This window comes from Streptomyces sp. NK15101, assembly GCF_020400725.1.
In the GTDB taxonomy this organism is placed as follows: Bacteria; Actinomycetota; Actinomycetes; order Streptomycetales; family Streptomycetaceae; genus Streptomyces.
Genome location: NZ_JAINVG010000020.1, coordinates 1 through 98,851, shown reverse-complemented (window position 1 = coordinate 98,851; position 98,851 = coordinate 1). Strand labels below are relative to the sequence as shown.

The window sequence follows — 98,851 nt, the reverse complement described above, 5'->3', positions numbered from 1 at the left end:
GCCCCCCGCCCCCCCCCCCCCCCCCCCCCCCCCCCCCCCCCGGGGCCCGGGCCCCCCCAAGGGGGCCCCCCGCCGAGGGCTCCGCCGAAGGGCCGGAGCCGCTCGACGGTCCCGGCGGCGCGGTCGAGGTCGCCAACCGGCCCGCCCCGCGCCCCGTCGACGACGAGCTGCCGCCGGAGCCCCTCGACAACCCGCGCCGGCTGCTCGTCTGGCCCGCGCCCGACGTCTCCACCCAGCAGGCGCTGAGCGACCGCGGCTACCGGCCGGTGATCGTGCACTCCCGCGAGGAGGTCGACGCGCAGATCGCCGCCTTCCCGGCCGCGCTCTTCGTCGACCCGCTGACCGGGCCCATCACCCGGACCGCGCTCCAGTCGCTGCGTCAGGCCGCCGTCGCCGCCGAGGTGCCGGTGCTGCTCGCGGCCGGGCTCGGCCAGGCGACCCGGGAGGCGGCGTACGGTGCCGATCCGGCCGTGCTCCTGAAGGCGCTCGCGCCCCGCGACAGCGAGCAGCACCCGTCCCGGGTCCTGCTGATCGAGGAGCACGAGTCCATCGCGAACGCGCTCGCGGCCACCCTGGAGCGGCGCGGGATGCAGGTCGTGCGGGCGGCCACCGACACGGAGGCGGTCGCGCTGGCCACCGAGACCCGGCCGAACCTGGTGGTGATGGACCTGATGCAGGTGCGCCGCCGCCGGGCCGGGATCATCGACTGGCTGCGCGCGAACGGCCAGTTGAACCGCACCCCGCTCGTCGTCTACACATCGGCCGACCTCGTCGAGGAGGAGCTGCCGAAGCTCGACTCCGGCGAGACGGTCCTGTTCCTCGCCGAGCGGTCGAACAGCGCCGAGGTCCAGGCGCGGATCGTCGACCTGCTCGCGAAGATCGGCACCAACTAGCCCTCTCGGGCGAGTTGGTGCCGGGGGGCGCTACAGCCGGGTCACGTCCAGCTCGCCCTCCGCGTACTGCTTGCGGATGACCTTCTTGTCGAACTTGCCGACGCTCGTCTTCGGCACCGCCGGCACGATCGCCCAGCGCTCCGGCAGCTGCCACTTGGCGATGCCGCCCTCGTCGGCGAGGAAGGCCCTCAGCGTCTCGTAGTCCGCCGTCGCGCCGTCCTTGAGGACGACGGTGGCGAGCGGGCGCTCGCCCCACTTCTCGTCCGGCACCGCGACGACGGCGGCCTCGGCGACCTCCGGGTGCGCCATGATGGCGTTCTCCAGCTCGACGCTGGAGATCCACTCGCCGCCCGACTTGATGACGTCCTTGGCGCGGTCGGTGAGGGTGAGGTAGCCGTCGGGGCTGATCACGCCGACGTCGCCGGTCTTGAGCCAGCCGTCCTCGCTGAACTTGTCGGCGGGGCGGATCTCCTCGGCGTCGACGCCGCCGAAGTACGAGCCCGCGATCCAGGTGCCGCGCACCTCCAGTTCGCCGGCCGACTCGCCGTCCCAGGGGAGGCGTTCGCCGCCGGGGCCGACGAGGCGCGCCTCGACACCGGCGGGGAAACGTCCCTGCGTGACGCGGTACGGCCACTCCTCCTCGGCCGTGAGGCCGGTCGGCGGGTGCGACATCGTGCCCAGCGGGGAGGTCTCGGTCATGCCCCAGGCGTGGCAGAGGCGGACGCCGAGCCGGTCGTACGCCTCCATGAGGGAGGGCGGACAGGCGGCGCCGCCGATGGTGACCTGCTTCATGGAGGAGAGGTCGCGGGGGTTCGCGGTGACCTCGGCGAGCAGGCCCTGCCAGATGGTGGGGACGGCGGCCGCGTAGGTCGGCTTCTCGCGCTCGATCATCTCGGCGAGCGGGGCCGGCTGGAGGAAACGGTCCGGCATGAGCATGTTGACGCCGGTCATGAAGGCGGCGTGCGGCAGGCCCCAGGCGTTGACGTGGAACTGCGGCACGACGACCAGGCTCGTGTCCCTGTCGGTGAGGCCCATCGACTCGGTCATGTTCACCTGCATGGAGTGCAGGTAGATCGACCGGTGCGAGTAGACGACGCCCTTGGGGTCGCCGGTGGTGCCGGAGGTGTAGCACATCGCGGCGGCCGAACGCTCGTCCAGCTCGGGCCAGTCGTACGCGGTCGGACGGCCGGCTGTCAGCTCCTCGTAGTCGTGGACGCGCGGGGCGGCGCCGTCCAGGACGGAGCGGTCGCCCGGGCCCGCGACGACGACGTGTTCGACCGTCGGCAGGTGCGGGAGCAGCGGGGCGAGGAGCGGGAGCAGGGAGCCGTTGACGATCACGACCCGGTCGGCGGCGTGGTTGACGATCCACACCAGCTGCTCGGGGGGCAGTCGGAGGTTGAGGGTGTGGAGCACCGCGCCCATGGAGGGGATCGCGAAGTACGCCTCGACGTGCTCCGAGTTGTTCCACATGAGGGTGGCGACGCGCTGGTCGCCGGTGACCCCGAGTTCGTCGCGCAGGGCGTGGGCCAGCTGGTGCGCGCGGGTTCCGGCCTCGGCGAACGTGCGGCGCTGCGGCTCCGGCTCGCCCGTCCAGGTGGTGATGGTGGACTTCCCGTGGATCGTCATCCCGTGCTGGAGGATGCGGCTCACGGTCAGTTGTACGTCCTGCATGGTGCTGTACACGGGGCGTCCTCCCGGTGGGCGCTACGTGGCAGAAGGGGTGTGGAGATTCTGCGCACATACCAAGCGGTATGTCACTACCCGGGAGTATGAAGATTGCCAGTGATCGCTGGCGTGGCCCTACGGCCGGTCTCCGCCGCGCCTACCGCACGGGCGTCAGTTCCGGGTCCTCCCGGAGCTTCCCGAGCGCCCGGGACACCGCGCTCTTCACCGTCCCGACCGACACCCCGAGCACCTCGGCCGTCTGGGCCTCGCTGAGGTCCTCGTAGTACCGCAGGACCACCATCTGGCGCTGCCGCTCCGGCAGCTTCAGGACCGCGCGCCACATCGCGTCGTGCAGCACCTGCCGCTCGGCCGGGTCCGGCTCCGGGAGACCGGCGGGCTCGGGCAGCTCCTCGCAGACGAACTCGTCGACCTTGCGCTTGCGCCACTGCGACGTACGGGTGTTCAGCAGCGCGCGGCGGACGTAGCCGTCCAGGGCGCGGTGGTCCTCGATGCGCTCCCAGGCCATGAAGGTCTTGGCCAGCGCGGTCTGGAGCAGGTCCTCCGCGTCCGAGGGGTTCGCGGTGAGGGAGCGCGCGGTGCGCAGGAGCACGGGGCCACGCGCCCGTACGTACGAGGTGAAGGTCGGGAACGACGCGTACTGCGAGGCACCGGCGCAGACGGGGCCAGAGGGTGGCGGAGTCATGACTCCACGCTAGGAGCGCGCGGTGCCCGGCGGATCGGCCCCAGGTCCCGACCCGCCGTCCGCCTCAGGTTGTAGGGGTGGGGACGGCTCCACCTCCTCTGGGTGGAGACCCCGGACGCCCGCGTCAGGGTCGGCGCCCGCGTCAGGGGCGCGGGGGCACGACGGGCGGCGGGGGGACCGGGACGCGGACGGCGGACCGGGCCGGGACGGGGACCCGGGCGACGGGCGCGTCCATCGCGTTGCGGTCGATCGCGAGGGTGCGCCCGCCGTACGTCTCGGTGACGTTGCCCGCGTACTGGTGGATCCGGGCGTGCGGCGTCCAGGCCTGCGGATGCAGCACCGACTCGGTGAGCAGCGCCGGCTGCCCCCGCCAGCGCGCGAACCACATCACGTCCGGCAGGTCCTTCGTCCCCGCCCTGCGCTGCGCCTCCATGTCCCGCACCCCCGTGTCGGCGCTGCTGTAGAAGCCGGGGAGGTAGCCGAGGCGCCGCACCTCCCGGTTCCAGGCGCGGACGAACGAGAGGGTGGTCGCGGCACAGGCCGTGTCACCCCGCCGGTAGGCCTCGATGTCGAGGTAGAGCGGGCTGCTCGCGCCGATCCCGAGGGCGCTCGCGGCCCGTACCGCGTCGCCGCCCTCCCTGGTGCCCTGGCTCGTGGGGTCGGCGCCGATCGCGAAGGGGCGCTTGGCGAGGGAGTCCACGCACGGCGCCTGGGAGCCGACGAAGAGCGGCAGCAGCCGCCAGCCCATGGCGTGGACGGAGGCGACCCAGGCGCGGGTGAGCTCCTTCTGCACGGGACATCCCCGCCCCCGCCCCCCGAAGTAGATCCCGACGGCCCCGTACGGCGACCCCCGCCAGGCCCTCATCACCGCGAGGGACGGCGCCTCGCAGGTGTCGAACGCCTTGCCGGCGAAGTGCACGGGGGCGGCGGGGGCGCCGGGGGCCGCGGCACCGGGTGTGCCGTCGGGCGAGCCGGCCGTGGTCACGGAGGCGGTCGCGGAGCGGGTCGTGGTGGCGGAACCGGGCGCCGTCGCGGAGCCGGGCCCGGTCACCGGGGCGGGGCCGGCCGCGACGGGCACGGCCGCGGGCGGGCGTTCGGTTCTCGTGGTGGCCGGGGGCGGGGCGTCGAGGAGGACCGTCGCGGCCAGCGCCACCATCACGGCGGCGACCACGGCCCGCGCCCCGGGAGGCAGCGCGGAGCGGACGCGGACCGGTACCGGCGGCGCGGCCGGGAGGAGCGCGGGCGCGGCTCCGGATGCGGCGGATCCGGATGCGGCGGCTCCGGATGCCGCGGCTCTGGATGCGGCTTCGGATCCGGCGGCTTCGGATGCGGGCGGCGTACGAGTGCTCATGGCGCGAGTGAAGAACCGCCCGCCCCGCCCGGCCACCGCTCAGGCCGTCGCCTCAGCCGTCCGTGCCCAGGATCAACCCGGACGTGGGAACCCCCGTGCCCGCCGTGACCAGGGTCCGGGCCGCGCCGGGCGTCTGGTTCACCGAGGTGCCGCGGATCTGCCGCACCGCCTCCGCGATGCCGTTCATGCCGTGGAGGTACGCCTCCCCGAGCTGCCCCCCGTGGGTGTTCAGCGGCAGCGCGTCGGCCGCGACGAAGTCGGCCGCCTCCCCCGGCCCGCAGAAGCCGAACTCCTCCAGCTGCATCAGCACGAACGGGGTGAAGTGGTCGTAGAGGATGCCCACGTCGATGTCGGAGGGCGCGAGCCCGGAGGTCCGCCAGAGCTGCCGGGCCACCACGCCCGTCTCCGGCAGCCCGGTCAGGTCGTCCCGGTAGAAGCTGGTCATGGCCTCCTGTTTCCGCCCGGCGCCCTGGGCCGCCGCCAGGATCACGGCGGGCGGGCGCGGCAGGTCGCGGGCGCGCTCGACGGAGGTGACGACGATCGCCTGGCCGCCGTCGGTCTCCTGGCAGCAGTCCAGGAGCCGGAGCGGCTCGACGATCCAGCGCGAGGCGGCGTGGTCGGCGAGGGTGATCGGCTTCCCGTGGAAGTACGCGGCGGGGTTGCGGGCCGCGTGCCGTCGGTCGGTGACGGCGACGTGGCCGAAGGCGTCCGGGGTCAGCCCGTAGGCGTGCAGGTACCGCTGGGCCGCCATGGCGACCCAGGAGGCCGGGGTGAGCAGCCCGAAGGGCAGCTGCCAGCCGAGGGCGGCGCCCTCCGCCGAGGGTTCGCGCTCCTGGACGCCCGCGCCGAAGCGGCGTCCGGAGCGCTCGTTGAACGCCCGGTAGCAGACGACGACCTCGGCGATCCCGGTGGCGACGGCGAGCGCGGCCTGCTGGACGGTGGCGCAGGCGGCGCCGCCCCCGTAGTGCACGCGGGAGAAGAACGACAGCTCCCCGATGCCGGACGCCTGGGCGACGGTGATCTCGGGGTTGGTGTCCATGGTGAAGGTGACCAGGCCGTCGACGTCGGCGGGGGTGAGCCCGGCGTCGTCGAGGGCCGCGCGCACGGCCTCGACGGCGAGGGAGAGTTCGCTGCGGCCGGAGTCCTTGGAGAACTCGGTCGCCCCGATGCCCACGACGGCCGCCCGCCCGCCGAGCGCGTCCCGGCCGCGGACGCTCATCGCGCCACCTCCACGGTGACCGTCCCGGTGACGTGGTGTCCGAGTCCGTTGGCGCCGGCGATCCGGACGCTCGCCGTGTCCCCGTCGACCTCGGTGACCGTCCCGGTCAGGACCATGGTGTCGCCGGGGTGGTTGGGGGCGCCGAGCCGGATGGCGACCTTGCGGAGGACGGCCCGGGGGCCGAAGTGGTCGGTGACGTACCGGCCGACGAGTCCGTTGGTCGTGAGGATGTTCATGAAGATGTCCGGTGAGCCCTTCTCCCGGGCCAGTTCGGCGTCGTGGTGCACGTCCTGGTAGTCGCGGGAGGCGACGGCCCCGGCGACGATCAGGGTGCGGGTGATCGGGATCCGCAGCGGCGGCAGCTCGTCACCGGGCTTCATGAGGGGTCTCCCTTCGCGAGCCGGTCGCCGAGTTCGGCGAGGAGTTCGGTGCCGCAGCCCAGGTAGGCGTCGAGCTGCCGGCCCCAGAGGAAGTGCCGGTGGACGGGATGGTCGAGGTCCGCGCCCGTGCCGCCGTGGAGGTGCTGCCCGGCGTGCACGACCCGTCTGCCCGCCTCGGAGGCCCACCAGGCGGCGGTCAGGGCCGCCCCGGCGGCGTCGAGGCCCTCGTCGAAGCGCCAGGCGGCCTCGTAGGCGGTGACCCGGATGGCCTCGGTGTCCATGTGGGCGTCGGCGGCCCGCAGTTGCACCGCCTGGCGGGTCGAGAGGGGCCGCCCGAACTGCTCCCGTACGGAGGTGTGCTCCACGGCCCTGGCGAGCGACCCGGCGCACACCCCCGCCTGGAGCCCGGCGAAGGCGATCCGCGCGGCGGCGAGCACGTCGTCATGGGCTCCGCTGCCGCCGAGGCGCTCCCCCGGCGTCCCGTCGAGGACGAGCCGGGCGGCGGCCCAGGGCGCGGTGAGCTCGACGGCCTCGACGGCGGCCGCGTCCTCGGTGCGGACCAGCCACAGGACGCGGTCCTCGTCCGGTACGAGCACGTGGCCGGCGTCCCTGAGCCACGGCACCCAGTCCACGGTGCCGTCGAGTCCTCCCGGCCCCGCGGTGACCGTGCCCGGTGCCGGGAGCGCGCCCGTCACCACCGTCGTGCCGTCGCGCAGGCCGGGCAGGAGCCGGGCGCGCTGCTCCTCCGTACCGTGCCGGGCGACGGCGAGGATCCCGTACACACAGCTGGCGGCGAACGGCACCTGCGCCGTCCTGCGTCCCTGCTCCTCCAGGAGCAGGACCAGGCCGAGCAGACCGGTCTCCTCGACGGCGCCCGGGAGCCCGGCCGCGCAGAGCGCCTTCCAGAGCTCGGCGTCGGTGCCGGTCCCGGCGGCCCGGAGCCGCTCGTGCGTGGCGAGGTCGGCGAAGATCCGCCCGGCCAGCTCCCGGGCGGCCTCCTGTTCCTCGGTGGGGGTGAAGTCCATGTCAGTCCTCCCCTCCCGCCCGGAAGACGGGGAGCTCCAGGTCCTCGTCGACCCGCAGGAACCCGAGGCGCACGGGCATCCCGATCCGCACCTTGTCGTGGGGCACGCCCACCACGTTGCTGATCATCCGCACGCCCTCGGCGAGTTCGACGAGCCCGACCGCGTAGGGCGGCTCGAAGGCGGGGAAGGAGGGGTGGTGCACCACCACGTACGAGAAGACCGTCCCGGCGCCGCTCGCCTCGACCGCGTCCCACTCCCGCGAACCGCAGTCGGCGCACCCGGGCAGCCAGGGGAAGCGCAGGGCCGCGCAGTCGCCGCAGCGCTGGATCAGCAGCCGGTGCGCGGCCACGCCCTCCCAGAACCCGGCGTTGTCCCGGTTGACCACGGGCCGGGGCCGCCGTGCCGGGGGTTTCCGGGGCGGCCGGGCGGCGGGCGCGTACTTGAGGATGCGGAAGCGGTGCGTGCCCGCGAGTTCGCCGCCCGCCCGGACGTCCGTCCGCGTCGTCACGAAGTACCCGGTGCCGAGCCTGGTGGTCTTGCGCTCCGACACGGACTCGACGACGGTGTCGAAGCCGATCTCGTCGCCCGGGCGGAGCGGCCGCAGGTACTCCTGCTCGCAGTCGGTCGCGACGACCGAGGTGTATCCGGCGCCGTCGAGGAGGGCGAACAGCTCCTCGTACGCCGAGGACCGGTCCGTGTGCCCGGAGAGGCCGCCCATCGTCCACGCCTGGAGCATGGTCGGGGGCGCGACGGCGTCCGGCCCCCGGTAGGCGGGGTGGGCGTCCCCCATCGCCTCGCACCAGTGCCTGATCATGGGCAGGTTGACCGGGTCCTTGCCGGTGCCGGCGGTGGCGGCGGGCCGGCCCTCGAAGGCCACGAGCCGCTCGTACAGGGCATCGGCCTCGTCCGTACCGCTCATCGCCGCGCCCTCCCCTTCATGCCGAGCCGCGTCCTCGCGACGATCTCGCGCTGCACCTCGCTCACCCCGCCTCCGAAGGTGTTGATCTGCGCGGCCCGGTTCATGCGTTCCAGCTCGCCGCCGTCGAGGGCTCCCGGCGATCCCGCTCGCACCGTCCCCGGCCCGCCCGCGATCTCCTGGCAGATGCGGTAGACCTCCACCGCAGACTCGGTGCCCGCGAACTTCACCCCGCTCGCGTCCCCCGGGGCCAGGCGGCCGGCCCCCACGTCGCCCACCAGCCGCCAGCTCAGCAGGCGGGTCGCGGCCAGCCGGGCATGTGCTTCGGCGGCCCGGATCCGGACCCACGGCTCGTCGATCCGACGCCTGCCCGTCACCGGATCGGGGGTGCGGGCCCGGTCGAGGACGGCCGCGAAGAAGTCCTCCGCCTGCATGCCGATCGCCGCCAGCGCGACCCGCTCGTGGTTGAGCTGGCTGGTGATGAGGCCCCAGCCGCCGTTCTCGGGCCCGACGAGGTTGCCCGCGGGGACCCGTATCCCGTCGTAGTACGTGGCGGTCGTCGTCAGTCCGCCCACCGTCTCGATCGGGGTCCAGGAGAAACCGGGGGAGTCGGTGGGGACGAGGAGGACGGAGATCCCGCGGTGCGGCGGCGCGCCGGGATCGGTGCGGCAGGCGAGCCAGATCCAGTCGGCGTTCTGGGCGTTGGAGGTGAAGACCTTCTGCCCGTCGACGCGCCAGGAGTCCCCGTCCCGTACGGCCCGGGTGCGCAGGGAGGCGAGGTCCGTGCCGGCCTCGGGCTCGCTGTAGCCGATGGCGAAGACGGTCTCGCCGCGCAGGATCCGGGGCAGGAGGAAGGCCTTCTGCTCCTCGGTCCCGTACGCCATGAGCGTGGGTCCGACGGTGTTGAGGGTGACCATCGAGACGGGGGCGCCCGCGCGGTACGCCTCGTCGAAGAAGACGAACTGCTCGTCGGGCCCGCGGCCCTGTCCCCCGTACTCCTCGGGCCAGCCGAGACCGAGCAGTCCGTCGGCGCCGATCCGGCGGAGCAGCCGCCGCTGGGCGTCGGCGTCGCCGGCGGGCGGCGGCCCGTCGGGCATCACGTCCCGGAAGTAGGCGCGGAGTTCGGCGCGCAGCCGCAGCTGCCGCTCGGTCGGGGCGAGGTGCACGGCGACGGCCTCCCGTGGGACGACTGAGATTTCTGACTGTCCGTCAGATTCCGTCCGCCTGTCAAGGCCGGGAACGCCCGTACCGCCCGGAGACCGCGCGCATGCGCGACGGCCCGCACGCCGGTACCGAAGTACCGGTGCGCGGGCCGTCGTTCACACCACGGTCACGCCCCCCGTCGGGCCGGCTCAGGCCCTGCCGGTCACCACCACGGGTGGAAGTTGACCACGTTGTTGTCCTGGTCGATGTGGGTGAAGGCCGAGCCGTTCACGCTCGCGGTGTTGTTCTGGTTGGAGGCACCGGAACCGGTCGCCACCTGCTGCGTCGTGGTCGAGTTGCCGAGGTTGTGCCCGCCGACTCCGCTGCCGATGATCGTGGCGACGCTCGTGTTCGATCCGTCGTCCGCGAAACCGCCGTTGTCGGCCTGGGCCACCCCGGCGAAGAGCGCGGCGGCGAGGGGCAGGGCGGCGGCAGCGGCGAGGACGCGGGCGGTACGGATGCTTGCCATGTCTGTTCCTCCGGGAACTGAAAGCTGATGCTGTTGCACGGAACTGTTCTGCGGAACTTCTCTGAACCACGGCCGTTCCCAAGGCAGTTGGCCGACCGCCCCGGTCGTTGTGCTCGACGTCGCGAATCCAGAGTTGCCCACCGAATCCCCGGCGAACCACCCCGGAGCGGCCGATTCCCCCGCAAGCGTGAGGACAAGCCGATAAACCAGACCACAGCGAGAAAGGCGCAGCTCAGCGAGGAGAGAGGGCCCCGTGCGCGGCGTGTCGGCCGACACGGCCGTTGCGCCCCAAGGGGCGAAGCGTTCCGGCAGCTTTTCAGTCAATCCGTCGGACGGAATGCCGGGGCCGCGGAAATCGACGAAGAGACACGAAGGGAAAAGCCGAACACGTCGACCAAGGGGGTGAATGTGTTCGGCCCTGATGAGGAGAGGCGATTGCCGGACAGGTCCTAGCCGGCGAGGGCGGCCTCGAAGGCGGCGTAGGCGGTCGCGTCGAAGAGCACGAAGCGGACCTCCTCCACCTCGGTCTCGGCGGCCCGGACGGTCTCCACGGCGATCCGGGCGCCGTCGTCCATCGGCCAGCCGTAGACCCCGGTGGAGATGGCCGGGAACGCGACCGTGCGGTCCCCCAACTCGTCCGCCACCCGCAGCGCTTCGCGGTAGCAGGAGGCGAGCAGCTCCGATCGGTCCTCGTCGCGCGACCACACCGGTCCCACCGTGTGGATCACGTGCCGGGCCGGCAGCCGCCCGGCCGTGGTCGCGACGGCCCGTCCGGTCGGCAGCCCCCTGCCGTAGTGCGAACTCCGCAGCCGCCGGCAGTCGGCGAGGATCTCCGGCCCGCCCTTCCGGTGAATGGCCCCGTCGACCCCGCCCCCGCCGAGCAGCGAGGAGTTCGCGGCGTTGACCACCGCGTCGGCCGCCTCGGCGGTGATGTCCCCCCGAACGAGCACGATGCGCATCCCGATTCCCGTCTTCGTGGTGCCCCGGACCCTATGCCCCCGCCCGCCGGTCGGCACCGCTTTTACCACCTCGCCGGAGCGGGAAGCCCCGTCCGGAGCCGCGGGCGGCCGGGACGCGGAGCGATGCATACGTACGGGATGACCCGGTGGAAGCGACGTCACACGTACGGGTGGGTGTGGAGGCCGGGTGCGGGACCGTGGCACCGGAGGAGGAGGGGCCCGCGGGCACCGTCGGGCCGTGCGAGCGAAACACCCGGCACAGAAGGCATTTCCGGCCTTCAATCGCTCAGTGGTATGCGCGTGTCTAACCCCAACCCGACGCCTAAATTGTTCAGAATGTCACCTACTGCCCCACTTGAAACTACGAAGTTTCGTTGCCGAGGAGCGTGTCATGCAGATTCGCAGGTGGCTCCCAGACCAGCCCACCCGCATCGGCCGCCATGACTGGCCGGACGAGGGCGTCAAGGGAACACATCTGCGGCTGCAGGCCGGATCCATCGTCGTGCTCGACCGGCAGGCGTGGCGCGTCCTGGACATCACCGGCTATCCGGGCAACCACTGGCCGGAATCCTACGAGAAGGCGTGGCGCGACCACGTCGAACTGTGGTGGCACGCCAACGAACTGCGGCGGGCCGAGAACCAGGCGGTCAAACCGGCCCCCGAACGAGCCGAGTTCTACAGGCGCCCGGTGGTCCTGGTACTGCGCGACGAGAACCTCCCCCGGTCCGCGGCGAAGCACTGGTGCGCCCCCGCCAGCCAGGACTGGCAGGTCCTTCCCGAGCACTACGCCGTCTGCCGGGCCTGCGGCGAACTCCCGCCCTGCCACCACGGGGAGTACCGCCCGGAGGGCGGCCCCCGCCGCCCCGAGCAGAGCGGCGGCATCCCGCTCCTCGTGCCGGAGGGCTGCTGCATGGGGTGCGCCGAAGAGATCAAGCCACGGATGCGGACCGTGCGCTTCCCCGGTCCCAACCTCTGGTACCCGGACCTGGGCGACAACACCGCGATCTTCCACGCCCGCTCCTCCTGCGAGGACCAGGTGGAGTACTACCGCGCGCAGTGGCAGAGCGAGTACGCCCAGCCCGCCCCGCACCCGGCTCCCCCGGCGTTCCCCGGCTTCGACCACTTCGTCCTGCCCCGGGCCCGCCGGGGCGGGCCCGGGGTGCCGGGAGCGGTCCCGCAGCACGGACAGGACCTCGCCGCGGCCCCGCACCCCCAGGAGGAGGCGCACAGCTCCCTGGCCGTCGGATCCGGCACCTTCTCGCCGTCCTTCGAGGGATACCGGGCGGAGCCCGAGCCGTATCCCTCGGCTCCTCCGCCGTCGCCTCCGCAACCCTCGCCCACGAGCCGGCCCGCGCCCCCGGCGCCGACTCCGACTCCGGCCCCGGCCCCGGCCCCGGCACCGACGCCGGCCCCGGCTCCGACGCCGACGCCGATGCCGGCCCCGGTTCCGCAGAGCGCGGCTCCCCTCGGCGACGGCGGTCCCGCCGGCCCCGCCGTCCGGGCCGCGGAGGAACTGAGCCGCACCCTCACGGACCGCCCGGCCTTCCACAACGCGGAACAGGCGGCCCGGGTGATCGAGGAACTCACCGCGGCCGTACGCAACATCGCCCTCTGCCTGAACAACCCGCAGGCCCGCACCCACTCCTGAGCCGGCGGCACGGCGATCCGGCGACACGCACGCGGAAGGGGCGTCCTCCGTCGGAGGACGCCCCTTCCGACCGGCTCGTCGCCGATCCACTGCGGTGGGTGTGGGATTTGAACCCACGGAGACATCGCTGCCTCGACGGTTTTCAAGACCGTTCCCTTAGGCCGCTCGGGCAACCCACCCATGCCCCGGTCACCTGGGGCGAAGCGGGATACAGCCTACCGGCCGGGCCCGTCAGCTGTCGCCGGTGCGCTCGCCGAGGACGACGGTGGCCGTGGCGGTCCTGCCGTCGCGCTCGTAGGTGATCTTCACCGAGTCGCCCGGCTTGTGGGTCCAGATCTCGCTGATCAGGGTCGGACCGCTGTCGATCGGGTGGTCGCCGAAGCCCGTGATCACGTCGCCGGCCTTCAGGCCCGCCTTCGCCGCCGGGCCGCCGGGCGTGACCGACGGCGTGCCGCCGGAGCCCTGGGCGGCGATCGTCGCGCCCTGGCCCTTCTCGTTCATGTTCACGGTCGCGCCGATCACCGGGTACACCGGCTTGCCCGTCTTGATCAGCTGCTGCGCCACGTTCTTCGCCTGGTTGACCGGGATCGCGAAGCCGAGGCCGATCGAGCCCGCCTGGGACTGGCCGAAGCCGCCGCTGGTCGACTGGATGGCCGAGTTGATGCCGATCACCGCGCCGCTCGCGTCGAGCAGCGGGCCGCCGGAGTTGCCCGGGTTGATCGAGGCGTCCGTCTGCAGCGCGCTCATGTACGAGTTGCCGCCGCCGGAGCCGTCGCCCGAGGCGACCGGGCGGTTCTTGGCGCTGACGATGCCCGTCGTCACCGTGTTCGACAGGCCGAAGGGGGCGCCGATCGCGATCGTCGAGTCGCCGACCGCCACCTTGTCGGAGTCCCCGAGCGGCAGCGGCGTCAGCCCCTTGGGGGCGTCCTTCAGCTTCAGGACCGCCACGTCGTAGCCCTCGGCCCGGCCGACGACCTCCGCGTCGTACGTCTTGCCGTCCGAGAACGTCACGGACAGCGTGCCGCCGTCCGCCGCCGACGCCACCACGTGGTTGTTGGTGACGATGTGGCCCTCCTGGTCGTAGACGAATCCCGTGCCCGTGCCGCCCTCGCCCTCCTGGGCGCCGGACTTCGCCTGGATGGTGACCACGCTCGGCAGGGCCTTCGCGGCGACCGCCGCGACCGTCCCCGGCTCGCGCTTGAAGGAGGCCGGGGCCTGGCCCGAGGAGACCGTGGTCGAGCTGAAGCCGTTGTCGCCGCGCTCGGCCGCCCAGTAGCCGATGCCGCCGCCGATGCCGCCCGCGACGAGCGACGCGACGAGCACGGCCGCCACGAGGCCGCCGGTCCGCCGGCGCGGTGCCTCGGGGGCGGGGGGCACCGGCACGCCCCAGGCCGGGACGGCCGGCGGGGGCGGCGGGGGCCAGCCTCCGGCCGGCGCGGCGGCCGTGGGGGCGGGGGCGGTCGCGGGGGGCCGGTCCGGGGCCGCGTGCGGAGCCGCCGGGGCGGGGGCCGCGGCCGGAACCGGGGCCTGCACCGTCGTCGGCTCGTCCACCGGCGGGGACGCTTGCGGGGTCGTCTGCGGGGCCGCTGCCTGCGGGGCCGGCTCCGGCGCCGCCTCCGGGGCCGCGTGCGGCGCCGCCTCCGGGGACGTCCCGCCCGCCGGCTTGTCCATGGACGTCGGGGGTGCGGGAGCCGCCGGAGGGGTGGAGGGGGCGGCCGGGTCCGCCGGAACCGGCGTGCCCTCGTTCTCGGTGCTCACAGCTCGCTCTCCTCGTTGACTGCGCGGGGTGGGGGTACGTACTGGCTCCAGGGTGCTGCACCAGCTTTTCCCACAGGACGTCAGGCCGCTGTAAGGCGGAGCTGTGCGTTCGCACCCCATCCTTTATATACGGACAGAACGGACACCTTCCGGGGTGCCCGCGCCGCCCCGCCAATGGCACCATGACGCGGTGACTCACGCACGGCAGCACCCGAACCGCGTCCCCCTCCAGGTCGTCGCCCACCGCGGAGCATCCGAGGACGCACCGGAACACACCCTCGCCGCCTATGTGAAGGCCATCGAGGACGGCGCCGACGCCCTGGAGTGCGACGTCCGGCTCACCGCCGACGGCCACCTCGTCTGCGTCCACGACCGGCGAGTCGACCGCACCTCGAACGGCCGAGGCGCCGTCTCCGCGCTCGAACTCGCCGATCTCACCGCCCTCGACTTCGGCACCTGGAAGGGGCGGGACGACTCCGGGGAGATCCCCGACTGGCGGGACCCCGGATACACCTCCGTCCTCACCCTGGAGCGGCTCCTGGAGCTGGTCTCCGACGCCGGGCGCCGGATCGAGCTGGCCATCGAGACCAAGCACCCCACCCGCTGGCGCGGCCAGGTCGAGGAGCGGCTGCTCCAGCTCCTCAAGCGCTTCGGCCTGGACGCGCCCGCGTCCCCCGACGAATCGCCCGTACGCGTCATGAGCTTCTCGGCCCGTTCCCTGTACCGGATCGCCGCCGCCGCGCCGACGCTGCCCACCGTCTCGCTCGCCCAGTTCGTCTCGCCCCGGCTGCGCGACGGGCGGCTCCCCGCGGGCGCGCGCATCGCCGGTCCGTCGATCCGGATCGTCCGGCACCACCCCGCCGTGATCCTGCGGCTCCAGAAGGCCGGGCACCAGGTCCACGTCTGGACGGTGGACGAGGCGGAGGACGTCGAGCTCTGCGAGCGCCTGGGCGTGGACGCGATCATCACCAACCGTCCGAAGCAGGTGCTCGCCCAGCTGGGCCGCGGCTGAGCGCCGCCGGGGCACCTCTCCCGTCGCTTGTTCCCCCTCCGTCACAGAGGACAACAGCTCTTACAGGGTGTGCCCCGGCGCGTTCCGTGCGTACGCGATCGTCACGAGTGCCTCATCCCACACGGATTGGCCGGTTTCCGGTCCAGGCCATTGGGGCATCCACACGGTGGCGTGGGGCAAAGGAGGTCTCGGGGGTGGCGTTGGTGGTGGCACAGGAGGTGCCCACGTCGTCGAGCATGGCCGTACCCCATGGCCCTGCGGGCGTGGGTGAGGCGCGACACCGGATGCGGGACGAGCTGTACCGCAGCGGGGTGTCCGAATCGGTCGTCGACGACGCGGTGCTGATCCTTTCCGAACTGCTCAGCAATGCCTGTCGGTACGGCAGGCCGCTGAACCACGCGGAACGGGGCGAAGGCGATGTGCGGGCGGCCTGGCGGGTCGACCCGGGGGGCGGCCTGCGGGTCGAGGTGACCGACGGGGGTGGTCCGACACGGCCCGTCCCATCGACGCCCTCGGTCACCGCACGGGGCGGCCGCGGGCTGAACATCATCGGGGCGCTCGCCCAGGACTGGGGCGTGCGGGACAGCGCGACCGGTGAGGTCACCGTCTGGGTGGTCGTCACCGAGGGGCACCGCCGCGAGGACTTCGCCGCGCGCGTCGGCGGCGGCTCGGGCTTCGACTTCCTCGACGCGTACGACGACCTGGACTGAGACGCGTACGACGATCCGACCGTGACACGACGACCGGGCCGGGAGGCGACGGCGGGCGCGGCCCCGTGGCGGTGCCCGCCCCGGCTGTCGTGCCGCCCCGCCTGAACGGCGCCGGGGCCCGGTGCGGCTAGGCTCGCGCCCGGTACAGCACCGCAGACAGCACAGTCGCGATCGGGAGAAAGCCACACCATGGCCAAGAAGCGCCCCCAGACGAAGGCCGGCAAGACCGGCCAGGCACAGGTCACGAACGGGGAGATCCCGGTCGTCGGGGCGCGCGAGCCGTGCCCGTGCGGTTCGGGCCGCCGCTACAAGGCGTGTCACGGCCGGACCGCCGCGCACGCCGTGACCGAGCTCGTGCAGCGCCCCTTCGAGGGCCTGCCCGGCGAGTGCGACTGGGTCGCGCTGCGCGAGCTGGTGCCGGCCGCCACCGTGCCGCTCACCCTGAAGGGCGGCCTGCCGGAGGGCGTGCCGTCGGTGACGCTCGCGACCGTGCTGCCGATGGCGTGGCCGGCGCTCCGCCGCGACGACGGCTCCGTCCTGCTCGCCCTGCAGAACGACTCCACCTCGGGCGACCTGGCCCGCGACCTCGCCGACACCCTGCAGCGCGCCCTGGAGGCGGAGCCGGGCACCCCGGTCCCCGCGCGCCGCGTGCCGGCCGAGGGCCCGCGCCTGCAGGAGCTGCTCGACGCGGACGCCCCGTTCGTCCCGGAGGTCCACTCGGGCTTCGAGTTCTGGATCCCGCAGTCCGCGGACGGTGCCGACCAGGAGGTCGCTGCCTCCCTGGAGCGGGCCAACGCGGCCGCGATCCCGACCGTGAAGCTGACGAGCGTCGACTCCGCGTACTGGTGCGAGGTTCCGGACAAGAACCACCTCCGCTGGGTCATGCCGCACCCGGAGGAGAAGCTCCTCGACGCCCTCGCCCGCCTCCAGGCCGGCGAGGGCACCTCGCTCGGCTCGGACACCCGCCTCGTCGGCTCCTTCCGGGCGCACGGCCTGATGGTGCCGGTGTGGGACCTGCCGTCCTCGATGACCGCCGAGGACTGCGAGAAGCCGGCGGCCGAGTTCGCCGAGCGGCTGGCCGCGGCGCTCGCCTCGGACGCCCCGCTGACGGCGGAGGAGCGCCGGGCGCGCGGCGGCCTCACGAACCGTCAGGTGACTCTCAGCTGATACCCCAGGTGGTATCGGTGACCGGCAGACCGACCGGTCGGTGACTTCCGCCACAAAGCGGGTCCCCGGACGGATAAATCCCTGTCCGAATAACCGAGATCGAATTTGCGAACCGCAGATCTCTTGTTACCGTTCTTGAAGCCCGGTCGCTGGTGCATCCCCCGTCGCCAGCGACCGGGCCTTTCCATGTCCGCTCCCGGCAGGGCCGGAGCGTCCGACGCTCAACTTCCTTCGCCGTCCGCCGTGTTGCTTCCCGCGCGGAGCAGCAGCGGAGTGGTGTCCCCCTCGCCCGCGCCGGCGAATTCCGCGACCGCCGTATACGCCGCGACCGCGCCGCGAGCGCGCTCCCTCGGCGTTTCACAGGTTCCCGGTTCGTCCTGCGCCGGGACCTGGCAGCTCACTTGCACGGTCCGTCCGCCGGGGCCCATGAGGGTCAGAAACGCGTCGAACCGCCGACCCGTGGCGTTCCGGTAGTACGTACGCGCCCAGACGTCACGTTCCTCGCTCAGGACGCAGGTCTGCGCCTCGGCCCCCTCCGGAGAGACGAGTTCCGGCCCACAACGCGTGACGCGTTCGGGTGTGGCGCGTCCGGGAGCCGCGGGCGCCGCCGGGGCCGCGGAGGCCGGGGCGGGAGCGGTGGAGGCCGGCGTACGGGGCCCCAGGCCGAGCTCCCCGAGGAGGTCCCCGGGCTTCGCGTCCCCCTGGGCGCTCGCGCCGGCCGGCCGCACGGGGTCCCCCGTCGGCCTCGCCGTCGCGACGAGGGGCAGCAGGACGGCGACCGTGACGGCGGTCCCGAGTCCGACCACGCGGAGGTTCACCGGGCTCATGGGACCCACCTGCTCCTGCTCGGCTGGAGATCTGGAGATCTTGAACGGTGGGGTGAACATAGCGCCGGGACCCGGGCGCCCGGTCGGCCGCGCGCCCGTTTCCCCTGCAAGTCGGACCGGGACACACCCCTTCGGGTGAACGGCCGCGCCCGCTCCGGTGGACCTCCGTGCGGAAGCCCCCGAGCGGGCCCCGCACGGAAGCCCCCGAGCGGCTCCCGCGCGAAAGCCCCGGCCCCGTCTCAGTACGCCAGCCTGCTGCCGCCGCCCGGTGTGCTCGTGCTCGCCTGGACCAGGGCGTCGACCACCGCCTCGACGTCGGGCAGCCACGGCCGGGCCGAACCGGCGAGCGGCGCCCGCTCCCAGCGGACCTGCCCGGTCCCCGCGACCGACGGCGGAAGCAGCAGGTAGCCGCCCTCGCCGTGGAACCGCAGCGAGCTGGGCACGTCGTCCTTCGCGTACAGCAGCTCGCCCAGCCGTTCGAGGCCGTACGGGGCGACGAGGATCGACCACCGGGTCGGGGTCGCCACCACCGGGCCGAGCCGCATGCCCGTCACGTCGAGCGCGGCGAGGGCCCGCGCCCCCGCCACCGCGGGGAGGCTGACCGCGCAGGGCGCGCCGCCACCGGTGGCGAGGACCACCGGGGCGTCCGGGCGCCGGGTCCACCACCAGCGGACCATGCGCTCGTCCGTGGTGGCCGCGAGCAGTCCGGGGTCGTAGGGGTGCGCGCCGGGCACCACGCAGTCGGGATCGGGACAGGAGCAGGCCGCTCCCGCGGCCGTACGGGTCGTCGCTCTCAGGCTCGCGCCCGGCAGGACGGGCCAGTTCCACTCGACCGCGAAGGTGACCGCGGCGTCGAGCCGGGCGGTCCTCTCCTTGCGCCGGAACCGGAGCCTGCGTCGCCTTCCGAGGATCTCGCGCATGAGCGCTCGTTCCTTTCCGTTGAACGCCGAATCCACATCACACCATGTGCAGAAGTCTTCACCGTGCGTATCAGCGCGTGCCGGGTCGGCGGGGTGCCGGCCCCCCTGGGGAGCGGGGCGGACCGGGTCGGTGCCGGGTGGATCCCGGGGAACCGGGTGGAGCCAGGTCGGAGCCGGAGCGGGTCAGAACACGTTCCCCGCCACTCGGTGACGGGCTGCGGCCTGCGGCGGGAAAGACGCCGGGGTTCCGCGTCACGTTCCGGGGCGGTGTCAACTGCCCCTGCCTGTCACCGATTACGTACCCAGCACGCTTGGAATGACGCGCTTTCAAACGACGCCAGTCGACCGCAAAAGGTGCACACCGGGGGCAATTTTCGGCCAACTTCTCGCGTACTTCAACCCTCTCGCACGAGCTCACGGACACCACAAGTCCCGTGGGGACAATGCTGGACATCGTTCCTCTTGTGCGTGTACATGTGGATGCATCGAGCGGCTCAGATTGACATGGGGGTTTGCGATGCTATGGCGTCAAACGCACCGGTCGGAAAGCCGACTGCCATGAGCGCCCCACACATGCCGAAAGTGGCCGGAATCGATTCCACAGCTCCCGGTCCCCCGCACACTACGCCGCCCCTTCCCGGGGTGCCCGCGGCGGCGAGCCCCGCCGACGGCGCCCTTCCGCCCGGAGTCCTGATCCAGGACCGGCTGGCCTCCTGGGTCTCCGACCTCACCACTCTTCACGAACTCACCGAACGCCTCGTCAAGATCGCCTCCCTCGACGAGGCCCTCCGCGAGGTGCTCGGCGCCGGTGCCGCCCTCGTGGGCGCCCGCCGCGGGATGTCCGTCCTCGAACCGGCCGACGGCCGCGGCCCCACCAGCACCATCGGCCTCGGCCTCGCCCACGCCGACCTGGGCACCATCGAGACCGTCCCGCGCGGCGCCACCAGCTACGGCCGTCTCCTCGACGGCCTCCCCGACGCCGGGCACCCCGAGCGCGTCCCCGACCCGATCGCCATCCGCGACGTCCGCGCGGAGGAGGGCCTCGACCCGCGCCACCGCGAGGTCGCCGCCCGCCTCGGCTACGCCGCCAGCTACGCCCTGCCCCTCGCCACCGAGGAGGCCGGCCGGCTGGGCGCGGTCGTCTGGCTCTACGACGAGCCCGCCGAACCCACCGACCGGCAGCGCCACCTCATCGGGCTCTACGGCCGCTTCGCCACCGAGCACCTCGCCCGGCTCCTCCAGGTCGAACGCGCCCGCGTCCAGGTCGCCACCGTCGCCGAGGAGCTGCTCCCCAGCCGCCTCCCGCGCGTCCCCGGCGTCCAGCTCGCCGCCCGGCACCGCACCGGCCCGCTGGGCGGCGGCGACTGGTACGACGCGCTGCCGCTGCCCGACGGCGCCCTCGGTCTGGCCGTCGGCTCCGTCTCCGGCACCGGGCCCAGCGCGCTGGCCGCCATGGGCCGGCTGCGCGCCTCCCTCCGGGCGTACGCGGTGATGGAGGGCGAGGACCCCGTCGCCGTCCTCTCCGACCTGGAGCTCCTGCTCCGGATCACCGAACCCGCCCGCTCCGCGACCGCCCTCTTCGCCTACGCCGAGCCCGCGCAGCGCCGGATCGTCCTCGCCGGCGCCGGGCACGCCCCGCCACTGGTCGTCGGCGAGCGCCGCACCGAGTTCGTCGAGACCTCCCTCTCGGCCCCGCTCGGGATGCTCTCCTGCTGGGAGGCGCCGAGCGTGGAGCTGTCCCCCGCACCCGGAGAAACGGTGCTTCTCTACACGGACGGGCTGCTGCGACGCACCGGCGACGCCATCGACCGGGCCTTCGCGCGGCTCCACGCGGCCGCCGCGAGCGTGCCGAGGGCGGACCGGGGCGACCCGGGCGCCGTCGCCGACCACGTCCTGCGGGCCCTGCTCCCCGAGGGCCTGGACCCGGCCGTGGACGGCGAGGACGTGGTCCTGCTCGCCGCCCGCTTCGAGTGAGCCGCTCCGACCGGTGCGCAAGCCGATGGGTGTAAGCGGAACGTAACTCACCGGTAATGGGTCCTCCGGCCCTGGACCCCCTTCCGTACGACCGTACGATGGTGGGGGTTCAGTGTCGTACCAAAAGGAGGCAGACCCGTGGCCGAGGAGCTCACCCCGGAGACCCCGGAAGAGACCGAGACCGAAGAGCAGCCGATCAAGCAGCGCAAGAACGGGCTGTACGGGGGCGTCTCCGACGAGCTCGCCGAGAACATGCGGTCCGGCTGGGCCGACACCGAGCTGCACGACCTCGCGCCGATCGCGCAGGCCGACAAGACCGCCGCGCGCCGCGCCGCGCTCTCCGCCCGCTTCCCGGGCGAGCGCCTGGTGATCCCCGCCGGGAACCTGAAGACCCGGTCGAACGACACCGAGTACAGCTTCCGCGCCTCCACCGAGTACGCGTACCTCACCGGCGACCAGACCCAGGACGGCGTCCTCGTCCTGGAGCCCACCGCCGACGGCCACGAGGCCACGATCTACCTGCTGCCGCGCTCGAACCGCGAGAACGGCGAGTTCTGGCTCGACGGCCAGGGCGAGCTGTGGGTCGGCCGCCGCCACTCCCTCGGCGAGGCCGAGCAGCTCCTCGGCATCCCGGCGAAGGACGTCCGCGAACTCCCCGAGGCGCTCAAGGAGGCCACCGGCCCCGTCCGCGCCGTCCGCGGCCACGACGTCGGCATCGAGGCCGCGCTGACCGACAAGGTCACCGCCGAGCGCGACGAGGAGCTGCGGGTCTTCCTCTCCGAGGCCCGTCTCGTCAAGGACGACTTCGAGATCGCCGAGCTGGAGAAGGCCTGCGCCTCCACCGCCCGCGGCTTCGAGGACGTCGTCAAGGTCCTCGACAAGGCCGAGGCCACCAGCGAGCGCTACATCGAGGGCACGTTCTTCCTGCGCGCCCGCGTCGAGGGCAACGACATCGGCTACGGCTCCATCTGCGCCGCCGGCCCGCACGCCACCACCCTGCACTGGGTCCGCAACGACGGCGACGTCCGCTCCGGCGACCTGCTGCTGCTCGACGCCGGCGTGGAGACGAACGAGCTCTACACCGCCGACATCACCCGCACCCTGCCGATCAACGGCCGGTACACCGAGATCCAGCGGAAGATCTACGACGCCGTGTACGAGGCGCAGGAGGCCGGCATCGCCGCGGTGAAGCCCGGCGCCGCCTACCGCGACTTCCACGACGCCGCCCAGCGCGTCCTCGCCGAGAAGCTCGTCGAGTGGGGCCTCGTCGAGGGCCCGGTCGACCGCGTCCTGGAGCTCGGCCTCCAGCGCCGCTGGACCCTGCACGGCACCGGCCACATGCTCGGCATGGACGTCCACGACTGCGCCGCCGCGCGCACCGAGACGTACGTGGACACCACCCTGGAGCCGGGCATGTGCCTGACCGTCGAGCCCGGTCTGTACTTCCAGGCCGACGACCTGACCGTGCCGGAGGAGTACCGCGGCATCGGCGTCCGGATCGAGGACGACATCCTCGTCACGGAGGACGGCAACCGGAACCTCTCGGACGCGCTGCCGCGCCGCGCCGACGAGGTCGAGGCGTGGATGGCCGCGCTGAAGGGCTGATCCGCGCGTACGTTGGAACCGAGGGGCTCCCGCCGACCGACCGGCGGGGGCCCTTCCCCGTACCTCACGCCATGAGGAGCGACGGGCTGTCCCGCCACTTCAGGAGCTTGTCGAAGCTGACCACGGCACCGCCCCGGCCCGAGCGGTTGCCGAACTGCACGTGATCGGCCAGCTCCTCGATCAGGCGCATCCCCCGGCCGTGCTCCGCCTCGTCCGACGGCACGGCCGGCGCCCCGGCACCGGGAAAACCCGGCCCCGAGTCCGCCACCTCGATGCGGCACGTCTCGCCGTCCAGGTACGCCGTCACCCGGTACGCCCCGCCCGGCTCCCGTGAGCCGGCCCCGCCGCCGTGCTCGACGGCGTTGGCGCACGCCTCGGTCAGGGCGACCGACAACTCGTACGACACGTCGGGATCGACACCCGCCGTCTCCATCGTGCCCAGCAGAAGCCTTCGCGCGAGCGGCACGCTCGCGGCCTCGCGCCGCAGATGGAGTGACCACCAGATGCTCATGCTCCAGCCTCCCGGCAGCGGCTCGACATACCGATACGTATTGCCTGGGCGGGCGCTCCGTAAGCGCCCGGAGGCGTCAAGAGCGCTCGTTCGGCGGATGCACCGGGCCGGTGCGCCGGTGTATGCCGCCCGCCCACGGGGCGCCCCGACGGCCCTCACACCGCCCCGGCGGTCCGGCATCCGAGCACGGTGGTCGGCGTATCTCGCCGCGAAGGCGCCCAAGAACGACCTTCCGGACCTGCCTCATGGCGGTGGCGGGCGTGGTGCGATGATGGGGCCGCCATGACTGCCCCCGCGCTCGTTCCACGGCTGCTGAGGGCCGCGGTGTTCACCGCGGTCTGCGTCGTGCTGTCCGCGCTGGGACACGCCCTCGCCGCCTGCGAGGGCATCGCCCTGTGGACCCTCGCCGCCGGATTCCTCGGCGTCTTCGGGATCACCGTCCTCCTCGCCGGCCGCGCGCGCTCCCTCGGCCTCGTCGTCGGCGCCCTCGCCGGCGGGCAGCTCGGCCTGCACGTCCTCTTCGGGCTCGGACAGCGGCAGCTCGCCCTGAGCGGCCAGGCCGACGACGCCCTCGTCCGGATGGCCGCCCGGCTGGTCTGCGGGGCGGGCGCCGCCTCCCTCAGCCCCGCCGACGCCACCCGGATCATCACCGAGGCCGGTCTCGACCCGGCCGACGCGTACGCCCACACGGGACACACGGCCCCCGCCGGCGGCGAACTGCTGCCCGGCCTCCCCATGGTCCTCGGCCACCTCCTGGCCGCCCTGGCCGCGGGCTGGCTGCTGCGCCGCGGCGACCGCGCCCTCTCCCGGCTCGTGGAGCTCTCCGAGCAGGGCGCGACGGAACTCGCCGAATGCGCCCTCGTGCGCTCCCTGCGGGCCGCGCTCCGTCTCGTACGGGCCCTGCTCGCCGGGCTGCCGTGGGCTCCGCGCACGGGGCCCCGGGGGCCCCTCCGGGCGCCCTCCGACTCCTCGCCGCCGCCGGTGGCCGAGGCACTCCAGCACACGGTGATCAGGCGCGGCCCCCCGGCCGCCGACTGCGTCCTCGCAGCCTGACACGGACCGCTCGGCACGGGCGGGCCGTGCTCGTCCGCACGCCCGTGCGGGACTTCCGTCCCCGGGCGCGCCGGACCTCCTCGCCCTTCTCCGATCTTCCGAGCTGGAGTGTCTTCCGCCATGAACGTTTCCCGCATCGCCGCCGGCCGCGTCTCCGCCACCCGTGTCGCCCTCGCCGGCGGCATCGCCCTCTCCTCCGTGGTGCTGCTGTCCGGCACCGCCTTCGCGCACGTCAGCGTGCAGCCGCAGGGCGAGGCGGCCAAGGGCGGCTACGCGACCGTCAACGTCAAGGTCCCGAACGAGCGCGACAACGCCTCCACCGTGAAGGTCGAGGTCAACTTCCCGCTCGACCACCCGCTGGCCTCCGTCATGCCGCAGCCCGTCCCCGGCTGGAAGGCCGAGGTCACCAGGAGCAAGCTCGACAAGCCGCTGGAGCTGCACGGCAAGAAGATCAACGAGGTCGTCTCCAAGGTCACCTGGACCGCCGACAGCTCGAAGATCGGCCCCGGCCAGTTCCAGCAGTTCCCGCTCTCCCTCGGCCGGCTGCCGGAGGACGCGGACGAGCTGGTCCTCAAGGCGATCCAGACGTACGACAACAAGGAGGTCGTGCGCTGGATCGAGGAGCAGAAGGAGGGCGCGGAGGAGCCGCAGAACCCGGCCCCCGTCCTGAAGCTCTCCGCCGCCTCCGCCGACCACCACGGCGGCGCCGCCCCGTCCGCCTCCGCCGGGACCGACGAGAAGGCCGGTCACGACGACGAGAAGGCCGACCACCAGGAGACCGCCGCCGCGTCCTCCGCCACCGACACCACGGCCCGTGTCCTCGGCGTCGCCGGCATCCTCGCCGGTGTCGCCGGCGTCGCCTTCGGCGTCCTCGCCGGCCGCCGCCGCTCGGCCTGACGGCCGCACCCCACCCCCGCTCGTGATCCGGAAGAAGCACCATGTCTGAAGAGAAGACGCCCGGGACGGCCACGGCCCGTCCCGGGCGGCGCGCCCCGCTGGTCATCGCGACCGCCGCGATCGTCGCCGCCGTCGGCCTCACCGCCGCCGTCGGCCTCGGCGGCAACGACGACAAGCCCTCGGGCGCCGGCTCGGCCGTCGCCGAGATCTCCGGCGGCACCGACTCCACCAGGGCCGCCACCGTCCTCGACCGGCCGTTCACCAAGCCCGCGCTCGTCCTCACCGACACCAAGGGCGAGAAGTACGACCTGCGGGAGCGGACCAAGGGCAAGCCGACGCTCGTCTACTTCGGCTACACGCACTGCCCCGACGTCTGCCCCCTGACGATGAGCAACATCGCCATCGCCAAGAAGAAGCTCCCCAAGGCCGACCAGGACAAGCTCCAGGTCGTCTTCGTCACCACCGACCCCGAGCGGGACACCTCCGCCGAGCTCGCCAAGTGGCTGCCCGCCGCCGGCGACCCCTCCTTCACCGGCCTCACCGGCGACTTCTCCGCCATCCAGGCGGGGGCCCGCCAGATCGGCATCGGCATCGACCCGCCGAAGAAGGAGAAGGACGGCTCGGTCGTCTCCATGCACGGAGCCCAGGTGATCGCCTTCTCGCCCACCACCGACCAGGGCTACGTCCTGTACGGCGAGGACGCGACCGTCGACGACTACGCCAAGGACCTGCCGAAGATCATCAAGGGGGAGAACCCGTGACCCGCCGCACCACCGCCCTGTCCGCCGCCGTGGCGCTCGCCGCCGCGCTCGCGCTGACCGGGTGCTCCTCCGAGAGCAAGCCCGACCTGGAGGTCAGCGGCGCGTTCATGCCCCAGCCGGTGATGGACATGGCCGGCGGCTTCCTCACGATCAGGAACGACGGCGACACGGCGGACAAGCTGACCTCCGTCACCAGCCCGCTCTCGGACGACGTCACGATCCACGAGGCGAAGAACCAGAAGATGCGGGAGGTGAAGTCCTTCGACATCCCCGCCAACGGCGAGCTGAAGCTCGAACGGGGCGGCAGCCACATCATGTTCATGGAGCTGAAGTCGAAGCCCAAGCAGGGCGACAAGGTCAGCGTCGAGCTGCACTTCGAGAAGTCCGACCCCATCGAGGTCGACCTTCCCGTCGAAGCGCCCAACCACAACCCGCAGCAGCACTGAGCTCGTTGACGGAGTGACACAGAGATGACAACCACCGCCCCGCGCCTCGGCAACGCCCTGGCACGGCTGCTGATCCTCGCGGCCGCGCTGCTCGGCACGCTGCTCGCCGGCGCCGCCCCCGCCTCCGCGCACGCGGCGCTCACCGGCAGCGACCCGAAGGACGGGGCGGTGGTCGCCACCGCCCCCAAGGAGGTCAACCTGACCTTCTCCGAGCAGGTCGCCATGAGCCCCGACTCCATCCGGGTCCTCGACCCGGCGGGCCGGCGGGCCGACACCGGCGAGATACGCGACCTGTGCAGCGGCTCCGTCGTCCGGTACGGGGTGGGGCTCCGCGCCGGACTGCCCGACGGCACGTACACCGTGGCCTGGCAGACCGTCTCGGCCGACAGCCACCCCATCGCCGGTGCCTTCACCTTCTCCATCGGCGCCCCCTCCACCACCTCCGTCGCCCTGCCCGACCAGGCGCCCGGCGGCGGCCTCGTCGGCACCCTCTACGGCATCGCCCGCTACCTCTCGTACGCCGGATTCGCCGTCCTCGTCGGCGGCGGCGCCTTCGTCCTGGCCTGCTGGCCGCGCGGCGCGAGCGTCCGCCCCGTCCAGCAGACCGTGGTCCGGGGCTGGCTGACCCTCACCGGCGCCACCCTGGCGATGCTGCTCCTGCGCCACCCGTACACCGGCTCCGGGAGGCTCTCCGACGCCTTCGACCTGGCCGGCCTGAAGACCGTCCTGGAGACGAAGACCGGCGCCGCGCTCACCTCCCGGCTGCTGCTGCTCGGGGCGGCCGCGCTGTTCGTGGCCGTCCTCTTCGGCGCCTACGCCCGCCGCACCGACCCGAAGGAGAAGAAGGACCTCGCCTTCGGACTCGCCATCGGCGGCACCGTCGTCGCCGCCGGCATCGCCGGGACCTGGGCCCTGGCCGAGCACGCCTCGACCGGTCTCCAGCCGGGCGTCGCCATGCCCGTCGACGTCCTGCACCTCCTCGCCGTCGCCGCCTGGCTCGGCGGCCTCACCGTGCTCCTCGTCGCCCTCCACCGGGCGCCGTCCGTCGAGCGCTCCGCCGTCGAGCGCTTCTCCAAGGTGGCCTTCGGCTCCGTGGCCGTCCTCGCGGCCACGGGGCTCTACCAGTCCTGGCGCCAGGTCGGCTCCTGGTCCGCGCTGACCGGGACCCGGTACGGCCAGCTGCTCCTGGTCAAGATCGGCCTCATGGCGGTCCTCGTCGGCATCGCCTGGATCTCCCGCCGCTGGACCCGACGCCTGACGGAACCGTCACCCCGGGAAGCGGAGGGAGCGCCGGGCGCGGACGAGACGCCGAGCGCGGACGAGGGCTCGGGGGCCGGGGGGCCCGAGGTCGGGTCCGGGACCCCGGACGAACCCGAGGGCGACCCCCGGGACGAACCCGGGGCCTCCGACGGGCCCGCCGGCTCGGTCGACCCGGTGCGGGCCGCGCAGCTCGCCCGGCAGCGGGCCGCCGTCGCCACCGCCCGGCGGAAGCGGGAGCGGGACGCCGACCCCGAACGGACCGGTCTGCGCCGCTCGGTGCTGACCGAGGCCGCCGTCGCCGTCGTCCTCCTCGCCGTGACCACCGTCCTCACCTCGACCGAGCCCGGCCGCACCGAGGAGGAGGCCGGGCGGGCCACCACCGCCTCCGGCCCGGCCGCCGTGCCCGACCGGCCCGTCGACATCCGGCTGCCCTTCGACACCGGTGGCGTCGACGGCAAGGGCGTCGTCCGTCTCAGCCTCGACCCCGGCCGCACCGGCGCCAACGCGCTCCACCTCTTCGTCGAGCGCCCCAACGGCAAGCCGCTCGACGTCCCCGAGATCAAGGTCGCCCTCACCCTGGAGGCGAAGGACGTGGGTCCGCTGCCCGTCGCCCCCGACCGGATCCAGACCGGACACTGGAGCGCGAGCGGCGTCCAGATCCCGATGCCGGGCGACTGGAAGATCCAGGTGACCGTCCGTACCTCCGAGATCGACCAGACCACCATCGACAAGAACGTGAAGATCGGCTGAACCCCGTGACCGACAGCGACAACCTCGATCTCTCCCGGCGGCGCCTGCTCGGCGCCGTCGGCGCGGCGGGCGCGGCCGGCCTCGTGGCCGGCGCGGCCGGTGGCGCCGGGATCTCCGCAGCCCTGTCCGACGACGACACCGCCGGAGCCGGCGGCGCCCCGGCCCTGACCACCGTCGGCTCGACCGCGGTGATGTTCCACGGGAAACATCAGGCGGGCATCACCACCCCCCTCCAGTCCCGTGGCCATCTGGTCGCCTTCGACCTCGCTCCGGGCGCCGGCCGCAAGGAGGCCGCCGCCCTGCTGCGCCGCTGGTCGGCCACGGCGAAGGTGCTGATGGCGGGCGAGGCCCCGGCCGAGGACACCGGAATCGCGCTCGACGCGGGCCCGTCCTCCCTCACGGTCACCTTCGGCTTCGGCCGGACCTTCTTCGACCGCACCGGGCTCACCTCGCGCCGTCCCGCCGAGCTGGACCCGCTGCCCGCCTTCTCCGCCGACGTCCTGGACCCCCGGCGCTCGGAGGGCGATCTGTGGGTGCAGATCGGCGCCGACGACGCGCTCGTCGCCTTCCACGCGCTGCGCGCCGTCCAGAAGGACGCGGGGGACGCGGCCCGGGTGCGCTGGCAGATGAACGGCTTCAACCGGTCGGCCGGCGCCACCGCGAAGCCGATGACCGCCCGGAACCTGATGGGGCAGGTCGACGGCACGGGCAATCCGAAGCCCACCGACCCGGACTTCGACCGGCGGATCTTCGTCCCGGCCGGGACGGGCGGCGCGACGGAATGGATGGCCGGCGGCTCGTACGCGGTGGTGCGCCGGATCCGGATGCTGCTCGACGACTGGGAGAAGCTGCCGCTGGACCGGCAGGAGAAGGTGATCGGGCGCCGGAAGTCCGACGGGGCCCCGCTCACCGGCGGCTCCGAGACCACCGAGCTCGACCTGGACAAGTTCGGTCCGGACGGGAAGCTCGTCATCCCCGACAACGCCCACTCCCGGATCTCCGCCCCCGAACAGAACGGCGGGGCGGCGATGCTGCGCAGGCCGTTCTCCTTCCACGACGGGATCGGCCCGGACGGAACGCCGGACGCGGGACTCCTCTTCGTCTGCTGGCAGGCGGACCCGCTCCGGGGCTTCGTCCCGGTGCAGCGCAAGCTCGACCGGGGCGACGCGCTGTCGGCGTTCATCCGCCACGAGGCGAGCGGACTCTTCGCGGTCCCGGGCGGTCCCGCCGAGGGCGAGTACGTGGGCCAGCGCCTCCTGGAGGCCTGACCGTCCCGGCCGGAGAGGCGCCCCGCTCGGGCGGCGGCCCTCTCCGGCGGCGACCATTAGGGTGACGGTATGTCCGCCACCCGGTACACCTATCTCGGCCCCGAAGGCACCTTCACTGAGGCGGCGCTGCGCACGCTGCCCGAGGCCGCGACGCGGGAGCTCGTCCCCATGGTCTCGGTCCCGGCCGCCCTCGACGCCGTGAGGAACGGGGAGGCCGCCGCCGCGCTCGTCCCGATCGAGAACTCGGTCGAGGGCGGAGTGACCGCGACGCTGGACGAGCTGGCCTCCGGCGAACCGCTGATGATCTACCGCGAGGTGCTCCTCCCGATCGCCTTCGCGCTGCTCGTCCGGCCCGGGACCAAGCTCTCCGAGATCAAGACGGTCACGGGCCACCCGGTGGCCCAGCCGCAGGTCCGGAACTGGCTGCGGGCCCATCTGCCCGAGGCGGTGTGGGAGTCGGCGGCCTCCAACGCGGACGGCGCCCGGCTGGTGCAGGAGGGCCGGTTCGACGCCGCCTTCGCGGGGGAGTTCGCGGCGGCGACGTACGGCCTCGAGGCGCTGGTCACGGAGATCCACGACGCGGAGAACGCCGAGACGCGGTTCGTGCTCGTGGGCCGGCCGGCCCGGCCGGCGGCTCCGACGGGCGCGGACAAGACCTCGGTGGTGCTGTGGCTGGGTGACGATCATCCGGGTGCCCTCCTCGAACTGCTCCAGGAGTTCGCGGTGCGCGGGGTGAACCTGATGCTGATCCAGTCCCGGCCCACGGGAGCGGGGATCGGGAACTACTGCTTCGCCGTGGACGCCGAGGGCCATATCTCGGACCGGCGGGTGGGCGAGGCGCTGATGGGCCTCAAGCGGATCTGCCCCAAGGTGCGGTTCCTCGGCTCGTACCCCCGGGCGGGTGTCTCGGTGGAGGACGTGACGGCGCTGCGGCGCGGGACTTCGGACGTGGAGTTCATGGAGGCCTCCGACTGGCTGGCGAGGGCCCAGGACGGTCGGGCCTGATCCGATGGTGGACGAGCGTCGTCGGCGGCGTGAGTGTTCGTCCACAGGTACGGACCACTAGTCCTACCTGCATACTTTTCAGTTACCCACAGAGGTTATCCACAGGAGCCCTGTCAGACCTGGGGACAAGTCGACACCCCATCAAGACAAGGTCGACAAATCGGCCCACTCACCCCCCGCCATTCTGTGCGCCATCCACAGCGTTTCCCCGACGCCCTCGTCAGCGACCCTCTGTCGACCCACTCGTTGGAGCGATCAATTCCCACCCAAATGAGTGTGTGAGGGGTGTTTGATCACGGAATTCCCAGGCACGATGAGGGAAATCCGCCTGACCTTCCCCGTAGTCCACAGATTTTCCGCACAGCCTGTGGATAAGTGAATGCGGCGGCCTCGCCCTCATCTTTTCCACGGGTCGCAATTCGGGCGAAACAACACGCGCCCCCTTATCCGGTGGGGGCACGCGAACGCGCACCGGTAGCCTGGTGGGGTGATTGACCTTCGCCTGCTCCGTGAGGACCCCGACCGTGTTCGCGCCTCCCAGCGCGCCCGTGGAGAGGACGTCGCGCTCGTCGACGCCCTGCTCTCCGCCGATGAGCGGCGCAGGTCGTCCGGCGTCCGCTTCGACGAGCTCCGATCCGAGCAGAAGGCGCTCGGCAAGCTGATCCCCAAGGCCGGCCCCGAGGAGCGCGCCGAGCTCCTGCAGAAGGCCGAGCAGCTCAAGACCGACGTCAAGGCCGCGGAGGCCGAGCAGAACGAGGCCGACGAGACGGCCAGGCAGCTTCTGCTCCAGCTCGGGAACATCGTCCACGCGGACGTCCCGGTCGGCGGCGAGGAGGACTTCGTCGTCCTGGAGGCGCACGGCACCATCCGCGACTTCGCGGCCGAGGGCTTCGAGCCCAAGGACCACCTGGAGCTGGGCGAGGCGCTCGGCGCCATCGACGTCGAGCGGGGCGCCAAGGTCTCCGGCTCGCGCTTCTACTACCTGACCGGCGTCGGCGCCCTCCTGGAGCTCGCCCTGGTCAACGCGGCGATCGCCCAGGCCACCGAGGCCGGCTTCATCCCCATGCTGACCCCGGCGCTGGTCCGTCCGCGCGCCATGGAGGGCACCGGCTTCCTCGGCCAGGCCGCGGAGAACGTGTACCACCTGGAGAAGGACGACTACTACCTCGTCGGCACGTCCGAGGTGCCCCTCGCCGCGTACCACATGGACGAGATCATCGAGGCCGACAAGCTGCCGCTGCGGTACGCGGGCTTCTCGCCCTGCTTCCGCCGCGAAGCCGGCACGTACGGCAAGGACACCCGCGGCATCTTCCGCGTCCACCAGTTCGACAAGGTCGAGATGTTCTCGTACGTCGCTCCGGAGGACGCCGAGGCCGAGCACAAGCGGCTCCTGGAGTGGGAGAAGCAGTGGCTGACCTCGCTGGAGCTGCCGTTCCAGGTCATCGACGTCGCCACCGGTGACCTCGGCGCCTCCGCCTCCCGCAAGTTCGACTGCGAGGCGTGGATCCCGACGCAGGGCAAGTACCGCGAGCTGACCTCCGCGTCGAACTGCGACAGCTTCCAGGCGCGCCGGCTCTCCGTCCGCATGCGCGACGAGCAGGGCGGCAAGAAGACCGTGCAGCCGCTGGCCACCCTGAACGGCACGCTGTGCGCCGTACCGCGCACGATCGTGGCGATCCTCGAGAACCACCAGCTGGCCGACGGTTCCGTGCGGGTGCCCGAGGTGCTCCGCCCGTACCTCGGCGGCCGCGAGGTCCTGGAGCCGATCGCCAAGTGAGCCCCTTCCCCTACCGCCTGGTCGCGACGGACCTCGACGGCACGCTGCTGCGGTCCGACGAGTCCGTCTCGGACCGCACGCGGGACGCGCTCGCCGCCGTCACGGCGGCGGGTGCCGCGCACATCGTGGTCACCGGCCGGGCGGTGCCCTGGACCCGGCACATCCTGGAGGACCTCGGCTACCAGGGGATCGCGGTGTGCGGACAGGGCGCCCAGGTCTACCACGCCGGTGAACACCGGCTGCTGACCTCGCTGACCCTGGACCGGCAGCTCGCGGGACTCGCGCTCTCCAAGATCGAGGCGGAGGTGGGCCCGCTGGCGCTGGCCGCCAGCCGTGACGGTCTGGAGGGCGAGGTCCTGATGGGCCCCGGCTACAAGGCGCAGGAGGGCCCGCTGCCGTACGTGCCGTACGAGGACCCGGCGGAGCTGTGGTCGGCGCCGCTGACCAAGCTGTACGTCCAGCATCCGACGCTGACCGACGACGAGCTGACCCGGGCCGCACGCGAGACGGTCGGCGGGCTCGTCGACGTCGTCATGGCGGGCCCGGGCATCGTGGAGATCCTCCCGCTCGGCCTCAGCAAGGCGACCGGCCTGTCGCTCGCGGCACGCAGGCTCGGCGTGAAGGCGGCGGAGACGATCGCCTTCGGCGACATGCCCAACGACATCCCGATGTTCGGCTGGGCGGCGCACGGCGTGGCCATGGGCAACGCGCACGAGGAGCTGCGGGCGGTGGCGGACGAGGTGACGGCCTCGAACGAGGAGGACGGCATCGCGCTCGTCCTGGAGCGCCTGCTGGCGGCCTGACCCGTCGAGACCCGTACGAAGGCCCGCTCCCCTCGGGGAGCGGGCCTTCGCGGGTCGCGGCCCGCGCGGACCGGGGTCCGCGCGCTCGAAGCGGCCGCGCCCGGGGGATCCCCCGTGTCCCCCGCGCACAACTAGTGTGCGTCGGGCGGCCGTTCGACGGCGACCGGTTTTCCACCGGCCGGCGCTCCGCGGGTCAGCGGGTGGCAGGCCAGGCCGATCGCCAGCGAGATCGCGTGCCCGAGGTCGGTGTACGTACGGTCGGTGGCGAGCGGTACGAGGAAGAACACGGCCACCACGGCGAGGTAGAGCAGACGCCAGGGGTTCGGCAGCCGGTAGGTCAGGATCCCGGCCGAGGCGGCGAGGCCGTAGCTGACCCCGATGTCGACGACGTGCGCCATGCTGCGCGGCACGTCGTGGAGCTGGATGGCCGCCAGGACCACCTGCTGGCTGACGAGCGTGGCCGCGATGTGGGCGGTGGCGACGGTGAGGAGCCACTTCGGGGTGCCGAGCCAGCGTTCCACGGGGGCGTGGAAGACCTCGAAGAGCACCGCGTAGAGCAGGAGGTCGGACGGGTCCTCGATCCAGAACGCGCTGCCCAGCAGGGCTCGCATCGGGTGGTGGGCGAGCTGGTGGAGGTTGCTGCTGTTGCGGTGGAGGAGATAGGTCCCCAGCGCGTCGGGGGAGAGCGCGATGACGAGGCTGGTGATCGCGATGACCGCCAGCCACACATGCGTACCGGGTGACGAACGCACCCACGACCTGATCGGCCGGGACGGTTCGCCACCCGGGGAGGTTCTGCTCGGCACCCTTCAGTGCCTATCACCAGAACCTGGGAGAGACCTCAGAAATTGATCATGTGTCCGGCAATGCCGTGGATCGCTTCCTTCACGGCCTCGCCCAGCGTCGGGTGGGCGTGCACGTTCCGGGCGACCTCGTGGACCGTGAGGTCCCACTGCTGGGCCAGCGTCAGCTCGGGCAGCAGCTCGGTGACGTCGGGGCCGATCAGGTGGGCGCCGATGATCTCGCCGTACTTGGCGTCGGCGACGATCTTCACGAAGCCGGTCGAGTCGCCGAGGCCGTGCGCCTTGCCGTTCGCCATGAACGGGAACTTGGCGACCTTGACGTCGTAGCCCTTCTCGCGCGCCTGGGCCTCGGTGTAGCCGAAGCTCGCGATCTGCGGCTGGCAGTAGGTGGCGCGCGGGATCATCACGTAGTCGAGTTCCATGGTCTCGGCGTCCGCGATGGTCTCGGCGGCGATGACGCCCATGGCCTCGGCGGTGTGCGCGAGCATCAGCTTCGCGGTGACGTCACCGATGGCGTAGATGTGCGGCACGGAGGTGCGGGAACGGCCGTCGACCTCGATCGCGCCGCGCTCGGTGAGGGCGACACCGGTGTTCTCCAGGCCGTAGCCGGAGACGTTCGGCGCGAAGCCGATGGCCTGCAGGACCTTGTCGGCCTCCAGGACCTTCTGGGAGCCGTCCTTGGCGGTGACGGTGACGCGCACCTGCGGGCCGGACTCGTCGATCGCGTCGACCCGGGTGGAGGTGAGGACGTCGATGCCGAGCTTGCGGTACTGCTTCGCCAGCTCCTTGGACACCTCCTCGTCCTCCAGCGGGGCCATCCGGTCGAGGAACTCGACGATGGTGACCTTGGTGCCGTAGTTGTTCAGCACGTACGCGAACTCGATGCCGATCGCGCCGGCGCCGGCGATGACGATCGACTTCGGGGCGTCCTCGGCGAGGATCTGCTGCTCGTACGACACGACGCGGTCGCTGAGCGCGGTGCCGGGCAGCAGGCGCGGGGTGGCGCCGGTGGCGATGATGCAGTTGTCGAAGGTGATCGTCTGCGTGGTGCCGTCGGACTTCGCCACCTGGAGGGTGTTCGCGTCGAGGAAGGTGCCCCGGCCGTCGAACTCGGTGATGCCGTTCTTCTTCATCAGGAAGTGGACGCCCTTGACGCGGCCGTCCGCGACCGTGCGGCTGCGGCGGAACGCCTCGCCGTAGTCGAAGGAGACCGTGCCGTCGACCTTGATGCCGAAGGTCTTCGCCTCGTGGTTGAAGATGTGGGCGAGCTCGGCGTTGCGCAGCAGCGCCTTGGTGGGGATGCAGCCGACGTTCAGGCAGACACCACCCCAGTACTTCTCCTCGACGACCGCGACCCGCTTGCCCAGCTGGGCGGCGCGGATGGCGGCGACGTAGCCGCCGGGGCCAGCTCCGAGTACGACGACGTCGAAGCGGTCTGACATGACTGACTCCCGAGGGTTATGAGGGTGTTCGGCACACGTACGAGCCCACAGTAGTCCGGTCGCTGCGGCCCGGCCGGAGAGGCGAGGGAGGTCACTTGTAGGATGACTGGGCAACCGGGCGAATAGAGGATTTCGATGGCACTCAGGGCGGCGGGGCGGACCTCGCTGGTGGACTCCGTGGTGGACCAGCTGCGCACACAGCTGGCCGACGGCGAGTGGGCGGTCGGCGACCGCATCCCGACCGAGCACGAGCTCGCGCAGCAGCTCGGCGTCGGCCGCAACACCGTCCGCGAGGCGGTCCGGGTCCTCGTCCACGCGGGCCTCCTGGAGTCCCGCCAGGGCAACGGCACCTTCGTCCGGTCGACCGCCGATCCGTCCGCCGTGCTGCGCGGCGTCCGGCACGCGGGCGCGGCCGACGTGCTGGAACTCCGGGTCGCCCTGGAGGCCGAGGCCGCCCGGCTCGCGGCCACCCGGCGCGACACCCACGACCTGCTGCGGCTGCGGGCCGCCCTGGCCGGTCTGCGCGAGGAGGGCGACCGGGACGCGGACGCGGACCTCGCCTTCCACCTCGCGGTCGTCGGCGCGACCCACAACGCGGCCTTCGTCGAGGTGTACCGCTTCTTCTCCGCGCAGGTGCACGAGGTCCTGGTGGAGGCCCTCGGAGACCGGGAGATGCCCCCGGTCGACATCGACGCCCACGAGGCCCTGGTGGCGGCCGTCGAGGCCGGCGACCCGGATGCGGCGGAGCGGCAGGCCCGCGAGCTGCTGCGGGTCCCGATGGAGACGGTCGCGGCACTGACGGAGCGGGGCCGATGAGCTCCGGAGCGCGGACGGGTACGGACAGGGCCACGGTCGCGGACACGGACACCGACACCGGCTCCGGGGCGCGGGCGAGCACGGGCAGGGGCGCGGACACGGCCTCCGGGGCGCGGTCGGACTTCGGGAGGCGTACGGGGGCGGAAGTCCGTGGGTTCGTCGGCGCCGGGGCCGGGGTCCGGCCGTCGGCCGAGGGGGCGGCGGCCCGGCGCGCCCTGCTCGCGCACCCGGCGCTGCTCCTGGTCGGCATCGTGCTGGCCTCGCTCAACATGCGGGTCGCGCTGGCGAGCGTGGCGCCGCTGGTCGGCGAGATATCCGCCGCCTTCGGGCTCTCGTCGACCGCGAGCTCGCTCGTGACCTCGGTGCCGGTGCTCTTCCTCGGCCTGGGCGCCCTGGTGGCGCCGTGGCTCGGACGCCGGTTCGGCGCCGAACGCGTGCTGTTCGCGGCGCTCCTGCTGCTCGGCGCCGGCATCCTCGCGCGCGTGCTGCCGTCCGTGTACGCGCTGTACGGCGGCGGGATCCTCGTCGGCACCGCGATCGCCCTGCTCAACGTGCTGATGCCGGGCCTGATCAAGCGTGACTTCCCGGACCGGGCCGCCTCGATGACCTCGGTCTACACGGGCGCCATGATCGCCGGCGCCACCGTCGCCGCCGCGGCCGCGGTCCCGCTGGAGAAGGCCCTGGGCGGCGGCTGGGAGGCCTCCCTGGGCTTCTGGTCGCTGCTCGCCGCGGCCGCGGCCCTCGCCTGGCTTCCGCAGGTGCTGATCGCCCGCGGGCGCCCGGGGCACGGGGTACGGGCCGTCCCGGCCGGCGGCGCCCGCCCGGCGGGTGTCTGGCGCTCGGCACTGGCCTGGCAGGTCACCCTCTTCATGGGGCTGCAGTCGCTGTGGTCGTACGTGCTGATCGCCTGGATGCCGACGATCTTCACCGACCACGGGATGAGCCGCTCCACGGCCGGCGTGGTCTTCGCCTTCAACAACCTGATCCAGGTCGCCGGCGCCTTCGTGGTGCCGCTGCTCGCCGGCCGGATGCGCGGCCAGCGTCCGCTGGTCGTGCTGGTCACGACGCTGGTCGCGGCCGGTTACGCCGGACTGATGGTGGCGCCCGTGGAGGGCGCCTGGCTCTGGTCGGCGGTCCTCGGCGTCGGTCAGGGCGGCGCCGTCGGCCTCGCCCTGACCCTGATCGTGCTGCGCTCCGGGGACGCGGTGACCGCGGCCGGGCTGTCCGGCATGGCCCAGACGGTCGGCTATCTCCTCGCCGCCGCCGGGCCGCTGGCGGCCGGTGCCCTCCACCAGGCCACCGGCTCCTGGACCCCGCCGATCTGCGTGGTCCTCGGGGTCTGCGCGGCGGCCCTGGCGGTCGGCATGCTCGCCGCCCGGGACCGCACGGTCTGAGCGTCTCCTACTCCTCGCCGGCCAGGGTCAGCTTGCGCAGCTTCTGGCCGGCGAACCAGGTCGCCACGACCGTGACCCCCACCAGGAGCGCCACCGCGGTCGTGAGGCCGACCTCGGAATTGACCAGCCCGTCGCCGGTGACCTTCTCCGCGAGGGCCAGCGCCCACTGCTGGACGCTCAGGGTCTTGGCGCCCGAGATCAGGGAGCCGAAGAGGGCCTCCCACACCAGGGCGTACACCAGGCCGATCACCACGGCGTGCCGGCTGACCGTGCCGAGCAGCAGGAAGAGCGCGCTGTAGGCGATGGAGGCGACCAGCGCGGCGACCGTGTAGGCGACGGCGACCTGCTGCCCGTTGCCGTTCAGGATGAAGCCGGCGATCAGCGTCGGGACGGCGGAGAAGACCATGGTCACCGCGATCGCCACGATCAGCTTGGTGAAGATGATCGTGGGCCGCTTCACCGGCTTCGACAGGAGATAGACGATCGAACCGTCGTCGATCTCGGGCCCGATCGCACCCGTCCCGGCGATCACGCCGATCAACGGCACCATCGTGGCCAGTGCGAAGCCGCCGAGGACGTCGGCCGCGACCTGGTCGTCCGCGCCGTTGAAGCCGCGGACCGCGGCCGCGATGAGCAGCAGCAGGCCGGGCAGCAGGAAGAGGATCAGCGCCCTGCGGCGGCCGAGGAGGGCCCGGTAGGTGAGCCGGGCGACTGTGGGGTTGTACATCGGTCAGGCTCCTTTCAGGCCGCGACGAGGTACGAGAAGACCGATTCGAGGGACTCGTCGGAGGGCGAGACCGTCAGCAGACGGATCCCGCGCTCCTTCGCGACCTTCGGCAGCAGCTCCGTGAACCGCCCGAAGTCCACGGCCTGCACGCGCAGTCCGCCCTCCGCGTGGTCGACCTCGATGCCGGCCGTCGACGGGTCGGCGATCAGGGCCGCGGCGAGGGCCCGGTCGTCGCTGGAGCGGACGAGGTAGCGGTGCGGGCGGTCCGTCATCAGCCTGCGGATCCTGCGGAAGTCGCCGGAGGCCGCGTGCCGTCCGGCCACGATCACCTCGATGTGGGAGGCGAGCTGCTCGACCTCCTCCAGGATGTGCGAGGAGAACAGGACCGTGCGCCCGTCCGCGCCCATCCGCCGCAGCAGTTCCATCAGCTGCATGCGCTGGCGCGGGTCCATGCCGTTGAACGGCTCGTCGAGCAGGAGGACGGACGGCTCGTGGACGAGGGCCGAGGCCATTTTCACGCGCTGCCGCATGCCCTTGCTGTACGTGGAGATCTTCCGGTCCTGCGCGTACTCCATCTCGACGGTGGCCAGGGCCCGCTGGGCCTCCTTGGCGCCGAGGCCCTGCAGTTCGGCGTTGGCCAGGACGAACTCGCGGCCCGAGAGGAAGTCGTACATCGCCTCCCGCTCGGGGACGACGCCGATCTCGCGGTAGACCGACTCGTTCCCCCAGATCGTCCGCCCGTCGAGGGTGACGCCGCCGGTGGAGGGGGCGAGGAAGCCGCCCATCATGTTGATCAGGGTGGACTTCCCGGCGCCGTTCGGGCCGAGGAGGCCGGTGACGCCCGGTCCCACCGTCATCGTGACGTCGTTCACGGCCACGACGTTTCCGAACCAGCGGGAGACATGGTCGATTTCGAGCGTGGTCACAGCCCGACCTTTCGGTAGCGGCGCATCAGGATGCCGTACGAGCCGGCGACGAGCGCGAGGACGGCCAGCAGATAGACGACGCCGACCCCGGCTCCCGGGTCCGAGCCGTCGGGGAAGCTGCTCGGCGCGCCCAGGAAGGCGGTCTGGACGCCGCCGATGAGGGTCATCGGCGAGAACAGGCCGAGCCAGACGATGGCGCCCTGGTTCTCCGTGGCGTAGGCGATGCCCATGAGGGTCGAGACGGCCCCGTACGAGATCGTCAGGACGGCGATGACGGCGGCGACGCCGAAGCCGCGGCGCGGGGTGAGGGCCGCCATGACCAGCCCGATGCCGCCGAAGAGCAGCGAGAGCAGGGCCACCGAGACGAGCCCCTGGCCGAACATCCTGGACTGCTCGACGAAGTCCATCTTGGCGAGGAGCGAGCCGATCCAGAGGATCAGCAGCGGGGCGGCGGTGAGGACGAAGAGCGCCGAGGCCATCGCGCCGAACTTGGCGAGGACGTAGTCCACGCGTTCGATCGGGCGGGAGAAGTACAGCGGCACCGTCCGGAAGCGGAGGTCCCGGGAGACGGACTGGGGCGCCTGCGAGGCCAGGTAGATGCTGATGACGAGCTGGAGGTAGACCGCGTACTCCGTGTACTCGATCGCCAGCTTGGACTGCTTGGTGACGACCGCGACCGCGACGATGACCAGCGCCGGCAGGCACATCACCGCGAAGAGCAGCATCGGCAGCACCTTGGACTTGGCGCTGCGGCCCAGGCCGTACGCGCCGCGCAGCGACTGCGAGAACAGCGACCTGCGCGCGTACGCCCGGCCGAGGCGCGGGCCGTCGTAGGACCGGTAGCCGATGTTGTGGATCCGGGTCGTGTCGGGGGCCTGGGAGCTCATCGAGCCGGCACCTCCTCCTGGTCCGTCGCCTTGAAGACCTCGGCGATGTGGTGGCGGCGCTGCTCCATGCGGACGAGGCCGAGGCCGAGACCGGCGACGGTGTCCCGCACGAGGTCGTACGTCTCCTCGCCGGCCGCTTCCAGCAGCAGGATGTGGCCGGCGCCCGGCAGGCCGTCCTCCACGCCCGCGTGGACCGTCACGCCGGCGGCGGCGAGGGCCTCGCGGAACGCCGCCGTGCCGTCGGGGTGGAGGTCGGAGTCGGTGACCTCGACCGCGAGCGTCGTGGTGGTCCGGGTGAAGTCGCTGGTGGAGCTGGAGCGCAGCAGTCGGCCGCCGTCGATGACGACGACGTGGTCGCAGGTGCGCTCCAGCTCGCCCAGGAGGTGGGAGGTGACGAGGACGGAGATGCCGAAGTCGGTCCAGACCCGGCGGATCAGTCCGAGCATCTCGTCCCGGCCGACCGGGTCGAGGCCGTTGGTCGGCTCGTCGAGGAGGACCAGCTTCGGGTCGTGGACGAGCGCCTGGGCCAGCTTCACCCGCTGCTTCATGCCCGTCGAGTAGCCGCCTATCGGGCGGTAGCGCTCCTCGTACAGGCCGACGTGGCGCAGGGTGTCGGCGGTCCGCTCCCGGGCGGCGGTCGGGGGCAGTCCGGACATCCGCGCCATGTGGACGACGAACTCGGTCGCCGAGACGTCCGGCGGGAGGCAGTCGTGCTCGGGCATGTACCCGACGCGCTCACGGATCTCGGGACCGTGGGTCCGGACGTCGAGGCCCAGGACCTGCGCGGTGCCCTCCGTGGCGGGGGAGAGTCCGAGCAGGATCTTGATCATCGTGGACTTGCCGGCTCCGTTGGCACCCACCAGTCCGGTCACACCGGGCCCGATGTCCAGGGAGAGCCGGTCGAGAGCGGTCACCCGGGGGAACCGCTTGCTGAGGCTTTCGGTGGCGATCACAGTCACGCTTCGACGGTAGTGGCGTGCGCCACAGCAGTCGTCAGCCCAACGGCTCGGTCCTTCTCCCACTTCAGGAGTACAAGCCCGTAGGGGCGTCGCGACGAAAGTCTTCCTCCCCGGGCCTCGGCCGGTCTTTTCCACAGGCCGCCGTCCGACCCCTTGACGCAGCCGCCGGGCATTGTCACATTCATCGGTGTCAAGTTACGGACGCGTAGCGCAGTCGGGCGCTCACACGGGACGGCGGGTGGCATGGCCTCAGCAGTGACAGGCGAACTCTCCGCGGAGCTGCGGGGGTTCAGGGAAGTACAGCGGCTCTCCTACGAGTGCGCGGAAGCCGTCGCGGCCCAGCTCAAGCCGGGCGTGACCGAGCGCGAGGCCGCCCGGATGCAGCGGGATTGGCTCCACGAGCGGGGCGTGCGGGACTGGTTCCACCGGCCCTTCGCCTGGTTCGGCGACCGCACGGCCTTCGTGGACTTCAGGATCCCCCTGCAGTTCTTCCCCACGAACCGGCGCCTGGAGGCGGGGATGCCGTTCATCCTCGACATGGCGCCGGTCTACAAGGGATACACGGCCGACATCGGTTACAGCGGCTGCCTGGGCCTCAACCCCCTGCACGACAAGCTGCTCGCCGACCTGGAGGCCCACCGCGAGCTGACCCTGCGCGAGGTGCGCGAGCGCCGCACGCTGCGCGAGATATACGAGGACGTGGACCGGCTCATGGTCCGCCAGGGGTACGCGAACCGGCACCGGGCCTACCCCTTCGGCGTCATCGCCCACAAGATCGACCGGGTGAAGGAGCGCCGCTGGGCGCCGACGCTCTTCGGCTTCGGCACCCAGTCGCTCAAGGGGCTCGCGAGCGACGCCGTGCACGGTCACCGGGACGGCTGGTCGCCGCTCTGGTCGCCGTACAAGTTCTCCGACCACCCGCCCGTGCCCGGGCTGTGGGCGGTCGAGCCGCACCTCGGATTCCGGGGGACGGGCGCGAAGTTCGAGGAGATCCTGGTCGTCACCGACTCCCGGGACCCCGAGCAGAGTGCTTTCTGGCTGGACGACGATCTGCCGCACGTGCGGCGCTGGAACGAGGGAGCGGTCTGATGGCGGGGCTGAACGGGGCGCGGGAGCGCTGGGTCCGGACGGGCGGTATCGAGCTGTGCGTCGCCGAGCTCGGCGACACGGGCCGGCCCACCGTCCTGCTCGTGCACGGGTACCCGGACTCCAAGGAGGTGTGGTCGGAGGTCGCGGTCCGGCTGGCCGAGGAGTTCCACGTGGTGCTGTACGACGTCCGGGGCCACGGCCGGTCGACGGCGCCGGTCCCGCTGCGCGGCGGCTTCACGCTGGAGAAGCTGACGGACGACTTCCTCGCGGTCGCCGACGCCGTCAGCCCGGACCGGCCGGTCCACCTCGTCGGCCACGACTGGGGCTCGGTGCAGTCCTGGGAGTTCGCCACCGTGCCCCGCACCGAGGGCCGGATCGCCTCCTTCACCTCGATGTCGGGACCCTCGCTCGACCACTTCGGGCACTGGATCAAGCAGCGGATGACCCGGCCCACCCCGCGCCGGATCGGCCAGCTCCTCGGCCAGGGCGCCAAGTCCTGGTACGTGTACATGCTGCACACGCCCGTGCTGCCGGAGCTCGCCTGGCGCGGCCCGCTCGGCAAGCGCTGGCCGAAGGTCCTGGAGCGGATGGAGAAGGTCCCCGCCGGGGACTACCCGACGCCCTCCCTGCCGAACGACGCGGCGCACGGCGCCTGGCTCTACCGGGACAACGTCCGGGCCCGGCTCGGCAGGCCGCGCCCCGACGCGTACGCGCACGCGCCCGTGCAGCTGATCACGCCGACCGGGGACGCGTTCCTCTCCGAGCGGCTCTACGACGACCTGGGCACCTGGGTGCCGGACCTGACCCGGCGCACCCTGCCGGCCAAGCACTGGGTGCCGCGCACCCGGCCGGACCGGCTGTCCGCCTGGATCTCCGAGTTCGTCCGGGCCAACGAGGACGCGGCGGCCAAGGCGTCGGGTCTTCGCCGGCCCGCCGCGCCGACGGCGGCGAAGAGCGGCGTGAAGCCGGCGTACACGGAGCGGTTCGGCGGCCAGCTCGTCCTGGTCACCGGGGCGGCCAGCGGCATCGGCCGGGCCACCGCCTTCGCGTTCGCGGAGGCCGGCGCCCGGGTGGTGGCCGTGGACCGGGACGCCGTGGGTGCTGCCCGCACGGCCGAGATGGCGCGCCTGATCGGCGCCCCGGAGGCCTGGGGCGAGACGGCCGACGTCGCCGACGAGCAGGCGATGGAGAAGCTGGCCGCGAAGGTGGCGGCCGAGTACGGCGTCGTCGACGTCCTGGTGAACAACGCGGGCATCGGGCTCACCGGTTCCTTCTTCGAGACCTCGGGCGAGGAGTGGAAGCGGGTCCTGGACGTCAATCTGTGGGGCGTCATCCACGGCTGCCGCTTCTTCGGCGCGCAGATGACCGCGCGCGGCCAGGGCGGCCACATCGTCAACACCGCCTCGGCGGCGGCCTTCCAGCCCTCTCGGGCGCTGCCCGCGTACAGCACGTCGAAGGCGGCGGTGCTGATGCTCAGCGAGTGCCTGCGCGCCGAACTGGCCGACCAGGGGATCGGGGTGTCGGCGATATGCCCCGGCATCGTCAACACCAACATCACGGCGACCGCGCGGTTCGCCGGGGTCACGGACGCGGCGGAGGAGAGGCGGCGGCAGCAGAAGGCCTCCCGGCTGTACGGGCTGCGGAACTACCCGCCGGAGAAGGTCGCGGACGCGATCCTGGGGGCGGTCCTGCACGACCGGGCCGTCGTCCCGGTGACCCCCGAGGCCCGGGGCGCCCACTTCCTGTCCCGGCTCAGCCCCGGAGTCCTGCGGGGCCTGGCCCGCTGGCAGCCACCGGCGTGACCGGCACGGTCCGGCCGGGGCCCGGCCGGTGGTCACGGCGTCACGACCGGCGCGGTCCGGCCGGGGCCCGGCGGGTGGTCATGCCGTCGTGACCGGCAGGGCCCGGGCCGGGCCGGCGGTCGTACGATCCCTCCCAGGAGGGGCCCCGCGGCGGCGGGGTGGAGGATGCGGGTGGCGGGAGCGGGTTTGTCCGAGCAGTCAGCACAGCCGGAGTACCGGATCGAGGATCTCGCCCATCACAGCGGGGCCACGGTCCGGACGATCCGCGCCTACCAGGACCGCGGTCTGCTGCCCCGCCCGGAGCGGCGGGGCAGGTCGAACGTGTACGGGGACGCGCACCTCGCGCGGCTCCGGCAGATCGCCGACCTGCTCGACCGGGGCTACACCCTGGCCTCGATCAAGGAGCTCTTGGAGGCCTGGGACACCGGCCGGGGGCTCGGCGGCGTGCTGGGCCTGGTCGCGGAGGTCCACGGGCCGTGGACGGACGAGGAGGCGGACCGGATCTCCCGCGCGGAGCTGGACGCCCGCTTCGGCGGGACGCCGGACGAGGAGGCCATCCGGGAGGCCGTCGAACTCGGCGTGCTGGAGCGGCTGCCGGGGCGGGAGGGCGAGGAGTACCTCGTACCGAGCCCGCAGGAGCTGGCGGTGGCGGCCGAGTTGTACGCGGCGGGTGTGCCGCTGGCGGCGATCACCGGTCATCTGAGGGAACTTCGCGATCAGGTCGAGCACATAGCGTCCCGCTTCCTGGAGTTCACCACCGAGCACGTCTTCGCGCGCTACCTGGAGCACCGGCCGCCGACGGACGCGGACGCGGCCGAGGCGGCGACGATGGTGCGGCGCCTCAGGCCGCTCGCCCAGCAGACGGTGGACGCCGAACTGGCGCGGGCGATGCGCTTGTTGGCCACCCGGCACCTCCGGATCCACCTTTCACCGGACGCCTCTTCCGTGAAGGACGAGGAGCCCCGGACGGTGACCCTGCCGGGGGCGACGATCCGTGCCGTACAGGATCTGGTCGGCGCGGAGGGCGTCGCGCCGTTCGTCACGGCGGCGACGGAACGAGAGCTCAACAAAAGGACATTGGACGCACTTGCCTCATATCACGACAGACAGGAGGGAATTGGATAAATAGCTTGACGGGTGGGAGCCGTTGTCCACAGAATCGGCAACTCGCTTGTGGATAACCACGCTTTGCTGTGGATCAAACCTGAAACCCGATCGGAATTACGGATGGACGAAAGACGCACCGTCAAGGTGTCGAAGTACCTCTCCAAGCACCTGCGCCACCAACCCGAACGCATCGGGCTCGTCCTCGACGCGCACGGCTGGACCGAGATCGACGCCCTGCTCCGGGCCACCGCCGCGCACGGCTTCCCGATCACCCGCGAGGAGCTGGACCACGTCGTCGCGACCAACGACAAGAAGCGCTTCGCCGTCGAGGGCACCCGCATCCGTGCCAGCCAGGGCCACACCGTCTCGGTCGACCTGGACCTGCCGGCCGCGGAACCGCCCGCGTACCTCTACCACGGTACGGTCGCGGACCGGCTTCCCTCGATCCGGACGGAAGGGCTGCGGCCCATGGCCCGCCACCACGTCCACCTCTCCCCCGACCGGGAGACGGCGACCCGGGTCGGCGCACGCCGGGGACGGCCCGTCGTGCTGAGCGTCGACGCCGCCGCCATGCACAGGGCCGGTCACGTCTTCCACGTCAGCGCCAACGGCGTCTGGCTGACCGACGCCGTCCCGCCGGAGTTCCTCCGCTTCCCCTCCGGCCGGAATCACTGACGCTCCCCTTTCGCTCGAACCGATGGGGCATGATCGGTTCCATGGCTCACCCGCATCTGCCCAGCACCGAGGCCGCCGTCACCGCGATCCGGGAGGTCGCCCGGGAGTTCCACCTGGAGATGACGGTGACCGACGACATCGGCGCGGACCGGACCTCCCGGCGCACCTCCTCCGGCGCGTTCGCCGTGCTCGACCCGGACGGATCGCTGCCGCACGAGGCCTATGTCGAACTGGGCGGCTCCCCCTTGGTCACGGTCCAGGTCTTCCCCGAGGACGACGCCCTGATCACCGTGGACGGCATCGAGTTCGCCGACGTGCCCCGCGACGCCGTCCCCGCCTTCCTCCGCTCCGTCCACGGCGGCCTCGCGCACGTGAAGGGACGGTTCTTCCCGCCCGGCTGGTGGCTGGTCGTCCCGCTGCCCGGCGACGAGACGTACAAGGAACTGGTCACGGGCAGCACCCTCACTCCCTGGATGAGCTCCCGCGTCCGTTGACCACCGTGGGCCCGGGAGCCCGGGCCCCGTGCCCGAGCACCGTGATCCCGCCCGTCGACCGCTGCACGACGGAGGCGCACCACGTGGCCGCGACGGCCGCCGGGCGGTTCCGCCCCGGCCCCCCGTAAGCCCTGTCAAGCCTCGTCCATCCGTCGCGTCCCGTGGTGCGAGCACCTGTCACGTCCTCCGTGGTGCGAGAGGGGCAAACCCGTTCACTTCCGAGGGAACCGCGAGCACGGGGAGAGAGTCAGCGGCACGGGGTCGGGAAGACGGTGGCCATGGGTGACATTCTCGTCGGCGCGTGTTCGTGGACGGACAAGGAACTGCTCTCCAGCGGCTGGTACCCGGAAGGCCACCGCGGCGCGGAGGCCAGGCTGCGGTACTACACCACGAAGTTTCCGCTGGTCGAAGTGGACGCCACCTACTACGCACTGCCCAGCACGCGTAACAGCACTCTCTGGGTCGAGCGTTCACCGGCCGGTTTCCGGTTCGACGTGAAGGCGTTCTCGTTGCTGACCGGGCATCCGACGCGACCCGGCGCCCTGCCGGCCGACCTGCGGCAGGCAGCGGCCGAGCGGCGCGGTCGGGCGGAGGCGGACCCCGGGCTGCTCGACGAGGTGTGGCTCCGTTTCAGCGGAGCCCTTGAGCCCCTGCGCCGGGCGGAACGACTGGGGACGCTTCTCTTCCAGTTCCCTCCGTGGCTGGCTCCGGGCGCGGCGGCGACGTCGATGCTGCGCCGGTGCCGGGAGCGCACCGAGGGCTGGCCGGTGGCGGTGGAGTTCCGGCATCCCGACTGGTGGCGTCCGGACCGTTCCGCCTCCACCTTCGGCCTGTTGGCGGAGCTGGACCTGACCGCCGTAGCCGTGGACATGGTGCAGTCACTCCCCACGTCCATCCCGCCGGTCACCCCGGTCACCTCCGACCGGCTCGCGGCGGTGCGCTTCCACGGCCGCAACCGCGCCTGGGGAACGGGCACGAAGGAGGAGCGGTTCCGCCACCGGTACACGCCTGAGGAGCTCTCCTCCTGGACGCCGGCCGTCCGCGCGATGGCCGACCGCGCCCGCGAGGTCCACGTCCTCTTCAACAACTGCTGCGGCGATGCGGCCGTCCGCGCCGCCGAGACGATGAGCCGTCTGCTCGGCACGCCGTCCGTACCCGGTCGGGCGGACGGCCCGGGCGACGTGGTGCTTCCGTCCTGAACGTCGGCGCATTCATCGCGGCGGGAGACTCGGCGTATCGTCGAGGTCATGCGTCTTAGCACGGTGATCCTCCCCATCCACCGGTGGGCGGAAGGAAAGAAGACCTGGCGGCGGGCCGAAGACCTCGGGTTCCATGCCGCGTACACCTACGACCACCTCTCCTGGCGGAGCTTCCGCGACGGCCCGTGGTTCGGCGCGCTGCCCACGCTCACCGCGGCGGCGACGGCCACCGAGCGGATCCGCCTCGGCACCCTCGTGACCTCGCCGAACTTCCGGCACCCGGTGACGCTCGCCAAGGAGCTGATCACGCTGGACGACGTCTCCGGCGGACGGATCACCCTCGGCATCGGCGCGGGCGGCAACGGCTTCGACGCCACCGCGCTCGGGCAGGAGGCGTGGACGCCGAAGGAGCGGGCCGACCGGTTCGGTGAGTTCGTGGCGCTCCTCGACCGGCTCCTCACCGAGGACGCGGTGACGGAGCGGGGCACGTTCTACTCGGCCGACGAGGTGCGGAACATCCCCGGCTGCGTCCAGCGCCCGAGGCTGCCGTTCGCGGTGGCGGCGACCGGACCGCGCGGGCTGAGGCTGGCCGCGCGGTACGGACAGGGGTGGGTGACCACCGGCGACCCGAAGCTGTACGAGGAGGGGACGCCCGAGCAGTCGGTGGCGGCCCTGCGCGGCCAGGTCGAGAAGCTCGCCAAGGCGTGCGCCGAGGCCGGGCGGGACGTCGCCGAGCTGGACAAGATCCTGCTGACCGGTTTCACCCCGGACCGGGCGCGGCCGCTGGAGTCCGTGGACGCCTTCGTCGACTTCGCCGGGCGTCACCGGGAGCTCGGCTTCACCGAGATCGTGATCCACTGGCCGATCGCGGACTCCGTCTTCGCCGCCGACCAGACCGTCTTCGAGAACATCGCCACCGAGGCGCTCGCCCAGCTGGGCTGAGCGTCCCGGCCCGCCCGGAGGCGGAGCCCGTCAGGCCGTGCGCCTGGCGTGGCTCCGCCACAGGGCGAGCATGACCGGTGAGTCGGCCGGTGCCGGACGGGAGGGGCAGACGTCGAAGTGGCTGACCCGGCACCTGTCCGAGGGCGCGGCCGCGCCCAGGTTGACCGCGGTCCCGTCGCCGCCGACGCGCCAGCGTCTGCCGACCGGGACGAGCCGAGCCGTCAGCTCCCCGGGCTCGATCATGATCCAGCGCCCGCGCACCGTGCGGTGCCACTCGGTGCGCGCCCCGCACCGGTCACAGGCCGCGAGCACCGGAGCCCGCTCGTCCGATGCCCCGCTCCCGGGGCCGGCCACGTCCCGTACGGCATGCCCGGCCCCCGCGCCGTCCCGTACGGCGCTCCCGGACCCCAACAGATCCCGTACGGCGCTCCCGGGCCCGGCCGCGCCCCGCACCGCGCTCCCCGGCCGCGCCCGCTGCGCCACGACGCGGGCGTCCTGGTTCACGACGTCGGCCAGACCGGCCAGGATCTCGCCCACCGGCACCGGGTCCCGCCCGGGGTGCGCCGCTCCGGCCCGCTCGCACTCCGCGCAGAGGGCCATGCCGAGGCTCGCGACCCACCTCCCGTACGGCGCCCCGCAGGAGTCGCACTCCGCGCTCCGCCGGCCCGCGACCATGCCCCGCCCTCCCTGGAGACGCCGTCAGCTCCCAGGGGTCTTCCCCGTCGTGTCCAAAACGAACGGGTGTTTACGGCCATGTCCTGGCGCACACCGGAATGCGCCGCCTCGCGTCGGCCCCGCACCGGCCCGGCATCGGCTCCGCGCCGCCTCCTCACCGGCTCAGCGTCGGCCCCGCGCCCGCTCCGCGCGGTTCCTCGCTCAGCCCGGGCACTTCGGCAGACGGCGGTAGCCCGGGTGCACGCCGGGGGCGAGGCCCTGCTGCTCGGCGATCCGCCCGAGGAGCTCCGTCAGCCGGGTCCCGTCCTCCTCGCCGAGCGCCGCGAACAGGTCGTCCTCGTGCAGCGAGGCGACCTCGCGGACGCTTCCCAGCACGCGGCGCCCGTCCTCGGAGACGTACAGCTCGTGGTGGCGGCGGTCCTCGGCGCGGGGGCCGCCGGCACCCGGCTGGTCAGCCATGCGGAGACCGAGCTCAACCTCCTCGCCCTGCGGGATCTCGCCGGGCGCGGCGGACCCTCCGGTCCGGACCGCTGGATCTGGCTCACCCCGAGCGCCGTGGACCAGGAACGGGCCGACGCCTACCCGCACTGCCGGCTCGCCGGGATCGCTGGTCCGGCGAGGACGTCGACGGCGTCGCCGAATTCCTCCTCGGGCGCCCGGGACTCACGGTCGACACCCGGCGGGCCACCGCCGGCCTGCACCTCGACGACGGCATCCACCTCAGCCTCGACGGGCAGCGGGCCGTCGCCGCCGCCCTCGTCGACGCGCTGGCACAGCGGGCGGGGCGGCGGCGTCATGAAACTCATGATCTTCGGCGCCACCGGCGGTACGGGCGCACAGCTCCTGGCCCAGGCCCTCGACGCCGGCCACCGGCCTGGAGACCACCCCGGAGGTGCCGCTGCCGCAGCGGCTCGTCACCCGGTACGTGATCCAGCGGCTCTATCGGCACGGCTACGCCGACATGGCACGGATGGAGGGCTTCGTACGGCCTCCCGCCGCGGACGGCACCGCGTGGACGGTGGTCCGGCGCCCGATGCCGGCCGACGGCCCGCCGACCCGCACCTACCGGACCGCGGAGAACGCCCCGCCGACACGGCCGAAGTCCTTATCCCGCGCCGATCTCGCGCACTACCTGCTCACCCACGTCGACGACCGCCGCGCCCACCGGGCCGTCGTGGAGATCGCGTACTGAGAACCCCGCAGGAGAGCGCCCCGGCCAAGTAGCAAGGCTCATATGTGCGGCTCCTCGCACGCCCGTGCGTCCCATACGGAAGAATGGTGCGGTGACCTCTCCCCGTTCCCCCCGCCCTTCCGCCCCGGTTGCCCGGCTGATCGCCACCGACCTCGACGGCACCCTGCTGCGTGACGACAAGTCCGTCTCCGAGCGCACGGTCGCCGCCCTCGCGGCGGCCGAGCAGGCCGGGATCGAGGTCTTCTTCGTCACCGGCCGCCCGGCCCGCTGGATGGACGTCGTCAGCGACCACGTCCACGGACACGGCCTGGCGATCTGCGCCAACGGCGCCGCCGTCGTCGACCTCCACGCGGGAGGCGCCTTCCTGGAGGTGCGCCCGCTGGAGCGGCCGGTCGCGCTCGACGTGGTCCGCGCCCTGCGCGCCGCCGCGCCGGGGACCTCCTTCGCCGTCGAGCTCACCACCGGCATCCACTACGAGCCGCAGTACCCGCCCTTCTTCCTCGACCCCGGCGCCACCGTCGCCACCGCCGAGAAGCTCCTCTTCGAGGAGGAGCCCGGCTCGGCCGCCCCGGTGCTCAAGCTGCTGGCCCAGCACTCCGAGCTCGACCCGGACGTGTTCCTCGCACTCGCGCGGGAGGCCGCGGGCGACCGGGCCGCCTTCACCCGCTCCAGCCCGACCGCCCTCATCGAGATCAGCGCGCTCGGCGTCTCCAAGGCCTCCACCCTGGCCCTGTGCTGCGCCGAGCGCGGCATCGCGGCCGAGGAGGTCGTCGCCTTCGGCGACATGCCGAACGACATCGAGATGCTGAGCTGGGCCGGCCGCTCGTACGCCATGGGCAACGCCCACCCGGACGTCGTCACCGCCGCCTCGGGCCGCACGGTCGGCAACAACGACGACGGCGTGGCCGTCGTCATCGAACAGCTCGTCGCCGACGCCCTGGCCTCCCGGCCCTAGGGGCCCGGAGGTCGGGGGCCTACAGCGGGGCCTCCCACACCACCGTCGTCCCGCCGCCGTCCTCGCCCAGGCCCGGGCCGCACCAGCTCGCGCCGCCCAGCGACTCGGCCCGGCGCGCCAGATTGCGCAGGCCGCTGCGCCGCCCGCCCTCCGGGATGCCGATGCCGTCGTCGGCGACCGAGAGCCGTACCCCGCCGGAGCCGTCGGGCAGGGTGATCCCGGCGTCGACGACGACCTCGATGCGGCTCGCCTCCGCGTGCCGGAAAGCGTTGGAGAGCGCCTCGCGCAGGGCGGCGATGAGGTTCTTGCCGGTGAGCTCTCCGACCCTCGAGTCGATCGCGCCGAGGAAGCGGTGCGCGGGCTTGAAGCCGAGCGGCACGGCCGCCATGTTGATCTCCCGCAGGACGCGGGTGCGCAGCCCCGACGGGGCCTCGGCGGGGCCCTGCTGGAGCGCGAAGATCGCCGTGCGGATCTCCTGGATGGTCACGTCCAGCTCGTCCACGGCCTTGCCCACGCCCTCGCGCACGGCCGGCACGACCGACCTCCGCTGGGCACTCTCCAGCATCATGCCGGTGGCGAAGAGCCGCTGGATGACCAGGTCGTGCAGGTCGCGGGCGATCCGGTCGCGGTCCTCGAAGACGGCGAGGCGCTCCCGGTCGCGCTGCGCGTCGGCCATCATCAGGGCGAGGGCGGCCTGGGAGGCGAACTGGGTCGCGAGCGTCCGCTCGGCCTCCGTGAACTGCCGGGCGCCGTGCACCCGGGGCGTGGCGAGCGCGCCGAGGACCCGTCCGCCGCTCTGCAGCGGCAGCATCATGCTCGGTCCGTACGAGGACGTCAGCCGGCTGATCATGCGCGGATCGGTCGAGGCGTCGGCCACGAAGACGGCCTCGCCCGCCAGGAGCTCCTTCACGACGGCGCTCTCGGACGGGATCACCATGCCCAGCGACTTCGTGGGCCGGGGCGAGGAGACGGCGACGATCTCCAGGCCGCCTTCCTCGGCGGGCAGCATCACGATCCCGGCGTCCGCGGCGGCGAGCCGACGGGCCTGTTCGGCGACGACCGTGAGGGCGTCGTCCGCGTCGCCGCCGGAGAGCAGGGCGGTGGTGACGGCGACCGAGCCGTCGATCCACCGTTCGCGCTGCCGGGCCGCCTCGTACAGACGGGCGTTGCCGATCGCGATGCCGGCCTCGGTGGCGAGGACCCGGACCATGTGCACGTCGTAGTCGTTGAACTCGCCGCCGCCGCGCTTCTCCGCCAGGTAGAGGTTGCCGAAGATCTCCCCCTGGACCCGGATGGGGACGCCGAGGAAGCTCCGCATCGGCGGGTGTCCGGGCGGGAAGCCCGCCGCGCGCGGATCGGCGGACAGATCGGCGAGGCGGATGGTCTGCGGGTCGCGGATCAGCGCGCCGAGCAGCCCCGCGTGGCCGTCGGGACGGTGGCCGATCCGGCGGACCACGTCCTCGCCGACGCCGTGGGTGACGAAGTCGGACAGGCCCTCGCCCTCCTCGTCGACGACGCCGATCGCGGCGTACCGGGCGTCGGCGAGCTCGGCGGCGGTCTCGCAGATCCGGTCGAGGGTGGAGTGGAGTTCGAGCCCGGTGCCGACCGAGCGCATGGCCTCCAGGAGCTGCGGCACGCGGGCGGTGAGCTCCGTGGACAGCCCCTGGAGACTGCGGGTGGCCCGGGTGGCGGCTTCCAGGGGGTCCGGGGCGTCGGACGCGGCGGCGGTCATGGACTTGAGCCTAGTAAGTCCTATTTGGCGAGAAAAGTCGGCCGCTCCGCACCGGTCGCCGCCGATCCGGCGAGCAGATCGGTCTCCCGCTCCTGCTCCAGCATCCGGCGCAGCGGACCGTCCGCCGCGGCGAGCTCGGCGTACGGGCCGCGCTGCACGGTCCGGCCCCCGTCGAGGACCACCACCTCGTCGACGGCGTCGAGACCGTGCAACCGGTGGGTGATGAGGACGGTGGTGCGGCCCTCGGTGGCCCGGAGCAGGTCGTCGGTGAGCGCGTCGGCGGTGACCAGGTCCAGGTGCTCGGCGGGCTCGTCGAGGACGAGGACCGGGAAGTCGGCGAGGAGGGCCCGGGCGAGCGCGAGGCGCTGCCGCTGCCCTCCGGACAGCCGGGAGCCGTGCTCGCCCACGAGCGTGTCGAGCCCGGCGGGCAGTCCGTCGACCCAGTCGAGCAGCCGGGCCCGGCGCAGCGCCTCGCGCAGCTCCCCGTCGTCCGCGCCGACCTTGGCGAGCCGCAGGTTCTCGCGGACGGAGCTGTCGAAGAGATGGGCGTCCTGGGCGCAGAGTCCGACGAACCGCCGCACCGCGTCGCCGTCGAGTTCCGTGGCCGGTACGCCGCCGATCCGGTACGTGCCGTGCTCCACGTCCAGGAACCGCAGCAGCACCTGGGCGAGCGTGGTCTTGCCGGAGCCGGATGCGCCGACGACCGCGACCCGGCGGCCCGCCTCCAGGGTGAGACCGAACCCGTCGAGGGCGAGCCGCTCCTGGCCGCCGTGCCGGGCCGAGAGGCCGGCCAGCTCCAGCGGGAACGGGCTCGCCGGGGGAGCGGCGGGCGTCCGCGGTTCGTGGACGGGGACGGGGGCGTCGAGCACCTCGAAGACCCGCTCGGCGCTGCGCCTGATCCGCTGCCGGTACTGGACGGCGAGCGGCAGGCCGGTGACGGCCTCGAAGGCGGCGAGCGGCGTCAGGACGATCACGGCGAGGGCCACCCCGTCGAGCCGCCCGTCCCGCACGGCCTGGACGCCGACGAGCGCGGCGGCCGCGACCGTCAGGCCGCAGACCAGCGCCGAGAGGCCGGCGCCGAGCGCGGTGGCGGCGGCCTGCCGGGAGGCGATGGAGGTGAGGGCGCGGTCGGCGTCCCGCGCCCGCTCGATCCGGCCCCGGAGCGCACCGGCGACGGTCAGTTCGGCGCAGCCGCGCAGCAGGTCGGCCACGGCGGTCGCCAGGGTGCCGCGCGCGGGGGCGAGCCGCCGCTCGGCCCGGCGGGCGAGGACCCCGCCGGCCGCCGGCACGACGGCTCCGGCGATCAGCAGGCCCACGGCGAGGACGGCACCGGCCTCGGGCAGCAGCCAGGCGGTGAACCCGGCGGAGGCGGCGCCCACGAGGAACGCGGCGCCGACCGGGAGCAGCCAGCGCAGCCAGTAGTCCTGGAGCGCGTCGACGTCCTGGACGAGCCGCGCGAGGAGGTCACCGCGCCGGGCGCGGCTCAGCCCTGCCGGGGCGATCCGCTCCAGACGCCGGTAGACGGAGACCCGCAGGTCGGCGAGCATCCGCAGGACGGCGTCGTGCGAGACGAGCCGCTCGGCGTACCGGAAGACGGCCCGGCCGATGCCGAAGGCGCGCGTGGCGGTGACGGCCACCATCAGATGGAGCACGGGCGGCTGCTCGGAGGCCCGCGAGATGAGCCAGCCGGACACGGCCATGAGCCCCACGGCCGACCCGAGCGCCAGGCTCCCGAGCAGCAGGGCGAGCACCATGCGCCCCTTGAGCGCCCCGGCCATGCCGCGCACACGCGCCGACCACGACCCACCGGTTGTGGGCGTCCGTTCCGGACCTGTGGTGGGCAGGCGTTCCGCCAGGGGCGATGGGGGTCCCCCCTGCTCGAGCGGAGCCGGGAGTTCGGGGGAGGGCGGGCGCAACACCCCGACGGCGCCGTCGCCTTCCCCCGCACCCGCGCCCCCGGGGCCCGTACCCGACAGGGCACGGTCAAGGCTCACCACCCGGTCCGCCACCGCGAGCAGCGCCGGCCGGTGCACGACCAGCAGCACCGTCCGCCCCGCGGCGAGACGACGGACCGCCTCCACGATCCCCGCCTCCGTCGCACCGTCCAGCGCCGCCGTCGGTTCGTCGAGCAGCAGCAGGGGCCGGTCCGCCAGGAACGCCCGGGCGAGCGCGAGCCGCTGCCGCTGCCCCGCCGAAAGCCCCGCGCCGTCCTCACCGAGCGGGGTGTCGAGCCCCTGCGGCAGCCCCTCGACGAACCCGTCCGCCCCGGCGTCCCGCAGGGCGTCCCGTACCGCCTCGTCGGAGGCGTCCGGGCGGGCCAGCCGTACGTTCTCGGCGACCGTCCCCGCGAAGAGGTACGGACGCTGCGGGACCCAGGCGATCCGGGACCGCCACTCCTCCAGGTCGAGCGTCGCCAGGTCGGCGCCCCCGACCCGTACGGAACCGCCCTCCTCGGGCACCGCGAACCCCAGGACGACGTCGAGCAGCGTCGACTTGCCGGCCCCGCTCGGCCCGACCAGGGCCACCGTCTCGCCCGGCTCGACCGTCAGCGTCGCCGCGTCGAGCGAGGGCTCGGCGCGCCCCGCGTGACGGACGGTCACGCCGTCGAGCTCGAGGCGTACGGACTCCGGGGCGGCCGCCGTGCCACCGTCCCGTACCGGCTGCTCCAGGACGTCGAAGATCTCCTCCGCCGCCGCGAGTCCCTCCGCCGCCGCGTGGTACTGCGCACCCACCTGCCGCAGCGGAAGGTACGCCTCGGGCGCCAGGATCAGGATGACGAGCCCGGTGTACAGATCGAGCTCACCGTGGACGAGCCGCATGCCGATGGTCACGGCGACGAGCGCGACCGACAGGGTCGCCAGGAGTTCCAGGGCGAAGGAGGAGAGGAAGGCGATCCGCAGCGTGCGCATCGTCGCCCGGCGGTACTCCGAGGTGATCGCGCGGATCGACTCGGCCTGGGCCTTCGCCCGGCCGAAGATCTTGAGGGTGGGGAGGCCGGCCACCACGTCCAGGAAGTGGCCGGAGAGCCGCGAGAGCAGCTTCCACTGCCGATCCATCCGGGCCTGGGTGTACCAGCCGATGAGGATCATGAAGACCGGGATGAGCGGCAGCGTGACCACGATGATCGCCGCCGAGACCCAGTCCTCGGTGACGATCCGGGCCAGGACCGCCACCGGCACGACGACCGCGAGACCCAGCTGCGGCAGATAGCGGGCGAAGTAGTCGTCGAGGGCGTCCACGCCCCGCGTGGCGAGGGCGATCAGCGAACCGGCCTTCTGACCGCTCAGCCACCCCGGGCCGAGTGCGGCCGCGCGGCCGAGGAGCCGGCCGCGCAGTTCGGACTTGACCGCCGCGCTCGCCCGGTGGGCGGCGAGCTCGGTCAGCCAGGAGACCAGGCCCCGTGCCACCGCCACTCCGGCGAGCAGCAGCAGGGAGGTGGTCAGGTCGGCGACCGACCGGTCCTGCTGGAAGGCCCCCACCACGATCTCGGCGATGAGCATCGCCTGGGCGATGACCAGCGCCGCTCCGACGAGGCCGAGCACGACCACCGCGATCAGGAAGAGACGGGTGGCCCTGGCGTACCGGAGCAGGCGCGGATCGATCGGTTTCACGTGAAACATGCCCCTCTGAAGAGCGTCGGCCGCCGAGCGCCGGTGGGTGGACGTCGGCGGCCGGGTGGCGACTAGTGAGCGTCGGCGATGTGCTGCGTACCGATGCGCTTACGGAACACCCAGTAGGTCCAGCCCTGGTAGAGCAGCACCAGCGGGGTCGCGATCGCCGCGCACCAGGTCATGATCTTGAGCGTGTACGGACTCGAGGACGCGTTCGTCACGGTAAGGCTCCACTCGGGGTCGAGTGAAGACGGCATGACGTTCGGGAAGAGCGCCAGGAAGAGCATCGCCACGGCGGCGGCGATCGTCACGCCCGAGAGCGCGAAGGACCAGCCCTCGCGCCCCGCCTTGATGGCGGCGACGGCGCCGACCAGCGCCACCACGGCGATCAGCATCGCCGCGAGGCTCCAGCCGTCCCCCGTGCGGACCTGGGTCCAGCTCAGGAAGCCCAGCGCGAGCACCGCCGTGACCAGGCCCAGCTTCAGCGCGAGCGCCCGCGCCCGGCCCCGGATGTCCCCGACCGTCTTGAGCGAGGCGAAGACCGCGCCGTGGAAGGTGAAGAGGGTGAGCGTGACCAGGCCGCCGAGGAGCGCGTACGGGTTGAGCAGGTCCCAGAGGGTGCCGGCGTACTCCATGTCTCCGTCGATCTTCACGCCCCGGACGATGTTGCCGAAGGCCACGCCCCAGAGGAACGCGGGGATCAGCGAGGTCCAGAAGATCGCCTGCTCCCAGTTGCGCTGCCAGTTCTCCTCGGGCCGCTTCACCCGGTACTCGAAGGCGACGCCCCGGATGATCAGGCAGACCAGGATGATCAGCAGCGGCAGGTAGAAGCCGGAGAACAGCGTCGCGTACCACTCGGGGAACGCGGCGAAGGTCGCGCCGCCGGCGGTGAGCAGCCACACCTCGTTGCCGTCCCAGACGGGTCCGATGGTGTTGATGAGGACCCGCTTCTCGGCCCGGTCGCGGGCGAGCAGCTTGGTCAGGACTCCGATCCCGAAGTCGAAGCCTTCGAGGAAGAAGTAGCCGGTCCAGAGGACGGCGATGAGTACGAACCAGACGTCGTGGAGTTCCATGCCTCGATCTCCTCAGCCTCAGTACGAGAAGGCCATGGGCCGGTCGGGGTCGCGGGAGTCCCCGCCGATCCTGGTGGGCGGGTTGAGGTCGTCCTCGGTGAGCTCCGGCGGGCCCGCCTTGACGTACTTGACGAGGAGCTTGACCTCGATGACGGCGAGAATCGCGTAGAGGGCGGTGAAGACGATCATCGAGGTGAGGACCTCGCCCTGGGAGACGCCGGGGGAGACCGCGTCACGGGTGCGCAGCACGCCGTAGACGACCCAGGGCTGGCGGCCCATCTCGGTGAAGATCCAGCCCCAGGAGTTGGCGATCAGCGGGAACGCCATCGTCCAGAGGGCGATGATCCAGTACCACTTGCCCAGGCGGGGGCTGAGCGCCTTCCGCTTGAACAGGACCAGGTTCGGCACTTCGTCCTCACCGGTCCGCAGCCCCGGTGACAGCATGAACTTCTTCCGGGTCAGCCAGAGGCCGAGCATGCCGATGCCCAGCGAGGCCATGCCGAAGCCGATCATCCAGCGGAAGCCCCAGTAGGCGACGGGGATGTTGGGCCGGTAGTCGCCGGGACCGAACTTCTCCTGCTCGGCCTTGTTCACGTCGTTGATGCCCGGGACGTACGAGTCGAAGTCGTCGTTCGCGAGGAAGGACAGCAGGCCCGGCACCTCTATGGCGACCGTGTTGTGGCCCTTCTCGACGTCGCCGTAGGCGAAGATCGAGAAGGGTGCGGGCGCCTCGCCGTCCCAGAGCGCCTCGGCGGCGGCCATCTTCATCGGCTGCTGCTTGAACATGACCTTGCCGAGCAGGTCGCCGCTGATCGCGGTGCCGAGACCGGCGATGATCAGCGTGATCAGGCCGAGCCGCAGCGAGGCCCGCATGATCGGAATGTGCTTCCTGCGCGCCAGGTGGAACGCGGAGATGCCCACCATGAACGCACCGCCGACCAGGAACGCCGCCGTCATCGTGTGGAAGAACTGGGTGAGCGCGGTGTTCTGGGTGAGCACCTGCCAGAAGTCGGTGAGCTCCGCCCGGCCGCGCTCCTTGTCGATGCGGTAGCCCACGGGGTGCTGCATCCAGGAGTTGGCCGCCAGGATGAAGTACGCGGAGAGGATCGTGCCGATCGACACCATCCAGATGCAGGCGAGGTGGATCTTCTTCGGCAGCTTGTCCCAGCCGAAGATCCACAGACCGATGAAGGTCGACTCGAAGAAGAAGGCGATGAGCGCCTCGAAGGCCAGCGGGGCACCGAAGATGTCGCCGACGAAGCGGGAGTAGTCGGACCAGTTCATGCCGAACTGGAACTCCTGCACGATTCCGGTGACCACACCCATGGCGATGTTGATCAGGAAGAGCTTGCCCCAGAACTTCGTCGCCCTGAGGTACTTCTCCTTGCCCGTGCGGACCCAGGCGGTCTGGATGCCGGCAGTGAGCGCGGCAAGCGAGATCGTCAGGGGTACGAACAGGAAGTGGTAGACGGTGGTGATGCCGAACTGCCAGCGCGCCAGAGTCTCCGGCGCCAAAGCTAGGTTCACGTCTTCTCCTTACTCGACGTGGTCACAGCGGGCAGTCTGCCTGGCGGGTTCCACCCAAACAGGGAGGAAGCAGGACACGCTTGTGAACGCGTTCACATTCACAAGCATTATTGCTTATACGAAATCCGTACCGTAAGGCGGGGGGCTGTACCGCGGGTCACACTTTCCGAGGCCTTCAACATATTGTTGAATCCGGTGCATGACTCTTCGGATACGCATCTCCTGGCCGGCCGGACACACCACGGCCACCCTCGAGGAAACCCCCACGAGCAAGGCGCTCGCGGGGGCTCTCCCGATCGTCTCCACCGCCCGGACGTGGGGCGAGGAGGTCTACTTCGACACTCCGGTCTCCGCCGCGATCGAGTCCGACGCCCAGCAGGTCGTCGAGCCCGGCACCGTGGCGTTCTGGACGGAGGGCGACGCGCTCGCCCTCCCCTACGGACCCACCCCGATCTCGCGGGGCGAGGAATGCCGGCTGGCGAGCCCCTGCAACCTGCTGGGCGCGCTCGACGGCGACCCACGGATCCTGGCCACCGTCAGGAACGGCGACCCGATCCGCGTGGAACTCGCCGGGAACTGATCAGAGGCCCTGGCGGAAGACTTCCGCCGCCTTCAGGAACAGGTCGTTGGCCTCGCACTCACCGATCGTGACGCGCACGCCCTCGCCCGCGAACGGCCGCACCACCACGCCGTGCCGCTCGCACTCCGCCGCGAACTCCAGGGTCCGCTCGCCGAGCCGCAGCCAGACGAAGTTGGCCTGGGTGTCCGGCACGGTCCACCCCTGGGCCACGAGCCCCGCGTGGACCCGCTCGCGCTCGGCCACCAGCGAGCCGACCCGCCCGAGCAGCTCGTCCTCGGCCCGCAGCGAGGCCACCGCCGCGTCCTGCGCCAGCTGGCTCACGCCGAACGGCACCGCCGTCTTGCGCAGCGCCGCCGCCACCGGCTCGTGGGCGACCGCGAAGCCGACCCGCAGCCCCGCCAGGCCGTACGCCTTGGAGAAGGTGCGCAGCACGGCGACGTTGGGCCGGTCCCGGTAGAGCTCGATGCCGTCCGGGATGTCGCTGTCGCGGACGAACTCCCGGTAGGCCTCGTCGAGCACGACGAGGATGTCGGAGGGCACCCGGTCCAGGAAGCGCTCCAGCTCCGCCCGGCGCACGGCGGTGCCCGTGGGGTTGTTGGGGTTGCAGACGAAGATCAGCCGGGTCCGGTCGGTGATCGCCTCGGCCATCGCGTCGAGGTCGTGCACCTCGCCCTCGGTCAGCGGCACCTGCACGGAGGTGGCCCCGCTGATCTGGGTGATGATCGGGTACGCCTCGAAGGAGCGCCAGGCGTAGATCACCTCGTCGCCCGGACCCGAGGTGGACTGGAGCAGCGACTGCGCGACGCCGACCGAGCCGGTGCCGGTGGCCAGGTGGGAGACGGGCACGCCGAAGCGGTTCGCCAGCTCCTCCGTCAGACCGGTGCAGGCCATGTCCGGGTAGCGGTTGAAGTTCGCGGCGGCGGCCAGCGTGCTCTCCATGACCCCCGGCAGCGGCGGGTAGGGGTTCTCGTTGGAGGACAGCTTGAAGGCCACGGGGCCGCCCGCGGCGGCCGGCTTGCCCGGCTTGTAGGTGGGGACGCCGTCCAGCTCGGCGCGCAGCCTGGGGCTGCCGGTGCTCGTCCCGCTGGTCTCGCTCACAGTGTGGCCTCCTCGACCGTCCGTACCGCCAATACTCCTCACCTTAAGAGGATTCGCGGCCGCTGCGAATGGGCTGTGGACAACAGGAGGGACACGCTGCGGACACGGCCCCGCTCGCGCCCCCCGAAGAAGGGGGCGCGCACCAGGGTGGCGTGCGCCGGTGGCGGGCGCCGTGGCGCGCATCCCCCGTAGAGGTGAGTTGAGACCTCTTCGAGACCTCACCCCCTCGCCAGGCCTACGCCGTTCGATAACCATGGATTGCACGCCAGGAACCCTAACTGCCTTTGATTTAGCGGCTTTTGAGGTTTTTCGATCATGCAGAAACGTGCCTGTCAACGTCTGCATATGCGACCGTCCCGACCGCCCCTCATCGCCCTACTATCGGCTCGCCATGACAGCAGCAGGGAAGCACCAGGTGAGCCGGGCACAGACCCGGGGAAGCCGGCAGGGCCGGGCAGGCATCCGGGACGTGGCCGCCGCCGCCGGGGTCTCCATCACGACTGTCTCCGACGCGCTCAACGGCAAGGGCCGACTCCCGGACGCCACCCGCCGCCACGTCCGCGAGGTCGCCGACAGGCTGGGCTACCGCCCATCCGCGGCGGCCCGCACGCTCCGTACCGGCAAGTCGGGACTCATCGGCCTGACCGTGACCACGTACGGGGATGAACCTTTCACCTTCACCGAATTCGCGTACTTCGCGGAGATGGCCAGAGCAGCCACATCGGCGGCACTCGCCCGGGGCTACGCCCTGGTCATCCTCCCCGCCACCTCCCGCCATGACGTCTGGTCGAACGTCGCCCTCGACGGCACCGTCGTCATCGACCCCTCCGACCACGACCCGGTCGTCACCGAACTGGTCCGCCAGGGCCTGCCCGTCGTCTCCGACGGACGCCCCGCCGGCACCCTCCCGGTCACCGCCTGGGTCGACAACGACCACGAAGCCGCCGTCCTCGACCTGCTCGACCACCTCGCCGACGCCGGCGCCCGCCGGATCGGCCTCCTCACCGGAACCACCACCGACACGTACACCCGCCTGTCCACCACCGCGTACCTCAACTGGTGCGCACGGGTGGGCCAGGACCCCGTCTACGAGGCCTATCCGGCGCACGACCCGTGCGCGGGCGCCGTCGCGGCCGACCGGCTGCTCGCCCGCCCGGACCGGCCCGACGCCGTGTACGGCCTCTTCGACCCCAACGGGACCGACCTCCTCGCGGCCGCCCGCCGCTACGGACTGCGCGTCCCGGACGACCTGCTGCTGGTCTGCTGCAGCGAGTCGACCGTCTACGCCACCACCGAACCGCCCATCACGACGCTCTCGCTCAAGCCGCGCCGGATCGGCACGGCCGTCGTCCAGCTCCTCATCGACGCCATCGAGGGGATCGAGACCGACGGCCCGGTCGAACAGGTGATACCGACCGAACTCATCGTCCGCACCTCCTCGCAGCGGCGCTCGCCGCGCACCACGGTCAGCCCACCGCGCTCACCGGCCAAGGACTGACTCCACGGGCGGCGGCGCCCGAACCCGCCGTCACCCGAACCGCCGTCCCCGCCCCTGCCCGTGGGCAGGGGCGGGGAAACCGGTCCCCACACCGGCCCCACCCCTGGACTAGACCTTCACAATTCGGGCGAAACGACCGGTGAACCCGGAGTGAACCCGGATTCACCACCCTGGTGCGTCACACGGAAGGGCCCTCATTCCTATGATGGGCGGACGACACCGCGGACCACCCCGACCAGGCCGGTCCGCGATGTGCAGGGCATCGCGACGGTGGTGGAGGGGTCGATGACTCAGGGGGCCGGTCAGGAGCCCGTGGTGCGCACGGCGACATTGCGTGACTTCCGCGTACCGCCGTACGCCCGCGTGCCCGTGCAGGGCCATGCCGCCGAACCGCCCTCCCCGGAGAAGCCGCCGGTGACCCCGGCGGTCGAGCCGTCACCCGTCGAACGCCTGACTCCCCCTCCATATCCGGCACCCGTCGAACCCCCGGCATCCGCCGACCGCCTCCCCCCGATCGCCCCCTCTCCGGTCGAGGCCGTCCCGGTGCCGACCCCGCCGTCCGAGGCCCTCCCTGCCGAGGCGCCCGCGACCGAGGCGTCCCCGGCGGCGCCCGCCACCGCCCCGCCGGCACCGGCGCCCGCGCCCGCCGCCACGGCCGACACGCCGCAGGCTCCCGCGCCGCCGGTGACCCCGCCCGCCGCGCCGCAGGCCCCCGCGCCCATGCCCGCCGATCCGACCCTCCACCTGGGGCGCCGGCTCGCCCCGGCGTACGCCGCACCGGCCGGCTCGTCCATCGTCTCCGTCGCCACCGGCCACCCGGGCAACGCCTTCCCCGAGGGCGAGCCGCCCGAGGGATACACCCCGACCGAGCGCGACCTCCCGGTCATCAACCGCGGCGACACCGTCCAGGTCACCGTCACCCCCGAACCGGCCCCCGCCCCGGAGCCCGCGAACGGCGACGGCCCCGGTCCCCTCTACGTCGTCGGCGACGTCCACGGCTACCTCGACGAACTCCTCGCCGCCCTGCGCGCCCAGGGCCTCATCGACGAGAACGGCGGCTGGGCCGCGGGCAACGCCCGGCTCTGGTTCCTCGGCGACTTCACCGACCGCGGCCCCGACGGCATCGGCGTCATCGACCTCGTCATGCGCCTCTCCGCCGAGGCCGCCGCCGCAGGCGGCTACTGCAAGGCACTCATGGGCAACCACGAGCTGCTGCTGATCGGCGCCAAACGCTTCGGCGACACCCCCGTCAACTCCGGCGCGGGCACCGCCACCTTCCAGGCCGCCTGGCTGCTCAACGGCGGCCAGAAGCACGACATGGACCGGCTCCAGGACGTCCACCTCCAGTGGATGTCCCGGCTCGACGCCGTGGTCCGCGAGGACGACCACCTCCTCGTGCACTCCGACACCACCGCGTACCTCGAATACGGCCAGACCATCGAGGACGTCAACGACACGGTCCACGAGATCCTCAACCGGAACGACGCCGACGAGGTCTGGGACCTCTTCCGGAAGTTCACCAAGCGCTTCGCGTTCCGCGACGACGGCGGCCCGCAGGCCGTCCAGGAGCTGCTCTCCACCTACGGCGGCCGCCGGATCGTGCACGGCCACAGCCCCATCCCGTACCTCCTGGGCCAGGTCGGCACCGAGGACGGCGAGGACGGCTCGGGCCCGGTCGTCGACGGACCGCACGTGTACGCCGACGGTCTCGCGATCGCCATGGACGGTGGAGTGACCATGGCCGGAAAGCTACTGGTCGTCCAACTCCCCCTGAACGGCTGACGCATAACGCTGCGCATCCGGGGAAGTCGATTTCCGGAAACACCCTGTCAGGCCGTGGCGTCGCCGCAATACCATCGGGTCATCCGTAGCAGGCTCTCCTCCGTTTCCGCCCAACCGACCGTTTCCCACGGCTGATCCGGGCCTACGGAGCATCGGGGGATGCACATGAACGTGGCTCCGCACCTGCTGACCGAGGATCGCGCCGAGTACGAGCGGGTCCTCGACGACGCACTGAGCACCGCCCACGCACGTCCGGATCTCGCCGGGGTCGGAACGAGGCTCACGGTCGCGCAACTGCGCGCCATGACGATGAACGCGACAGCGCTCATCACCACGGCGGCGGCCGTCGAGTACGACCACTTCGTGAAGGTACGCGAGCAGAACCGGGCGGCCCTCGGGGCCCGGAGGACCGAAACGGAACCGGGCACGGACACCGGCGCGGGTGCCGGCGTCGTCGCCGTCGTCACCGTGCTGCTGCCCGTCCTCGCGGGCACCGCCGCCGCGATATTCCTGCTGGTCGGCGGGGTCCTGCACGCCCTCGCGCCCACCGTGGTGTTCGGCGGGACCCTGCTGACGGCAGGCCTCGTCTTCGCCGCCCTCGCCGCCGCCGGCCTGCTCTCCGCGGGCATCGGCCTCCTCGTGACCGCCCTGCGCAACAGTCCGGCCGCGTCGGACGGGACCGCCACGGCCGACGACGAGCTCTCCCTCGCCCGGGAGGCCTGGCGCCGCGCCCTCCTGGAGCGCGGCATCCTCCCCTTCCTCCGCGACGCCCTCGCCGCCGCGGCACCCCCGGATCCGACGCCCTCCTGAGGAACGGCGGGACCGGGGACCGCCCGGCCGTCGAGGGCCACCGCCCTCACGACACGATCCGGCAGCTCCCCCTCAGAGGATGCCGGCCCGGCGCGCGGCGGCCGTCCAGCTCGGGAACTCGGACAGGATCCGGTCGTAGAGCTCCTGGTCGGGGACCGTGCTGATGTCGTCGACAGCGAAGAAGCCGACGTTGTCGACGCGCCGTCCGGGCAGCGTGTCGAACCGTTCCAGCACTCCGTAGTCGGACCGCCCCAGACCGACGAACTGCCAGAAGATCGGCTCCTCCACCGCCGCGCGCAGCTCCTGCTCGATCTCGGCGTTGCGGTAGACGCCGCCGTCGGAGAAGAACAGCACCAGGGTGGGGGCGGGTACGGGGTTCGCGGCGACGTGGGAGCGGACCTCGGCGATGACGCGCTGCTCCTCGTTCTGGATGCCCACCGTCCTCATGTCGACCTGCCCGGGTTCGAGTCCCCTCGGCCTCTTGTTGCGACGGAAGAGGCCCACTTGCCCGACGCGTACGTGCAGGCGCAGCCAGTCGGGGAGTTCGCCGAGCCGGAGGTCCGGCAGCCGGGCGGGCTGGGAGGCGAACGTCCACGCCTGCATCTCACCGTCGTCGTCGAGCTGCGCGGCGACCGCGGCCATCCGCTCCACCACGTCGGCCACGACGCCCCGCGTGTACAGGAAGCTCATGGAGCCGGAGGCGTCCAGCACGAGGACGACACGCGCGACGATGCCCTCCGCCCCGTGCTTGCGCAGGCTGACCGCGACCTGTTCCTTGCGCAGCGACAGCCGCTTGCGCATGTCCACGGGGAGGCGCTCCTCGCCCTTGCCGAGGCGCGGGCTCCCGGGCGCCGCGCCCGACGCCGGCACGGCGGGCGGAGCCGGTGCGACGGGCGGGAGCTGCACCACGGGCGGAACCGACGCAGCGGGCGGAGCAGGTACGGCGGATGCCGACGGTACGGCGGGTGCCGGTGGCGCGGCGCCGGAGGACGGCTCGTCGACCGTGATGCCGAAATCCGTGGCCAGACCGGCGAGCCCCGAGGCGTAACCCTGGCCCACCGCCCGGAACTTCCACCGCCCCTGCCTCAGGTACAGCTCGCCGCAGATGAACGCCGTCTCCGTCCCGGCCGCCATGGCGAAGCGCACCAGCTCGTTCCCGGAAGCCGCGTCGAGCAGTCTCAGCATCAGACCGGGCACCTGGCCGAAGGTCCCGCCGTCGGCCGAGGCGCACAGCGCGACGCGCTCGACCCCGGCCTCCAGCAGGCGGAGGTCCACCGCCACGCTGTCGCTCGTGATGTCGGCGGCGCTCTGCTTTCCCAGATGGGTCACGGCTTCGGACGCGTGCCGCGGCTGGTTGTAGAAGACGAAGTCTCCGTCGTCGCGGACCCGGCCGGCCGAGGTCAGCAGCAGTGCCGAAGCATCGACGTCGGGCACGCCCGGTCCATGGGACCAGACGAGCTCGACGCGCAGCGCCGGAGAGTCCACCGGTACGTTGGCACCCTTGCTGAGGGATCTCGCTGTCATGACATCAGTCTGCCGAGTCCGCGCCCGAACGGCCGGTACTCACCGGCGCGGTCGTCCCGACGGCGGCTGTCACCGGCCGCGGTCGTGTCGGCGTGGTCGTACCGGCCGTGGTCGTACCGGCGGTGGGCGAGCGAGGCTCTGGGACGGCAGGGCCTCGCCCGCCGGTCTCAGTCCGCCAGCGGCAGGTAGACCCGGTTGCCCGAGGCCGCGAACTCCTTCGACTTCTCCAGCATCCCGGCCTCGATCTCCTCCGGGGTGGCGTCCGCGTCACCGCCGAACTGCTCCGTGATGCTCCTGCTGATCTTCATCGAGCAGAACTTCGGACCGCACATCGAGCAGAAGTGCGCGGTCTTCGCGGGCTCCGCCGGCAGCGTCTCGTCGTGGAACTCGCGCGCGGTGTCCGGGTCCATCGCCAGGTTGAACTGGTCCTCCCAGCGGAACTCGAAGCGCGCGTCGGACAGGGCGTCGTCCCACTCCTGCGCGCCCGGGTGCCCCTTCGCGAGATCCGCGGCGTGGGCCGCGATCTTGTACGTGATGACGCCCGTCTTCACGTCGTCCTTGTTCGGCAGGCCCAGGTGCTCCTTGGGCGTGACGTAGCAGAGCATCGCCGTGCCCCACCAGGCGATCATCGCGGCGCCGATGCCGGAGGTGATGTGGTCGTACGCGGGCGCGACGTCCGTGGTCAGCGGGCCGAGCGTGTAGAACGGCGCCTCCTCGCAGATCTCCTGCTGGAGGTCGATGTTCTCCTTGATCTTGTGCATCGGGACGTGGCCCGGGCCCTCGATCATCGTCTGCACGTTGTGCCGCTTGGCGATCGTGTTCAGCTCGCCGAGCGTGCGCAGCTCCGCGAACTGCGCCTCGTCGTTGGCGTCCGCGATCGAGCCGGGGCGCAGACCGTCGCCGAGCGAGTAGGTGACGTCGTACGCCGCCAGGATCTCGCAGAGCTCCTCGAAGTTCGTGTAGAGGAAGTTCTCCTTGTGGTGCGCGAGACACCACGCGGCCATGATCGAGCCGCCGCGCGAGACGATGCCGGTCTTGCGGCGGGCGGTCAGCGGTACGTACGGCAGGAGCACGCCGGCGTGCACCGTCATGTAGTCGACGCCCTGCTCGGCCTGCTCGATGACCGTGTCCTTGTAGATCTCCCAGGTCAGCTCCTCGGCCTTGCCGTCGACCTTCTCCAGGGCCTGGTAGAGCGGCACGGTGCCGATCGGCACGGGGGAGTTGCGCAGCACCCACTCGCGGGTGGTGTGGATGTTGCGGCCGGTGGACAGGTCCATGACCGTGTCGGCGCCCCACTTGGTCGCCCAGGTCATCTTCTCCACCTCCTCCTCGATGGAGGAGGTCACGGCGGAGTTGCCGATGTTGGCGTTGACCTTCACCAGGAACCGCTTGCCGATGATCATCGGCTCGATCTCCGGGTGGTTCACGTTCGCCGGCAGCACGGCGCGGCCCGCGGCGATCTCCTCCCGCACGACCTCGGGGGAGACGTTCTCGCGGATCGCGACGTACTCCATCTCCGGGGTGATCTCGCCCCGGCGGGCGTACGCGAGCTGGGTCACCGCCTGGCCGTCGCGGCCCCGGCGCGGCAGACGGGGGCGGCCGGGGAAGACGGCGTCGAGGTTCTTCAGCCCACCGCCGCGCGGGGAGGTGTGCTTGATGCCGTCGTCCTCGGGGCGGACCGGGCGGCCCGCGTACTCCTCGGTGTCGCCGCGCGCGATGATCCAGTTCTCGCGCAGCGGGGGAAGGCCCCGCCGGACATCGGTGTCGATGGCGGGGTCGGTGTACGGGCCGGACGTGTCGTACAGCGTGACGTCCTTGCCGTTGGTGAGGTGCACCTGCCGGACGGGCACCCGGAGGTCGGGGCGCGAGCCCTGGACGTACCCCTTGTGCCAGCCCGGCGTGCGCCCCTGCCCGTCGGTCTGGTTCTGCTCGGAGGCAGGCGTGCGTGCATCCTGAATGGTCATGAGACCGATCTCCCTACGCCGGCATTACCCGGTAACAGGTTCGGCGGTCGGCGCAGCCTCTTCCCGTACGCGCGTACGGTGATCAGCGCCCTCTCAGCCCGGTGCTCCGAGCTCCCGCGTGTGCAAAGGTGCCACCACGCTAGCGTCATCCCTGGCGTGCTGAACAGTGGGCCCCCGCCGTTCTTGCGATGATCGGCCGGTGACTTCCCCCCAGCAGCCCCTCGAGCCACACCACCACACCCACGGACCCGGGCACGATCCCGGGCCCGGTTCGGGCCACGATTCCGGGCCGCCCCACGGGCACGGACACGGACACGGGGACGGAGGTGGGCACGGAGGCGGAGGCGGGGGCCACGGAGGCGGCGGACACGGAGGCGGACACGGCCACAGCCACAGCCACGGGCCCGCCGCCCCGGTCTCACGGCACCTGCGCAAGGTCATCGCCGCGATCCTGATCCCCTTCGCCACCGCCGTCGTCGTCGGGCTCGCGGTCCTGTGGCCGGGCGGCACCCCGGCGCACGAGCGCACCGGCGTCGGCTTCGACCGGCAGACCGAGCAGGGCGAGGTCGTCTCCGTCGAGCACGTCGACTGCAAGGACGTGAACGCCGCTCAGGTCCCGCCGACCGGCGACACCTCCACCCCGGAGGGGCGCGAGGCGGTCAACGCCCAGCAGGGGCAGTGCGAGAAGGCGACGGTCGAGGTCACCAGCGGCCCGCACAAGGGCCGCAGGTTCGTCGAGATCGTGCAGCCCGACGCGCCGCGCCAACTGCACGAGGGCCAGGGGGTGGTGGTGGCGTACGCCCCCGACGCCCCGCGCGACCTGCAGTACTCGGTGACCGACGTGAACCGCAAGCTGCCGCTGGCACTGCTCGCCGGCATCTTCGCCGTCGCGGTCGTGCTGGTCGGGCGGATGCGGGGCGTCATGGCGCTCATCTCACTCGCCGTGAGCTTCCTCCTGCTGACGTACTTCATCCTGCCGGCGATCCTGGAGGGGTCGAACCCGCTGATCGTCGCGGTGGTCGGGTCGAGCGCGATCATGCTGATCGCGCTCTACATGTGCCACGGGCTCTCGGCCCGCACCTCGGTCGCCGTGCTCGGCACGCTGATCTCGCTGCTGCTGATCGGCCTGCTCGGCTCGCTCTTCGTCGGCTGGGCCTCGCTCAGCGGCAACACCGACGACAACACCGGTCTGATCCACGGCCTCTACCCGGAGATCGACATGTCCGGCCTGCTGCTCGCCGGGATCATCATCGGCTCGCTGGGCGTGCTCGACGACGTGACGGTCACCCAGACCTCGGCGGTCTGGGAGCTGCACCAGGCCGATCCGGGCATGGGGCCGCGCCGCCTGTACCGGGCGGGGATCCGGATCGGCCGCGACCACATCGCCTCGGTCGTGAACACGCTGGTGCTGGCCTACGCGGGTGCCGCCCTTCCGCTGCTGCTGCTCTTCTCCATCGCCCAGAGCAGCATGGGGACGGTGGCCAACAGCGAGCTGGTCGCCGAGGAGATCGTCCGGACCCTGGTCGGCTCGATCGGTCTGGTGGCGTCCGTTCCGGTCACCACGGCGCTCGCGGCCCTGGTGGTCTCCGCCGACCGGCCGGCGTCCGGGGGCGGGAAGCCGGCGGCGGTACGGGGAGGGCGGCGCCGTCGCGCCAAGTGAGGCGGACGTGCGGAGGCGTCGGGCCGGCCCGGCTCGGGGAGGAGGGTCCGGCTCGGAGAGGGCGCCGACTCGGGGAGCCGGTTCGGGAAGCCGGTTCGGACGGACCGGCTCGGGTGGGGGCGGCTCAGGCGGGGCCGGCGTTCTCCTCGGCCAGGATCCGGCCCAGCGCGGCCTCCAGGTGGTCCTCGAAGTCGCCGAGTGTCCGTTCCTGACCGAGCGGAACGAGCTTGTCCGTTCGGTCGAGGAAGGCGACCAGCGGTGGAGCGCTGGCCCTGAACAGCGCGCGATCGCCGCCCACCTGGAGCCGGATGGAGACGTCCGAGAGCCGCTCCGGCTCCGTCGGGGCGATGTGCACATCACCGTCCCCGCTCGGCCGGTTGATCCCGTCGAGGAGCAGCTCCCTCCCGAACGCCCAGGTCACAGGGGCGTCTCCGGGGAGGTGGAAGGTCATCCGCACCGCGTAGGGATCCCGGGTCTCATACCGGAGTTCGACCGGGATCTTGAAGGAGAGCTCCTCGGAGACGAGGAAGCTCATCAGGACCTCGGCCTGAACGGACTCTCGCATCGTGTACCCCGCAGTAGATGAAGCAGTTGTGTGAACACAGCTGCTGAAAGCTGTGACCGAAACGGCCAGGAATGATCCCCTGTGGCCCTCTTGACGCAATCGTGCTGTACGCACTAGCAGATCACAAGGAGTGATTTTTCAGATACTGATAGAGAAAGCGAGGGAGCCGAAGAGTCTTCCGATCTCCGTGCGTAGCCGCTCGATCGCGGGGAGCAACCGTTCTTCCTGGTGGAGGGGGAGGGAAATCGCCATGGTGGCCGCCACGGAGCCCGCGGTGATGGGGATCGCGGCGCAGACCGTGCCGAGCGCATATTCCTGACGCTCCACCAGCGGCTCCATTCGCCCCAAACCACCCAAACGATCCAAAAGGACACGGCGATTACGCACCGTGTACGGAGTGATGGCTTCCACCGGGTGGCGGTCGAGGTGGTCTTGACGAGTTTTCAGATCGAGTTGACTCAGCAGGCACTGCCCGATCGCGTGGGCGTGCGCGGTCTCGCGGAAGTCGGCCCATTCCTCCACCGCGGGGGCGGAAGGGGTATCGGCGACGGCGACGAGCTCGATCTCGCCTTCGCGGTAGCAGGCGAAGTAAATGGGTACACCGATCTCGTCCCGCCAACGGGCAAGGGAATCTTCGATCTTGATGCGACGATTCTGCACAGCTCCGCCGCCGGCCAGTCGGACGGCGGCGTCGCCCAGGACGAACACACCCTTGTCGCGGAGCAGATAGCCCTCGTGCGTCAGGGTGCGGAGCAGGTGGTACGTGGTGGGCAGCGGGAGGCCCGTCTCACGTGCGAGCTGTTTCGCGGGGGCGCCCTCCGCATGGGAGGCCACGGCCTCCAGGAGTCTCAGCGCCCGCTGCACCGAGCCGATCAGCGTAGGCGCTGCCGTCTGCGTAGCCATGGCCAAAGGTCACCCCCAGGCGTGAGGACGGGTGCAGTGCACCCGCCCGCGGGGGCCGCCCCCGCGCGCCCGCCGGGCCTGGGAAACCGCTGGTCAGTATGGAGGTCTACGCCTGTAGTCCCCATCGCGGCGGCGAGATTCCACTCTAGTGGCAGCCTCAGGGCCCATACCCTGATTCGGCGGGGGCGTTCCCTCGCCCGGGCTAACGTCCGCCATCGCCTTCATACCGATCAGTAGCTTGTGCTACCAGTCCTCGCGCGACCTGGCGGAGGAGCTGAACTTCCGCACGACGTAGATCAGTCCGGCGACGAGGGCCACGAAGAGCAGCACCTTGAAGAGCAGACCGATCACGAAGCTGAGGACGCTGGTGATCAGCCCGCCGAAGACGAGCAGGGCGAGAACGGGTATGGCGACCCACTTCACCCACCAGGGCATCCCCGCGAGAATCTCCCGTACGGCCATCGTCCCTACCTCGCTCTCGAAGAACCGCGCACTCCGCGCCGAACACCCTCAAGGCTAGGGTCGGGAGGAAGCCCGTGGGGTCCCTGCGGCCCCCGCTCTCCCCTGATCCGCCCCCTAGGGGCTCGGTCCCTCGTGCCGGCACCGCCCTCAGGGTCCGGCTCGGCCCCCGTGCTCGGCGCGGGCCCGCACCCGGCTCAGCTCTCCGGCGGCGAGAAGACCACCATGACCCGCAGGTCCTCGCTGATGTGGTGGAACCGGTGCTCCACCCCGGCCGGCACGTAGACCACGCTGCCGCGTGCCACCTGGGTCGTCTCCGTGCCGACCGTGATCGACGCCCGCCCGCTGACCACGAAGTACACCTCGTCCTGACCGTGCGGCTGCTGCGGATCGAGTTCCCCGGCGTCGAGCGCGTACAGACCCACCGACATGTTCCGCTCGCGCAGGAACTGGAGGTACGCACCCTTGTTCGCGGCGCGTTCCGCTTCCAGTTCGTCCAGTCGGAATGCCTTCATCGCCCGCTCGCCCCTGCCTTCGGCCCGATCATGTCTGCCACGATCAGACACATGAAGAATTTCGTAGTCAAGACGCTCGCGAACGCGGGCGCCCTGGGAGTCGCCATCTGGCTGCTCCAGGACATCACCCTGACCGGTGAGAGCACCGCCAAGAAGGCCTGGACCCTCATTCTCGTGGCTCTCGTCTTCGGGCTGGTGAACTTCCTGGTCAAGCCAGTCGTCAAGCTCCTGACGCTTCCCCTCTTCATCCTGACCCTCGGTCTGATCACCCTGGTGGTCAACGCCCTGATGCTGCTCCTCACGTCCTGGCTGGCCGAGCAGCTCGACCTCAGCTTCCACGTGGAGGGCTTCTGGACCGCCGTCCTGGGCGGCCTGATCATCTCCGTCGTCTCGTGGGCGCTGAACGTCGTGCTCCCCGACGGCGACTGAGCGGGGACCATGACCTACCGCGTCTGCTTCGTCTGCACGGGCAACATCTGCCGCTCGCCGATGGCCGAGCACGTCTTCCGCCGCCGGGTGGAGGAGGCCGGCCTCGGCGGGCTGGTCGAGGTCGACAGCGCGGGCACCGGAGGCTGGCACGAGGGCGACGGGGCCGACCCGCGCACGGTCGCCGTCCTCGACGGGAACGGATACACCTCCGCGCACACCGCCCGGCGGTTCCGGCCCTCGTGGTTCCCCGCCCTCGACCTGGTGATCGCCCTGGACGAAGGACATCTGCGGGAGCTCACCCGGCTCGCCCGCACCCCCGAGGAGGCGGCGAGAATAAGGCTCCTGCGCTCCTACGACCCGGCCGCCGGGGCCGGACTCCTCGACGTCCCCGACCCCTACTACGGGGACCATGAGGACTTCGAGGAGTGCCTGGAGATGGTGGAGGCCGCGAGCGAGGGACTGCTCGCGGCCGTACGCGCGGAACTGGAGGAACGGACACCGTGAAGGACGACGAACTCGGCGACGGCACCCGGGCGGTACGGGCCGGGCTGCCCGAGCCCGTGAAGTACGAGCCGACCCTGCCGGGGCCGGTCTTCGCGGCCCACTTCCACCTGCCCGGCGAGCCGACCGGCCCCTACACCTACGGCCGCGACGAGAATCCCACCTGGACCCATCTGGAGCGGGCGATCGGCGAGCTGGAGGCACCGGGGGAGGAGGGGGTGGAGACCCTGGTCTTCGCCTCCGGCATGGCCGCGATCTCCGCCGTCCTGTTCTCGCAGCTGAAGGCCGGCGACGCGGTGGTTCTGCCGGCCGACGGCTATCAGGCCCTGCCCCTGCTGCACGAACAGCTGCGGGCGTACGGCGTCGAGGTCCGCACCGCTCCGACCGGCGGCGACGCCCAGCTGTCCGTACTGGACGGAGCCCGGCTGCTGTGGCTCGAGACCCCGTCCAACCCCGGTCTCGACGTGTGCGACGTCCGCCGTCTGGTGCGGGAGGCCCACGCCGCCGGGGCGCTCGTCGCCGTCGACAACACCCTCGCCACCCCGCTCGGACAGCGCCCGCTCGCGCTGGGCGCGGACTTCTCCGTCGCCAGCGACACCAAGGGCATGACCGGGCACGGCGACGTCCTGCTCGGTCATGTGAGCTGCCGAGATCCCCGGCGGGCGGCCGAGGTACGGCGCTGGCGGAAGATCGTCGGCGCCATCCCCGGTCCCATGGAGGCCTGGCTCGCCCATCGGTCGCTCGCCACGCTCCAGCTGCGGATCGACCGGCAGTGCTCCACCGCGCTGGCGCTGGCGCGGACGCTCGCCGAACGCGCGGACGTGACCGGGCTGCGCTACCCCGGGCTGCCCGACGACCCCTCGCACGCGGTGGCCGCCCGGCAGATGCGGCGCTTCGGCCCGGTCGTCTCCTTCGAGCTGGCGGACCGGAAGCGGGCCGACCGGTTCTTGGAGGAGCTGCGGCTCGTCGACGACGCCACCAGTTTCGGTGGCGTGCGCTCCACGGCGGAGCGGCGCGGGCGCTGGGGCGGGGACGCGGTGGCGGAGGGCTTCATCCGCTTCTCGGTCGGAGCCGAGGACCCGGAGGACCTGATCGCCGATGTGCTGCGCGCCCTCGACGCGGCCGGGAGCGCCGGCTGAGACCGGTGGTCCCGGGCCCGGCGTACGCGGAGCGGGGCGCTCCGAGCCTCCCCCCTCGTGGCTCGGAACGCCCTCGGTTTCCCGCTCGGAAACCGCCTGAACAAGGCTAGTTGACTGAGCGTCAGTGTCCAATCACGGTAGCGACAGCGACCTATCGACTTATTTATAGTTGGACGGTCCTGAGGCGCAGTCAGCCGACCGCCTGAGTCGGACGGCCATGCGGCCGGGAGGGGGCGGACATGGATCTGGCCCTGCTGCGCACGTTCGTCACAGTGCACCGGGCCGGTTCCTTCACCCGCGCCGCAGCGCTCCTGGGCCTCTCCCAGCCCGCCGTCACCAGCCAGATCCGCACGCTGGAGCGACAGCTCGGGCGGCCGCTCTTCCTCAGACAGGCGCGCGGAGTCACCCCGACCACCATCGGCGACGAGCTCGCGCACCGCGCGGCACCCCATCTGGACGCTCTCGTGGAGATCGCCGAGAGCGGGCTCGACGAGGAGAGCGATGTGCGCACCCTCCATCTCGCCGGCCCCCCGGAGTTCACCGCGCTCCGCGCGCTGCCCGCCCTCACCCCCCTGGTCGACCAGGGGCTCGCCGTGCGGGCCTCCTTCCTCGGCGACACGGAGGAGATCCTCGACGGGCTCGCCGCGGGCCATCACGATCTGGCCATCGCGACCGCCCGCCCCCGGGGAGGCCTGCTGGTCTCCACCCCGCTCTGCGACGAGGAGCACGTCCTGGTCGCGGCCCCGCGCTGGGCCGCCCGGCTCTCCCCCGAGGTGCTCCTGCGCAAGGGCGCGGTGGTCCTGGAGCAGCTGCCGGTGGTCGAGGTCCACGAGTCGCTGCCCTTCGTCTCCCGTTACTGGGCGAGTGTCTTCGAGACCAAACCGGCGGCGGCCGCCACCGTCATCGCCCCCGACCTGCGGGCCGTGCGGGACTCCGCCGCCTCCGGCGCCGGGCTCGCCGTCCTGCCGCGCTACCTGTGCGAGGAGGCCCTGCGGCAGGGGCGTCTCGTGGCGCTGGTCGACCCCCCGGTCCCTCCGCTCCGGACCTACTTCCTGGTCGCACGCACGGGGACGCTCGGCCTGTCCCCGCTCGCCCGGGCCCACGAGGAACTGCTGCGCGCAGCCGGGAACTGGTGAGTTTCAGGACACCTCGGACGGGCCATTTTCTTCCCATGACCGAACGTCCCGTGATCAAGCGCACCGCACGCGCCATCCTGCTCGACGGGGACGATCTGATCCTCATCAAGCGGACCAAGCCCGGCATGGATCCCTACTGGGTCACCCCCGGCGGCGGCGTGGAGCCCACCGACTCCACCGTCGTCGAGGCCCTGCACCGCGAGGTGCTCGAAGAGCTCGGCGCCAAGATCACCGATGTGGTGCCCTGCTTCGTCGACACCGTCGAGCACATCGTCGACGGCGGGGTCTCCGGGGTGAAGGTCCAGCACTTCTTCGTGTGCCGGCTCGGCTCCATGGACCCCTCGCTGCGGCACGGCCCCGAGGTCGAGGAGCCGGTCGGCGAGTACGAGATCGTCCGGGTGCCCTTCAGCCGGGTCGGCATCGCCGCCGTGCACCTCGTCCCGCTCTCCCTGCGCCACTACCTCGACGGCAACATCGAGGGTGTCCGCGCGATGCACGCCCCCGACCTGGGTTAGGTCCCGTCCGGCGGCTCAGGCCCTAACCGGCAGCGGCGGAGGTGAGCTCCGCGAGGAAGTCGTGGCGGATGCGATCCGAGGGGACCCCCGCGCCGCGCAGGGCGTCGACGCCCCGGCGGACCATGTCGAGCGGCCCCGAGAGATAGGCGTCCCGTTCGTTCCACGGGCCGTAGCGGCAGACGGCGTCCGGGAGCCTCCCCTGCTCCTCGGTGACCGGGTGGACGGAGAGCCACGGGAAGGTCTTCTGGAGCCGCAGCATCGTGTCGATGTCGTAGAGGTCGTGGCCGCTGCGCGCTCCGTAGAAGACGTCGACCGGGCGCCGGTCCCCGTGCTCGGCGACGTCCTCGACCAGGGCCTTGATCGGCGCTATTCCGGTGCCTCCGCCCATGCAGAGCAGGCCGGTGTCCGTGGAGTGGTCGACCGTCATGGAGCCGGCCGGCGGACCGAGCCGCAGCACGTCCCCGGGGCGCGCCCGGTGGACCAGCGCGTTGGACACCCAGCCGGCCGGGACGGCCTTGACGTGCAGGGAGAGCAGTCCGTCCGGCCGGGGCGCCGAGGCGAAGGAGTAGTGGCGCCAGATCCGGGGCCACCAGGGGGTCTCCAGCGTCGTGTACTGCCCGGCGAGGAAGGGGTACGGCCGGTCGGGCCTGAGGGTGACGACGGCGATGTCCGGGGTGCGCAGGTCGTGGGAGACCACCTCGGCCTGCCACCAGGCGGGCGCGGTCCGCTCGTTCTCCGCGGCCGCGTCGATCATGATCTGGGAGATCGTCGTGTACGTGCGGACCCAGGCCGCCTCGGTCTCCTCGTCCCAGCTCCTCTCCGCGTACCGCTCCAGAGCTCCGATGAGGGCCTCGCCGACGGCCGGGTAGTGGGCCGCCCGGGTCCCGTACTTCCGGTGCCCCCTGCCGAGGTTCTCCAGGTACGCGGTGAGGACCGGGGTGTCTTCCATGTGCTCGGCCGCCGTCAGCAGGGCCTTCAGGAGCCGGTCCCGCTGGGTTTCCATGGCCGCGGGGAACATCTCGCGCAGTTCGGGGTGCCGGACGAAGAGCAGGGCGTAGAAGTACGAGGTCACCCGGCCGGCGACCGGCGCGATCTCCGCCAGGGTGCGCCGGACGAGCACCGCGTCGGCGGACGGTCCCCCGGCTGTCCGGGATTCCTTCCCCTCCGCGTCAGGCGGCTCCCGCTCGTCCGTCGTGGTGGTCGGAGCATCCATCATGTGCCTCGCCTCGTGCTGGCCGGCTTCAGTGACCGCAGCATGGCGCTTCCGACCGGCGCTTCGGACGGAAAGCGGCGTTCTCGGGCCATAGGCCCGGTTTTCTGGCTAGGCTGCGCTGTTTCGGACCAGGGCGTAGGCCTCGCGCAGGTCCCCGCCGGAGTAGCTGTGGCGGGAGAGCCCGGCCAGGTGGTGGTCCGCGTTCACGGCCACCGTCTCCGGCACGATCGCGAAGAGCTCCGCGTCGGACATCGAGTCCCCGTACGCGACGCAGTCGGCGGGGTCCACCCCGTACCCCGCGCAGAGCTCCCTCGCGATCCGCACCTTCGCGCGCGCGTCGAGAATGCCCGGCCGGTGGATCGGCTCGGTGAAGGGGACCGCCGGCCAGAGCGAACCGTGGGTCGAGTCGGCCCCCCAGTCGAGAAGCCGCTCGACGAAGAAGTCGGGTGAGAGGGAGATGACCGCGCAGCGGTCTCCCCGCGCCCGGATGTCCGCCCAGACCTCGCGGATGCCCGTCAGCCAGGGGGCCCCTTCGAAGGCCGCCGCTACCTGCTCCAGGGTGAGCGCGGCCCACAGCTCACGGGCCTGGACGGCGAACTCGTCCGGCGTGAGCCCCCGCAGGAACCCCTCCTCCAGAACGGCGATCTCGTCCACCAGGTCGAGTTGCCGGGAGATCTCCACCGCGGCGGCCGAGCCCCTGATCAGGGTGCCGTCGAGGTCGAAGAGGTGCAGTCGTCGCGTTCGGGGTTTCACGTGAAACATCGTCCAGGTGCCCCACCGGCGGAATCAACGACTCCTCGGGTATCGGCCAGGGAGATCGGCCGGATCCGGTAAAGCAGTGGACGGCAGATCACCGCTTCGGAGAGCCTGAAAGGCATGCCGACTCCCCCCTCCTCCCTCGCCCGGCTTCCGATCCGACGTCTCATTTCCGAGGACCTCCTCGCCTGCGCCGACCTCTCCGAGAACCGGGGCTGGCCACGCGAGGAACACAAGTGGGGCCTGTTGCTCACCGCCGGCACCGGCTACGGCATCGACGACCCCGACGGCCCGGGCCTCGCCGCCTGCTCCGTGGTCACCTCGTACGGTCCCGGGCTCGCCGCGATCGGCATGGTGCTCGTCGCCGAGCGGTACGCACGCCAGGGCGTGGGCCGCCGGCTCATGCGGCACGTGCTGGCGGAGGCCGGGGACACCCCGCTCACGCTGTACGCCACGGCGAACGGGCAGCCCCTGTACGAACAGCTGGGCTTCACCGAGACGAGCCGGTCCGAGATGGTGCGCGGGCGCTTCACCTTCGCCGCCCCCGCCCCGGACGTTCCGGTTCGCCCGGCGACGGCCGAGGACCTCCCGGCGGTCCTGCGCCTGGACCACGAGGTCTTCGGTCTCGACCGCACCCATCTCATCGCCCGCCTCCCCGCCTTCGCGGATCACCTCAGGGTCGCGGAGGAGGACGGCGAGATCACCGGCTTCGCGGCCGCCTGGCCCAACATGGACACCCATGTCATCGGCCCCCTGATCGCCCGGGACCCGGGCACCGCGAAGGCCCTGATCGCCTCGCTGGCCGCCGCCACCGACCGACCGCTGCGCACGGACATCGACGTGCGGCACGCCTCCCTGCTGAGCTGGACGAAGGAGAACGGCATCGACACGATCGCCACCACATCGGTGATGGTCCGCTCCCTGCCCGATCTCCCCGGCGACTGGCGCCGCCGCTTCGCTCCCCTGACGGTCGCCGCCGGATAGGTTTACTTGCAGACGCCCATTATTGCGTTCCTTCGTCTACCCTGGACCGAGAGCCGCACCGGCGCCGAGGAGACACCGAGGAGAGAACATGACCGCGACGGACCCCGCACTCACCGCGCTCGCCCAGCGCTGGTGCGCCCTCTCCCTGCTCCACGGCAGGATCGAGTCCCACATCGAGCGCGCCCTGGAGTCCGGTCATGGTCTGAGCGTGCGGGAGTACTCGCTGCTCGACGTCCTCAGCCGCCAGCACAGCGGCCCCGGCGGCCACCTCCAGATGAAGCAGGTCGCCGACGCCGTGGTGCTCAGCCAGAGCGCCACCACCCGGCTCGTCACCCGGCTGGAGGACCGCGGTCTGCTCACCCGGTACCTCTGCGCCACCGACCGGCGCGGCATCTACACCGATGTGACCGAGGCCGGTCAGAAGCTCCTCGAAGAGGCCCGCCCCACCAACGACAGGGCGCTGCGCGAGGCTCTCGACGAAGCCGCGAAGAACCCCGAACTGGCCCCGCTGGTCCAGGTCGTGGAGGGCGTGGGCGCGCCCGTGTGAGTCCGGCGCCGGGGCGGGGCGCCCCGGCGTTACCCTGCGGCCATGAGCGATCTTGAGATACGCCCCGCCACCGCGGAGGACCTGCCGGCCATCGTCGCGATGCTCGCCGACGACCCCCTGGGCGCACAGCGTGAATCCCCTGACGACCTCGCCCCTTACCTCGTCGCCTTCGAGCGCCTCGCGAACGACCCGAACCAGCACGTCGTCGTGGCCGTCCGCGGGGACAAGGTCGTCGGCACCCTCCAGCTGACGGTCATCCCGGGGCTCTCCCGCCGGGGGACCACCCGGTCGATCATCGAGGGCGTCCGCATCCACGCCGACGAGCGCGGCAGCGGTCTCGGAACGCAGCTCATCGAATGGGCCGTCGAGGAGTCCGGGCGCCAGGACTGCAGGCTCGTCCAGCTGACCTCCGACGTCACCCGCACCGATGCCCACCGCTTCTACGAGCGGCTGGGCTTCGAGGCCTCCCACGTGGGGTTCAAGAAGAGCCTCTGAGGAGACGTTTCACGTGAAACGGCATGGTTTCACGTGAAACACCCCTCATCTGCTCAGAGACCGCGCCAGCCCGCCTCGTCCACACCGCCCGGAACCGCGTCCCCCGGCTCGTACGGCTCCCGCGTGAAGACGAACGAGCCGAGGTCGAGATGGCTCACGCTGCCGTCGGCGCGCCGCACCGCCCTGAGCGTCTCGCCCGCGTAGTAGCCGTTCAGGCCGACCCAGCCGCCCTCGGGCAGCGCCCGGAAGCGGGCCCGTCGTCCGGCGCCCCGCAGCGGTTCGAGCACCACGCTCCGCTCGGGACCGAGCCGCAGCCCGTAGACGTACGTGCCCCAATACCAGGGTCCCGTGAGGGACAGCAGCTCCTGGTCGACCTCGGCCTCGGGAAGGGGCCGCCACGGCTCCGGGAACCGGGGCTCCGCCTCCGCCACGATCCGTACGAGATCGGCGGCCACGACTCCTGTCAGCGGACCTGAGGTGGCGTTGGCGAGCGCGATGCCCGCAAGGCCGTCCTCCACGCTCACCCACAGGGAGGCGACGAAGCCGGGCAGGGAGCCGCTGTGGCCGATCAGGGTGCGGCCGTCCTTGTGCACCAGCTGGAGACCGAGTCCGTAGCTCCCCTCCCAGTCGCCCTCCCCGGCGGGAGAGGCGGGGGCACGCATCTCCTCCACGGTCGCCGCGGAGAGCACCCGCTCGTCCCCCGCAGCGAGGAAGGCGGCGAAGCGGGCGAGGTCGGCGGCCGTCGACCAGAGCTGTCCGGCCGATGCCATCAGACCGAGGTCCTCGGACGGTTCGGGCAGCATGACGTCGGCCCAGGGGTGCACCGCCCAGCCGCCCGCGTGCGGGGCGACGGGATCGACCGTCGTGCGACCCATCCCCAACGGCTCCAGGATCTCGCGCCGCAGCGCCTCTTCCCAGGACACCCCCCGGACCGCCTCGACCAGTGAACCCAGCAGCGTGTAGCCGGGGTTGGAGTAGTGGTGCCGGCGCCCCGGCGACTGGAGGAAGGGCTGCTCCCCCAGGACGTCGGAGAGCCCCGGCCGCAGGGCGGCCGAGGACCGCTCCCACCAGGAGCCGGGCGTCTCGGCGGCGAGTCCGCCGGTGTGGCCCAGGAGTTGGGCGATCGTCACCTCGCCGACGCCCGTTCCCTTCAGGTGCCGTTCCAGCGGATCGTCGAGCCCGAGCAGGCCCTCGTCGCGGAGCCTCATCACCAGGACGGCGGTGAACACCTTGGTGATGGACCCGATCCTGAACTGGGTGTCGGCGTCCGGCGCATGGCCGTCCACGCAACTGCGCGCGCCGCTCCACACCAGCGAACCGTCACGGACCACCGCCCCCACGAAGGACGGTGCCCGCCCTTCGGACTGGGCGACCGCGACGCGGTGCAGCAGAGCCCGCTCGGTACCGGGCAACAAGGCTTCGGAAGATGTCGTCACAGAACCCATCCAACGCGATGCCGGCCGCGGAACTTCCCTCTTGCAGGGTCTCACGGCCCGTGGCACGGGGCGGGCTACCGACCAGCTGCTTTCAAGCTGTCTCACGGCGATGGCACACGCCCCGGTCTCATGAGTCGTGGCACATCCTCGACACGCCTCACGAACGGCCAGGACCGCGATGTGCTGATGTCCCGTCGCGGTGTAGCCGGTACACAGGGACACGTCGAACTGTATGAATGCCCGGCAGTTCGAGACTGCCGACGGCTGCCGACCTCTAACGGCCTGGCTTTCGCGGAAGTCCCGCTCGCCGTGGAGACGGCAGTCCTGGCGATGCTCGGCCCCGTGACGACATTTGTACAAGACCGAGGGCCGGCAGCCCCGGCATCCTCCCGAGCATGGCTATCTACGACGGCAAGCACGTACACGGGATGCACGTGGTCCACGACGGCCCGCGGGAAGCGCCGCCGCTCGTGCTCATCCACGGATCGGGGGCCTCGGGCAGCTCCTGGGGCCCGGTGATGTCGGCACTGGCCAGCCGGTATCACGTCATCCGGGTCGACCTCCCGGGCCACGGTCAGTCCCCGCCCGCGCCGCCGTACGACGTGCCTGAGCAGGCAGCCAGACTGGCCGAGGCGCTCGATGGGCTCGGCCTTCGTCCGGTCACCGTGGCCGGGCACTCCAGCGGCGGGTACATCGCCACCGCCCTCGCCGAACAGCGCCCGGACCTGGTGGGTTCGCTCGCACTGATCAGCAGTGGCCCGAGTCCCGACGCGCTCCTTCCGCAGCCCGTCCTCCTTCGGGTCCTGATCGACCCGCCGCTCGGCCCGCTTCTATGGAGAGTCCGTTCCGACGCGATGCTCCGCCGGGGGGTGACCGCGGTGTGCAACCGCCCGGTGGACGTCCCGGACGACCTGGTCGCCGACGTACGGGGCATCGGTTACCGCACGTTCAGGACGGTGCTGCGCCACAACGCCGCGTACATCGCCGAGCGGAGCGTACCCGCGCGCCTGACCGCACTCGACGTCCCGGTTCTGGTGATCTTCGGCGCTGCCGACCCCCGCTGGGATCCGTCTTCGGCGCACCACTACGACACGGTGCCGAACGCGCGAGTCGAGCAACTGCCCGACGTCGGGCACTTCCCCATGCTCGAAGCGCCGGAGGCGACCAGTGAGTTGCTGCTGCGCTTCGCGGCGACGGGCCGCTGACACCCATGGCCTAGCCTGGTGCTGTGAAGTCCGCCGAATCACCACCTGACTGGGCGTCGGTGGAGGTCGCCGTGCCCCGGCAGCCCGGTCGGCTGCCGGGGGTCAGCATGGCCGGGTTCCGCCAGTGTGCTCCGGCAGACGTGGATATCGCCATGGTCGCGCACCCCTCGGTGACTCTGTTCGTGGACCTGAGCGACGGAGACAGCCTTGTCCACGACGCCCACGGCCGGCGCGCATGCGGCAGCACGGTCGTCGGGCTGGTACCGGGCGACCTTCGGCTCGGAGGCCGGGCGGCCGGAGGGATCGAGTGCCTCCAGATCCGGTTGTCGCCGGTCCTGGCGTTCACGGTGTTCGGAGCATCGACCGACCTCAGCGGGACGGTGGTCACCCTGGAGGATGTCTGGGGCCGCGACGCCGGGCGAACCGAGGAAAGGCTGCGGGCCGCCGCGTCGTGGGACGAGCGGTTCACGATCGCAGCGGACGCCCTCGGCCGACGGATGAGCGCCCGCCCGTCGCTTGATCCAGAGGTCGCCGCTGCCTGGCGGCTGATGCGCACCAGCCGGGGACGGGTGCGCGTCGACAGCCTTGCGAGCGAGGTGGGTTGGAGCCGTAAGCGCCTGTGGTCCCGCTTCCGGTCCCAGATCGGCCTCACGCCCAAGCACGCCGCCCGGTTGGTGCGCTTCGATCACGCCGCCCATCTCCTCGCGGCGGGCAACACCGCCGCCCAGGTGGCGGCCGAAAGCGGCTACGCCGACCAGGCCCACCTCCACCGCGAGGTCAAAGCGTTCACCGGGGTGACACCTACCGCCGTAGCCGCTGCGCCGTGGCTCGCCATCGATGACGTCGCGTGGCCGACCTCGTTCGCGGACCTGACACCGTCGGCGTCTCCGATCCATCAGGTTCCGGCGAAGTGAGCTGAGGTCCCACGGGAGACGAGGCATCGCCTCTCAGCACGTGCCCGGATGAGAAGAGGGCAGCACGAACGAGAACGGGTGGGAATCCGACAGGTTCAACCGACAGGACGACCAGCCGGCCTCACGAAGACGGCACGAGTGCCACCGATGTGCCATCGGGGCTGAGATTGTGCCGCGAATTTTGAGGCCCCACACCTCTGTAGGGCCTCGTCGCGCGTGGCAGGCCGCATTCGCCGACCAGCGGTTCTTCCGCCGTCTCAGATCGATGGCACAGCCTCTCGGTTTCACGGACGTGGCATTTCCTGCACGGCCTTGACCGACCGGTGAGCCCTGAACCGACCGGTCGACGACGGCGCCCCCTGCCCCTGAATGAGACCGAAGAAAATAGTCTGCAACGAAACCATCTGCTACGGTCTCCCTTGCTGCGACAACTGACAGGGGAGACCACGTGTTTGCCGCATTCGGCTCCGCGCCGTCGCGCGCCTCGCCCGCCGCCGATGAGCCGGCTCGCCATCCACGCCGCAGCTGTCCGACCTGCCCTCCCGCCCCACCCCAACCACCGAAAGGCTGACCGACGTGAGCGAGCACACCGCCACTGAGACCACCACCGGCACCACCCAGAACGACGGCCCGGCCCCCCGAGTGCTCACCGACCAGGAGCTCTCCCAGCTGTTGAGCCGGCAGCAGTTCGGCGTACTCGCTAGCGTCAGGAGCACCGGCCACCCTCACCTGTCGACCGTCCTCTACGACTGGAACGCCGAGGAGCGCGTCCTGAGGGTCTCCTCCACCGCCGACCGCCTCAAGGTCCGCCAGTTGCGCCGCGACCCGCACGCCTCACTGCATGTCAGCGGCCCGGACATCTGGTCGTTCGCCGTGGCGGAGGGAGAGGCGGAGATCGCGGACCCGGCCGACGAGGCGGCCCCTGGCGATCAGCCGCTGCCTGACCGGCGCGTGACCATCCTGCTCCGGGTCTCGCGCCTGTACGGGACCGCCCTGGACGTCCCCGCCCAGGACTGAGGAACCGCGCCGCGCCGGAGCAGGAAAACGCGATCGCACCTCACGTACGGGGCGAGCATCGCCGCTCGCTATGCAGCGAGTGGGAATCCGACACCCTGCAGTGCGACAGGGAGTCTCACAACGGCGGCATAAGTGCCGTCGCAGCTGAGACCGTGCCACGAAAATTGCGACCCTACAACCTCTGGGATCAGGTCTGGGCCATGTCCACGAAACGCGAGTAGTGGCCCTGGAAGGCCACGGTGATCGTGGCCGTCGGGCCGTTACGGTGCTTGCCCACGATGATGTCCGCCTCGCCCGCGCGCGGTGACTCCTTCTCGTAGGCGTCCTCGCGGTGCAGCAGGATGACCATGTCGGCGTCCTGCTCGATGGAGCCGGACTCACGCAGGTCGGAGACCATCGGCTTCTTGTCGGTGCGCTGTTCGGGGCCACGGTTCAGCTGGGAGAGCGCGATCACCGGCAGTTCCAGCTCCTTGGCGAGGAGCTTCAGGTTTCGCGACATGTCGGAGACCTCTTGCTGACGGCTCTCCTGCCGCTTGGAACCGCCCGACTGCATGAGCTGCAGGTAGTCGATGATGACGAGCTTCAGGCCGTTGCGCTGCTTGAGCCGGCGGCACTTCGCGCGGATCTCCATCATCGACAGGTTCGGGGAGTCGTCGATGTACAGCGGGGCCTGGGAGACGTCCGGCATCCGGCGGGCGAGGCGCGTCCAGTCCTCGTCGGTCATCGTGCCGGAGCGCATGTGGTGGAGCGCGACCCGGGCCTCGGCCGAGAGGAGACGCATCGCGATCTCGTTGCGGCCCATTTCGAGGGAGAAGATGACGCTGGGCAGGTTGTGCTTGATGGAGGCCGCCCGGGCGAAGTCCAGGGCGAGGGTCGACTTACCCATGGCGGGACGGGCCGCGATGATGATCATCTGGCCCGGGTGCAGTCCGTTGGTGAGCGCGTCGAGGTCCGTGAAGCCGGTGGGCACACCGGTCATCTCGCCGCTCCGGGAGCCGATCGCCTCGATCTCGTCGAGAGCCCCCTCCATGATGTCGCCGAGCGGCAGGTAGTCCTCGGTGGTGCGCTGCTCGGTGACGGCGTAGATCTCGGCCTGGGCCGAGTTCACGATCTCGTCGACGTCCCCGTCGGCCGCGTAGCCCATCTGCGTGATCTTGGTGCCGGCCTCCACGAGGCGGCGCAGGACCGCGCGCTCGTGGACGATCTGCGCGTAGTACGAGGCGTTGGCCGCGGTCGGGACCGACTGGACCAGGGTGTGGAGATAGGAGGCGCCGCCGACGCGGGTGATCTCGCCGCGCTTGGTGAGCTCGGCGCCGACCGTGATCGGGTCGGCCGGCTCGCCCTTGGCGTAGAGGTCGAGGATGGCCGCGTAGACGGTCTCGTGGGCGGGCTTGTAGAAGTCGTGGCCCTTGATGATCTCCACGACGTCCGCGATGGCGTCCTTGGAGAGCAGCATGCCGCCGAGGACGGACTGCTCGGCGTCGAGGTCCTGCGGGGGAACGCGCTCGAAGCCGGAGAGCCCTCCGTCCCAAGGACCCTCGCCGCCCCGCTCGTGCCGGTCGTCGCGGCCGCGGCCGCGACCGCGTCCTTCACCCCGGGTACGGGTGGGCAGCCGGTCGCTCGGTCCGCTGTCGGCCCAGGGGTCGTCCATGGGCTCGGGAACGCTCACCAAGCCACCTCCTCCCGTCCGCTCCGCGGACCTCGCCATGCCACTCTTTCTTACGCCACGGCCTTGATCAAAGAGTGGCTTCGCGACCGCTTCTGGCGCGTCGGGCGCCGGACCACGGTAGGCCTGTGGAGAGCCCCAGCCAATCTGGTTATCCACAGGCCCTGTGGGTTACGGGCCAGATGCTGTGGAGAACTCCCCGGATCCTGTGCACGGAGCGGGGGACAGCCATGTGGACAAACTCATAACACCCCCGATCTCACCCATCTGACCTGCACTTTCCCCATCCACGGGCTGTGGGGGAGAAAAAGTTTTCCACCGGGACCAAGATCAGAACAAACGGCCCACACCCGAAGCCCCGCACCAGGCCAAAGTAAGGATCGCTTACCAATTGCATCTCTTACCTGTGGAAGATTAGATTGAGCTCATGACTCAGGCCCCCGCGACCTCGGACACCCGCCGACAGCACGACCGCGAGATCGTCTCCCTCGCCCTGCCGGCCTTCGGTGCCCTCGTCGCCGAGCCGCTGTTCCTCATGGTCGACAGCGCCATCGTGGGCCATCTCGGCACACCCCAGCTCGCGGGCCTCGCGATCGCCGCAGCACTCCTCTCCACCGCCGTCAGCGTCTTCGTCTTCCTCGCCTACGCCACCACGGCCGCCGTAGCCCGACGCGTGGGCGCGGGCGATCTCCAGGCCGCCATCCGACAGGGCATGGACGGCATCTGGCTGGCACTCCTCCTCGGCGCCGCCGTCGTCGCGCTGACGCTGCCCACGGCACCATGGCTCGTCGACGTCTTCGGCGCCTCGGACACCGCCGCCCCGTACGCCGTCACCTATCTCAGGATCTCCAGCCTGGGAATCCCCGCCATGCTGGTGGTCCTGGCCGCCACCGGCGTCCTGCGCGGCCTCCAGGACACCCGCACACCGCTCCACGTGGCCATCGCCGGCTTCGCGGCCAACGGCGCGCTCAACGCCGGACTGGTCTACGGGGCCGGCCTGGGAATCGCCGGATCCGCCTGGGGCACGGTCATCGCCCAGTGCGGCATGGCCGCCGCCTACCTCGTCGTGGTCGTACGGGGCGCCCGGCGCCACGGCGCCTCCCTCCGCCCCGACCCGGCCGGCATACGCGCCTCCGCCCAGGCAGGCGCCCCTCTCCTGGTCCGCACGCTCTCCCTGCGCGCGGTCCTGATGATCGCCACGGCCGTCGCCGCCAGGCTCGGAGACGCCGAGGTCGCCGCCCACCAGATCATCCTGTCCCTGTGGAGCCTGATGGCCTTCGCGCTCGACGCGATCGCCATCGCGGGCCAGGCCATCATCGGCCGCTACCTCGGTGCGGACGACGCCGACGGGGCACGACAGGTCTGCCGCCGGATGGTCCAGTGGGGCGTGGTCTCCGGGGTGGTGCTCGGCGCGCTGCTCATCGTCGCCCGTCCCTTGTTCGTCCCCCTCTTCACCGGCGACACCACCGTGCAGGACGCCCTGCTCCCGGCCCTGCTCGTGGTCGCGATCTCCCAGCCGGTCTCCGGAGTCGTCTTCGTCCTCGACGGGGTTCTGATGGGTGCGGGAGACGGCCCCTACCTGGCCTGGGCGATGCTGCTCACGCTGGCGGTCTTCGCCCCGGTCGCGCTCCTGGTCCCGGCCCTCGGCGGCGGGCTGACCGCTCTCTGGTGGGCGATGACCCTGATGATGACGGTCCGGATGGGAACGCTCTGGTTCCGTATGCGCTCCGGCCGCTGGATCGTCACGGGCGCCACCCGCTGAGGGGCCACCCGTTTCACGTGGAACGGCGAAGGCGGCAGCGGAAGGAGAACGGCGGAAGGGCCGCACCCCGGGGGGTGCGGCCCTTCCTCACTGCTGAGCGCAGACTGCCAAGGGCAGCGTTACGCGGCGACGACCTCGACGCCGAGCTTCGCGGCAACCTCGGGGTGCAGACGCACGGAGACCTGGTGCGAGCCCAGGGTCTTGATCGGCGAACCGAGCTCGACGCGACGCTTGTCGACGTCGGGGCCACCCGCGGTCTTGATCGCCGAGGCGATGTCGGCCGGGGTCACGGAGCCGAAGAGACGGCCGGCGTCGCCGGAGCGAACGGCCAGGCGCACCTTCGTGCCCTCGAGCTGGGCCTTGATCTCGTTGGCCTGCTCGATGGTCGCGATCTCGTGGATCTTGCGGGCGCGGCGGATCTGCGCCACGTCCTTCTCGCCGCCCTTGGTCCAGCGGATCGCGAAACCGCGCGGGACCAGGTAGTTGCGAGCGTAGCCGTCCTTGACGTCGACGACGTCGCCAGCGGCACCGAGGCCGGAGACCTCGTGGGTGAGGATGATCTTCATTTTTCGGTCACCCTTCCCTTATCGCGCGGTGGACGTGTAGGGCAGCAGCGCCATCTCACGGCTGTTCTTGACGGCCGTGGCGACGTCACGCTGGTGCTGCGTGCAGTTGCCGGTCACGCGGCGGGCACGGATCTTGCCGCGGTCGGAAATGAACTTCCGCAGCATGTTCGTGTCCTTGTAGTCCACGTACGCGGTCTTGTCCTTGCAGAACGCGCAGACCTTCTTCTTAGGCTTGCGCACAGGCGGCTTCGCCATGGTGTTTCTCCTGTGTGATCAAGAAGTGGGGGTACGAGCTGCTTCGAGGGCCAGGCCCTAGAAGGGGGGCTCGTCCGAGTAGCCGCCGCCGGAGTTTCCACCCCAGCCGCCACCGCCGCCGCCCTGCTGGCCGCCGCCGGAGGGGCCGCCGGTCGCCCACGGGTCGTCGGCGGGAGCACCGCCGCCGCCCTGCTGGCCACCGCCGCCGGAGTTTCCACCCCAGCCGCCACCGCCGCCGCCCTGCTGGCCGCCGCCGTATCCACCCTGGCCGCCGCGACCGGTGGTCTTGGTGACCTTGGCCGTGGCGTTCTTGAGGCTGGGGCCGACTTCCTCGACGTCCAGCTCGTAGACCGTGCGCTTGACGCCCTCACGGTCCTCGTAGGACCGCTGCTTCAGCCGGCCCTGCACGACGACGCGCATGCCTCGCTGGAGCGACTCGGCGACGTTCTCCGCCGCCTGACGCCAGACCGAGCAGGTCAGGAAGAGGCTTTCGCCGTCCTTCCACTCGTTGGTCTGACGGTCGAAGGTGCGGGGGGTGGACGCGATACGGAACTTCGCGACCGCCGCACCGGACGGGGTGAAGCGCAGCTCGGGGTCGTCGACAAGATTGCCGACGACCGTGATGACGGTCTCGCCTGCCATGGGGGAACCTCTCGGCGGGTTTGCTTCTGGCTGCTGTGTTGCTACTCGAACCCGATGACCTCTGAGCTAGGTGCTCAGTGGGTCTCGGGACGGAGGACCTTGGTCCGGAGGACCGACTCGTTCAGGTTGAGCTGGCGGTCGAGCTCCTTGACGACCGCAGGCTCGGCCTGCAGGTCGATGACCGAGTAGATGCCCTCGGGCTTCTTCTTGATCTCGTAGGCGAGACGACGACGGCCCCAGGTGTCGACCTTCTCGACCTTTCCGTTGCCCTCACGGACGACGGAGAGGAAGTTCTCGATCAGCGGGGAGACAGCGCGCTCCTCGAGATCGGGGTCGAGGATGACCATCACCTCGTAGTGACGCATGTGGAACCCACCTCCTTTGGACTCAGCGGCCACGGTCGTTCCGTGGCAGGAGGGTCGTGATGCGTAAGCAACGGTATCCGCCACCACTGACAGTCCCCCTCGGCGAGCGAGGAGCGCTGTCGGGGATCCCCGAGGGACCTGGGCAGACACCGGCGCAGCTGTACAGAGTACCCGCACATCGGCTTGCGGTTGAAATTCCCCGGGGAGGGGACGCAATCTGTACACAACGGATGTGGGCGGCGCTAGGATGCGCCGCCTTCCGGTAGCCACGCCAGGAGGTGCCCCATGGCACAGGCAATGCGACCCGACCCCGGCCACTCGCTCTTCGCGACCGACGGCAAGCCTCATCCGCTCCAGGACGCCCTGATGGGCGTGACACTGGCCCTGGGGATCCTCGCCTTCGTCACGGCGCAGTTCCACAACCTGCACCTGTTGAGCTCCTGGTCGGGTCTGATCGGCATCCTGACCGGCGCGTACGGACAGTTCATCTCCGTGACGACACGCGAGCGCTTCCTGATGATCATCGGACTCGGCGCCTCGGCGGTCGGCTTCTACCTCGGAATGGCGCACGGCGGCCTCTTCGGCTGAGTCCGACCGCGCGTCGGGGCACACACGCCCATTCGGGGCGCTCCCCGGTCGCAGTAGGCTTCGGCGCGAGAGCCGGAGCCCCTGACCGATGGGGACACACCTGCCGAGGAGCGCCCCGCATGAGCCTGACCCTGAGGACCATCAGCCGTGAGCAGCATCTGGCATTCATCCAGAGCCAGCCCGCCGCGAGCCACTGCCAGGTCCCGGCGTGGGCTGACGTGAAGACCGAGTGGCGCTCGGAGAACCTCGGCTGGTTCGACAAGTCCGGCGAGCTCGTCGGCGCCGGCCTGGTGCTCTACCGCCAGCTGCCGAAGATCAAGCGCTACCTCGCCTATCTGCCCGAGGGCCCGGTCATCAACTGGTACGCGCCCAACCTGGACGACTGGCTGCAGCCGATGCTGGCGCACCTCAAGCACCAGGGCGCCTTCTCGGTGAAGATGGGCCCGCCGGTGGTCATCCGCCGCTGGGACTCGGCCGCCATCAAGGCGGGCATCCAGGACCCGGACGTCAAGCGCCTCAAGGACGTCGAGGCCACCCACATCGAGCCGCGCGCCTTCGAGGTCGCGGACCGGCTGCGGAAGATGGGCTGGCAGCAGGGCGAGGACGGCGGCGCCGGCTTCGGCGACGTGCAGCCGCGCTACGTCTTCCAGGTCCCGCTGGCGAACCGCTCGCTCGACGACGTCCTCAAGGGCTTCAACCAGCTGTGGCGCCGCAACATCAAGAAGGCCGAGAAGGCCGGTGTCGAGGTCGTCCAGGGCGGCTACGAGGACCTGGCCGAGTGGCAGCGGCTGTACGAGATCACGGCCGTCCGCGACCACTTCCGGCCGCGCCCGCTGTCGTACTTCCAGCGCATGTGGACCGTCCTCAACAACGAGGACCCCAACCGCATGCGGCTCTACTTCGCCCGCCACAACGGTGTGAACCTCTCCGCCGCGACCATGCTCGTCGTCGGCGGGCACGTCTGGTACTCCTACGGTGCCTCCGACAACATCGGCCGTGAGGTCCGGCCCTCGAACGCGATGCAGTGGCGGATGCTCCGCGACGCGTACGCCATGGGCGCGACCGTGTACGACCTGCGGGGCATCTCGGACTCGCTCGACGAGACCGACCACCTCTTCGGGCTCATCCAGTTCAAGGTGGGCACGGGCGGCGAGGCCGTCGAGTACGTCGGCGAGTGGGACTTCCCGCTGAACAAGCTGCTGCACAAGGCGCTCGACATCTACATGTCGCGCCGCTGACCGTTCCGTAGGCTTCGTCCTCGTACACACCTCTGACCCACCGCTGCCATCAGAAAGGTTCCGGGCCGGCCATGGCGCTCTCCCTCTACGTCGACACCGCTCGCTGGCGGGCGCACCAGAAGACCGTCATCGACCAGTTCCCCGGTCTCATTCCGGTCTGCAAGGGCAACGGGTACGGCTTCGGGCACGAGCGGCTCGCGGACGAGGCGGCCCGTTTCGGCGCCGACATGCTCGCCGTGGGCACCACGTACGAAGCCGCGAAGATCAAGGACTGGTTCGGTGGCGACCTGCTGGTCCTCACCCCCTTCCGCCGGGGCGAGGAGCCGGTTCCGCTGCCCGACCGGGTGGTCCGTTCCGTGTCGTCCGTGGACGGCGTCCACGCCCTGGTGGGCGCCCGGGTCGTGATCGAGTGCATGAGCTCGATGAAGCGGCACGGCGTGCGCGAGGAGGAGCTCCAGCAGCTCCACGCCGCCATCGAGGACGTCCGTCTGGAGGGCTTCGCCCTCCACCTGCCCCTGGACCGCCCGGACGGCACGGACGCGGTCGAGGAGGTCATCGCCTGGATGGACCGGCTGCGGGCCGCCCGGCTGCCGCTGCACACCATGTTCGTGAGCCACCTGCGGGCCGAGGAGCAGGCCCGGCTGCAGCAGCAGTTCCCGCAGACCCGCTTCCGTGCCCGGATCGGCACCCGGCTGTGGCTGGGCGACCACGAGGCCACGGAGTACCGGGGCTCCGTCCTCGACGTGACCCGGGTCGCCAAGGGCGACCGGTTCGGCTACCGCCAGCAGAAGGCCGCGTCGGACGGCTGGCTGGTCGTCGTCGCCGGCGGCACCTCCCACGGCGTGGGCCTGGAGGCCCCGAAGGCGATGCACGGCGTCATGCCGCGCGCCAAGGGCGTCGCCCGGGCGGGCCTGGCCACCGTCAACCGGAACCTTTCGCCGTTCGTCTGGGCCGGGAAGCAGCGCTGGTTCGCCGAGCCGCCGCACATGCAGGTGTCGATCCTGTTCGTGCCGGCCGACGCCCAGGAGCCCAGGGTGGGCGACGAGCTCGTGGCACATCTGCGCCACACCACGACGCAGTTCGACCGTCTCGTCGAGCGCTGAGCCGGCCGGGCCGCGGCACCGGCCGGTCCTGCCGAAACGAATCACCCCCGGGAGCCCTGCTCCCGGGGGTGATCTCCGTCGCTATTCGGGGGCGCCCCAGGGGTCGTCGGCGGTGCCCCAGCTCACCCGCTGTCCCTCCTCCACGGCGGGGGCGGCGTGCCGGGCCGGGCGGGCCGCCCTGCCCGCCACGACGACGTCCTCGGCCCCGTCCAGGACGCCTCCCGACGGGTCGTCCGCGCCGTCCTGCCGGACCGGGTCCCTCTCGGGCGCCAGGATGTCGCGTACGACCATCGCGCACAGGTACAGCGTGCCGAGCAGGTGCAGGACGATCACGAACTGGTAGCCGTCCACCGGCAGGCCCTGCTTGTTGCCGCTGGTCGTGAACGCCAGGTACATCCAGATGCCGACGAAGTACATGACCTCGCAGGCCTGCCAGACCAGGAAGTCGCGCCAGCGGGGCCGGGCGAGCGCGGCCAGCGGGACCAGCCACAGGACGTACTGCGGCGAGTAGACCTTGTTCGTCAGCACGAACGCGGCGACGACCAGGAAGGCCAGCTGGACGAAGCGCGGCCTGCGGGGCGCCGTGAACGCCAGGAACGCGAGGCCCGCCACCGCCGCCGCCATCAGCAGCAGCGCGTAGAGGTTGGCGCGGCCCGGCGTGATCACCTCGCCCGTCCGCTGGCTGACCAGCAGCCAGACCGAACCGAAGTCGACGTTCCGGTCCCGGCTGAAGAGGTAGAACTGCTTCCACCCCTCCGGCGCGAGCAGCATCACGGGCAGGTTCACGACCAGCCAGGACCCCAGGAAGCCGAGCACCGCGGTCCCGTACGCCCGCCACTTCCCGGCCCGCCAGCAGAGCAGCAGCAGCGGGCAGAGGAGCAGTATCGGGTAGAACTTGGCGGCGGTGGCCAGGCCCAGCAGGACGCCGAAGGCCAGCGGCCGGCTCCGCGACCACATCAGGACGGCGGCGGCGGTCAGCGCGACGGCCAGCATGTCCCAGTTGATCGTGGCGGTGAGCGCGATCGAGGGCGCGAGGGCGACCAGCAGACCGTCCCAGGGGCGCAGCCGGTGCGTCCGGGTCACACAGACCGCCAGGACGGCCGCGCACACCATCAGCATGCCGGCGTTGACCAGCCAGTACGACTGCTCCTGCTGGTTCGTGTCGCCGCCGCCGGGCGTCAGCCAGGCCGCGACCTCCATGAAGAGGCCCGTCAGGACGGGGTACTCCAGGAACGGTATGTCGCCGCCCAGCCGGTCGAAGTACGGGACCAGGCCGTCCGCGAAGCCCCGCCCGACGAAGAGGTGCGGGATGTCCGAGTAGCAGGCGTGGGTGTACTGGGAGGTCGTCCCGTGGAACCAGGCCCAGTTGTAGCAGGGCAGCTTCTGCACCATGCCGAGGGCGTACATGCCGAGGGCCACGAGCGCGATCACCCGCACCGGCGTCAGCTGTCCGGTGCCGGCCGCCGCCCGGCGCCCGTAGGGGCCGCCGATCAGCTCGCTGCCCGCTGCGGCCACCTTGTCCCGGTGGGTGGGGATGACCGTCTGCGAGCGGTCCTGCGGCGCGCTCGACTTCTGGAGGCTCGGCATGGGGGACATCCTGCCGTACGTCCCCGGGAAAACGGCGAGGGCCGCCGCGGCCGGTCCGTACGGAAGGTACGGAGCGGACGCGGCGGCCCTCGGGACGTGCCCGGATCGTCGCCCGGATCAGGGGGATCAGGGGACCCAGGCCCCTCCGGGTTTGCCGTTCCCGCCGCCGGAGGTGTCCGTCGGCGTGCCCGTCGGCGTCGGTGACTCGCTGGTGGGCGCCGTCGTGGTGGGCTCCCCGGTGCTGCCGCCCGTGCCTCCCGGGTTGTTGCACTCCCAGTCGAAGATGTCACAGGTCGTCTTGCCCGGCTTCGGCGTCCTGGTCGGCTTCGCCGGGGCGCTCGTCGTCGGGGTGGCCGGGGGAGTCGTCGACGGCGTCGCGGACTCGGTGGGCGTCGGGGTGGCCGTCGGGGTCGGCGTCGGGCTCGGGACACCGCCGAAGACGGGCTCGGCGCCCTCCAGCTTCTCCGGCTCGGGGAAGTCCACGACGGGCATGTCCTTGACGGCCTCCGTCATGTAGTCCTGCCAGATCCGCGAGGGGAACGAGGAACCGTGGATCTTCTCCTGGCCGCCCGTGTTGTACATCTCCAGGAACTCGCGGTTCTTCTTGGTGTCGTCGTCGTCGTAGCGGTACATGTCGATCGCGGTGGACAGCTGCGCGGTGTACCCGACGAACCAGGCCGACAGGTTGTCGTCGGTCGTACCGGTCTTGCCGGCCACGGGACGGCCCGGAATGCGGGCCTTCTTGCCGGTGCCCTCGTCCTCGTCCACGACGCTCCGCAGGACGTCGGTGACGTTGCTGGCGATGGCCGGCGAGAAGGGGTTCTTGGTCTTGGCCTCGTGCTTCTTGATGACCACGCCCTCCTTCTTCACGCGCTCCACCGAGTAGGGGTCGTTCTGCTCACCCTTGTTGGCGAAGGTGGCGTAGGCACCGGCCATGCGGATCGCACTGGGGCTGGAGATACCGAGGGAGAACGAGGGCACCTCGCCCTGGACGAGCGAGCTCTCCAGCAGACCGGCGTCGACAGCGGTCTCGCGCACCTTGTCGATCCCGATGTCCATGCCGAGCTGCACGTACGGCGAGTTGGCGGAGCGGACCATCGCCCTGCGAAGGGTGATGCTGGGGTAGCTGGCGTGCTCGTCGTTGCTCTGACGCCACTCCTCCCCCTTCTCGTTGGTCCAGATCTCGCCGTTGTACTTGCGGACGATCTGCCCGTCCTTGCCGGCGTAGCGGCTCTTGTCCGGATCCACGATCGTGCGGGTGGAGGCGTCCTGGACCGGCCCGAGCTTCGGGTCCCGCACGCCGTACTTCATCGAGGCGGCGAGCACGAAGGGCTTGAACGTCGATCCGACCATGGCACCGGTGGCGTCGGCGTTGTTGGTGAAGTGCTTGGTGGCGTCGACACCGCCGTAGAGCGCCACGATCTTCCCGGTGGCCGTGTCGACGGAAGCCCCGCCGAACTGGACGTGCGTGTCGTCGTCCGGGCGCTTCTTCGGGTCGATGTTGTCCTTGATGATCTTCTGGACCGAGTCCTCGAGCGCCTCCACCTTCCGCTTCTGGAAGGTGGTGTAGATCTCGTAGCCGCCGCGCTCCAGCTCCTGGACGCTGATGCCGAACTGGGCCTTGATGTTCGCGTTGGCGGTCTTGACCAGGTAGCCGATCTGGCCGCTCAGGTTGGCGCTCTGGTTGGGCTTCCTCACCTTGGGGAAGGTGGTGTACTTCGCCCGCTCCGCGGCCGAGATGTGCCCGTCCTTCTGCATCTCGTCGAGGATCCACTTCCACCGCTCGGTGGCCCGCGTGGTGTTCGCCTCGGCGGTGGCCCTGGGATCGATCTCGGGGTAGCCGGCGGGGTCGTAGTACGTCGCGCCCTTCAGCACCGCGGCGAGCAGCGCCGACTCGCTGGCGTTGAGGTCCCCGACGTCCTTGTTGAAGTAGGCGCGGGCGGCCGCCTGGATACCGTACGCACCACGCCCGTAGTACGAGGTGTTCAGGTAGCCGGCCATGACCTGGTCCTTGCCGACCTCGTTGCCCACCTTCATGGAGATGAAGAGTTCCTTCACCTTCCGCGTGATGGTCTGCGACTGGTCGTCGAGGCGGTTGTTCTTCACGTACTGCTGGGTGATGGTCGAACCACCCTGGGTCTCACCGCCCTTGGCCATGTTCCACACGGCGCGGGCGATACCCATCGGGTCGACACCGGAGTCTTCCCAGAAGGTCTTGTTCTCCGCCGAGATCACCGCGTTCTGCATGGACTTCGGGATGCCCGCGAACGGGACGATCTGGCGGTTGGTGCCACTGCCCGTCGCGACCATGCGCGATCCGTCGGCCCAGTAGTAGATGTTGTTCTGCGATTTCGCGGTGTCGGCCTCCTTGGGGATCTCCACCTGCGAGTACGCGATCGTGGCAGCGCCCATCAGGCTCGCCGCGAAGAACAGGAACGTGCCCGTCACGAGCTTCCACGACGGCATCCAGCGACGCCAGCCGTACTTGTCGTGGCGCGGGTAGTCGATGAACCGCTTCTTGCCCGGCGGGCGACCGCCGGCACCCCGTCCCGGACCACTGCCGCGACCGCCGCCACCGCCACCACCGCGCCGTCCCCCGCCGGGGCCGCCGGGGCCGGAATCGGCTCCCCTGCGGCGGCTGCCGCGCTGGGCGGCCCGCCGGGCCTCCGCGCGCCCTCCGTAGGGGCGCTGCTCCTCTCCATAGGAGGAGGGAGGTCCGTACGAGGCCGAAGGGGCCCCCGTACCGACGTCATGGGCCGGGGCCGACCTGCGGCCCATCGGCTGCTGGGCAGCGCGCCGTGCCGCCGCGCGACCGCCCGTCGGCGGCTGCTGCGGCGGCATTTTGCGACGATGCTCGCTCATCGAACGACTACTCCTCGGGCAGGCGCGTACGCCTGGAAGCGGCAGTTGAGTTCCGGTCCCCCCGAAATGCGCACGCGGGAACCCCATCGGAGGTCCCCCCGTACCGCAGCCGGTCACCCGCAGCACTGACGCCCCACGGCATCGCTCGGTTCCCGGTGATCTGCATGCCGCACAGACTACGCACGGCCAAAACCCGCCTAGAGCCGGAGTTCACCCCAAATCGGGCAACTCGATCGCTATGAATTGACGATGTGACGCCGGTCACGGTGGTCCCACTTGTCGAGACAGGGAGGCCGTTCTATCGTGCTGATGTATCGAGCCGATACATCAGCACGGCATAAGGGCCCCGAAGAGCGGAAGAGGAGGCGACGGATGAGCAGACGCTCCGGCATCCTCGAGTTCGCCGTTCTCGGCCTGCTGCGCGAGGCCCCCATGCACGGGTACGAGCTGCGGAAGCGCCTCAACACCTCGCTGGGCGTCTTCCGGGCCTTCAGCTACGGAACGCTCTATCCCTGCCTCAAGACGCTGGTCGCCAACGGCTGGTTGATCGAGGAGCCGGGCAGCGCCCCCGAGGAGGCCCTCGCCGCGTCGCTCGCCGGACGCCGGGCCAAGATCGTCTACCGGTTGACCCCGGCGGGTAAGGAGCACTTCGAGGAGCTCCTCTCCCACACCGGCCCGGACGCCTGGGAGGACGAGCACTTCGCGGCGCGCTTCGCCTTCTTCGGACAGACCGAGCGCGAAGTGCGGATGCGCGTGCTCGAAGGCCGCCGCAGCCGGCTGGAAGAGCGCCTGGAGAAGATGCGCGCCTCCCTGGCCCGGACCCGCGAGCGCCTGGACGACTACACGCTTGAGCTGCAGCGCCACGGCATGGAGTCCGTGGAGCGCGAAGTGCGCTGGCTGAACGAGCTCATCGAGAGCGAGCGGGCGGGACGGGATCAGCGATCCGGCCCCGACGCCCCCGCTCGGCACGACAACGATTCTGGAGAAACGGGCGGCCTGCCCCGGCACGGGGGCAGTACCCGGCCGGATCCGTCCGACGACACCGCCAAGTGAAACCCTGCGCACAGCAGGGCTTCCACGATCACACAGGGAGCAACCGGAATGGGTTCGGTTCGCGTAGCCATCGTCGGCGTGGGCAACTGCGCCGCCTCGCTGGTCCAGGGCGTCGAGTACTACAAGGACGCCGACCCGGCGACCAAGGTGCCCGGCCTGATGCACGTCCAGTTCGGCGACTACCACGTCGGTGACGTCGAGTTCGTCGCCGCCTTCGACGTCGACGCGAAGAAGGTCGGCCTCGACCTCTCCGACGCCATCGGCGCCAGCGAGAACAACACCATCAAGATCTGCGACGTCCCGAACAAGGGCGTCACGGTCCAGCGCGGCCACACGCTCGACGGTCTCGGCAAGTACTACCGCCAGACCATCGAGGAGTCCGCCGAGGAGCCCGTCGACGTCGTCCAGATCCTCAAGGACCGTCAGGTCGACGTCCTCGTCTGCTACCTGCCCGTCGGCTCCGAGGACGCGGCGAAGTTCTACGCCCAGTGCGCCATCGACGCCAAGGTCGCCTTCGTCAACGCCCTCCCGGTCTTCATCGCCGGCACCAAGGAGTG

91 protein-coding genes, 1 tRNA gene, 2 pseudogenes and 1 riboswitch are annotated in these 98,851 nt (G+C 71.7%); of the genes and pseudogenes, 49 read left to right on the top strand and 45 right to left on the bottom strand.

Annotated elements, in window-relative coordinates:
• Nucleotides 1–893, top strand: a pseudogene (locus K7G60_RS14095) (PAS domain S-box protein); the annotation flags it as partial.
• Between the two features lie 30 nt (nucleotides 894–923).
• Here the strand turns inward: K7G60_RS14095 and K7G60_RS14090 are convergent.
• The 10 genes from K7G60_RS14090 to K7G60_RS14045 form a co-directional block, all read right to left on the bottom strand.
• On the bottom strand, nucleotides 924–2,576 hold the full coding sequence (locus K7G60_RS14090) for a long-chain fatty acid--CoA ligase (protein WP_225801223.1): 1,653 nt from the start codon (nucleotides 2,574–2,576) through the stop codon (nucleotides 924–926).
• A gap of 139 nt (nucleotides 2,577–2,715) precedes the next feature.
• Nucleotides 2,716–3,261, bottom strand: coding sequence for a SigE family RNA polymerase sigma factor (locus K7G60_RS14085; protein WP_190155334.1), 546 nt, complete (start codon nucleotides 3,259–3,261; stop codon nucleotides 2,716–2,718).
• Nucleotides 3,262–3,403: 142 nt separating this feature from the next.
• Nucleotides 3,404–4,432, bottom strand: a complete 1,029-nt coding sequence (locus K7G60_RS14080; RefSeq protein ID WP_225801226.1) for a DUF1906 domain-containing protein — start codon at nucleotides 4,430–4,432, stop codon at nucleotides 3,404–3,406.
• A 232-nt stretch (nucleotides 4,433–4,664) separates the two neighbouring features.
• Nucleotides 4,665–5,831 carry a lipid-transfer protein gene (locus K7G60_RS14075; protein WP_225801222.1) on the bottom strand — a complete coding sequence of 389 codons (1,167 nt, stop codon included), beginning with the start codon at nucleotides 5,829–5,831 and terminating at the stop codon, nucleotides 4,665–4,667.
• Nucleotides 5,828–6,211, bottom strand: a complete 384-nt coding sequence (locus K7G60_RS14070) for a MaoC family dehydratase (RefSeq protein WP_225801221.1) — start codon at nucleotides 6,209–6,211, stop codon at nucleotides 5,828–5,830. The genes K7G60_RS14075 and K7G60_RS14070 overlap by 4 nt, the downstream gene beginning before the upstream one ends.
• Entirely contained in the window at nucleotides 6,208–7,236 is a 1,029-nt protein-coding gene (locus K7G60_RS14065; protein WP_225801220.1) for an acyl-CoA dehydrogenase family protein, read from the bottom strand. Before K7G60_RS14065 ends, K7G60_RS14070 begins: the two co-directional genes overlap by 4 nt.
• Before the next feature lies 1 nt (nucleotide 7,237).
• The gene (locus K7G60_RS14060) at nucleotides 7,238–8,155 is read right to left on the bottom strand and encodes a bifunctional MaoC family dehydratase N-terminal/OB-fold nucleic acid binding domain-containing protein (protein ID WP_225801219.1); all 918 of its coding nucleotides are present in this window, start codon (nucleotides 8,153–8,155) and stop codon (nucleotides 7,238–7,240) included.
• Nucleotides 8,152–9,318, bottom strand: coding sequence for an acyl-CoA dehydrogenase family protein (locus tag K7G60_RS14055; protein WP_225801218.1), 1,167 nt, complete (start codon nucleotides 9,316–9,318; stop codon nucleotides 8,152–8,154). Before K7G60_RS14055 ends, K7G60_RS14060 begins: the two co-directional genes overlap by 4 nt.
• Nucleotides 9,319–9,518: 200 nt before the next feature.
• The gene (locus K7G60_RS14050) at nucleotides 9,519–9,824 is read right to left on the bottom strand and encodes a hypothetical protein (RefSeq protein ID WP_225801217.1); all 306 of its coding nucleotides are present in this window, start codon (nucleotides 9,822–9,824) and stop codon (nucleotides 9,519–9,521) included.
• 449 nt (nucleotides 9,825–10,273) lie between these two features.
• Entirely contained in the window at nucleotides 10,274–10,783 is a 510-nt protein-coding gene (locus K7G60_RS14045) for an O-acetyl-ADP-ribose deacetylase (RefSeq protein ID WP_225801216.1), read from the bottom strand.
• A gap of 391 nt (nucleotides 10,784–11,174) precedes the next feature.
• On the opposite strand from K7G60_RS14045, the gene K7G60_RS14040 reads away from it, so the two are divergent.
• A complete protein-coding gene (locus tag K7G60_RS14040; RefSeq protein WP_225801215.1) occupies nucleotides 11,175–12,431 on the top strand; it encodes a hypothetical protein in 1,257 nt (418 codons plus the stop codon).
• 92 nt (nucleotides 12,432–12,523) lie between these two features.
• Here the strand turns inward: K7G60_RS14040 and K7G60_RS14035 are convergent.
• Together K7G60_RS14035 and K7G60_RS14030 are read right to left on the bottom strand one after the other, a co-directional pair.
• A tRNA-Ser gene (locus tag K7G60_RS14035) sits at nucleotides 12,524–12,610 on the bottom strand.
• A gap of 52 nt (nucleotides 12,611–12,662) precedes the next feature.
• Nucleotides 12,663–14,189, bottom strand: a complete 1,527-nt coding sequence (locus tag K7G60_RS14030) for a S1C family serine protease (RefSeq protein WP_225801214.1) — start codon at nucleotides 14,187–14,189, stop codon at nucleotides 12,663–12,665.
• Nucleotides 14,190–14,379: 190 nt separating this feature from the next.
• Here K7G60_RS14030 and K7G60_RS14025 point away from each other — a divergent pair, with 190 nt between their 5' ends.
• The 3 genes from K7G60_RS14025 to K7G60_RS14015 all read left to right on the top strand — a co-directional run bounded on the left by K7G60_RS14025 (nucleotide 14,380) and on the right by K7G60_RS14015 (nucleotide 17,078).
• Nucleotides 14,380–15,201, top strand: coding sequence for a glycerophosphodiester phosphodiesterase (locus K7G60_RS14025; RefSeq protein ID WP_225801213.1), 822 nt, complete (start codon nucleotides 14,380–14,382; stop codon nucleotides 15,199–15,201).
• A 107-nt stretch (nucleotides 15,202–15,308) separates the two neighbouring features.
• Nucleotides 15,309–15,911 (top strand): ATP-binding protein, encoded by a 603-nt coding sequence (locus tag K7G60_RS14020; RefSeq protein ID WP_078953706.1) that lies wholly within the window; start codon nucleotides 15,309–15,311, stop codon nucleotides 15,909–15,911.
• A gap of 189 nt (nucleotides 15,912–16,100) precedes the next feature.
• Nucleotides 16,101–17,078 (top strand): DUF5926 family protein, encoded by a 978-nt coding sequence (locus tag K7G60_RS14015; protein WP_225801212.1) that lies wholly within the window; start codon nucleotides 16,101–16,103, stop codon nucleotides 17,076–17,078.
• Between the two features lie 221 nt (nucleotides 17,079–17,299).
• Here the strand turns inward: K7G60_RS14015 and K7G60_RS14010 are convergent, their stop codons facing one another.
• Together K7G60_RS14010 and K7G60_RS14005 are read right to left on the bottom strand one after the other, a co-directional pair.
• Nucleotides 17,300–17,905, bottom strand: coding sequence for a hypothetical protein (locus tag K7G60_RS14010; RefSeq protein ID WP_225801211.1), 606 nt, complete (start codon nucleotides 17,903–17,905; stop codon nucleotides 17,300–17,302).
• A 239-nt stretch (nucleotides 17,906–18,144) separates the two neighbouring features.
• Entirely contained in the window at nucleotides 18,145–18,825 is a 681-nt protein-coding gene (locus K7G60_RS14005) for a bifunctional DNA primase/polymerase (protein WP_225801210.1), read from the bottom strand.
• A gap of 522 nt (nucleotides 18,826–19,347) precedes the next feature.
• Between K7G60_RS14005 and K7G60_RS14000 the strand changes: the two genes are divergently transcribed.
• Nucleotides 19,348–20,799 carry a PP2C family protein-serine/threonine phosphatase gene (locus K7G60_RS14000; RefSeq protein ID WP_225801209.1) on the top strand — a complete coding sequence of 484 codons (1,452 nt, stop codon included), beginning with the start codon at nucleotides 19,348–19,350 and terminating at the stop codon, nucleotides 20,797–20,799.
• Nucleotides 20,800–20,937: 138 nt separating this feature from the next.
• On the top strand, nucleotides 20,938–22,404 hold the full coding sequence (locus K7G60_RS13995) for an aminopeptidase P family protein (protein ID WP_225801208.1): 1,467 nt from the start codon (nucleotides 20,938–20,940) through the stop codon (nucleotides 22,402–22,404).
• 64 nt (nucleotides 22,405–22,468) lie between these two features.
• Here the strand turns inward: K7G60_RS13995 and K7G60_RS13990 are convergent, their stop codons facing one another.
• Nucleotides 22,469–22,915, bottom strand: a complete 447-nt coding sequence (locus K7G60_RS13990) for an ATP-binding protein (protein ID WP_225801207.1) — start codon at nucleotides 22,913–22,915, stop codon at nucleotides 22,469–22,471.
• Between the two features lie 282 nt (nucleotides 22,916–23,197).
• Here K7G60_RS13990 and K7G60_RS13985 point away from each other — a divergent pair, with 282 nt between their 5' ends.
• The 9 genes from K7G60_RS13985 to K7G60_RS13945 all read left to right on the top strand — a co-directional run bounded on the left by K7G60_RS13985 (nucleotide 23,198) and on the right by K7G60_RS13945 (nucleotide 32,935).
• Nucleotides 23,198–23,968, top strand: coding sequence for a hypothetical protein (locus K7G60_RS13985; RefSeq protein WP_225801206.1), 771 nt, complete (start codon nucleotides 23,198–23,200; stop codon nucleotides 23,966–23,968).
• 120 nt (nucleotides 23,969–24,088) lie between these two features.
• Nucleotides 24,089–24,865: a YcnI family protein gene (locus tag K7G60_RS13980; RefSeq protein WP_225801205.1), complete on the top strand. Its 777-nt coding sequence runs from the start codon at nucleotides 24,089–24,091 to the stop codon at nucleotides 24,863–24,865.
• A gap of 41 nt (nucleotides 24,866–24,906) precedes the next feature.
• A complete protein-coding gene (locus K7G60_RS13975) occupies nucleotides 24,907–25,626 on the top strand; it encodes an SCO family protein (RefSeq protein ID WP_225801204.1) in 720 nt (239 codons plus the stop codon).
• Entirely contained in the window at nucleotides 25,623–26,072 is a 450-nt protein-coding gene (locus K7G60_RS13970; protein ID WP_225801203.1) for a copper chaperone PCu(A)C, read from the top strand. Before K7G60_RS13975 ends, K7G60_RS13970 begins: the two co-directional genes overlap by 4 nt.
• Before the next feature lie 24 nt (nucleotides 26,073–26,096).
• Nucleotides 26,097–28,082: a copper resistance CopC/CopD family protein gene (locus tag K7G60_RS13965; protein WP_225801202.1), complete on the top strand. Its 1,986-nt coding sequence runs from the start codon at nucleotides 26,097–26,099 to the stop codon at nucleotides 28,080–28,082.
• A gap of 5 nt (nucleotides 28,083–28,087) precedes the next feature.
• The gene (gene efeB / locus K7G60_RS13960) at nucleotides 28,088–29,350 is read left to right on the top strand and encodes an iron uptake transporter deferrochelatase/peroxidase subunit (RefSeq protein ID WP_225801201.1); all 1,263 of its coding nucleotides are present in this window, start codon (nucleotides 28,088–28,090) and stop codon (nucleotides 29,348–29,350) included.
• Nucleotides 29,351–29,419: 69 nt separating this feature from the next.
• The gene (gene pheA / locus K7G60_RS13955) at nucleotides 29,420–30,355 is read left to right on the top strand and encodes a prephenate dehydratase (RefSeq protein ID WP_225801200.1); all 936 of its coding nucleotides are present in this window, start codon (nucleotides 29,420–29,422) and stop codon (nucleotides 30,353–30,355) included.
• A gap of 487 nt (nucleotides 30,356–30,842) precedes the next feature.
• Nucleotides 30,843–32,132 (top strand): serine--tRNA ligase, encoded by a 1,290-nt coding sequence (gene serS / locus K7G60_RS13950; protein ID WP_225801199.1) that lies wholly within the window; start codon nucleotides 30,843–30,845, stop codon nucleotides 32,130–32,132.
• A complete protein-coding gene (locus tag K7G60_RS13945) occupies nucleotides 32,129–32,935 on the top strand; it encodes an HAD family hydrolase (protein WP_225801198.1) in 807 nt (268 codons plus the stop codon). The genes serS and K7G60_RS13945 overlap by 4 nt, the downstream gene beginning before the upstream one ends.
• A gap of 131 nt (nucleotides 32,936–33,066) precedes the next feature.
• Here K7G60_RS13945 and K7G60_RS13940 read toward each other — a convergent pair whose 3' ends face one another.
• Both K7G60_RS13940 and lpdA read right to left on the bottom strand, forming a co-directional pair.
• The gene (locus tag K7G60_RS13940; protein WP_308081032.1) at nucleotides 33,067–33,687 is read right to left on the bottom strand and encodes a rhomboid-like protein; all 621 of its coding nucleotides are present in this window, start codon (nucleotides 33,685–33,687) and stop codon (nucleotides 33,067–33,069) included.
• An 89-nt stretch (nucleotides 33,688–33,776) separates the two neighbouring features.
• Nucleotides 33,777–35,180, bottom strand: a complete 1,404-nt coding sequence (lpdA, locus tag K7G60_RS13935; protein WP_225801196.1) for a dihydrolipoyl dehydrogenase — start codon at nucleotides 35,178–35,180, stop codon at nucleotides 33,777–33,779.
• 135 nt (nucleotides 35,181–35,315) lie between these two features.
• Between lpdA and K7G60_RS13930 the strand changes: the two genes are divergently transcribed.
• Nucleotides 35,316–35,996, top strand: a complete 681-nt coding sequence (locus K7G60_RS13930) for a FadR/GntR family transcriptional regulator (RefSeq protein ID WP_225801195.1) — start codon at nucleotides 35,316–35,318, stop codon at nucleotides 35,994–35,996.
• Nucleotides 35,993–37,390 carry an MFS transporter gene (locus tag K7G60_RS13925; protein WP_225801194.1) on the top strand — a complete coding sequence of 466 codons (1,398 nt, stop codon included), beginning with the start codon at nucleotides 35,993–35,995 and terminating at the stop codon, nucleotides 37,388–37,390. The genes K7G60_RS13930 and K7G60_RS13925 overlap by 4 nt, the downstream gene beginning before the upstream one ends.
• Before the next feature lie 7 nt (nucleotides 37,391–37,397).
• On the opposite strand, the gene K7G60_RS13920 is transcribed toward K7G60_RS13925, so the two are convergent.
• The 4 genes from K7G60_RS13920 to K7G60_RS13905 are packed head-to-tail and all read right to left on the bottom strand — an operon-like array spanning nucleotide 37,398 to nucleotide 40,883.
• On the bottom strand, nucleotides 37,398–38,117 hold the full coding sequence (locus K7G60_RS13920) for an ABC transporter permease (protein ID WP_225801193.1): 720 nt from the start codon (nucleotides 38,115–38,117) through the stop codon (nucleotides 37,398–37,400).
• 14 nt (nucleotides 38,118–38,131) lie between these two features.
• A complete protein-coding gene (locus K7G60_RS13915; protein WP_225801192.1) occupies nucleotides 38,132–39,043 on the bottom strand; it encodes an ABC transporter ATP-binding protein in 912 nt (303 codons plus the stop codon).
• A complete protein-coding gene (locus K7G60_RS13910; RefSeq protein WP_225801191.1) occupies nucleotides 39,040–39,930 on the bottom strand; it encodes an ABC transporter permease in 891 nt (296 codons plus the stop codon). Before K7G60_RS13910 ends, K7G60_RS13915 begins: the two co-directional genes overlap by 4 nt.
• Entirely contained in the window at nucleotides 39,927–40,883 is a 957-nt protein-coding gene (locus K7G60_RS13905; RefSeq protein ID WP_225801225.1) for an ABC transporter ATP-binding protein, read from the bottom strand. Before K7G60_RS13905 ends, K7G60_RS13910 begins: the two co-directional genes overlap by 4 nt.
• Nucleotides 40,884–41,132: 249 nt before the next feature.
• Here K7G60_RS13905 and K7G60_RS13900 point away from each other — a divergent pair, with 249 nt between their 5' ends.
• From K7G60_RS13900 to K7G60_RS13870, 7 genes are all read left to right on the top strand, one after another.
• Nucleotides 41,133–41,978, top strand: a complete 846-nt coding sequence (locus K7G60_RS13900) for a M24 family metallopeptidase (RefSeq protein ID WP_225801190.1) — start codon at nucleotides 41,133–41,135, stop codon at nucleotides 41,976–41,978.
• Nucleotides 41,978–43,780 (top strand): SDR family oxidoreductase, encoded by a 1,803-nt coding sequence (locus K7G60_RS13895; RefSeq protein ID WP_225801189.1) that lies wholly within the window; start codon nucleotides 41,978–41,980, stop codon nucleotides 43,778–43,780. Before K7G60_RS13900 ends, K7G60_RS13895 begins: the two co-directional genes overlap by 1 nt.
• A 165-nt stretch (nucleotides 43,781–43,945) precedes the next feature.
• A complete protein-coding gene (locus K7G60_RS13890; RefSeq protein WP_225801188.1) occupies nucleotides 43,946–44,905 on the top strand; it encodes a MerR family transcriptional regulator in 960 nt (319 codons plus the stop codon).
• 102 nt (nucleotides 44,906–45,007) lie between these two features.
• The gene (locus K7G60_RS13885; RefSeq protein ID WP_225801187.1) at nucleotides 45,008–45,562 is read left to right on the top strand and encodes an RNA 2'-phosphotransferase; all 555 of its coding nucleotides are present in this window, start codon (nucleotides 45,008–45,010) and stop codon (nucleotides 45,560–45,562) included.
• Between the two features lie 41 nt (nucleotides 45,563–45,603).
• Nucleotides 45,604–46,056, top strand: coding sequence for a hypothetical protein (locus K7G60_RS13880; protein WP_225801186.1), 453 nt, complete (start codon nucleotides 45,604–45,606; stop codon nucleotides 46,054–46,056).
• Nucleotides 46,057–46,334: 278 nt separating this feature from the next.
• The gene (locus K7G60_RS13875) at nucleotides 46,335–47,255 is read left to right on the top strand and encodes a DUF72 domain-containing protein (RefSeq protein ID WP_225801185.1); all 921 of its coding nucleotides are present in this window, start codon (nucleotides 46,335–46,337) and stop codon (nucleotides 47,253–47,255) included.
• Nucleotides 47,256–47,303: 48 nt separating this feature from the next.
• Nucleotides 47,304–48,197 (top strand): LLM class flavin-dependent oxidoreductase, encoded by an 894-nt coding sequence (locus tag K7G60_RS13870; RefSeq protein ID WP_225801184.1) that lies wholly within the window; start codon nucleotides 47,304–47,306, stop codon nucleotides 48,195–48,197.
• Nucleotides 48,198–48,227: 30 nt separating this feature from the next.
• Here the strand turns inward: K7G60_RS13870 and K7G60_RS13865 are convergent, their stop codons facing one another.
• The 3 genes from K7G60_RS13865 to K7G60_RS13855 form a co-directional block, all read right to left on the bottom strand.
• Nucleotides 48,228–48,872 carry a DUF6083 domain-containing protein gene (locus K7G60_RS13865; protein ID WP_225801183.1) on the bottom strand — a complete coding sequence of 215 codons (645 nt, stop codon included), beginning with the start codon at nucleotides 48,870–48,872 and terminating at the stop codon, nucleotides 48,228–48,230.
• A gap of 201 nt (nucleotides 48,873–49,073) precedes the next feature.
• Complete coding sequence (locus K7G60_RS13860; RefSeq protein ID WP_225801182.1) at nucleotides 49,074–49,331, bottom strand: hypothetical protein; 258 nt, start codon at nucleotides 49,329–49,331, stop codon at nucleotides 49,074–49,076.
• Between the two features lie 119 nt (nucleotides 49,332–49,450).
• Nucleotides 49,451–49,669: a hypothetical protein gene (locus K7G60_RS13855; RefSeq protein WP_225801181.1), complete on the bottom strand. Its 219-nt coding sequence runs from the start codon at nucleotides 49,667–49,669 to the stop codon at nucleotides 49,451–49,453.
• Between the two features lie 95 nt (nucleotides 49,670–49,764).
• On the opposite strand from K7G60_RS13855, the gene K7G60_RS13850 reads away from it, so the two are divergent.
• Entirely contained in the window at nucleotides 49,765–50,064 is a 300-nt protein-coding gene (locus K7G60_RS13850; protein ID WP_225801180.1) for an NAD(P)H-binding protein, read from the top strand.
• Nucleotides 50,065–50,155: 91 nt separating this feature from the next.
• Entirely contained in the window at nucleotides 50,156–51,019 is an 864-nt protein-coding gene (locus K7G60_RS13845; protein ID WP_225801179.1) for a Cof-type HAD-IIB family hydrolase, read from the top strand.
• 19 nt (nucleotides 51,020–51,038) lie between these two features.
• On the opposite strand, the gene K7G60_RS13840 is transcribed toward K7G60_RS13845, so the two are convergent.
• From K7G60_RS13840 to K7G60_RS13825, 4 genes are all read right to left on the bottom strand, one after another.
• Nucleotides 51,039–52,751 (bottom strand): GAF domain-containing sensor histidine kinase, encoded by a 1,713-nt coding sequence (locus K7G60_RS13840; RefSeq protein WP_225801178.1) that lies wholly within the window; start codon nucleotides 52,749–52,751, stop codon nucleotides 51,039–51,041.
• 20 nt (nucleotides 52,752–52,771) lie between these two features.
• Entirely contained in the window at nucleotides 52,772–56,371 is a 3,600-nt protein-coding gene (gene cydD / locus K7G60_RS13835; protein WP_263985867.1) for a thiol reductant ABC exporter subunit CydD, read from the bottom strand.
• A 62-nt stretch (nucleotides 56,372–56,433) separates the two neighbouring features.
• A complete protein-coding gene (gene cydB, locus K7G60_RS13830) occupies nucleotides 56,434–57,435 on the bottom strand; it encodes a cytochrome d ubiquinol oxidase subunit II (protein ID WP_225801176.1) in 1,002 nt (333 codons plus the stop codon).
• 18 nt (nucleotides 57,436–57,453) lie between these two features.
• The gene (locus K7G60_RS13825; RefSeq protein ID WP_225801175.1) at nucleotides 57,454–58,962 is read right to left on the bottom strand and encodes a cytochrome ubiquinol oxidase subunit I; all 1,509 of its coding nucleotides are present in this window, start codon (nucleotides 58,960–58,962) and stop codon (nucleotides 57,454–57,456) included.
• Nucleotides 58,963–59,161: 199 nt separating this feature from the next.
• Between K7G60_RS13825 and K7G60_RS13820 the strand changes: the two genes are divergently transcribed.
• Nucleotides 59,162–59,542 carry a cyclophilin-like fold protein gene (locus tag K7G60_RS13820; RefSeq protein ID WP_225801174.1) on the top strand — a complete coding sequence of 127 codons (381 nt, stop codon included), beginning with the start codon at nucleotides 59,162–59,164 and terminating at the stop codon, nucleotides 59,540–59,542.
• On the opposite strand, the gene hisC is transcribed toward K7G60_RS13820, so the two are convergent.
• The gene (gene hisC / locus K7G60_RS13815; protein ID WP_225801173.1) at nucleotides 59,543–60,640 is read right to left on the bottom strand and encodes a histidinol-phosphate transaminase; all 1,098 of its coding nucleotides are present in this window, start codon (nucleotides 60,638–60,640) and stop codon (nucleotides 59,543–59,545) included.
• A gap of 391 nt (nucleotides 60,641–61,031) precedes the next feature.
• On the opposite strand from hisC, the gene K7G60_RS13810 reads away from it, so the two are divergent.
• From K7G60_RS13810 to K7G60_RS13800, 3 genes are all read left to right on the top strand, one after another.
• Nucleotides 61,032–62,138, top strand: coding sequence for a LacI family DNA-binding transcriptional regulator (locus tag K7G60_RS13810; RefSeq protein ID WP_225801172.1), 1,107 nt, complete (start codon nucleotides 61,032–61,034; stop codon nucleotides 62,136–62,138).
• A 285-nt stretch (nucleotides 62,139–62,423) separates the two neighbouring features.
• Nucleotides 62,424–63,920, top strand: coding sequence for a metallophosphoesterase (locus K7G60_RS13805; RefSeq protein WP_225801171.1), 1,497 nt, complete (start codon nucleotides 62,424–62,426; stop codon nucleotides 63,918–63,920).
• Between the two features lie 159 nt (nucleotides 63,921–64,079).
• Nucleotides 64,080–64,730, top strand: coding sequence for a hypothetical protein (locus K7G60_RS13800; protein WP_225801170.1), 651 nt, complete (start codon nucleotides 64,080–64,082; stop codon nucleotides 64,728–64,730).
• A 72-nt stretch (nucleotides 64,731–64,802) separates the two neighbouring features.
• Here K7G60_RS13800 and K7G60_RS13795 read toward each other — a convergent pair whose 3' ends face one another.
• A complete protein-coding gene (locus K7G60_RS13795; protein WP_225801169.1) occupies nucleotides 64,803–66,254 on the bottom strand; it encodes a VWA domain-containing protein in 1,452 nt (483 codons plus the stop codon).
• 167 nt (nucleotides 66,255–66,421) lie between these two features.
• Complete coding sequence (gene thiC / locus K7G60_RS13790; RefSeq protein WP_225801168.1) at nucleotides 66,422–68,218, bottom strand: phosphomethylpyrimidine synthase ThiC; 1,797 nt, start codon at nucleotides 68,216–68,218, stop codon at nucleotides 66,422–66,424.
• A riboswitch (TPP riboswitch) is annotated at nucleotides 68,212–68,346 on the bottom strand. (Overlaps the previous gene by 7 nt.)
• Before the next feature lie 71 nt (nucleotides 68,347–68,417).
• Here thiC and K7G60_RS13785 point away from each other — a divergent pair.
• A complete protein-coding gene (locus K7G60_RS13785; RefSeq protein ID WP_225801167.1) occupies nucleotides 68,418–69,878 on the top strand; it encodes a YibE/F family protein in 1,461 nt (486 codons plus the stop codon).
• A gap of 124 nt (nucleotides 69,879–70,002) precedes the next feature.
• On the opposite strand, the gene K7G60_RS13780 is transcribed toward K7G60_RS13785, so the two are convergent.
• The 4 genes from K7G60_RS13780 to K7G60_RS13765 all read right to left on the bottom strand — a co-directional run bounded on the left by K7G60_RS13780 (nucleotide 70,003) and on the right by K7G60_RS13765 (nucleotide 72,320).
• Complete coding sequence (locus K7G60_RS13780; RefSeq protein ID WP_086823848.1) at nucleotides 70,003–70,443, bottom strand: SsgA family sporulation/cell division regulator; 441 nt, start codon at nucleotides 70,441–70,443, stop codon at nucleotides 70,003–70,005.
• 138 nt (nucleotides 70,444–70,581) lie between these two features.
• Nucleotides 70,582–71,346 (bottom strand): IclR family transcriptional regulator, encoded by a 765-nt coding sequence (locus tag K7G60_RS13775; RefSeq protein ID WP_225801166.1) that lies wholly within the window; start codon nucleotides 71,344–71,346, stop codon nucleotides 70,582–70,584.
• A gap of 243 nt (nucleotides 71,347–71,589) precedes the next feature.
• Entirely contained in the window at nucleotides 71,590–71,808 is a 219-nt protein-coding gene (locus K7G60_RS13770) for a DUF5326 family protein (protein WP_225801165.1), read from the bottom strand.
• 194 nt (nucleotides 71,809–72,002) lie between these two features.
• A complete protein-coding gene (locus tag K7G60_RS13765; RefSeq protein ID WP_225801164.1) occupies nucleotides 72,003–72,320 on the bottom strand; it encodes a cupin domain-containing protein in 318 nt (105 codons plus the stop codon).
• A gap of 51 nt (nucleotides 72,321–72,371) precedes the next feature.
• On the opposite strand from K7G60_RS13765, the gene K7G60_RS13760 reads away from it, so the two are divergent.
• The 5 genes from K7G60_RS13760 to K7G60_RS13740 all read left to right on the top strand — a co-directional run bounded on the left by K7G60_RS13760 (nucleotide 72,372) and on the right by K7G60_RS13740 (nucleotide 76,040).
• The gene (locus K7G60_RS13760) at nucleotides 72,372–72,749 is read left to right on the top strand and encodes a phage holin family protein (RefSeq protein ID WP_225801163.1); all 378 of its coding nucleotides are present in this window, start codon (nucleotides 72,372–72,374) and stop codon (nucleotides 72,747–72,749) included.
• Nucleotides 72,750–72,758: 9 nt separating this feature from the next.
• Entirely contained in the window at nucleotides 72,759–73,253 is a 495-nt protein-coding gene (locus K7G60_RS13755) for a low molecular weight protein-tyrosine-phosphatase (RefSeq protein ID WP_225801162.1), read from the top strand.
• Complete coding sequence (locus K7G60_RS13750) at nucleotides 73,250–74,389, top strand: cystathionine gamma-lyase (protein ID WP_225801161.1); 1,140 nt, start codon at nucleotides 73,250–73,252, stop codon at nucleotides 74,387–74,389. Before K7G60_RS13755 ends, K7G60_RS13750 begins: the two co-directional genes overlap by 4 nt.
• Nucleotides 74,390–74,628: 239 nt before the next feature.
• Nucleotides 74,629–75,525 carry a LysR family transcriptional regulator gene (locus K7G60_RS13745; protein ID WP_225801160.1) on the top strand — a complete coding sequence of 299 codons (897 nt, stop codon included), beginning with the start codon at nucleotides 74,629–74,631 and terminating at the stop codon, nucleotides 75,523–75,525.
• Nucleotides 75,526–75,560: 35 nt separating this feature from the next.
• A complete protein-coding gene (locus K7G60_RS13740; RefSeq protein WP_225801159.1) occupies nucleotides 75,561–76,040 on the top strand; it encodes an NUDIX domain-containing protein in 480 nt (159 codons plus the stop codon).
• A gap of 22 nt (nucleotides 76,041–76,062) precedes the next feature.
• Here K7G60_RS13740 and K7G60_RS13735 read toward each other — a convergent pair whose 3' ends face one another.
• On the bottom strand, nucleotides 76,063–77,256 hold the full coding sequence (locus K7G60_RS13735; protein WP_225801158.1) for a globin domain-containing protein: 1,194 nt from the start codon (nucleotides 77,254–77,256) through the stop codon (nucleotides 76,063–76,065).
• Between the two features lie 105 nt (nucleotides 77,257–77,361).
• Nucleotides 77,362–78,015: an HAD family phosphatase gene (locus K7G60_RS13730; RefSeq protein WP_225801157.1), complete on the bottom strand. Its 654-nt coding sequence runs from the start codon at nucleotides 78,013–78,015 to the stop codon at nucleotides 77,362–77,364.
• 114 nt (nucleotides 78,016–78,129) lie between these two features.
• Here K7G60_RS13730 and K7G60_RS13725 point away from each other — a divergent pair, with 114 nt between their 5' ends.
• The 3 genes from K7G60_RS13725 to K7G60_RS13715 all read left to right on the top strand — a co-directional run bounded on the left by K7G60_RS13725 (nucleotide 78,130) and on the right by K7G60_RS13715 (nucleotide 80,035).
• The gene (locus K7G60_RS13725; RefSeq protein ID WP_225801156.1) at nucleotides 78,130–78,993 is read left to right on the top strand and encodes a GNAT family N-acetyltransferase; all 864 of its coding nucleotides are present in this window, start codon (nucleotides 78,130–78,132) and stop codon (nucleotides 78,991–78,993) included.
• A gap of 88 nt (nucleotides 78,994–79,081) precedes the next feature.
• Nucleotides 79,082–79,540 (top strand): MarR family winged helix-turn-helix transcriptional regulator, encoded by a 459-nt coding sequence (locus K7G60_RS13720; protein ID WP_225801155.1) that lies wholly within the window; start codon nucleotides 79,082–79,084, stop codon nucleotides 79,538–79,540.
• A 42-nt stretch (nucleotides 79,541–79,582) separates the two neighbouring features.
• A complete protein-coding gene (locus K7G60_RS13715) occupies nucleotides 79,583–80,035 on the top strand; it encodes a GNAT family N-acetyltransferase (protein ID WP_225801154.1) in 453 nt (150 codons plus the stop codon).
• Nucleotides 80,036–80,088: 53 nt separating this feature from the next.
• Here the strand turns inward: K7G60_RS13715 and K7G60_RS13710 are convergent, their stop codons facing one another.
• On the bottom strand, nucleotides 80,089–81,480 hold the full coding sequence (locus K7G60_RS13710) for a serine hydrolase (protein WP_225801153.1): 1,392 nt from the start codon (nucleotides 81,478–81,480) through the stop codon (nucleotides 80,089–80,091).
• 386 nt (nucleotides 81,481–81,866) lie between these two features.
• On the opposite strand from K7G60_RS13710, the gene K7G60_RS13705 reads away from it, so the two are divergent.
• The 3 genes from K7G60_RS13705 (at nucleotide 81,867) to K7G60_RS13695 (ending at nucleotide 84,607) form a co-directional block, all read left to right on the top strand.
• Entirely contained in the window at nucleotides 81,867–82,676 is an 810-nt protein-coding gene (locus tag K7G60_RS13705; RefSeq protein ID WP_225801152.1) for an alpha/beta fold hydrolase, read from the top strand.
• Nucleotides 82,677–82,699: 23 nt separating this feature from the next.
• The gene (locus tag K7G60_RS13700; RefSeq protein ID WP_374115629.1) at nucleotides 82,700–83,590 is read left to right on the top strand and encodes a helix-turn-helix domain-containing protein; all 891 of its coding nucleotides are present in this window, start codon (nucleotides 82,700–82,702) and stop codon (nucleotides 83,588–83,590) included.
• A gap of 576 nt (nucleotides 83,591–84,166) precedes the next feature.
• Nucleotides 84,167–84,607 (top strand): pyridoxamine 5'-phosphate oxidase family protein, encoded by a 441-nt coding sequence (locus K7G60_RS13695; RefSeq protein WP_225801151.1) that lies wholly within the window; start codon nucleotides 84,167–84,169, stop codon nucleotides 84,605–84,607.
• Nucleotides 84,608–84,794: 187 nt separating this feature from the next.
• Here the strand turns inward: K7G60_RS13695 and dnaB are convergent, their stop codons facing one another.
• On the bottom strand, nucleotides 84,795–86,276 hold the full coding sequence (gene dnaB, locus K7G60_RS13690; RefSeq protein WP_225801150.1) for a replicative DNA helicase: 1,482 nt from the start codon (nucleotides 86,274–86,276) through the stop codon (nucleotides 84,795–84,797).
• A 424-nt stretch (nucleotides 86,277–86,700) separates the two neighbouring features.
• Between dnaB and K7G60_RS13685 the strand changes: the two genes are divergently transcribed.
• Nucleotides 86,701–88,035, top strand: coding sequence for an MATE family efflux transporter (locus tag K7G60_RS13685; protein ID WP_225801149.1), 1,335 nt, complete (start codon nucleotides 86,701–86,703; stop codon nucleotides 88,033–88,035).
• A 119-nt stretch (nucleotides 88,036–88,154) separates the two neighbouring features.
• Here K7G60_RS13685 and rplI read toward each other — a convergent pair whose 3' ends face one another.
• The 4 genes from rplI to rpsF form a co-directional block, all read right to left on the bottom strand.
• Nucleotides 88,155–88,601 carry a 50S ribosomal protein L9 gene (gene rplI, locus K7G60_RS13680; RefSeq protein ID WP_053640001.1) on the bottom strand — a complete coding sequence of 149 codons (447 nt, stop codon included), beginning with the start codon at nucleotides 88,599–88,601 and terminating at the stop codon, nucleotides 88,155–88,157.
• Between the two features lie 18 nt (nucleotides 88,602–88,619).
• Complete coding sequence (gene rpsR, locus K7G60_RS13675) at nucleotides 88,620–88,856, bottom strand: 30S ribosomal protein S18 (RefSeq protein ID WP_005315025.1); 237 nt, start codon at nucleotides 88,854–88,856, stop codon at nucleotides 88,620–88,622.
• 57 nt (nucleotides 88,857–88,913) lie between these two features.
• Nucleotides 88,914–89,498: a single-stranded DNA-binding protein gene (locus tag K7G60_RS13670; protein ID WP_123453610.1), complete on the bottom strand. Its 585-nt coding sequence runs from the start codon at nucleotides 89,496–89,498 to the stop codon at nucleotides 88,914–88,916.
• Nucleotides 89,499–89,572: 74 nt separating this feature from the next.
• Nucleotides 89,573–89,863: a 30S ribosomal protein S6 gene (gene rpsF, locus K7G60_RS13665; protein WP_015034882.1), complete on the bottom strand. Its 291-nt coding sequence runs from the start codon at nucleotides 89,861–89,863 to the stop codon at nucleotides 89,573–89,575.
• A 285-nt stretch (nucleotides 89,864–90,148) separates the two neighbouring features.
• Here rpsF and K7G60_RS13660 point away from each other — a divergent pair, with 285 nt between their 5' ends.
• The 3 genes from K7G60_RS13660 to K7G60_RS13650 all read left to right on the top strand — a co-directional run bounded on the left by K7G60_RS13660 (nucleotide 90,149) and on the right by K7G60_RS13650 (nucleotide 92,792).
• Complete coding sequence (locus tag K7G60_RS13660; RefSeq protein WP_225801148.1) at nucleotides 90,149–90,451, top strand: hypothetical protein; 303 nt, start codon at nucleotides 90,149–90,151, stop codon at nucleotides 90,449–90,451.
• 119 nt (nucleotides 90,452–90,570) lie between these two features.
• Nucleotides 90,571–91,689 carry a peptidoglycan bridge formation glycyltransferase FemA/FemB family protein gene (locus K7G60_RS13655; RefSeq protein WP_225801147.1) on the top strand — a complete coding sequence of 373 codons (1,119 nt, stop codon included), beginning with the start codon at nucleotides 90,571–90,573 and terminating at the stop codon, nucleotides 91,687–91,689.
• 71 nt (nucleotides 91,690–91,760) lie between these two features.
• Nucleotides 91,761–92,792 (top strand): alanine racemase, encoded by a 1,032-nt coding sequence (locus tag K7G60_RS13650; protein ID WP_225801146.1) that lies wholly within the window; start codon nucleotides 91,761–91,763, stop codon nucleotides 92,790–92,792.
• Nucleotides 92,793–92,873: 81 nt separating this feature from the next.
• Here K7G60_RS13650 and K7G60_RS13645 read toward each other — a convergent pair whose 3' ends face one another.
• Nucleotides 92,874–94,379, bottom strand: coding sequence for a glycosyltransferase family 87 protein (locus K7G60_RS13645; RefSeq protein ID WP_225801145.1), 1,506 nt, complete (start codon nucleotides 94,377–94,379; stop codon nucleotides 92,874–92,876).
• 126 nt (nucleotides 94,380–94,505) lie between these two features.
• Nucleotides 94,506–97,241 carry a transglycosylase domain-containing protein gene (locus tag K7G60_RS13640; RefSeq protein ID WP_225801144.1) on the bottom strand — a complete coding sequence of 912 codons (2,736 nt, stop codon included), beginning with the start codon at nucleotides 97,239–97,241 and terminating at the stop codon, nucleotides 94,506–94,508.
• A 372-nt stretch (nucleotides 97,242–97,613) separates the two neighbouring features.
• Here K7G60_RS13640 and K7G60_RS13635 point away from each other — a divergent pair, with 372 nt between their 5' ends.
• Together K7G60_RS13635 and K7G60_RS13630 are read left to right on the top strand one after the other, a co-directional pair.
• Nucleotides 97,614–98,294 (top strand): PadR family transcriptional regulator, encoded by a 681-nt coding sequence (locus K7G60_RS13635; protein WP_086823889.1) that lies wholly within the window; start codon nucleotides 97,614–97,616, stop codon nucleotides 98,292–98,294.
• Between the two features lie 48 nt (nucleotides 98,295–98,342).
• Nucleotides 98,343–98,851 (top strand): annotated as a pseudogene (locus tag K7G60_RS13630) (inositol-3-phosphate synthase); the annotation flags it as partial.

Coding starts and splice junctions, on each gene's coding strand:
- K7G60_RS13805 (WP_225801171.1), top strand. CDS start 62,424: ATGACTCAGGGGGCCGGTCAGGAGCCCGTGGTGCGCACGGCGACATTG.
- K7G60_RS13735 (WP_225801158.1), bottom strand. CDS start 77,256: ATGATGGATGCTCCGACCACCACGACGGACGAGCGGGAGCCGCCTGAC.
- K7G60_RS13875 (WP_225801185.1), top strand. CDS start 46,335: ATGGGTGACATTCTCGTCGGCGCGTGTTCGTGGACGGACAAGGAACTG.
- K7G60_RS13880 (WP_225801186.1), top strand. CDS start 45,604: ATGGCTCACCCGCATCTGCCCAGCACCGAGGCCGCCGTCACCGCGATC.
- K7G60_RS13795 (WP_225801169.1), bottom strand. CDS start 66,254: ATGACAGCGAGATCCCTCAGCAAGGGTGCCAACGTACCGGTGGACTCT.
- K7G60_RS14005 (WP_225801210.1), bottom strand. CDS start 18,825: ATGCGCGAGATCCTCGGAAGGCGACGCAGGCTCCGGTTCCGGCGCAAG.
- K7G60_RS14075 (WP_225801222.1), bottom strand. CDS start 5,831: ATGAGCGTCCGCGGCCGGGACGCGCTCGGCGGGCGGGCGGCCGTCGTG.
- K7G60_RS14015 (WP_225801212.1), top strand. CDS start 16,101: ATGGCCAAGAAGCGCCCCCAGACGAAGGCCGGCAAGACCGGCCAGGCA.
- K7G60_RS14045 (WP_225801216.1), bottom strand. CDS start 10,783: ATGCGCATCGTGCTCGTTCGGGGGGACATCACCGCCGAGGCGGCCGAC.
- K7G60_RS13925 (WP_225801194.1), top strand. CDS start 35,993: ATGAGCTCCGGAGCGCGGACGGGTACGGACAGGGCCACGGTCGCGGAC.
- cydD (WP_263985867.1), bottom strand. CDS start 56,371: ATGTTTCACGTGAAACCGATCGATCCGCGCCTGCTCCGGTACGCCAGG.
- K7G60_RS13870 (WP_225801184.1), top strand. CDS start 47,304: ATGCGTCTTAGCACGGTGATCCTCCCCATCCACCGGTGGGCGGAAGGA.
- K7G60_RS13725 (WP_225801156.1), top strand. CDS start 78,130: ATGCCGACTCCCCCCTCCTCCCTCGCCCGGCTTCCGATCCGACGTCTC.
- rpsF (WP_015034882.1), bottom strand. CDS start 89,863: ATGCGTCACTACGAGGTGATGGTCATCCTCGACCCCGATCTCGAGGAG.
- K7G60_RS13685 (WP_225801149.1), top strand. CDS start 86,701: ATGACTCAGGCCCCCGCGACCTCGGACACCCGCCGACAGCACGACCGC.
- rplI (WP_053640001.1), bottom strand. CDS start 88,601: ATGAAGATCATCCTCACCCACGAGGTCTCCGGCCTCGGTGCCGCTGGC.
- K7G60_RS13840 (WP_225801178.1), bottom strand. CDS start 52,751: ATGACCGCCGCCGCGTCCGACGCCCCGGACCCCCTGGAAGCCGCCACC.
- K7G60_RS13640 (WP_225801144.1), bottom strand. CDS start 97,241: ATGAGCGAGCATCGTCGCAAAATGCCGCCGCAGCAGCCGCCGACGGGC.
- K7G60_RS13920 (WP_225801193.1), bottom strand. CDS start 38,117: ATGTACAACCCCACAGTCGCCCGGCTCACCTACCGGGCCCTCCTCGGC.
- rpsR (WP_005315025.1), bottom strand. CDS start 88,856: ATGGCGAAGCCGCCTGTGCGCAAGCCTAAGAAGAAGGTCTGCGCGTTC.
- K7G60_RS14050 (WP_225801217.1), bottom strand. CDS start 9,824: ATGGCAAGCATCCGTACCGCCCGCGTCCTCGCCGCTGCCGCCGCCCTG.
- K7G60_RS13770 (WP_225801165.1), bottom strand. CDS start 71,808: ATGGCCGTACGGGAGATTCTCGCGGGGATGCCCTGGTGGGTGAAGTGG.
- K7G60_RS13985 (WP_225801206.1), top strand. CDS start 23,198: ATGACTGCCCCCGCGCTCGTTCCACGGCTGCTGAGGGCCGCGGTGTTC.
- K7G60_RS13820 (WP_225801174.1), top strand. CDS start 59,162: ATGACTCTTCGGATACGCATCTCCTGGCCGGCCGGACACACCACGGCC.
- K7G60_RS13740 (WP_225801159.1), top strand. CDS start 75,561: ATGACCGAACGTCCCGTGATCAAGCGCACCGCACGCGCCATCCTGCTC.
- K7G60_RS13765 (WP_225801164.1), bottom strand. CDS start 72,320: ATGAAGGCATTCCGACTGGACGAACTGGAAGCGGAACGCGCCGCGAAC.
- K7G60_RS13965 (WP_225801202.1), top strand. CDS start 26,097: ATGACAACCACCGCCCCGCGCCTCGGCAACGCCCTGGCACGGCTGCTG.
- K7G60_RS13810 (WP_225801172.1), top strand. CDS start 61,032: ATGACAGCAGCAGGGAAGCACCAGGTGAGCCGGGCACAGACCCGGGGA.
- K7G60_RS13885 (WP_225801187.1), top strand. CDS start 45,008: ATGGACGAAAGACGCACCGTCAAGGTGTCGAAGTACCTCTCCAAGCAC.
- K7G60_RS13650 (WP_225801146.1), top strand. CDS start 91,761: ATGGCGCTCTCCCTCTACGTCGACACCGCTCGCTGGCGGGCGCACCAG.
- K7G60_RS13755 (WP_225801162.1), top strand. CDS start 72,759: ATGACCTACCGCGTCTGCTTCGTCTGCACGGGCAACATCTGCCGCTCG.
- K7G60_RS13860 (WP_225801182.1), bottom strand. CDS start 49,331: ATGGCTGACCAGCCGGGTGCCGGCGGCCCCCGCGCCGAGGACCGCCGC.
- K7G60_RS13655 (WP_225801147.1), top strand. CDS start 90,571: ATGAGCCTGACCCTGAGGACCATCAGCCGTGAGCAGCATCTGGCATTC.
- K7G60_RS13730 (WP_225801157.1), bottom strand. CDS start 78,015: ATGTTTCACGTGAAACCCCGAACGCGACGACTGCACCTCTTCGACCTC.
- K7G60_RS13910 (WP_225801191.1), bottom strand. CDS start 39,930: ATGAGCTCCCAGGCCCCCGACACGACCCGGATCCACAACATCGGCTAC.
- K7G60_RS13705 (WP_225801152.1), top strand. CDS start 81,867: ATGGCTATCTACGACGGCAAGCACGTACACGGGATGCACGTGGTCCAC.
- K7G60_RS13990 (WP_225801207.1), bottom strand. CDS start 22,915: ATGAGCATCTGGTGGTCACTCCATCTGCGGCGCGAGGCCGCGAGCGTG.
- K7G60_RS13645 (WP_225801145.1), bottom strand. CDS start 94,379: ATGCCGAGCCTCCAGAAGTCGAGCGCGCCGCAGGACCGCTCGCAGACG.
- K7G60_RS14000 (WP_225801209.1), top strand. CDS start 19,348: ATGGCGTCAAACGCACCGGTCGGAAAGCCGACTGCCATGAGCGCCCCA.
- thiC (WP_225801168.1), bottom strand. CDS start 68,218: ATGACCATTCAGGATGCACGCACGCCTGCCTCCGAGCAGAACCAGACC.
- K7G60_RS13930 (WP_225801195.1), top strand. CDS start 35,316: ATGGCACTCAGGGCGGCGGGGCGGACCTCGCTGGTGGACTCCGTGGTG.
- K7G60_RS13780 (WP_086823848.1), bottom strand. CDS start 70,443: ATGCGAGAGTCCGTTCAGGCCGAGGTCCTGATGAGCTTCCTCGTCTCC.
- K7G60_RS14040 (WP_225801215.1), top strand. CDS start 11,175: ATGCAGATTCGCAGGTGGCTCCCAGACCAGCCCACCCGCATCGGCCGC.
- K7G60_RS13635 (WP_086823889.1), top strand. CDS start 97,614: ATGAGCAGACGCTCCGGCATCCTCGAGTTCGCCGTTCTCGGCCTGCTG.
- K7G60_RS14060 (WP_225801219.1), bottom strand. CDS start 8,155: ATGAGCGGTACGGACGAGGCCGATGCCCTGTACGAGCGGCTCGTGGCC.
- K7G60_RS13670 (WP_123453610.1), bottom strand. CDS start 89,498: ATGGCAGGCGAGACCGTCATCACGGTCGTCGGCAATCTTGTCGACGAC.
- K7G60_RS14010 (WP_225801211.1), bottom strand. CDS start 17,905: ATGAGCCCGGTGAACCTCCGCGTGGTCGGACTCGGGACCGCCGTCACG.
- K7G60_RS13745 (WP_225801160.1), top strand. CDS start 74,629: ATGGATCTGGCCCTGCTGCGCACGTTCGTCACAGTGCACCGGGCCGGT.
- K7G60_RS13980 (WP_225801205.1), top strand. CDS start 24,089: ATGAACGTTTCCCGCATCGCCGCCGGCCGCGTCTCCGCCACCCGTGTC.
- K7G60_RS13890 (WP_225801188.1), top strand. CDS start 43,946: ATGCGGGTGGCGGGAGCGGGTTTGTCCGAGCAGTCAGCACAGCCGGAG.
- K7G60_RS14085 (WP_190155334.1), bottom strand. CDS start 3,261: ATGACTCCGCCACCCTCTGGCCCCGTCTGCGCCGGTGCCTCGCAGTAC.
- pheA (WP_225801200.1), top strand. CDS start 29,420: ATGTCCGCCACCCGGTACACCTATCTCGGCCCCGAAGGCACCTTCACT.
- K7G60_RS13975 (WP_225801204.1), top strand. CDS start 24,907: ATGTCTGAAGAGAAGACGCCCGGGACGGCCACGGCCCGTCCCGGGCGG.
- cydB (WP_225801176.1), bottom strand. CDS start 57,435: ATGGAACTCCACGACGTCTGGTTCGTACTCATCGCCGTCCTCTGGACC.
- K7G60_RS13900 (WP_225801190.1), top strand. CDS start 41,133: ATGGCCTCAGCAGTGACAGGCGAACTCTCCGCGGAGCTGCGGGGGTTC.
- K7G60_RS13760 (WP_225801163.1), top strand. CDS start 72,372: ATGAAGAATTTCGTAGTCAAGACGCTCGCGAACGCGGGCGCCCTGGGA.
- K7G60_RS13660 (WP_225801148.1), top strand. CDS start 90,149: ATGGCACAGGCAATGCGACCCGACCCCGGCCACTCGCTCTTCGCGACC.
- K7G60_RS13865 (WP_225801183.1), bottom strand. CDS start 48,872: ATGGTCGCGGGCCGGCGGAGCGCGGAGTGCGACTCCTGCGGGGCGCCG.
- K7G60_RS14070 (WP_225801221.1), bottom strand. CDS start 6,211: ATGAAGCCCGGTGACGAGCTGCCGCCGCTGCGGATCCCGATCACCCGC.
- K7G60_RS13855 (WP_225801181.1), bottom strand. CDS start 49,669: ATGACGCCGCCGCCCCGCCCGCTGTGCCAGCGCGTCGACGAGGGCGGC.
- K7G60_RS14065 (WP_225801220.1), bottom strand. CDS start 7,236: ATGGACTTCACCCCCACCGAGGAACAGGAGGCCGCCCGGGAGCTGGCC.
- K7G60_RS13895 (WP_225801189.1), top strand. CDS start 41,978: ATGGCGGGGCTGAACGGGGCGCGGGAGCGCTGGGTCCGGACGGGCGGT.
- K7G60_RS13715 (WP_225801154.1), top strand. CDS start 79,583: ATGAGCGATCTTGAGATACGCCCCGCCACCGCGGAGGACCTGCCGGCC.
- lpdA (WP_225801196.1), bottom strand. CDS start 35,180: ATGTCAGACCGCTTCGACGTCGTCGTACTCGGAGCTGGCCCCGGCGGC.
- K7G60_RS13710 (WP_225801153.1), bottom strand. CDS start 81,480: ATGGGTTCTGTGACGACATCTTCCGAAGCCTTGTTGCCCGGTACCGAG.
- K7G60_RS13800 (WP_225801170.1), top strand. CDS start 64,080: ATGCACATGAACGTGGCTCCGCACCTGCTGACCGAGGATCGCGCCGAG.
- K7G60_RS13775 (WP_225801166.1), bottom strand. CDS start 71,346: ATGGCTACGCAGACGGCAGCGCCTACGCTGATCGGCTCGGTGCAGCGG.
- K7G60_RS13720 (WP_225801155.1), top strand. CDS start 79,082: ATGACCGCGACGGACCCCGCACTCACCGCGCTCGCCCAGCGCTGGTGC.